This window comes from Streptococcus porcinus (genome assembly GCF_900475415.1).
GTDB classification, from domain to species: Bacteria; Bacillota; Bacilli; order Lactobacillales; family Streptococcaceae; genus Streptococcus; species Streptococcus porcinus.
Genome location: NZ_LS483388.1, coordinates 1,746,445 through 1,861,787, shown reverse-complemented (window position 1 = coordinate 1,861,787; position 115,343 = coordinate 1,746,445). Strand labels below are relative to the sequence as shown.

Annotated in this window: 114 protein-coding genes and 3 pseudogenes (2 of these 117 only partly in view); 81 read left to right on the top strand and 36 right to left on the bottom strand. The window is 36.3% G+C overall.

The window, feature by feature from the left end; genetic code table 11:
- The 11 genes and pseudogenes from DQM45_RS09290 to DQM45_RS09240 form a co-directional block, all read left to right on the top strand.
- Positions 1–157, top strand: partial view of a response regulator transcription factor gene (locus tag DQM45_RS09290; RefSeq protein WP_003085561.1) — the 3' portion only. It extends 581 nt beyond the left edge of the window; only the last 157 of its 738 coding nucleotides appear in the window; its start codon lies off the left edge, out of view; it ends in the stop codon at positions 155–157.
- A 686-nt stretch (positions 158–843) separates the two neighbouring features.
- Positions 844–1,203, top strand: coding sequence for a ribonuclease P protein component (gene rnpA / locus DQM45_RS09285; protein WP_003083570.1), 360 nt, complete (start codon positions 844–846; stop codon positions 1,201–1,203).
- Positions 1,187–1,999, top strand: coding sequence for a YidC/Oxa1 family membrane protein insertase (locus DQM45_RS09280; protein ID WP_003084326.1), 813 nt, complete (start codon positions 1,187–1,189; stop codon positions 1,997–1,999). The genes rnpA and DQM45_RS09280 overlap by 17 nt, the downstream gene beginning before the upstream one ends.
- A gap of 16 nt (positions 2,000–2,015) precedes the next feature.
- On the top strand, positions 2,016–2,993 hold the full coding sequence (gene jag, locus DQM45_RS09275; RefSeq protein ID WP_003085439.1) for an RNA-binding cell elongation regulator Jag/EloR: 978 nt from the start codon (positions 2,016–2,018) through the stop codon (positions 2,991–2,993).
- Between the two features lie 255 nt (positions 2,994–3,248).
- Positions 3,249–3,383: a 50S ribosomal protein L34 gene (rpmH, locus tag DQM45_RS09270; RefSeq protein WP_000831903.1), complete on the top strand. Its 135-nt coding sequence runs from the start codon at positions 3,249–3,251 to the stop codon at positions 3,381–3,383.
- Positions 3,384–3,584: 201 nt separating this feature from the next.
- Positions 3,585–4,288 (top strand): annotated as a pseudogene (locus DQM45_RS09265) (N-acetylmannosamine-6-phosphate 2-epimerase).
- Positions 4,289–4,306: 18 nt separating this feature from the next.
- Entirely contained in the window at positions 4,307–5,182 is an 876-nt protein-coding gene (locus DQM45_RS09260; protein WP_003084949.1) for a carbohydrate ABC transporter permease, read from the top strand.
- A 14-nt stretch (positions 5,183–5,196) separates the two neighbouring features.
- A complete protein-coding gene (locus tag DQM45_RS09255) occupies positions 5,197–6,030 on the top strand; it encodes a carbohydrate ABC transporter permease (protein WP_003085943.1) in 834 nt (277 codons plus the stop codon).
- Positions 6,031–6,084: 54 nt separating this feature from the next.
- A complete protein-coding gene (locus DQM45_RS09250) occupies positions 6,085–7,443 on the top strand; it encodes an ABC transporter substrate-binding protein (RefSeq protein ID WP_003083827.1) in 1,359 nt (452 codons plus the stop codon).
- Positions 7,444–7,628: 185 nt separating this feature from the next.
- The gene (locus DQM45_RS09245; RefSeq protein ID WP_003082654.1) at positions 7,629–8,561 is read left to right on the top strand and encodes a dihydrodipicolinate synthase family protein; all 933 of its coding nucleotides are present in this window, start codon (positions 7,629–7,631) and stop codon (positions 8,559–8,561) included.
- Positions 8,562–8,567: 6 nt separating this feature from the next.
- Positions 8,568–9,455 carry an ROK family protein gene (locus tag DQM45_RS09240; protein WP_003086114.1) on the top strand — a complete coding sequence of 296 codons (888 nt, stop codon included), beginning with the start codon at positions 8,568–8,570 and terminating at the stop codon, positions 9,453–9,455.
- A 42-nt stretch (positions 9,456–9,497) separates the two neighbouring features.
- On the opposite strand, the gene DQM45_RS09235 is transcribed toward DQM45_RS09240, so the two are convergent.
- Complete coding sequence (locus tag DQM45_RS09235; protein ID WP_003083184.1) at positions 9,498–10,310, bottom strand: MurR/RpiR family transcriptional regulator; 813 nt, start codon at positions 10,308–10,310, stop codon at positions 9,498–9,500.
- Positions 10,311–10,536: 226 nt separating this feature from the next.
- On the opposite strand from DQM45_RS09235, the gene DQM45_RS09230 reads away from it, so the two are divergent.
- The 3 genes from DQM45_RS09230 (at position 10,537) to rsmA (ending at position 12,901) form a co-directional block, all read left to right on the top strand.
- Entirely contained in the window at positions 10,537–11,313 is a 777-nt protein-coding gene (locus DQM45_RS09230) for a TatD family hydrolase (RefSeq protein WP_003084687.1), read from the top strand.
- Complete coding sequence (gene rnmV / locus DQM45_RS09225; protein ID WP_039984695.1) at positions 11,282–11,872, top strand: ribonuclease M5; 591 nt, start codon at positions 11,282–11,284, stop codon at positions 11,870–11,872. Before DQM45_RS09230 ends, rnmV begins: the two co-directional genes overlap by 32 nt.
- A gap of 156 nt (positions 11,873–12,028) precedes the next feature.
- On the top strand, positions 12,029–12,901 hold the full coding sequence (rsmA, locus tag DQM45_RS09220) for a 16S rRNA (adenine(1518)-N(6)/adenine(1519)-N(6))-dimethyltransferase RsmA (protein WP_003082595.1): 873 nt from the start codon (positions 12,029–12,031) through the stop codon (positions 12,899–12,901).
- A 106-nt stretch (positions 12,902–13,007) separates the two neighbouring features.
- On the opposite strand, the gene DQM45_RS09215 is transcribed toward rsmA, so the two are convergent.
- Together DQM45_RS09215 and DQM45_RS09210 are read right to left on the bottom strand one after the other, a co-directional pair.
- Positions 13,008–13,856 carry a DNA-binding domain-containing protein gene (locus DQM45_RS09215; protein WP_003085044.1) on the bottom strand — a complete coding sequence of 283 codons (849 nt, stop codon included), beginning with the start codon at positions 13,854–13,856 and terminating at the stop codon, positions 13,008–13,010.
- Positions 13,857–15,152 carry an ATP-binding protein gene (locus tag DQM45_RS09210; protein ID WP_003083384.1) on the bottom strand — a complete coding sequence of 432 codons (1,296 nt, stop codon included), beginning with the start codon at positions 15,150–15,152 and terminating at the stop codon, positions 13,857–13,859.
- 103 nt (positions 15,153–15,255) lie between these two features.
- Here DQM45_RS09210 and argF point away from each other — a divergent pair, with 103 nt between their 5' ends.
- The 4 genes and pseudogenes from argF to DQM45_RS09190 all read left to right on the top strand — a co-directional run bounded on the left by argF (position 15,256) and on the right by DQM45_RS09190 (position 20,297).
- The gene (gene argF / locus DQM45_RS09205) at positions 15,256–16,254 is read left to right on the top strand and encodes an ornithine carbamoyltransferase (RefSeq protein ID WP_003083283.1); all 999 of its coding nucleotides are present in this window, start codon (positions 15,256–15,258) and stop codon (positions 16,252–16,254) included.
- A 12-nt stretch (positions 16,255–16,266) separates the two neighbouring features.
- On the top strand, positions 16,267–17,199 hold the full coding sequence (gene arcC / locus DQM45_RS09200) for a carbamate kinase (RefSeq protein WP_003083462.1): 933 nt from the start codon (positions 16,267–16,269) through the stop codon (positions 17,197–17,199).
- Between the two features lie 102 nt (positions 17,200–17,301).
- Positions 17,302–18,861, top strand: a complete 1,560-nt coding sequence (locus tag DQM45_RS09195) for a YfcC family protein (protein ID WP_003082833.1) — start codon at positions 17,302–17,304, stop codon at positions 18,859–18,861.
- Positions 18,862–18,951: 90 nt separating this feature from the next.
- Positions 18,952–20,297: pseudogene (locus DQM45_RS09190) on the top strand (IS3 family transposase).
- A gap of 51 nt (positions 20,298–20,348) precedes the next feature.
- On the opposite strand, the gene DQM45_RS09185 reads toward DQM45_RS09190, so the two are convergent.
- The gene (locus DQM45_RS09185) at positions 20,349–21,065 is read right to left on the bottom strand and encodes a DUF4811 domain-containing protein (RefSeq protein WP_003084071.1); all 717 of its coding nucleotides are present in this window, start codon (positions 21,063–21,065) and stop codon (positions 20,349–20,351) included.
- 1 nt (position 21,066) lies between these two features.
- On the bottom strand, positions 21,067–22,566 hold the full coding sequence (locus DQM45_RS09180; protein ID WP_003084723.1) for an MDR family MFS transporter: 1,500 nt from the start codon (positions 22,564–22,566) through the stop codon (positions 21,067–21,069).
- A 243-nt stretch (positions 22,567–22,809) separates the two neighbouring features.
- Here DQM45_RS09180 and rsgA point away from each other — a divergent pair, with 243 nt between their 5' ends.
- The 21 genes from rsgA (at position 22,810) to DQM45_RS09070 (ending at position 46,342) form a co-directional block, all read left to right on the top strand.
- Complete coding sequence (gene rsgA, locus DQM45_RS09175) at positions 22,810–23,682, top strand: ribosome small subunit-dependent GTPase A (protein WP_003083558.1); 873 nt, start codon at positions 22,810–22,812, stop codon at positions 23,680–23,682.
- Between the two features lie 10 nt (positions 23,683–23,692).
- A complete protein-coding gene (gene rpe, locus DQM45_RS09170; protein ID WP_003085646.1) occupies positions 23,693–24,355 on the top strand; it encodes a ribulose-phosphate 3-epimerase in 663 nt (220 codons plus the stop codon).
- On the top strand, positions 24,348–24,980 hold the full coding sequence (locus DQM45_RS09165; RefSeq protein ID WP_003085348.1) for a thiamine diphosphokinase: 633 nt from the start codon (positions 24,348–24,350) through the stop codon (positions 24,978–24,980). Before rpe ends, DQM45_RS09165 begins: the two co-directional genes overlap by 8 nt.
- Positions 24,981–25,014: 34 nt before the next feature.
- Complete coding sequence (locus tag DQM45_RS09160; RefSeq protein ID WP_172601689.1) at positions 25,015–26,253, top strand: DNA recombination protein RmuC; 1,239 nt, start codon at positions 25,015–25,017, stop codon at positions 26,251–26,253.
- Positions 26,243–27,181: a 3'-5' exoribonuclease YhaM family protein gene (locus tag DQM45_RS09155; RefSeq protein WP_003085060.1), complete on the top strand. Its 939-nt coding sequence runs from the start codon at positions 26,243–26,245 to the stop codon at positions 27,179–27,181. Before DQM45_RS09160 ends, DQM45_RS09155 begins: the two co-directional genes overlap by 11 nt.
- A 135-nt stretch (positions 27,182–27,316) precedes the next feature.
- Positions 27,317–28,132 (top strand): pur operon repressor, encoded by an 816-nt coding sequence (purR, locus tag DQM45_RS09150; protein WP_039984689.1) that lies wholly within the window; start codon positions 27,317–27,319, stop codon positions 28,130–28,132.
- A 22-nt stretch (positions 28,133–28,154) separates the two neighbouring features.
- On the top strand, positions 28,155–30,758 hold the full coding sequence (locus DQM45_RS09145; protein WP_003084570.1) for an SEC10/PgrA surface exclusion domain-containing protein: 2,604 nt from the start codon (positions 28,155–28,157) through the stop codon (positions 30,756–30,758).
- Positions 30,759–30,942: 184 nt separating this feature from the next.
- A complete protein-coding gene (rpsL, locus tag DQM45_RS09135; protein WP_003085715.1) occupies positions 30,943–31,356 on the top strand; it encodes a 30S ribosomal protein S12 in 414 nt (137 codons plus the stop codon).
- Positions 31,357–31,376: 20 nt separating this feature from the next.
- Complete coding sequence (gene rpsG, locus DQM45_RS09130; RefSeq protein WP_003085033.1) at positions 31,377–31,847, top strand: 30S ribosomal protein S7; 471 nt, start codon at positions 31,377–31,379, stop codon at positions 31,845–31,847.
- A gap of 138 nt (positions 31,848–31,985) precedes the next feature.
- Positions 31,986–34,064, top strand: coding sequence for an elongation factor G (gene fusA, locus DQM45_RS09125; RefSeq protein WP_003085284.1), 2,079 nt, complete (start codon positions 31,986–31,988; stop codon positions 34,062–34,064).
- 298 nt (positions 34,065–34,362) lie between these two features.
- Positions 34,363–35,373: a type I glyceraldehyde-3-phosphate dehydrogenase gene (gene gap / locus DQM45_RS09120; protein WP_003083600.1), complete on the top strand. Its 1,011-nt coding sequence runs from the start codon at positions 34,363–34,365 to the stop codon at positions 35,371–35,373.
- Between the two features lie 267 nt (positions 35,374–35,640).
- Positions 35,641–36,498 (top strand): 5'-nucleotidase, lipoprotein e(P4) family, encoded by an 858-nt coding sequence (locus tag DQM45_RS09115; RefSeq protein WP_003084140.1) that lies wholly within the window; start codon positions 35,641–35,643, stop codon positions 36,496–36,498.
- A gap of 156 nt (positions 36,499–36,654) precedes the next feature.
- Positions 36,655–37,851: a phosphoglycerate kinase gene (locus tag DQM45_RS09110; protein ID WP_003085529.1), complete on the top strand. Its 1,197-nt coding sequence runs from the start codon at positions 36,655–36,657 to the stop codon at positions 37,849–37,851.
- Positions 37,852–38,076: 225 nt separating this feature from the next.
- Positions 38,077–38,598: an FUSC family protein gene (locus DQM45_RS09105; protein ID WP_003083928.1), complete on the top strand. Its 522-nt coding sequence runs from the start codon at positions 38,077–38,079 to the stop codon at positions 38,596–38,598.
- Positions 38,599–38,673: 75 nt separating this feature from the next.
- Complete coding sequence (locus tag DQM45_RS09100; protein WP_003084451.1) at positions 38,674–39,045, top strand: MerR family transcriptional regulator; 372 nt, start codon at positions 38,674–38,676, stop codon at positions 39,043–39,045.
- Between the two features lie 41 nt (positions 39,046–39,086).
- On the top strand, positions 39,087–40,433 hold the full coding sequence (glnA, locus tag DQM45_RS09095; protein WP_003082970.1) for a type I glutamate--ammonia ligase: 1,347 nt from the start codon (positions 39,087–39,089) through the stop codon (positions 40,431–40,433).
- A gap of 231 nt (positions 40,434–40,664) precedes the next feature.
- Positions 40,665–42,323, top strand: a complete 1,659-nt coding sequence (locus tag DQM45_RS09090) for a peptide ABC transporter substrate-binding protein (RefSeq protein WP_003083189.1) — start codon at positions 40,665–40,667, stop codon at positions 42,321–42,323.
- A 71-nt stretch (positions 42,324–42,394) separates the two neighbouring features.
- On the top strand, positions 42,395–43,309 hold the full coding sequence (locus DQM45_RS09085; RefSeq protein WP_003083822.1) for an ABC transporter permease: 915 nt from the start codon (positions 42,395–42,397) through the stop codon (positions 43,307–43,309).
- A gap of 9 nt (positions 43,310–43,318) precedes the next feature.
- The gene (locus tag DQM45_RS09080) at positions 43,319–44,350 is read left to right on the top strand and encodes an ABC transporter permease (protein ID WP_003085327.1); all 1,032 of its coding nucleotides are present in this window, start codon (positions 43,319–43,321) and stop codon (positions 44,348–44,350) included.
- 10 nt (positions 44,351–44,360) lie between these two features.
- Positions 44,361–45,407: an ABC transporter ATP-binding protein gene (locus DQM45_RS09075; RefSeq protein ID WP_003083752.1), complete on the top strand. Its 1,047-nt coding sequence runs from the start codon at positions 44,361–44,363 to the stop codon at positions 45,405–45,407.
- The gene (locus tag DQM45_RS09070; protein WP_003083860.1) at positions 45,407–46,342 is read left to right on the top strand and encodes an ABC transporter ATP-binding protein; all 936 of its coding nucleotides are present in this window, start codon (positions 45,407–45,409) and stop codon (positions 46,340–46,342) included. Before DQM45_RS09075 ends, DQM45_RS09070 begins: the two co-directional genes overlap by 1 nt.
- 51 nt (positions 46,343–46,393) lie before the next feature.
- Here the strand turns inward: DQM45_RS09070 and rnjA are convergent, their stop codons facing one another.
- Both rnjA and DQM45_RS09060 read right to left on the bottom strand, forming a co-directional pair.
- Positions 46,394–48,079, bottom strand: coding sequence for a ribonuclease J1 (gene rnjA, locus DQM45_RS09065; protein ID WP_003086075.1), 1,686 nt, complete (start codon positions 48,077–48,079; stop codon positions 46,394–46,396).
- Between the two features lies 1 nt (position 48,080).
- Positions 48,081–48,311 (bottom strand): DNA-dependent RNA polymerase subunit epsilon, encoded by a 231-nt coding sequence (locus DQM45_RS09060; RefSeq protein ID WP_003085221.1) that lies wholly within the window; start codon positions 48,309–48,311, stop codon positions 48,081–48,083.
- A gap of 278 nt (positions 48,312–48,589) precedes the next feature.
- On the opposite strand from DQM45_RS09060, the gene tsaB reads away from it, so the two are divergent.
- From tsaB to DQM45_RS09035, 5 genes are all read left to right on the top strand, one after another.
- Positions 48,590–49,282 carry a tRNA (adenosine(37)-N6)-threonylcarbamoyltransferase complex dimerization subunit type 1 TsaB gene (tsaB, locus tag DQM45_RS09055; protein ID WP_003083824.1) on the top strand — a complete coding sequence of 231 codons (693 nt, stop codon included), beginning with the start codon at positions 48,590–48,592 and terminating at the stop codon, positions 49,280–49,282.
- Complete coding sequence (gene rimI, locus DQM45_RS09050; RefSeq protein ID WP_003083288.1) at positions 49,282–49,710, top strand: ribosomal protein S18-alanine N-acetyltransferase; 429 nt, start codon at positions 49,282–49,284, stop codon at positions 49,708–49,710. The genes tsaB and rimI overlap by 1 nt, the downstream gene beginning before the upstream one ends.
- Positions 49,700–50,710, top strand: a complete 1,011-nt coding sequence (tsaD, locus tag DQM45_RS09045; protein ID WP_003085311.1) for a tRNA (adenosine(37)-N6)-threonylcarbamoyltransferase complex transferase subunit TsaD — start codon at positions 49,700–49,702, stop codon at positions 50,708–50,710. The genes rimI and tsaD overlap by 11 nt, the downstream gene beginning before the upstream one ends.
- Positions 50,711–50,796: 86 nt before the next feature.
- The gene (locus DQM45_RS09040) at positions 50,797–51,492 is read left to right on the top strand and encodes an AzlC family ABC transporter permease (RefSeq protein ID WP_003082656.1); all 696 of its coding nucleotides are present in this window, start codon (positions 50,797–50,799) and stop codon (positions 51,490–51,492) included.
- Positions 51,479–51,805 (top strand): AzlD domain-containing protein, encoded by a 327-nt coding sequence (locus DQM45_RS09035; protein WP_003084747.1) that lies wholly within the window; start codon positions 51,479–51,481, stop codon positions 51,803–51,805. Before DQM45_RS09040 ends, DQM45_RS09035 begins: the two co-directional genes overlap by 14 nt.
- 110 nt (positions 51,806–51,915) lie before the next feature.
- Here the strand turns inward: DQM45_RS09035 and rpsN are convergent, their stop codons facing one another.
- Both rpsN and DQM45_RS09025 read right to left on the bottom strand, forming a co-directional pair.
- Positions 51,916–52,185, bottom strand: a complete 270-nt coding sequence (gene rpsN / locus DQM45_RS09030) for a 30S ribosomal protein S14 (protein WP_003083690.1) — start codon at positions 52,183–52,185, stop codon at positions 51,916–51,918.
- A gap of 170 nt (positions 52,186–52,355) precedes the next feature.
- Complete coding sequence (locus tag DQM45_RS09025; protein ID WP_003085389.1) at positions 52,356–53,528, bottom strand: BaiN/RdsA family NAD(P)/FAD-dependent oxidoreductase; 1,173 nt, start codon at positions 53,526–53,528, stop codon at positions 52,356–52,358.
- A gap of 355 nt (positions 53,529–53,883) precedes the next feature.
- Between DQM45_RS09025 and DQM45_RS09020 the strand changes: the two genes are divergently transcribed.
- Together DQM45_RS09020 and DQM45_RS09015 are read left to right on the top strand one after the other, a co-directional pair.
- Entirely contained in the window at positions 53,884–54,411 is a 528-nt protein-coding gene (locus tag DQM45_RS09020; protein ID WP_003084245.1) for a DUF536 domain-containing protein, read from the top strand.
- A gap of 44 nt (positions 54,412–54,455) precedes the next feature.
- A complete protein-coding gene (locus tag DQM45_RS09015; protein WP_003085912.1) occupies positions 54,456–55,043 on the top strand; it encodes a 3'-5' exonuclease in 588 nt (195 codons plus the stop codon).
- Positions 55,044–55,241: 198 nt separating this feature from the next.
- Here the strand turns inward: DQM45_RS09015 and DQM45_RS09010 are convergent, their stop codons facing one another.
- The 8 genes and pseudogenes from DQM45_RS09010 to DQM45_RS08975 all read right to left on the bottom strand — a co-directional run bounded on the left by DQM45_RS09010 (position 55,242) and on the right by DQM45_RS08975 (position 60,394).
- Positions 55,242–55,541, bottom strand: a complete 300-nt coding sequence (locus DQM45_RS09010; RefSeq protein WP_003084372.1) for a YbaB/EbfC family nucleoid-associated protein — start codon at positions 55,539–55,541, stop codon at positions 55,242–55,244.
- Positions 55,542–55,618: 77 nt separating this feature from the next.
- A pseudogene (locus tag DQM45_RS09005) lies at positions 55,619–56,770 on the bottom strand (site-specific integrase).
- The gene (locus tag DQM45_RS09000; protein WP_003084834.1) at positions 56,767–57,018 is read right to left on the bottom strand and encodes a DUF3173 family protein; all 252 of its coding nucleotides are present in this window, start codon (positions 57,016–57,018) and stop codon (positions 56,767–56,769) included. Before DQM45_RS09000 ends, DQM45_RS09005 begins: the two are co-directional and overlap by 4 nt.
- Position 57,019: 1 nt before the next feature.
- Positions 57,020–57,589, bottom strand: a complete 570-nt coding sequence (locus tag DQM45_RS08995) for a replication protein (RefSeq protein WP_003083246.1) — start codon at positions 57,587–57,589, stop codon at positions 57,020–57,022.
- 163 nt (positions 57,590–57,752) lie between these two features.
- The gene (locus DQM45_RS08990; RefSeq protein ID WP_232036538.1) at positions 57,753–58,157 is read right to left on the bottom strand and encodes a hypothetical protein; all 405 of its coding nucleotides are present in this window, start codon (positions 58,155–58,157) and stop codon (positions 57,753–57,755) included.
- Between the two features lie 215 nt (positions 58,158–58,372).
- Positions 58,373–59,449, bottom strand: a complete 1,077-nt coding sequence (locus DQM45_RS08985; RefSeq protein WP_039984932.1) for an AAA family ATPase — start codon at positions 59,447–59,449, stop codon at positions 58,373–58,375.
- The gene (locus DQM45_RS08980) at positions 59,449–59,763 is read right to left on the bottom strand and encodes a hypothetical protein (RefSeq protein ID WP_003084973.1); all 315 of its coding nucleotides are present in this window, start codon (positions 59,761–59,763) and stop codon (positions 59,449–59,451) included. The genes DQM45_RS08985 and DQM45_RS08980 overlap by 1 nt, the downstream gene beginning before the upstream one ends.
- A gap of 145 nt (positions 59,764–59,908) precedes the next feature.
- Positions 59,909–60,394 (bottom strand): helix-turn-helix domain-containing protein, encoded by a 486-nt coding sequence (locus tag DQM45_RS08975; RefSeq protein ID WP_003083227.1) that lies wholly within the window; start codon positions 60,392–60,394, stop codon positions 59,909–59,911.
- A 273-nt stretch (positions 60,395–60,667) separates the two neighbouring features.
- On the opposite strand from DQM45_RS08975, the gene DQM45_RS08970 reads away from it, so the two are divergent.
- Both DQM45_RS08970 and DQM45_RS08965 read left to right on the top strand, forming a co-directional pair.
- Entirely contained in the window at positions 60,668–62,017 is a 1,350-nt protein-coding gene (locus DQM45_RS08970; protein WP_003085399.1) for a hypothetical protein, read from the top strand.
- Positions 62,018–62,337: 320 nt separating this feature from the next.
- Positions 62,338–62,958, top strand: coding sequence for a hypothetical protein (locus DQM45_RS08965; RefSeq protein ID WP_003083714.1), 621 nt, complete (start codon positions 62,338–62,340; stop codon positions 62,956–62,958).
- A 540-nt stretch (positions 62,959–63,498) separates the two neighbouring features.
- On the opposite strand, the gene DQM45_RS08955 is transcribed toward DQM45_RS08965, so the two are convergent.
- Entirely contained in the window at positions 63,499–64,392 is an 894-nt protein-coding gene (locus tag DQM45_RS08955) for a DUF2268 domain-containing protein (RefSeq protein WP_003083885.1), read from the bottom strand.
- A 91-nt stretch (positions 64,393–64,483) separates the two neighbouring features.
- Between DQM45_RS08955 and DQM45_RS08950 the strand changes: the two genes are divergently transcribed.
- The 8 genes from DQM45_RS08950 (at position 64,484) to DQM45_RS08910 (ending at position 72,918) form a co-directional block, all read left to right on the top strand.
- Positions 64,484–65,224, top strand: a complete 741-nt coding sequence (locus DQM45_RS08950; RefSeq protein ID WP_003085231.1) for a MerR family transcriptional regulator — start codon at positions 64,484–64,486, stop codon at positions 65,222–65,224.
- A gap of 159 nt (positions 65,225–65,383) precedes the next feature.
- On the top strand, positions 65,384–65,902 hold the full coding sequence (locus DQM45_RS08945) for a GNAT family N-acetyltransferase (protein WP_003085355.1): 519 nt from the start codon (positions 65,384–65,386) through the stop codon (positions 65,900–65,902).
- Position 65,903: 1 nt separating this feature from the next.
- Positions 65,904–66,695, top strand: a complete 792-nt coding sequence (locus tag DQM45_RS08940) for a PhzF family phenazine biosynthesis protein (RefSeq protein ID WP_003083619.1) — start codon at positions 65,904–65,906, stop codon at positions 66,693–66,695.
- Between the two features lie 178 nt (positions 66,696–66,873).
- Positions 66,874–68,592 (top strand): ATP-dependent nuclease, encoded by a 1,719-nt coding sequence (locus DQM45_RS08935; RefSeq protein WP_003083062.1) that lies wholly within the window; start codon positions 66,874–66,876, stop codon positions 68,590–68,592.
- A gap of 415 nt (positions 68,593–69,007) precedes the next feature.
- Complete coding sequence (locus tag DQM45_RS08930) at positions 69,008–69,358, top strand: hypothetical protein (RefSeq protein ID WP_003084726.1); 351 nt, start codon at positions 69,008–69,010, stop codon at positions 69,356–69,358.
- A gap of 871 nt (positions 69,359–70,229) precedes the next feature.
- Positions 70,230–70,661 (top strand): MepB family protein, encoded by a 432-nt coding sequence (locus DQM45_RS08920; protein ID WP_003083078.1) that lies wholly within the window; start codon positions 70,230–70,232, stop codon positions 70,659–70,661.
- A gap of 32 nt (positions 70,662–70,693) precedes the next feature.
- On the top strand, positions 70,694–71,224 hold the full coding sequence (locus tag DQM45_RS08915) for a GrpB family protein (protein WP_003084904.1): 531 nt from the start codon (positions 70,694–70,696) through the stop codon (positions 71,222–71,224).
- A 137-nt stretch (positions 71,225–71,361) separates the two neighbouring features.
- The gene (locus DQM45_RS08910; protein WP_003084281.1) at positions 71,362–72,918 is read left to right on the top strand and encodes an amidase family protein; all 1,557 of its coding nucleotides are present in this window, start codon (positions 71,362–71,364) and stop codon (positions 72,916–72,918) included.
- 635 nt (positions 72,919–73,553) lie between these two features.
- Here DQM45_RS08910 and citC read toward each other — a convergent pair.
- Both citC and DQM45_RS08900 read right to left on the bottom strand, forming a co-directional pair.
- Positions 73,554–74,600 (bottom strand): [citrate (pro-3S)-lyase] ligase, encoded by a 1,047-nt coding sequence (citC, locus tag DQM45_RS08905; protein ID WP_003085851.1) that lies wholly within the window; start codon positions 74,598–74,600, stop codon positions 73,554–73,556.
- A gap of 11 nt (positions 74,601–74,611) precedes the next feature.
- On the bottom strand, positions 74,612–75,472 hold the full coding sequence (locus DQM45_RS08900) for a LysR family transcriptional regulator (RefSeq protein WP_003083567.1): 861 nt from the start codon (positions 75,470–75,472) through the stop codon (positions 74,612–74,614).
- Positions 75,473–75,743: 271 nt separating this feature from the next.
- Between DQM45_RS08900 and citD (DQM45_RS08895) the strand changes: the two genes are divergently transcribed.
- The 4 genes from citD (DQM45_RS08895) to DQM45_RS08880 all read left to right on the top strand — a co-directional run bounded on the left by citD (DQM45_RS08895) (position 75,744) and on the right by DQM45_RS08880 (position 79,659).
- A complete protein-coding gene (gene citD / locus DQM45_RS08895; protein ID WP_003085662.1) occupies positions 75,744–76,037 on the top strand; it encodes a citrate lyase acyl carrier protein in 294 nt (97 codons plus the stop codon).
- Positions 76,037–76,951, top strand: coding sequence for an aldolase/citrate lyase family protein (locus DQM45_RS08890; protein WP_003082764.1), 915 nt, complete (start codon positions 76,037–76,039; stop codon positions 76,949–76,951). Before citD (DQM45_RS08895) ends, DQM45_RS08890 begins: the two co-directional genes overlap by 1 nt.
- A 14-nt stretch (positions 76,952–76,965) precedes the next feature.
- Positions 76,966–78,525 (top strand): citrate lyase subunit alpha, encoded by a 1,560-nt coding sequence (citF, locus tag DQM45_RS08885; protein ID WP_003084550.1) that lies wholly within the window; start codon positions 76,966–76,968, stop codon positions 78,523–78,525.
- Between the two features lie 93 nt (positions 78,526–78,618).
- Entirely contained in the window at positions 78,619–79,659 is a 1,041-nt protein-coding gene (locus DQM45_RS08880) for an AbrB family transcriptional regulator (protein ID WP_039984925.1), read from the top strand.
- Between the two features lie 34 nt (positions 79,660–79,693).
- Here the strand turns inward: DQM45_RS08880 and citG are convergent, their stop codons facing one another.
- From citG to DQM45_RS08865, 3 genes are all read right to left on the bottom strand, one after another.
- Complete coding sequence (gene citG / locus DQM45_RS08875) at positions 79,694–80,581, bottom strand: triphosphoribosyl-dephospho-CoA synthase CitG (protein WP_003084814.1); 888 nt, start codon at positions 80,579–80,581, stop codon at positions 79,694–79,696.
- Positions 80,574–81,266, bottom strand: a complete 693-nt coding sequence (locus DQM45_RS08870; RefSeq protein ID WP_003085551.1) for a GntR family transcriptional regulator — start codon at positions 81,264–81,266, stop codon at positions 80,574–80,576. Before DQM45_RS08870 ends, citG begins: the two co-directional genes overlap by 8 nt.
- 145 nt (positions 81,267–81,411) lie before the next feature.
- The gene (locus DQM45_RS08865; protein WP_003083418.1) at positions 81,412–82,815 is read right to left on the bottom strand and encodes a CitMHS family transporter; all 1,404 of its coding nucleotides are present in this window, start codon (positions 82,813–82,815) and stop codon (positions 81,412–81,414) included.
- Positions 82,816–83,166: 351 nt separating this feature from the next.
- On the opposite strand from DQM45_RS08865, the gene DQM45_RS08860 reads away from it, so the two are divergent.
- From DQM45_RS08860 to DQM45_RS08825, 9 genes are all read left to right on the top strand, one after another.
- A complete protein-coding gene (locus tag DQM45_RS08860) occupies positions 83,167–83,508 on the top strand; it encodes a hypothetical protein (RefSeq protein ID WP_003084699.1) in 342 nt (113 codons plus the stop codon).
- Between the two features lie 4 nt (positions 83,509–83,512).
- A complete protein-coding gene (locus DQM45_RS08855) occupies positions 83,513–83,911 on the top strand; it encodes an acetyl-CoA carboxylase biotin carboxyl carrier protein subunit (protein WP_003085967.1) in 399 nt (132 codons plus the stop codon).
- 32 nt (positions 83,912–83,943) lie between these two features.
- Positions 83,944–85,065: a sodium ion-translocating decarboxylase subunit beta gene (locus DQM45_RS08850; RefSeq protein ID WP_003084868.1), complete on the top strand. Its 1,122-nt coding sequence runs from the start codon at positions 83,944–83,946 to the stop codon at positions 85,063–85,065.
- A 34-nt stretch (positions 85,066–85,099) separates the two neighbouring features.
- Positions 85,100–85,225 (top strand): OadG-related small transporter subunit, encoded by a 126-nt coding sequence (locus DQM45_RS10305; protein ID WP_003083782.1) that lies wholly within the window; start codon positions 85,100–85,102, stop codon positions 85,223–85,225.
- A 66-nt stretch (positions 85,226–85,291) separates the two neighbouring features.
- A complete protein-coding gene (gene citD / locus DQM45_RS08845; protein ID WP_003084597.1) occupies positions 85,292–85,597 on the top strand; it encodes a citrate lyase acyl carrier protein in 306 nt (101 codons plus the stop codon).
- Positions 85,585–86,472, top strand: a complete 888-nt coding sequence (gene citE / locus DQM45_RS08840; RefSeq protein ID WP_003083398.1) for a citrate (pro-3S)-lyase subunit beta — start codon at positions 85,585–85,587, stop codon at positions 86,470–86,472. The genes citD (DQM45_RS08845) and citE overlap by 13 nt, the downstream gene beginning before the upstream one ends.
- Positions 86,472–88,004, top strand: coding sequence for a citrate lyase subunit alpha (gene citF / locus DQM45_RS08835; RefSeq protein ID WP_003082862.1), 1,533 nt, complete (start codon positions 86,472–86,474; stop codon positions 88,002–88,004). The genes citE and citF (DQM45_RS08835) overlap by 1 nt, the downstream gene beginning before the upstream one ends.
- The gene (gene citX, locus DQM45_RS08830) at positions 87,997–88,554 is read left to right on the top strand and encodes a citrate lyase holo-[acyl-carrier protein] synthase (RefSeq protein ID WP_039984923.1); all 558 of its coding nucleotides are present in this window, start codon (positions 87,997–87,999) and stop codon (positions 88,552–88,554) included. Before citF (DQM45_RS08835) ends, citX begins: the two co-directional genes overlap by 8 nt.
- A 1-nt stretch (position 88,555) precedes the next feature.
- Positions 88,556–89,947: an oxaloacetate decarboxylase subunit alpha gene (locus DQM45_RS08825; protein WP_003084118.1), complete on the top strand. Its 1,392-nt coding sequence runs from the start codon at positions 88,556–88,558 to the stop codon at positions 89,945–89,947.
- Between the two features lie 39 nt (positions 89,948–89,986).
- Here DQM45_RS08825 and DQM45_RS08820 read toward each other — a convergent pair whose 3' ends face one another.
- Together DQM45_RS08820 and DQM45_RS08815 are read right to left on the bottom strand one after the other, a co-directional pair.
- Positions 89,987–91,624, bottom strand: coding sequence for a phosphoenolpyruvate carboxykinase (ATP) (locus DQM45_RS08820; protein WP_003085797.1), 1,638 nt, complete (start codon positions 91,622–91,624; stop codon positions 89,987–89,989).
- A gap of 272 nt (positions 91,625–91,896) precedes the next feature.
- Positions 91,897–92,262, bottom strand: a complete 366-nt coding sequence (locus tag DQM45_RS08815) for a helix-turn-helix domain-containing protein (RefSeq protein ID WP_003085058.1) — start codon at positions 92,260–92,262, stop codon at positions 91,897–91,899.
- A 173-nt stretch (positions 92,263–92,435) separates the two neighbouring features.
- Between DQM45_RS08815 and DQM45_RS08810 the strand changes: the two genes are divergently transcribed.
- Positions 92,436–92,657, top strand: a complete 222-nt coding sequence (locus DQM45_RS08810; protein WP_003083187.1) for a helix-turn-helix domain-containing protein — start codon at positions 92,436–92,438, stop codon at positions 92,655–92,657.
- Positions 92,658–92,791: 134 nt separating this feature from the next.
- Here the strand turns inward: DQM45_RS08810 and DQM45_RS08805 are convergent, their stop codons facing one another.
- Complete coding sequence (locus DQM45_RS08805) at positions 92,792–93,139, bottom strand: hypothetical protein (protein WP_003083597.1); 348 nt, start codon at positions 93,137–93,139, stop codon at positions 92,792–92,794.
- Positions 93,140–93,175: 36 nt separating this feature from the next.
- Positions 93,176–95,455 (bottom strand): Xaa-Pro dipeptidyl-peptidase, encoded by a 2,280-nt coding sequence (locus DQM45_RS08800; protein ID WP_003085296.1) that lies wholly within the window; start codon positions 95,453–95,455, stop codon positions 93,176–93,178.
- Between the two features lie 124 nt (positions 95,456–95,579).
- Here DQM45_RS08800 and gla point away from each other — a divergent pair, with 124 nt between their 5' ends.
- Positions 95,580–96,428 (top strand): aquaglyceroporin Gla, encoded by an 849-nt coding sequence (gene gla, locus DQM45_RS08795; RefSeq protein ID WP_003085794.1) that lies wholly within the window; start codon positions 95,580–95,582, stop codon positions 96,426–96,428.
- A 63-nt stretch (positions 96,429–96,491) separates the two neighbouring features.
- Here gla and DQM45_RS08790 read toward each other — a convergent pair whose 3' ends face one another.
- Positions 96,492–97,382, bottom strand: a complete 891-nt coding sequence (locus tag DQM45_RS08790) for a sulfite exporter TauE/SafE family protein (protein WP_003084194.1) — start codon at positions 97,380–97,382, stop codon at positions 96,492–96,494.
- Positions 97,383–97,496: 114 nt separating this feature from the next.
- On the opposite strand from DQM45_RS08790, the gene DQM45_RS08785 reads away from it, so the two are divergent.
- Together DQM45_RS08785 and DQM45_RS08780 are read left to right on the top strand one after the other, a co-directional pair.
- Positions 97,497–98,249: a CppA N-terminal domain-containing protein gene (locus tag DQM45_RS08785; protein WP_003083399.1), complete on the top strand. Its 753-nt coding sequence runs from the start codon at positions 97,497–97,499 to the stop codon at positions 98,247–98,249.
- Positions 98,246–99,196 carry a serine hydrolase domain-containing protein gene (locus DQM45_RS08780; protein ID WP_003084493.1) on the top strand — a complete coding sequence of 317 codons (951 nt, stop codon included), beginning with the start codon at positions 98,246–98,248 and terminating at the stop codon, positions 99,194–99,196. Before DQM45_RS08785 ends, DQM45_RS08780 begins: the two co-directional genes overlap by 4 nt.
- A gap of 76 nt (positions 99,197–99,272) precedes the next feature.
- Here DQM45_RS08780 and DQM45_RS08775 read toward each other — a convergent pair whose 3' ends face one another.
- Together DQM45_RS08775 and pflB are read right to left on the bottom strand one after the other, a co-directional pair.
- Positions 99,273–99,710 carry a GNAT family N-acetyltransferase gene (locus DQM45_RS08775; RefSeq protein ID WP_003083087.1) on the bottom strand — a complete coding sequence of 146 codons (438 nt, stop codon included), beginning with the start codon at positions 99,708–99,710 and terminating at the stop codon, positions 99,273–99,275.
- A gap of 60 nt (positions 99,711–99,770) precedes the next feature.
- Positions 99,771–102,098, bottom strand: coding sequence for a formate C-acetyltransferase (gene pflB, locus DQM45_RS08770; protein ID WP_003085068.1), 2,328 nt, complete (start codon positions 102,096–102,098; stop codon positions 99,771–99,773).
- Between the two features lie 208 nt (positions 102,099–102,306).
- Here pflB and dinB point away from each other — a divergent pair, with 208 nt between their 5' ends.
- Positions 102,307–103,401 carry a DNA polymerase IV gene (gene dinB / locus DQM45_RS08765; protein WP_003082876.1) on the top strand — a complete coding sequence of 365 codons (1,095 nt, stop codon included), beginning with the start codon at positions 102,307–102,309 and terminating at the stop codon, positions 103,399–103,401.
- Positions 103,402–103,429: 28 nt separating this feature from the next.
- Here dinB and DQM45_RS08760 read toward each other — a convergent pair whose 3' ends face one another.
- The 4 genes from DQM45_RS08760 to rnhC all read right to left on the bottom strand — a co-directional run bounded on the left by DQM45_RS08760 (position 103,430) and on the right by rnhC (position 107,979).
- Positions 103,430–103,903 (bottom strand): hypothetical protein, encoded by a 474-nt coding sequence (locus DQM45_RS08760; protein WP_003084067.1) that lies wholly within the window; start codon positions 103,901–103,903, stop codon positions 103,430–103,432.
- Between the two features lie 80 nt (positions 103,904–103,983).
- The gene (gene recD2 / locus DQM45_RS08755; RefSeq protein WP_003085450.1) at positions 103,984–106,401 is read right to left on the bottom strand and encodes an SF1B family DNA helicase RecD2; all 2,418 of its coding nucleotides are present in this window, start codon (positions 106,399–106,401) and stop codon (positions 103,984–103,986) included.
- A 51-nt stretch (positions 106,402–106,452) separates the two neighbouring features.
- Positions 106,453–107,046 (bottom strand): signal peptidase I, encoded by a 594-nt coding sequence (lepB, locus tag DQM45_RS08750; RefSeq protein WP_003085300.1) that lies wholly within the window; start codon positions 107,044–107,046, stop codon positions 106,453–106,455.
- A gap of 15 nt (positions 107,047–107,061) precedes the next feature.
- Positions 107,062–107,979, bottom strand: coding sequence for a ribonuclease HIII (gene rnhC, locus DQM45_RS08745; protein WP_039984920.1), 918 nt, complete (start codon positions 107,977–107,979; stop codon positions 107,062–107,064).
- Positions 107,980–108,097: 118 nt separating this feature from the next.
- On the opposite strand from rnhC, the gene DQM45_RS08740 reads away from it, so the two are divergent.
- The 4 genes from DQM45_RS08740 to trxA all read left to right on the top strand — a co-directional run bounded on the left by DQM45_RS08740 (position 108,098) and on the right by trxA (position 111,789).
- Entirely contained in the window at positions 108,098–108,406 is a 309-nt protein-coding gene (locus DQM45_RS08740) for a hypothetical protein (RefSeq protein WP_003084886.1), read from the top strand.
- A gap of 2 nt (positions 108,407–108,408) precedes the next feature.
- Positions 108,409–108,954, top strand: a complete 546-nt coding sequence (locus tag DQM45_RS08735; protein ID WP_003083316.1) for a CvpA family protein — start codon at positions 108,409–108,411, stop codon at positions 108,952–108,954.
- A 69-nt stretch (positions 108,955–109,023) separates the two neighbouring features.
- Positions 109,024–111,357 carry an endonuclease MutS2 gene (locus tag DQM45_RS08730; protein ID WP_003083225.1) on the top strand — a complete coding sequence of 778 codons (2,334 nt, stop codon included), beginning with the start codon at positions 109,024–109,026 and terminating at the stop codon, positions 111,355–111,357.
- 117 nt (positions 111,358–111,474) lie between these two features.
- A complete protein-coding gene (trxA, locus tag DQM45_RS08725) occupies positions 111,475–111,789 on the top strand; it encodes a thioredoxin (protein ID WP_003084413.1) in 315 nt (104 codons plus the stop codon).
- An 86-nt stretch (positions 111,790–111,875) separates the two neighbouring features.
- On the opposite strand, the gene mutY is transcribed toward trxA, so the two are convergent.
- Positions 111,876–113,018 carry an A/G-specific adenine glycosylase gene (gene mutY / locus DQM45_RS08720; protein WP_003082796.1) on the bottom strand — a complete coding sequence of 381 codons (1,143 nt, stop codon included), beginning with the start codon at positions 113,016–113,018 and terminating at the stop codon, positions 111,876–111,878.
- A gap of 374 nt (positions 113,019–113,392) precedes the next feature.
- On the opposite strand from mutY, the gene rpsF reads away from it, so the two are divergent.
- From rpsF to rpsR, 3 genes are all read left to right on the top strand, one after another.
- Positions 113,393–113,683, top strand: coding sequence for a 30S ribosomal protein S6 (gene rpsF / locus DQM45_RS08715; protein WP_003084800.1), 291 nt, complete (start codon positions 113,393–113,395; stop codon positions 113,681–113,683).
- Positions 113,684–113,706: 23 nt separating this feature from the next.
- Positions 113,707–114,198 (top strand): single-stranded DNA-binding protein, encoded by a 492-nt coding sequence (locus DQM45_RS08710; protein ID WP_003083754.1) that lies wholly within the window; start codon positions 113,707–113,709, stop codon positions 114,196–114,198.
- Between the two features lie 143 nt (positions 114,199–114,341).
- Positions 114,342–114,581, top strand: coding sequence for a 30S ribosomal protein S18 (gene rpsR / locus DQM45_RS08705; protein WP_002983142.1), 240 nt, complete (start codon positions 114,342–114,344; stop codon positions 114,579–114,581).
- A gap of 247 nt (positions 114,582–114,828) precedes the next feature.
- Here rpsR and DQM45_RS08700 read toward each other — a convergent pair whose 3' ends face one another.
- Positions 114,829–115,343 carry the 3' portion of a DUF1129 domain-containing protein gene (locus DQM45_RS08700; RefSeq protein ID WP_003083341.1) on the bottom strand. It continues 154 nt past the right edge of the window, so 515 of the gene's 669 nt are visible here — the last part of the coding sequence; its start codon lies off the right edge, out of view; it ends in the stop codon at positions 114,829–114,831.

The following is a 115,343-nucleotide window of genomic DNA, read 5'->3' as shown; positions in this document are numbered from 1 at the left end:
ACTGTTTCTTTGTCACCGTTCCTTTTTAATAAATTTGGAAAATGTAGTGCGAATAGACAAGCCTCGTCAATTGGTATACTTTGAAAATGGAGATTCTTGCCTAGTTTCGCGCTTGAAAATGAAGAATTTAATTGAAAAATGGGAATTGCTTACCTAAAAACGTTAAAAAGTTAACATTTCAGGATGAATTTTTGACATTTTAGGAAAAATAACTCAAAAAACTGTATTTTTATTTATAATAGCTTTATAGATAAAGACTGAAGTCGTCTCAAATCATGAAGTTATTCCCCAATTCAATCAAAATATTGTTTTCTCTCTCTCTCCATAAAAACAAATAGTATTTTTGATTTAGCTTTACTGATGGTTACGACTAGAATTTGTCTTTGTTTGGATATGAAACTGATTTTATCAGTGAAGCCTAGAGTATTCTAGGCTTTTTCTTTTCTTGTCATTCTTATTTCAGTACAATCAGACGATAAAACACTCTTCATAGCTTACAATTATGGTAATCATTTTTAAATAACGACTTTCATATTCAGTGAAAAATTAGATAGTTTTGTGACTAACTAATCACCTATGTTAGGAAACTAAAGATGCGAAACAGCTTTTGGTCTTCATATATTTTAGGATAAATATGCAATATTTCCATAGTAAACCTAACTCAAAGGCTTACCTTCTTTTTAAATAAATTTTAATCAAGGCTATGGAACTAGATTCTAATATTTAACTATGAGACATAGAGGAAAGGTAGCTAGTACTCTTTTAACCCTGAAATGAATAGAGTTGAGGCTTTTTTGTTTTTTATGGTATAATGATACTAATTTAGATAATTGGAGTTAAATTTTGAAAAAATCCTATCGTGTCAAGCGTGAGAAAGATTTTCAAGCCATCTTTGGTGGAGGGAAAAGCACAGCAAATCGAAAATTCGTTATCCATTTTTTAGAAAAAAAACAAGACCATTTTAGGGTGGGGATTTCGGTTAGCAAACGCCTAGGCAATGCTGTAACCCGAAATGCAATCAAGCGAAAAATTCGACATATCCTTATGGAATTTAAGGATCATCTTAAAGAAGATGATTTTGTTGTGATTGCAAGAAGAGGTGTTGAAGAATTGGATTATCAAGCTTTAAGACAAAATTTAAAACATGTCTTAAAACTAGCAAAATTACTCGAGGAAGGTTTTGAAAGTGAAAAAGAAAATTAAAATAGCAGGGTTGCTTCCTCTGGCAATCTTACTCGTTGCATGTGGGAGAAATGATATTTCTGCTCACTCCACAAGTGGCTGGGATCAGTTGGTTTATTTTTTTGCAAAATCCGTACAATGGCTGTCCTTTAACAGGTCCATTGGTGTAGGAATTATTCTCTTTACTATCCTGATTCGCCTTTTGCTTATGCCTTTATTTAATATTCAAATTAAATCAAGTCAAAAAATGCAAGATTTACAGCCTGAACTCAAAAAAATCCAAGCGAAATATCCAGGGAAAGATAGCGAAAGTCGAATGGCATTGGCAGATGAGACTCAGGCTCTCTATAAGAATAATGGCGTTAACCCGTATGCAAGTTTGTTTCCGCTTGTCATACAGATGCCTATCATGATTGCCCTCTTCCAAGCATTAACAAGAGTTCCTTTTCTTAAAACAGGCACTTTTTTATGGGCAGAGCTCGCGCAACACGATCATCTCTATATCTTACCGATCCTAGCAGCACTTTTCACCTTTTTATCAAGCTGGCTAACCAATCTTGCGGCTAAAGAAAAAAATATGGTTATGACAGTAATGACCTATATGATGCCCGTGATGATTTTTTTTATGGGATTTAAGTTGGCTAGTGGAGTTGTTCTTTATTGGGTAATTTCAAATGCTTTTCAAGTTTTTCAGTTACTCTTGTTGAATAATCCATTTAAAATCATCGCTGAAAGAGACCGTCAAGCAGCAGAAGCGAAAGAACGTCGTCTTAGAGAGAGACGAGCTCGTAAAAAAGCATTAAAACAAAGAAAATAATAGGGAGTATTTTTTTATGGCCTTATATACAGGTAAAACAGTTGAAGAAGCAATTGAGGCAGGCTTAAAAGACTTGCAAATTCCACGCCTAAAGGCACATATCCGAGTCATCTCTAAGGAGAAAAAGGGATTTTTAGGGATTGGCAAAAAGCTTGCGCAGGTTGATGTTGAAGGAATTAGCGATAAAACCGTTTATAAAGCTGATAAAAAGGCTGTTCGTGGGGTGCCCGATGAAATTAACCGTCAAAATGCACCAGTTGTTAATCCAGACCAATTGACTAGAGAAGAGACAAGTAGCCCAACTGGAGATGACAAAACAGTTCCTTTAGAAGCCTCAGTGGCTGACAGTGATTTGGCAAATCAAGCTCAAAGTGTTAGGATAGATCAACAAATGGAAGACTCTAAAGACGCTTTTGTCGCTAAAGAGACTTCATTGGTGGAAGAAAACGAAGATGCAGTTGAAATAAATCATAACCAAGCAGATGCTTCTTTTGAAGCTTTTGTGACGAGCGACTTTTCAGAAAATGCTGCTAGTAAGGATATCGAAAAAGCCACAGAGGAAGTTGCTGACTATGTGACAAAGATTATCTATGAAATGGATATTGAGGCAACTATTGAAAAGAGCTACACGAGACGTCAAATTAATCTAAAAATTGACACGCAGGAAGCTGGCCGCGTGATTGGCTATCATGGGAAAGTTTTAAAATCGTTACAACTTTTAGCACAAAACTTTTTACATGACCGCTATTCAAGGAACTTTTCAGTCGCTTTGAACGTTCATGACTATGTTGAGCATCGGACTGAAACCTTGATTGACTTTACTCAGAAAGTAGCTAGTCGTGTACTTGAAAGTCGAGAAAATTACACAATGGATCCGATGAGCAATAGCGAGCGCAAAATTGTTCATAAAACAATTGCTAACATTGAGGGTGTGGAAAGTTTTTCTGAAGGAAATGATCCTAACCGTTATGTGGTGGTTAGTATTGAAAATTAAATCAGTGAAAAAATTCTAAGTATCTGAGAAACTTAGAGTTTTTTTAAACCATCATAGGAGAGGTAGCTAGAGCCTTCCTGGAAGTTAGTAGAAAAGGCAATAAAAGCTATATCACAACCTTGTCATCAAAAACAAAAATAAGAAATAGACCTTGACAAGGGACAGGATATATAATAGAATATTAAGGTATGTTTAGTAACTGATATCACAATAGCCGGCTAAACGAATACGAAAATCTATGAGGAGGTATTCACTGTGAAACGTACTTATCAACCAAGTAAAATCCGTCGTCAACGTAAACACGGATTCCGTCACCGTATGTCAACAAAAAACGGACGTCGCGTGCTAGCTAGCCGTCGTCGTAAAGGGCGTAAAGTATTATCTGCATAATTGCGAATACAATATAAAATCAAACCAAGAGTGCTCGAGACTCTTGGTTTTTTTGCATCTTGAAAATACTTTCAAAAGAAGGCGGAAATGTTAAATTTGCGAAAGTATTTTCTAAATGGCTCCAAACTATTGAAAACGCTTTTATTGTTGTTATAATAGGGATTGTGAACGTTCTCTAAAAAATCAAAAAAAGGAGAAAAGATGCCAGGTTATATGACAAAAACAGAGTTTTTAAGACAAATTAAAGATGGCATTATCATCTCTTGTCAGGCTTTGCCGGGAGAACCTCTTTATAGTGAAGAGGGAGGCGTGATGCCTCTGATGGCGAAAGCTGCCCAAGAAGCAGGTGCTGTTGGGATAAGAGCTAATTCTGTTAGGGATATTAAAGAAATCCAAGAGGTCACTGACTTGCCAATTATTGGTATTATAAAAAAGATTATCCTCCTCAAGAACCCTTTATAACGGCCACTATGAGTGAGGTAGATCAACTGGCTACACTTGGGATTGCTGTCATTGCCTTTGATTGTACTCGTCGTGAACGCTTTGATCAAAAAAGTATTGAGCAGTTTATCAAAGAAGTTAGAGCGAAATATCCTCATCAGTTATTAATGGCTGATATCAGTACCTACGAAGAGGGGATTCTAGCTTATGAGGCGGGGGTTGATTTTGTAGGAACAACTTTATCTGGCTATACCTCTTATAGTCGACAAGAAGATGGGCCGGATTTAGAGTTGATGGCTGATCTCTGTAAAGAAGGAATTCCTGTTATAGCTGAAGGGAAGATACACACGCCAGCTGATTTGAAAAAAGTTCACGAGTTGGGTGTGGCTGGCATTGTTATTGGGGGTGCCATTACTAGGCCAAAAGAAATTGCTCAGCGGTTTATAAAGGTCTTGAAATCGTAATGTAGAAAGGGATTGCTCGTGCAGAAACATCTAATAAAAACAAAGCAAGATTACCTTGGTTATTTATTTATTGGTCCGCAGATGCTTTTAATGTTGATATTCATCCTTTATCCTGTTATTAAAGGATTTAAGATGAGTTTATATTCCGTCTATGGGGTGGATTCCTATTTTGTTGGGTTTGAGAACTTTAGCCACCTTTTACAAGATCCGGTCTTTGTTAAATCGATTTTAAATACTATTTTCTTTGTTGTAGCTATTGTCATATTGACAATCCTATTTGCTTTATTTGTTGCAACGACTGTTTATGACAAAAATAGTAAATACGTCTCTTTCATTCGCGGTGCCTATTATTTACCTGTTATGGTTTCGATGGTAGTTATGAGTATTGTTTGGAATTTCTTGTTAAACCCTTCAAATGGTTTGATTAGTTTTTACTTTGAACATTTTGGAGTAGGGCATCTTAACCTTTTGGGGAATACAAAAACTGTAATGCCAATTATAGTTTTTGTAACCTTTGTGGGAAATGTTGGACAAGCAATTATCCTCTACTTGGCCACCATGATTGGAATTTCTCAAGACTATTTTGAAGCGGCTCAATTAGATGGTGCTACGAGGTGGCAACGGATTCGTCATATTATTATTCCTTTGGTTAGACCAACGACAGCATACTTAGTCGTTATTAACATTATTGCAGTTCTGAAAATTTTTGTTGTTATCCAATTGTTAACAGGTGGAGGTCCAAATAATGCTTCAGTTACAATGATGTATTATCTTTATCAGAATGCTTTTGTTTACAATAATACAGGAGTAGCTGCAGCAATTGGTGTATTAATGTTCTTGATTGCTTTATTACTAAGTGTTCCTCAATTGCGATCATTTATTAAAACAAACTAGTGGGAGGTGTTTGTGTGAAAAAATTAAAGCGCATGGAGGGATTTGATTTAATTACTAACATTATTGTCTTTACATTGGCTATTTTGTTTTTACTGCCTTTGTTCTGGTTACTAACTAATACTTTTAAAACCTCCTCGGGTATCTATCAGATGCCACCTGATATTTTGCCTAAACAGTGGTACTTAGGAAATTTAGCTGAACTTTTTGAAGGCCAGCCAACGTTAAGGTGGATTTTCAATAGTTTTGTTGTTTCTTTTATGACAGCTCTATTAAGTGTCTATATTTCAGCTCTTGCAGCCTATGGTTTTTCTAAACTTCACTTTAAAGGGAAGACAGTTTTCTTTATTATTATTATTGCTTCAATCATGATTCCAAAGGAAACGTTCGTTGTCCCTCTCTTTGATATTATTGAGAAACTACACTGGGTAGATACCTATCAGTCCATGGTTGTTCCGAATTTAGCAACAGGCTTTGGAACATTTATGCTCTATTCCTATTTTAAGGTAATTCCAGAATCTATTCGTGAGTCAGCAAAACTAGATGGTGCTAGTGAATGGACTATTTTTACCAAGTTGATGTTACCTATTGTTAAGCCGGGGATTGGTGCTCTCTTCATATTGAACTTTGTCACTGCGTGGAATGACTACTTATGGCAACTATTAATGGCTAGAAGTAAAGAGATGAAAACTTTAACTATCGGCGTTGCAAGTCTCCAACAAGACATTAACCCTAATATTGGCTTAAAGGTAGCTGGGGCAGCAATTGCTGCGCTTCCAATGATTGTAATTTTCTTTTTGTTTCAACGATTTTTTATAAAGGGAGCTACTGATGGTGCCCTAAAAGAATAAAATTTTTACTGACTTTGCTGCTAAGATATCTATCTATTTTGAAAGGAAAAAAGTATGAAAAAGAGTATTTTACGCTTAGTAACCGTTGCACTAGTCCCTCTACTTGGTTTGACAGCTTGTTCTACAAAAGAAGCTGATAAAAAGAAAAAAGACCAAAATGAAATAGAAGTTTGGTTAACCCCGCAATGGAAAGGAACTTATAAAGGGGATGAAAAAGGAGCGGATTATGATAGTTTCTTTAAAACAGCCGCTAAAATGTATGAAAAAGAGCATCCCGGTAAAAAAATTTCTATTCAAGTTATCCCTGGTGAAGAACGTGATAGTAAATTAAGTGTGGCGACACAGACGAAAACTTTGCCTGATATATTTTTCGAATCAACTTTCGCTATCTCTGACTTAGCTCATCAAGGATTATTAGCACCACTTGATTCTACTATTGATCATAAAAATAAAGCTGATATTTCTAAATCGGTCTGGGATAATGTAACAATTAACCATAAAACCTACTTCTATCCATTTGCTCAAAATCCAGGAATGCTAGCTTACAACGCTGAAATGTTTGAAAAAGCGGGTCTTCAAAAATATCTTGCCGATAAAAATAAGATTGCTAACTGGTCTCTTGATGATTTCCAAACGATTTTGAAAAAATTGAAAGAAAGTGATACCCATGCCACACCGTTAGGCTTCTATGCTAAAAATAATCAAGGTGACACTTGGACCATGATGTATTTAAGAATGTATGGAAGTAGCTTCTTTGATAAGTCAGGGAAACTCAACGTGAATGATAAAAAGGGTGTCGAAGCTTTAGATTATATCAAGGAACTAAATGATAAAAAAATGATTACCTCTGGTGCGGAGTCATTAACAAGTAATGATGTCAATGCTATGTTCCAAAATAAGAAGATAGCAATTAGTTTTACCAACGCTGTATTGTATAAAGGGATGCTTGACAGTATGTCAGCAGGAACAGTCAATAAGTTTGATGCACGCTTAGCCAATATTCCAAGTGTAGATGGTCCTAAGTCATTCACATACGTTTTAGGATCAGCAGTCTTTAATACAAATGGTGATAAACGACAAAAATTAGCAAAAGATTTTGTTAAATATTATTCTGAAAATAAAGAGTTAGTCAAAGCAAGTATGAACTTTATGCCTGTACGCAAATCACTGGTTGAGCAAGAAAAAGCAAACCATCCAATGCTAGAAACTTATATTAATAATGATCAGTATGTTATTAACTTCTCTAATAATACGTCAGGATATGTAGAAGTTAGAAATGCCTTGTTCCCAGAAATTCAGGCTGTATTAACTGGTGAAAAAACCTCAAAAGAAGCGCTTGATACGTTTGTAGAGAAAGGCAATAAGGCTATTTCTCAAGGAATAAAACGCTCAAAAATTCTAAACGATAAATAAAAAAGTAATAAAATAAGGTTTTTGGCTACTGTACTGATTGATGGCTCCATGATGATCTCAGAAAGTTTAAGATTAAGCTAAAATTTTCGTGGAAAAAGGAATTAAAATTGATAGCTTTGGCAGAAGTTTTCGGCTAGTTTTGGAGTGTTAGTTAGGTGTGAGAAAATACAGAAAAGGAGTTGGAGATGCCGTCAGAAAAATTAGTAAAATATCAAGGAGTGATTCCGGCGTTTTATGCTTGCTATGATAAGGAAGACCAAATTGATCCTAAGGCTGTTCAAGCACTAACAACTTATTTTGTTAACAAAGGTGTTAAGGGCTTATATGTTAATGGTTCTTCAGGAGAATGTATTTATCAAAGTGTAGAGGACCGAAAATGTGTTCTCGAGAATGTCATGTCAGTGGCAAAAGGCAAATTAACGATAATTAACCATGTAGCCTGCAATAACACTAAGGATAGCATTGAATTAGCAGAACATGCTGAGGGTTTGGGAGTTGATGCTATTGCAGCTATTCCGCCAATCTATTTCAAATTGCCTGATTATGCTGTTGCTGACTATTGGAACCGAATTTCAAAAGCAGCTCCAGCTACTGATTTTATCATCTATAATATTCCACAACTTGCTGGGACTGCTCTAAGTCCAAGTCTTTATCAAAAAATGTTAGAAAATAAGCAAGTTATTGGGGTCAAAAACTCATCAATGCCAGTTCAAGATATTCAGATATTTTCTGCTCTTGGAGGTGATAATCACATTGTATTTAACGGCCCTGACGAACAGTTTTTAGGAGGGCGATTAATGGGAGCTGCTGCTGGTATTGGAGGCACATATGGAGCTATGCCAGAATTGTTCTTGGAACTGAATCATCTGATAGCAGAAAAAGAATTAGAAAAAGCATATGAGTTACAAGGACAGATCAATGACATCATAGTGGTGCTTGTATCGGGTCGCGGGCACATGTATGCTATCATAAAAGAAGTTTTGCGTATTAATGAAGGGCTTGATATAGGCTCTGTTCGGTCACCCCTGATGGGTCTAGAGGAAAGTGATTATAAAATATGTCAAGAAGCTGCTGCCCTTATTAGATTAGCTAAAGAACGATTTTGTGAAAGTCGGTGAGTAAAAATGACATTTTATTTAGCCATTGATATAGGTGGAACAGCAATAAAATACGGTTTAGTAACTGATCAAGGACAGCTTTTGAGAAAAGAAGAAATTCCAACGCAAGCTTCAAAAGGAGGTCCAACAATCTTAGCTAAGGTCTTATCCCTAGTAGAAGACTATCACAATCAAGTCCCCCTAACAGGTGTAGCAATTTCTACCGCGGGAATGGTGAATCCTGAAAAAGGAGAAATTTTTTATTCAGGTCCACAAATTCCTAATTATGTAGGGATATCATTTAAAAAGTCAATTGAAGAGCAATTCAATATCCCATGTGAAGTAGAAAATGATGTCAATTGTGCGGGGCTGGCAGAAGCCATTTCTGGTAGTGCAAAAAATGCAAAAGTTGCTGTCTGTTTAACAATCGGGACAGGTATTGGAGGATGCTTTTTGCTGAATTCACAAGTCTTTCATGGGAGCAGTTTTTCAGCTTGCGAGGTTGGTTATATGCGTCTTGATAATAGTCAGTTTCAAGATTTAGCATCAACGACGGCACTAATAAATGATGTTGCAAAAAGACATGGTGACCAGCCTGATGATTGGAATGGACGAAGAATTTTTGAAGAGGCAAAAGCTGGGAATCGGCATTGTATAGCAGCTATTGATCAATTGGTAGACTATTTGTGTCAAGGGATAGCTAATATATGCTATGTTGTGAATCCAGAATGTGTTGTTTTAGGTGGTGGTATAATGGGACAAAAAGCTTACTTATCCCCTAAAATCAGTCAAGCTCTAGAAAAGTATTTAGTTTCTAGTATCTTCCAAAAAACGAAAATTGCTTTTGCCAGTCATGAAAATAATGCAGGAATGATGGGGGCTTATTACCATTTTAAACAAAAGCAGAGGGTTTAATCTCATTTGTAAAAAAGTTCTAAATAGGAATTTAGAACTTTTTTACTTTATAATGGTGTTTTTGAAAATTTCCTCTTTCTGAGCTTTATTAATAGCTGATACATAAGCGTATATGATATCCATCATAATGAGGAGAGGAAATTGGGGCGAAATACGATTACCGTAATTCAGTTTATGATTAGAAGCAACGGGAATAATATCAATCGTTTTTGGGAATGTTTGATTGTTGTTGGTAGTGAGTAGAATAGTTTTGGCTCCCTTTTGACTCGCTTTGTCTAGGGCCCTAACAACAGATTGTGTTTTACCCGACAAAGAAAAGCCAAAGACAAGGCAGTTTTGATTGACAACACTATTAGCCCAAGTAAAACCATCTGTATCAGAGTAAGCATCACAAATTAAGCCAAGTCGCATAAAACGCAGTTTCATTTCTTGAGCGACAAGAGCAGAGCTTCCTTTTCCGTAGAAGTAGATGCGCTCCGACTTGTCAAAACAAGTAGCTAGATCTTGGAGTTTAGCTTCATCCACTAAGTCGTAAGTTTTATTAATCAAGGCATCGTAATCAAATAGAACTCTCTTGGTTAATTCCAAGTGAAAAGGCTGAAAATTGACTTTGGATTCTTGTAAGCTTTTGCTGTATTCAAAGGAAAAAGCCCGATAACCAGCAAAGCCACACTTTTTAGCAAAACGGGTCAAAGCTGACTGGGAGATATGCAATTGCTTTATAATATTAGCTGCCTTTAGATTTTGGTCATCTAACTCTGTTTCAATAAAAAAGTAAGCAATCTTTTTTTCTAGGTCTGTCATTTGGTCTAAAGCATCTTCAATTTGGGTGATTAAGCGGTGGTCTCTGCGCATCCTATATCCTCCTGTAAACCTTACCAAATCAGTATACCATAAAGAACGTGTGACTGATACCGCAAGACGATGGCACCCACCTTATCATTTACTAACGCATTCTTGTAGTCTATTAGAGAGAGTCAATAAGTCAACTGGAAACTATTGTAGGTAAAGTCAGTCATGTGAAACCTTTAGACTTATGTTATAATAGTCAAACAATGTTGTGTGAAAGGAATGGCAAAGAATGCTTGAGATTTTTGATACTCATACTCATTTGAACAGTGATAACTTTTCAGGTAGGGAAGATGAAGAATTAGCTTTGGCTAAAGAACAGGGAGTAACTTACCATAATGTGGTTGGTTTTGATCAAGAAACCATTGAAGGTGCTTTAACATTGGCTCAGAAATATCCAGAAGTTTATGCAACCATTGGCTGGCATCCGACTGAAGCTGGTTCCTACACTCAGGATATAGAAGAGATGATTATTTCGCATTTAAGAGATCCTAAAGTCATAGCCTTAGGTGAGATTGGTTTAGATTATCACTGGATGGAAGATCCTAAAGAGATTCAAATCAAGGTTTTTAAACGACAAGTTCAGTTGTCAAAAGATTATGATTTACCTTTTGTGGTGCATACAAGAGATGCTTTAGAAGACACTTACCACGTTCTCAAGGAAGTAGGTGTCGGTTCTCGCGGAGGTATCATGCATTCTTATTCTGGGTCATTAGAAATGGCAAATAAATTCATAGAGCTTGGCATGATGATTTCCTTCTCAGGAGTGGTAACCTTCAAAAAAGCACTAGAAATTCAAGAAGCAGCACAGCAATTACCTTTAGACAAAATCTTGGTGGAGACTGATGCGCCTTACTTGGCACCTGTTCCGAAGCGTGGTCGGGAAAATCACACAGCTTATACTCGGTTTGTGGTCAATAAAATAGCAGAATTGCGAGAACTTTCAGTGGAGGAAGTGGCCACTGCTACGACAGAAAATGCGAAAAGGATTTTTAGAATTGACAGATAAAATTAAAATTCAAGAGGTCATTGTGGTTGAAGGCAAGGATGATACAGCCAATTTGAAGCGCTTTTATGATGTCGATACCTATGAGACGCAAGGCTCTGCTATTAATGAGGAAGACTTGGAGAGGATTGAACGTTTAAATAACTTGCGTGGTGTGATTGTTTTTACAGACCCAGATTATAATGGGGAACGCATCCGTAAGATTATTATGCAAGCTGTGCCAACGGTTCGACATGCTTTCTTAAAACGTAACGAAGCTATACCAGCATCTAAATCTAAAGGGCGGTCATTAGGAATTGAACATGCTTCTTTTGAGGCTCTGCAAAAAGCACTAAGGAAAGTAACTCAGGCCTATGATGATGACAATCAGTTTGATGTTACAAGTGGGGACTTGGTACGTTTAGGCCTCACATTGGGTAAAGAAAGTCGGCAAAAACGAGAATATTTGGGGGACCAACTCCGAATAGGCTACTGCAATGGCAAACAACTTTTGAAAAGATTAGAGCTTTTTGGCATCAGCTTAGCAGACCTCGAAGAAGCTATGGCTTACTATAAAAGCTAACCATCAACAATTACAAGAAAGTCCGATGGTTTTTCTTAGTCAGTTTTCCTAATTATACAAAGACACTACTTTTGTTAATGTACTTGTCTTGCTATTATAGAATGTGATAAGGAATATGTTACAATAGAGAAAAGAAGAAGTGGGAAAAAAGAATACATGAGAATTGCAGATTACAGTGTTACGAGAGCTATCCTTGAGCGTCATGGTTTTACTTTTAAGAAATCTTTCGGACAAAACTTTTTGACGGATACCAATATCTTACAAAAGATTGTTGATACGGCAAGAATTGATAAAAATGTCAATGTTATTGAAATTGGACCAGGTATTGGTGCTCTGACAGAATTTTTAGCAGAGAATGCAGCTGAAGTTATGGCTTTCGAAATTGATGATCGTCTCGTCCCGATCTTAGCAGACACCCTCAGAGATTTTGACAATGTCCAAGTTATCAACCAGGATATCTTAAAAGCTGATTTGCAAACACAGATTCAAGGTTTTGAAAATCCAGAATTACCTATAAAGGTGGTGGCTAATTTACCATATTACATTACAACACCAATCTTAATGCATTTGATTGAAAGTAAAATTCCTTTCCAAGAGTTTGTGGTTATGATGCAAAGAGAAGTCGCTGATCGTATCTCAGCCGAGCCTAATACTAAAGCCTATGGAAGTTTGTCAATTGCAGTTCAATATTATATGGTGGCTAAAGTAGCTTTCATTGTGCCGAGAACAGTATTTGTACCGGCTCCAAATGTTGATTCTGCCATCTTGAAAATGGAACGTCGTGTAGAACCTTTAATTAAAGTTCAAGATGAAGATTTCTTCTTCCGAGTAGCTAAAGTTGGTTTTGTCCATCGCCGTAAGACCTTATGGAATAACTTGACCAGTCATTTTGGTAAGTCTGAAGAGACTAAAAAGAAGTTAGAGAATGCCTTAGAATTAGCAGGTATTAAAGCCAATATTCGTGGTGAAGCTCTAACTATCGCAGAATTTGGAAAATTAGCTGATGCTTTGAAGTCAGTTGGTATTTAGAACTAAAGTCCCTATTCATTTGAATAGGGACTTTAGTTTAAGAATCTCAAAATAAATAAGAGTGATAGCTGGACTTGCTTCCTAGCTTATTTTTTTGCACAATCATCTACATGAAAAGTGCATTATGACTTTGAACGATTAATTCATCAAAAAATTTTCGCAAAACAATTTTTCCACCTTGAAAGCTCTCTTCTTGGATAACTTGAATTTCAAGATGGATATTTTGATAGCCAAATAATGCATTAGCGTATTGAAGAGTAATTTCATTTTCAAAATCATCTAAGCAAAGATGGGCAATATTAATCATAGCTTTTTTGACAGCTCGTCGTACTCTTTGTAGCATAATTTTTTGACAATGAGCGTCTATTGATAAATAATGCTCAAAATTAACCTTTTCAAAGGGGATATTATGATCTAACATCAGCTTACAAATTGTCATTATATCGGTATAACCAGCTTCAGCGGTAATGCCTAGATAGGATAATATGGATCGGATTTTCTCTAATTGCTTTTCTTGTATGCTATCTTGAGTCTGTTGTGCTAGGGTAGGACCTAAAAGTTCTTGAATTAGCTTTAATTTAGCTTCCATTTGAATACTTTCTTTGACCTTATTGACAACCGATCGTACTTCAACAATGTTAATGGGTTTATTGATGAAAAATTCAATTCCTGCTTGATAAGCATCTTGTCGAAGACCTTCATCTTTAACCTGAGAAATCATAATAAATTTGAGTTTTGGGCGACTGTGGTGGATTTTTTCAACCAGTGTCACACCATCTAACTTTGGCATTAATAAGTCAACTAAGACAATATCAATATCGGAAACTAATAAATCATGATAGGCTTCAGTTGAATCATTTGTTGTCTTACAAACGATGTGGTTAAAATCGTCCTCAATGATTTCCTGAAGCACCATTGTCACAGAGGGATCGTCATCTATAATATAGAATTTCATTCATTCACTCACTCCATTTACTAATTGCTTCATGCTTAAATTAATAGTAAAAATAGCACCTTTAGGTTGGTTATCAGAACAGGTTATGTTTCCTTTAAATTGTTCTTCAACAATAACTTTAACATTTGATAAACCTATTCCACGGTAAATATCCCCATTTGCATCAAATTTTGTTGAAAAACCAGATTGAAAAATAAACTTTTTCATCTTATCAGAAATACCAGGGCCGTTATCACTGATGGTAATGCTAAGGTTTTGGTCGTTTTCTTGTGTTGAAACAATAATAGTACCATTTTTTTGCTCCCCAATAGCTTCCACAGCATTCAGCACAATATTGGAGACGATTGTAAGGAGAAAATAATAGTTGGTAATGGTCGTCTTGCTTTGAATATGCTCGGTAATAATGATATCTTGCTGATGTGCTTGAATTAGGCTACGGATATATGACAGAGCAATTCTAAAAATATCTTTTACGGTCATGCTTGATTCGTTTTCTACACTAAAGTAAGTACCAAGTCCTTTTATAACATTTTGGTAATCCTTTTTAATTTCGTGCACATCTCTTGCGATGTCTAAAGATAAATGTTGGTATTCTTGCGGTAAATGATGTTTAGCTAACTCTTTGTCGAGAAGATAAGCATTTTTCATGATGTTTTCAATCTCAAGAATATTTTTCTGCATAAAGTAAACTTCACTTTTAACAGCAGAAGTAGACCAAATAAAATAATAGTAACGTTGTTCGTGGTAATCCTTAAGAAGTAAGAGGGTTAGATAACTATAAGTGTAAGCCAGTGCGCAGCTAACTAAAGCTCTTACTAAGGCGGTTAGAAAAAGTATCTGAAAAATGCTGACAGTATAGTTTTTAAAATTGAGCAATAAACTAATTTCTAAGATATTCGAAAGGTAGTCACAGATAATGATGGCTAGAAAAAACGTTCCTTTATTTCGATAGGAACGGTTCCAATATAGAAAATAAAAACAGAATCCGTAACACAAGTAAAATACGACATCGGTAAAAACAAATTCTAAGATTTTCAGAGATGCTGATTTTCCTACTAAGGCTAGAATAAGCCCTCTAAAGATTGGAGAAACTGCTGCAATTCCTAAACAAATATGGAAAGGGTTCACATCATCATTAAAATATAAAAAAACTGGCAAGATGAACAGAGACAAAGTTAAGATAAAACCATCAGTAATTGTAGAAATATGTATCTGTGCAGCTAATGCGATAGTGATAGCGGCAATAACAATCCGTTGTCGTCTTTCGAGATGATTTTCGGTTAAAATATCAAGCATATCAATTCCTAAAAATTTCTATTTGAAGATTTTTGAATATTGTTGAAGATTTGTGAAAGCGCTAACTATAATCTAAGTATAAATAAAAAGGAGGTAATAAGCAATGAAAAATCTACGAAATCGTAATTTTCTAACCTTATTGGATTTCACAACACAGGAAGTTGAATTTCTCTTAAATCTCTCTGAAGATTTGAAGCGTGCTAAGTATGCGGGTATTGAACAACAAAAATTAGTTGGAAAAAATATTGCCCTTATTTTTGAGAAAGATTCAACCCGTACTCGTTGTGCATTTGAGGTTGCTGCTTACGATCAAGGAGCTCGGGTTACTTACTTAGGGCCAACAGGAAGTCAAATGGGTAAAAAAGAAACCGCAAAAGATACTGCTCGTGTTCTTGGTGGTATGTATGATGGTATTGAATATCGTGGTTTTTCTCAAAAAACTGTTGAAACTCTTGCAGAATTTGCAGGTGTTCCAGTATGGAATGGTTTAACAGATGCTGACCACCCAACGCAAGTATTAGCTGATTTTTTGACTGCAAAAGAGTGTCTTCAAAAACCTTACAAAGAGATTCGTTTTACTTATGTTGGAGATGGTAGGAATAATGTCGCTAATGCTTTAATGATTGGTGCCTCAATTGTCGGTATGACCTATCATTTAGTTTGTCCCAAAGATTTAAATCCCGATCCAGAGCTTTTGAAGAAGTGTCAAGAGATAGCTAAGAGTACAGGTGCTGTCATTGAAATTACAGATGATATTGAAAAAGGAGTCCTTAACTCAGATGTTCTTTATACAGATGTTTGGGTGTCAATGGGTGAACCAGATGAAGTTTGGAAAGAGAGGATTGCACTCTTAGAACCTTACCGAGTAACTCAGGAAATGATTGAAATGACAAAGAATCCTAATGTAATTTTTGAGCATTGCTTGCCTTCCTTCCATAACATAGACACAAAAGTAGGTAAAGAAATCTATGATAAATATGGTCTAAAAGAAATGGAAGTTTCTGATGAAGTTTTTGAAGGACCTCATTCTGTAGTCTTCCAAGAAGCTGAAAATCGTATGCATACCATTAAAGCAGTTATGGTAGCTACCTTGGGTGACTAGGAGGTCTGTATTATGACAAAGATAGTCGTTGCATTAGGCGGGAATGCTTTAGGAAATTCACCGGAGGAACAACTTGAACTGGTCAAGGGGACAGCTAAATCGCTTGTTTCACTTATTAAAGCAGGCCATGAAGTTGTTATCAGTCATGGGAACGGGCCACAAGTCGGAGCAATTAATTTAGGGATGAATTATGCGGCAGAGAACGGACAAGGAGCAGCATTTCCCTTCCCTGAGTGTGGTGCTATGAGTCAAGGTTATATTGGTTACCACCTTCAACAAAGTTTATTAAATGAAATAGGTAAAGAAGGCATTACTAAAGAAGTTGCGACCCTTGTGACGCAAATAGAAGTTGATCCTAAAGATAGCGCCTTTCAAAATCTCACAAAGCCAATAGGAAGTTTTTATGATAAAGAAACATCTGAAAAAATAGCTACGGAAAAAGGCTATACTTTTGTTGAAGATGCCGGGCGGGGTTATCGACGAGTAGTAGCTTCTCCTCAACCAATAGAGATTTTGGAATTAGCTAGTATAAAGGCTCTCATTGAAGCAGGAACTTTAGTCATTGCAGGTGGTGGTGGTGGTGTCCCAGTAATTAAGGATTCAAGTGGCACTTACCAAGGTGTTGCGGCAGTTATTGATAAAGACCAATCTAGTGCTTTACTAGCAGGCAAACTTGAGGCAGATCAATTAATTATTCTAACGGCTGTTGAGCATGTTTACATTCACTACGGAAAAGAAAATCAAGAAAAACTGACCCAGGTAAAGACTGGGGATCTGATTGACTACGTTAAGCATGGAGAATTTGCCAAGGGTAGTATGTTACCTAAAATAATGGCTTGTTTGAGTTTTCTTGATCATAATCCAAACGGAAAAGCAATCATAACCTCTTTAGATAGCCTAGAAAAAGCTTTAAATGGTGTTACTGGCACACACATTACTAAATAAAAGCTTTAGAGGCATGAAAAGATCAGTGATTATCTGTTTTTCATGCCTTTTTCTATGCTATTAGCCTTCAGTACAAATAACCAACTTAAAGGGAGAAATGATATGATAATAGGTAAAACTAAAAATGAAGGGATAGTGGCAAAAAAAGCTTTTCGTATGCCAGGAGCCTTCACGATACTATTTATTTTGACGATAATTGCGGTAATAGCCACTTATATTATACCGTCAGGCTCTTATGCAAAATTACTCTATAATTCTGAAACGTCTAAATTAATGATCACAGAACCTTCAGGAAAGGTCAAAAATGTCGCAGCAACACAGAAAGAGTTGGATAAAATTGGTGTCAACATAAAAATTAAAGAGTTTACATCAGGAGCCATCAGCAAACCCATTTCTGTACCAAACACTTATAAAAGATTAAAACAAAATCCTGCTCGACCAAGTGACATTACAACAAGTATGGTCAAGGGGACTATTGAAGCTGTAGATATAATGGTTTTTATAATGGTTCTTGGAGGTATGATAGGGGTGGTTCGTCGAAGTGGGGCCTTTGAGTCAGGATTAATTGCTTTGACGAGAAAAACAAAAGGTCGAGAGTTTACACTTATTTTCTTAGTGTCATTATTAATGGTGTTAGGTGGTACGCTATGCGGTATTGAAGAAGAAGCTGTTGCATTCTATCCTATTCTAGTCCCTGTTTTTCTGGCTATGGGTTACGATTCCATTATTTGTGTTGGAGCAATTTTCTTGGCTAGCTCAGTGGGAACTTCTTTCTCTACAATTAATCCGTTTTCATCAGTAATTGCTTCAAATGCGGCTGGTATTAGCTTTACAGAAGGTTTAGAATGGCGGATATTTGGTTGTATTGCAGGTGCCATCTTTGTTGTTGCCTACCTTTATTGGTATGCTAAAAAAATCAAAGCTGATCCAAGTTTTTCTTATTCCTATGAAGATCGAGAAGAGTTTAATAAAAAATGGGGATTAGTGGCAGGACTTTCGGAAGCGAAATTTACTATTAGGCAAAAGATTATACTTGTGTTATTTACGATTTCTTTTCCTTTAATGGTTTGGGGCGTTATGTCTCAAGGTTGGTGGTTTCCAACAATGGCATCCTCTTTTTTGGCTATTACGATAGTTATTATGTTTCTTGCGGCAACAGGTCCAAACGGAATCGGTGAAAAGGAAGTCGTTGACGAATTTGTCAATGGAGCAGCTAGTTTAATTGGAGTATCCTTGATTATTGGTTTAGCCAGAGGTATTAATATTATATTAAATCAAGGTTTTATATCTGACACTATGCTATTTGGTGCTTCAAAAGTCGCTTCGCATGTAAGTGGTCCAGTCTTTATTATCGTGATGATGATTATTTACTTCTTTTTGGGCTTTGTTGTTCCGTCTTCATCAGGCCTTGCGGTCTTGTCTATGCCTATTCTGGCACCTTTGGCTGATACAGTGGGAATACCAAGATATCTTGTTGTTATGGCTTATCAGTTTGGACAGTATGCTATGCTATTTTTAGCGCCCACCGGTTTGGTTATGGCAACTCTTCAAATGTTAGATATGAAGTATTCACATTGGCTGAAATTTGTATGGCCGGTTGTTGCTTTTTTACTTATTTTCGGTGGTGGTATGTTAGTTTTTCTAGTGCTTTTGGCAGGTTAGTGACAGCTTATCTCCAAATAATAAAAACCATGTCAATGTACTGCACCCCAAAAGTTAGACAAAAAAGTCTAACGATTGGGGTGTTTTTGTATGAAATTAAATTATGAAGATAAATTAGAAATTTATCGTTTAAAGAAATCAGGTGTTTCCTGGACTCAATTAGAGATTCAATTTGGAGTAAACCGCTGCAACTTAAAATATAGCATTCGACTGATGGATCGTTATGGAGTCGAGATAGTTAAGAAGCAAAAGTACCAAGCTTATTCATCTGAAATGAAGCAAGAAATGATTAATAAAGTCTTGAAAGATGGGTAATCCTTAATGTCAGTTTCTCTAGATTACGCCTTCCCAAATCCAGGAACTCTTGCCAATTGGATAGCGCAATACAAGAAAAATGGTTATACTATTGTTGAGATAACAAAAGGGAGACCAGCAAAAATGGGACGTAAACCAAAGAAAACTTGGGAAGAAATGACTGAATTAGAGCGCCTTCAGGAAGAGAACGAATATCTCAGAACGGAGAACGCCTTCCTAAAAAAGTTAAAAGAATTAGAAGAATGGGACGAAGCTATCGAGAAAGAACGACAGAAATCATTAAAGAAATGGTTGATGGAGGATTTAGACTAGATTTACTTCTAAAAACAGCTCAATTAGCTCGTTCAACCTATTACTATCATCTTAAGCAACTAGAACAAGATGATTTAGACAAGTCCATTAAAGACCAAATTCAAGAGGTTTATCAGGAACATAAAGGTAACTATGGCTATCGTCGAATCACTTTGGAACTGCGCAGCAGAGGATTTAGTATCAACCACAAAAGAGTTCAGCGCTTGATGAAGGAATTAGGTTTGGCAGCGAGAATACGTCGAAAAAGACGCTATTCATCTTATAAGGGTGAGGTTGGAAAGAAAGCGGATAATCTTATTCAACGCCATTTTGAAGCCTCTAAACCTTTTGAGAAGTGTTATACCGATGTGACTGAATTTGCTTTACCTGAGGGAAAACTCTATTTGTCAACTGTACTTGATGGTTATAATAGCGAGATTATAAACTATACCATTTCACGTTCTCCTGACTTAAACCAAATTAAAACGATGCTAGAAAAGACATTTCCGGATAAACATTATGATGGGACTATATTACATAGTGATCAAGGCTGGCAGTATCAACACAACTATTATCATCACTTCCTATCCTCTAAAGGTATCCGTCCATCTATGTCACGTAAAGGAAACAGCCCTGACAATGGGATGATGGAATCCTTCTTTGGCATATTAAAGTCAGAAATGTTCTATGGTTATGAGAGCTACTATAAATCTCTGGAAGATTTAGAAAAAGCTATTAAAAAATATATTGATTATTACAACAATAAACGTATCAAAGTAAAACTAAAAGGACTTAGTCCTGTACAATACAGAACTAAATCCTTTACTTAAAATATAATGTCTAACTTTTGGGGGTCAGTACACAATCTGACATGGTTTTTATTATTCAATCATTCCTAATGCTTTCTTTAATTGCTCTACTTGCAGTTTGCTCAGTGCCTTGGGGTTTTCTTTGGCTAAAATTTGCATTTTGAAGGCCATCTGAGGGCTAGCTTTTAATGCTTTTTCTTGCTCAGCTTTTAATTGAGGGGCAAGGCTAGCTAATTGTTGCGCTTGCTTTGGTGTGACCACTAGCCAATAATCCTTTGGAATGACTACTTCAGCTTTTTGTGAAATCAGTTCATTATTTTCTCCTCCAAAACCAAACATCAGTTTATCAAGGTGAGTTTTCCAAACATACCGTTTGGTAGTGGTTATCAAATAGGCCTTATCACTATCAGTTAGCTTGTAGTTAGCTGATGTTTTAATGGCTTGATTGATTTTCTTTGTGTTAGGGACAAAATGGGCTTTGGGTTTTTGTTCTTCTTTTTGATCTCTATAGATGAGTACGTGGTGGTCTGATTTCGTACCAATCTTTTTAGCGATGAGTAGACCAAAGTTAGCTTTAACATCACCGGCAGAATAAATTTCCTGTTTGATAATTTTTGTGTCAATGCTCATTCCTCGGTGGTTAACGAAGTGGTCTGTGAGATAAAGAGTGCTAGCTAGGAGACTAAGCAAAGATAGAGATCCAAAAAGATATCTTACCAATTGTTTAGGAATATACATCCAGGTCACAAAGGATAGCACAGTTGCTAAGGCAATGATTAATAGAATCATCTTAAAGCTCCTTTTCTACTTCAATAACTTTTCCTTGACGGAGAAAGAGTGCAACGACAAAACCAATGATTGCAAAGGATAAACCAATAGCAAAGGAGGTATGGAAGCCTTTTAGACTAGCGTCTAACAATTTAGAAGCATATTCTAGAGGGTTTTGCTCTTGTAATATTTTAGAAGGTTTATTATTGTTAATAACGTTTTGAGTAACACTTGATAACAAGGCAACGACAATAGCCGATGCAATTTGACGAGCTGTATTGTTAGAAGCTGTTCCATGAGCAGCCTCATGCGGTGGTAGTGCACTCATAGCTGAAGCTGTTAAAGGCATCATAATCATGGCAATACCAAACATACGAACGGCATATAATAGGGTAATATAGTGGTCAGGTGTTGTTCCAGTAAGGAAAATAAAAGGGATAGTTCCGATACCAAGAATAGTAAAGCCAATTAAGGCAAGTCGACGAGCACCAACTTTATCATAGGCACTACCAGCGAGGGGGCTGATAATTCCCATGATTAGAGCTCCAGGTAGCAGGACAAGTCCAGAATCAAGGGCAGATAGACCATGTACGTTTTGTAAATACAGAGGTAGCATCATTTCTACTCCCATCATAGCCATCATAGATAAGGCGATGGCAAGTGTGGTCACGGAGAACTGTTTAACCTTGAAGACACGAATATCTAGGAAGGGTTGTTCCAAAGTTAATTGTCGTCGGATAAAAATTACAATGATAATAACCCCTACAAGAATTGGCATGATAACATTAGTCAGGTTTCCCCAGCCATCACTAGCCACGTTGGTGAATCCCCAAAGAAAAAGACCGAATCCTATAATAGACAAAACAAAGGAAGGAACATCTAAAGTCATTTTTTTGTTTGGGATAACATCTTTGATAAAAATGGGAGATAGCAAAAATGAAATGGTTAAGATAATTAATGGTAAAACAAAAATAGCACGCCAAGCCAAATTATGACCGAATAAGATGATATCGTGCTTTAATAACCAACCCGCAAAGGTAGGTCCAATTGCAGGAGCAAGTCCAACCACTAAGCCACTAAGTCCCATTGCAGCCCCTCTTTGTTCAGCTGGGTAAATATTGACCATAACTACCTGCATTAAAGGCATAGTAATCCCAACGGCAACAGCCTGGATAATTCTACCTACTAGGAAAAGGGTCCAGTTGGATGTGGGTGCTAAGGTTGTGATTAGTAGTCCAACAACCAATATAGCGTAGGCTGACACATAGAGCCACTTAGTTGAAAAACGAGTTGCAAGGTAAGCTGAAACAGGAATCATAATCCCATTTGCTAGTAAGAACCACGTGGTTGCTTGTTGAGCAGTTGCTAAGTTAATATGGAAACTGTCCATCAATGTGGGTATTGCAGTACCAAGACTCGTTTGATTTAAAATACCGGCAAAGGTAGCGACTAATAGTAAAATAACCATAGTCGTCCGATTAAAAGGCTTGCCGTGTATATCAACGTTATAATCAGTTGACATTCTTCTCTCCTTTAAATGAATTATGAGTATGCTGATTTTATGATATATTAAAATTTCAGAAATCAACATAGTTACCCTGAGAACTATACCACAAACCTAAATGAGCTGCAATTAATTTGCATCGTTTTTTTAGAGACATTCAGGAAAAAATTTAAAAAAATTATCATAATGGAAAACGTAAATCTGCTGAATTAAAGACTTATTTTTGCTATAATGAAGTTATTATGATTACGAGGAGTTCATTTGCAAGGAAGAATTATTAAATCTTTGGCCGGTTTTTATTATGTCGAGTCTGAAGGAAGAGTTTACCAAACACGTGCGCGTGGAAATTTTAGAAAAAAAGGACAGGTTCCCTATGTGGGCGATTTTGTTGACTTTACAGCAGAGGATAACTCAGAAGGTTATATTCTAGCCATACATGAACGCAAAAATGAGCTAGTCAGACCTCCTATTGTTAATATTGACCAAGCTGTTGTTATTATGTCGGCCAAGGAACCCGACTTTAATAGTAACCTCTTGGACCGTTTTTTAGTTCTATTGGAAAATAAACGTATTAGGCCGATTGTTTATATTTCTAAACTTGACCTACTCAAAGATCTGACGGCTATTGAAGATGTTAGTCGTCACTATGAGCAGATAGGTTATAATTTTGCTATGTCTCTTGATCAGCTTTTACCACATCTAAGAGGAAAAGTAACAGTCTTTATGGGACAGACTGGTGTTGGCAAATCAACACTTCTTAACAAAATTTCCCCAGAACTAGGCCTTGAGACGGCAGCAATCTCTGATAGTTTAGGGCGCGGACGCCACACGACACGTGCTGTTAGTTTTTATAATGTTAACGGTGGGAAAATAGCTGATACGCCAGGTTTTTCCAACTTAGATTACGCTATTGATAATGGAGAAGACCTTAGTGAGGCCTTTCCTGAAATCAGACATTTTAGCCATAACTGTAAATTTAGATCCTGTAGCCATCGTCACGAACCGCAATGTGCTGTCATCGCTGCAGTAGAGGCAGGCCGAATCTGGCAAAGACGCTATGATAATTATTTACAATTTCTCAGTGAAATCGAAAACCGACGCGAAACCTTTAAGAAAGTAATTAAAAGAAAGTAGGGTATTGAACATGACAAGTCACAAAATTGCACCTTCTATTTTAGCGGCTGACTATGCTAATTTTGCCACAGAGTTAAAACGTATTGAGGAAACAGATGCAGAGTATGTTCATATTGATATTATGGACGGTCAATTTGTTCCTAATATTAGCTTTGGTGCAGACGTAGTCGCTAGTATGCGTAAGCATAGTAAACTGGTTTTTGATTGCCATTTGATGGTGATTAATCCTGAGCGTTATGTGGAAGCTTACGCGCAAGCAGGTGCCGATATTATGACTATCCATGTTGAGAGTACTCATCATATTCATGGTGCCCTACAGAAAATTAGAGCGGCTGGGATGAAAGCTGGACTTGTTATCAATCCTGGGACGCCAGTCAGTGTCATTGAGCCTCTCTTATCCTTGGTTGATCAAGTTCTGATTATGACAGTAAATCCTGGCTTTGGAGGTCAAGCTTTTATCCCAGAGTGTTTAGATAAGGTAAAAAAAGTTGTTGAGATGCGTCAAAGGGCTGGTTTAGACTTTGATATTGAAGTTGATGGTGGCGTCGATGACAAAACGATTGCAGCATGTGCCAAAGCAGGTGCCAATGTTTTTGTGGCAGGGTCTTATCTCTTTAAAGCTGATGATTTAGTCTCTCAAGTCCAAACATTAAGGTTGGCTTTGGATGCTTAAAATAGCCTTAGTTGCTGGCGGGGATCTTGAGTCGCTTCCTAAGCAATACGATTTCTATTGTGGTATTGATCGTGGTAGTCTTTTTGTTATTGAAGAAGATTTACCTTTGACTTATGCAGTAGGTGATTTTGATTCGGTTTCTGAGTCGGAATTATCGAATATAAAAAGGAAGGCTAAACACTTCGTGCAGTCGCCTGCTGAAAAAAATGATACAGATACGGAGTTAGCTTTAAAGACAGTTTTCGAAGATTATCCAGAAGCGGAGGTAACGATTTTTGGGGCCTTTGGAGGAAGATTGGATCATTTATTGTCCAATCTTTACTTGCCTAGTAATCCAGAGTTAAAGCCTTTTCTATCGCAGATTACTCTTCTTGATTATCAAAATCATGTGCAATTTCGTCCAAGTGGTAGTCACATCATCCATCAAGTAGAGGGTATGACTTATGTTTCTTTTATGGCCGTAGGTCAAAATCCCTTGTCAATAAAAGGTGCTAAATACGACTTAACTAGTTCAAATTATTTTGAGAAAAAAGTCTATTCTAGCAATGAGTTTATTGGACAACCAATAGAAGTTAGTGTTGATTCTGATTACATTATTATTATTCAAAGTAGAGACAGGAGTTAATTTGGAAGTTCTTATTGTAATTCTACTTATCCTTATGGGGATTATTATTGTCGTTCTTTATCAGAAGGTTCAGTCCTTAGAAGCTCAATTTCAAAAGACTTTGGAAAGCAATGCTGACAATCTGTCAGATCAATTATCTTATCAATTAGAAAGTTATAGTAAAAATCAGATTATTGAAGTCAGTTCCTTGTTGAACCGCAATCAAACAGACCTTTATCAACAACTTAATGATTTAAAGACAGTTTTATATCATAATTTATCAGAGAGTCGTGATCGTAGTGATCAGAGGCTAGAATTGATTGATAAGAATCTTTCACGATCCGTCAAGCAAATGCAGGACTCCAACGAGAAACGCCTGGAAGAGATGCGTCAGACTGTGGAAGAAAAGTTAGAAGAAACTTTAAATAAACGTCTACAAGTTTCTTTTGAAACAGTGTCTAAACAATTGGAAAATGTCAATCTTGGTTTAGGTGAGATGCGCACAGTTGCTAAAGATGTCGGTACCTTAAATAAAGTGCTATCTAACACTAAAACACGCGGTATTTTAGGGGAACTTCAATTAGGACAGATTATTGAAGACATTCTAACAGTTCAACAGTATGAAAAAGAGTTCTCCCCCATCAGAGGCTCTAGTGAACGCGTTGAGTATGCCATCAAACTTCCTGGTCAAAACGAAGGAGAGTATGTTTATCTTCCGATTGATTCCAAGTTTCCCTTGGAAGACTATTATCGTTTAGAAGATGCCTATGAATCTGGAGACAAAGAACAGATTGAACAGACTCGTAAAGCCTTGCTTGCTGCTATTAAACGTTTTGCTAAAGATGTTAATAAGAAATACATTAAGCCACCTGAAACAACCAACTTTGGAATTCTCTTCTTACCGACTGAAGGTCTCTACTCAGAAGTGGTTCGCAGCGCAGCCTTTTTTGATGCACTTCGAAGGGAAGATAATATCGTTGTGGCAGGTCCATCTACCTTATCGGCTCTGCTTAATTCTCTATCGGTAGGTTTTAAAACCCTAAATATTCAAAAAAATGCGGATGATATTAGCAAAATTTTAGGCAATGTTAAAAGTGAGTTTGAAAAGTTTGGAACTATTTTAGTCAAGGCGCAAAAACAAATTTCGACAGCAAACTCAACGTTAGACAACTTAATTTCAACACGCAGTAAGGCCATTGTTAGAGCTTTGACAAAAGTCGAAACTTATCAAGATAAGGATACTGAAGCTTTGCTTAATATACCTGATATAGAAGAGGATACCTATGAAAATTAACCAAATGAAGAAAGACCAACTGTTTGAGGGCTTTTATCTGATTAAATCAGCAGAAGTAAGAAAAACAAGAGCGGGTAAGGATTTTATTTCCTTTACTTTTCAAGATGATTCTGGTGAAATTTCAGGCAATCTTTGGGATGCACAACCCTACAATGTAGAGGAATTTGTGGCTGGAAAGATTGTTCATATGAAAGGACGACGAGAAGTTTATAATGGGACACCTCAGGTTAACCAAATTACCCTCCGTAATACAAGAGAAGGAGAGCCAAATGATCCACGTGAATTTAGAGAGAAGGCTCCAGTGAGTGTTGATGATGTTCGCGATTACTTAGAGCAAATGCTTTTTAAAATTGAAAATGCAACTTGGCAAAGAATTGTTAGGGCGCTTTATCGAAAATTTGACAAGGAATTTTATACTTATCCAGCTGCCAAAACCAATCATCATGCTTTTGAGTCGGGCCTAGCTTATCATACTGCAACTATGGTTCGTTTAGCAGACAGTATTGGGGATATTTATCCCGAATTAAATAAGAGTCTACTTTTTTCTGGAATAATGCTTCATGACTTAGCAAAAGTATTAGAGTTGACAGGTCCAGATCATACAGAATATACTGTTCGAGGAAACCTAATTGGCCATATTTCTTTAATCAATGAAGAAATCACAAAAGTCATAAATGAACTGCAAATTGATGATACGAAAGAAGAAGTTACTGTCCTTAGACATTTGATTTTGAGTCATCATGGTCAACTGGAGTATGGTAGTCCGGTTCGGCCGAGGATTATGGAAGCTGAAATGTTGCACATGATTGACAATATTGATGCCAATATGATGATGATGTTAACAGCTCTGAATCGTGTCGGAGAAGGCGAGATGACAAATCGGATTTTTGCGATGGACAACCGCTCATTTTACAAACCGAAGTACTAAATGTTACATTTTGGTTAAATTATCATCAAAAGTACGAGAATAGCTTAAAAAGGCGATTTGTCGCAGTTGCGAACGTTCGTCTTTTTTTTGCCTTTATGATATAATTTTTCTAAAGTACATTATTATGGGGTCAGAATGAAATTAAGACGTAGCGAAAGAATGGTTGTTATCTCAAATTACCTGATTAACAATCCCTATAAATTAACTAGTTTAAATACATTTGCAACAAAATATGAAGCAGCAAAGTCTTCTATCTCAGAGGATATTGCTATTATCAAAAAAGCATTTGAAGAGTCAAATATCGGTGAAGTTGAAACCTTGACGGGAGCTAGTGGAGGTGTTATTTTTACGCCAAGCATCTCAGAAGAAGAAGCTAGGGCTATTGTCCAAGATTTGTGTCAACGCCTTTCGGAAAATAACCGTATTTTACCAGGTGGTTACATTTATCTATCTGACCTTTTAAGTACACCAAAAATTTTACAAAATATTGGGCGAATTATTGCTAATGCCTTCAAAGGACAAAAAATAGATGCTGTTATGACAGTTGCTACAAAAGGGGTTCCTTTGGCTAATGCAGTTGCCAATATTCTAAATGTCCCCTTTGTTATAGTTAGACGCGATTTAAAAATAACCGAAGGATCAACAGTATCTGTTAACTATGCTAGTGCCTCTAGCGACCGTATTGAAAAAATGTTTTTATCAAAACGTAGTTTACGACCAAATAGTAGGGTACTTATTGTAGATGACTTTCTTAAAGGTGGAGGAACTATCACAGGGATGATTAGCTTACTATCTGAGTTTGATAGTCATTTAGTGGGAGTAGCGGTCTTTGCAGAGAATGCTAAAGAAGAGCGTGAAGACATGATTTACAAGTCGCTTCTGAAAGTTTCAGAGATTGATGTAAAGAATAATAAAGTCGTTGTTGAAGTGGGGAATATTTTTAATGATTGACGAAGAGAGAAAAGGAAATAAAATGGAATTTGAAACAAATAAGAGCAAACAACTCAAAAACACCATTGCTTTAACATCGACTTTGGCCTTGCTAGGGGCTGGTGTCGGAGTGCAACAACAGGTAAAGGCAGAGGAATATACTGATCAGACTACTCCTAATACTGGTGCTAGTGATCCTAGTTCACCTAAGGCGACAGCAGAAGAGACGAAAAAAAGTCTTGATGCTAAAGAAGCTAAGCTTGAAAAGCAAAGTTCAGAGTTGGATTCTGTTAATACGGATATCAAAACTACCAACGAACAGATTGCAGCTTTAGAAGCTGATCGTCAAGCTAAAGAGGAAGAGCTTGCAAAGGCAAAGCAAACTCTTGAAACAGTGTCGAGTGCTTCTGAAACAGAATTTAAGGCACTGGTAGATAAGCATAAAGAAGAAATTGCGAAGACTGAAAGTCAAATTCAGGTTGCTCAGGCTACTGAAACGCAAATTGCAAAGCAAGTTAATGCTCAAACTTCCGAAGTAACTGCTGCCACTAATGAAGCAAAAAGATTAGTAGAGAGAGCTGCGGTAGCGAAAAAACAAGTAACTGATTTAAATAATTTGGTTAATAAACCTAAAACTATTGCGACACAGGCAGAAAATGCAACTAAAGCAGTTCAGACTGCCACTGCTGATTTAGCTAAAGCGCAGAATAATCTAACAAATGTTACTAGCACTACAAAAACACAACTTTCAAATGAACTCACTTCCAATCAAAAGAGCCTTGAGAGTAAAAAAGCAGAATTGGCGAAGGTTCAATCTACCGCTGGGAATACAACAGTTAATATTCTAGGTGCAAACAAGATGGTTGCTCCAACGGGCTTCCCTATTACTGAGATTAAGAAGTTAGTGTCAAGTGGTTATATTGGTAGTCAGTCGTATGTTAATGCCTACAACTCTATGAAATCGACCTTAGTTGCAAAAGCAAGTCCTGGTGCTTCAATGAACCACTATGTTGATATTGCTAAGGATTTGAATCGCTTTGTTAATCCAGATAAGTTAACGCCAGAAGTTCAAAATGAGCTAGCACTCTTTGCCGCTGCGATGATTAATTCTGTTCGTCAACAACTTGGTTTACCTCCAGTTGTTGTTTCTGAAGGAGCGCAAGCATTTGTTCGAACTTTAACAACCTCTTATAAAGCAACACACGGAACAAGGGTGCCATCTTTCAATTATGGGCAACCGGGTGTGGCAGGTCACTATGGCGTTGGGCCGCACGATAAAACCTTGATTGAACGAGCAGCAACAAGTGTTGGACTCATTCCAAACGATGATAATATGTATGAAGATATTGGTTTCTTTAATGATGTTCATACAGTTAATGGAATCAAACGTAGTATCTACAACACCATAAAATACATGCTTTTTACTGACCACCTCGATGGAAATACTTTTGGTCATACAGTTAACCTTCTTAGAGTAGATAAATCTAATCCACGTGCTGCAGTACATCTCGGAGTTTCTACAGAGACGGTAGCTGGTCTAGGAACTCACTTTGTCGTTTTCCCAGCGACAAATATCCGCAATGCTAGTCTGTTTAACCAAAAACTGGTTTCTGGCTCTAGCGTAGTAGCGATTGATGTGGCAAAGGTTTCGTCCTTGAAAACAAGCATTGCAAACATTACGAACAAGATTAATTCACTTAAAGGACGCTTAGCGCAAGTTTCATCTGAAGCTCCAGTCAAAGCGGCGCAAAATCAAGTTAATCTTAAAAAATCCCAGTTGACTGCGGCCAAAGCCTTATCAGCATCGTTATCAGCACAGTTAGCAAAACTCAATCAGTCTAAAGATGAATTGAGTAAGCAACTTAAAGTAGCACAAGGAAACCAAGTTGATATTAAAGCTAAACTGGACAAGGCTCTAGGACAACTCTCAAACAAAAAAGTTGACCTTCATAGACTTGAAGCAAAGCAAAAAGCGCTTAAGGCTCAAGTTACTTCTCTAGTTGCTAAAAAAGTTGAACTTAAAAAAGTGTTAGACTTAAACTTAGATCCAAACCGTAAGGAGCTGGCTAAGCAAAGGTTTAACGCTGCACAGAATGGTTTGAAACAGACTACAGCGTCATTAGCTGAGAAGAATAAACAGTTAGTCGAGTTGACTTCCTTAAAAGATAAACTTGAAACAGAGATTCATACCACAAGTCGTCATGTCTTTGCTTTAAAAGAACACCTTAAGAAACAGCTTGCAGATGAAGCGATGATAATGGCAAAAGAGTTTAAGTCTGATTCAAACAGTGTTCTTGCTCCGGCTGCTCTCCTTGCGGATGTTGCATCTAAAGTTGAAGAGACAGCTTCAAACTTTGTTGCTAAAACAGGTCAAGCGATTGTTTCGAATGCAACTACTGTTGCAAAAGAAGCTATTGCGATTGTTCCAGGTGTTGTTGGCAATCAAAGTGTTGTTGGAAAAGTCGCTGAGAGTGTGACTAAAAATAATAAATCTAGCCAAAAAGAATACGTGGCTGGTTCGACAACAGCAGGTAATATTGCAACATCAAGTGATGAAAGCACAAAACGTGCTATCCGTGCGGGAGTAGTTATGTTGGCGGCTGCTGGTTTAACCGGATATAAGCTTCGTAAAGGTAGTAAAAAATAAGAAAATCTAACAAATCAGTTTGACAAAAAGTACCGTCCATGTTACTATAGTAGACGGTACTTTTTACTTTTGGTCTCTCAAAAGTGTACAGAGACGTGCTGACAATTGTTGCAAAAGTACACCCGGATTTAGGCTGTCACCAAGTGCTAAATCAACCAAAAATAAAAAACACAGGAGAATGTAGATGCCTACAATTAACCAGTTGGTACGTAAACCACGTAAATCTAAAATTGAAAAATCAGATTCACCAGCTTTAAACATTGGTTACAACAGTCATAAAAAAGTTCACACTAAAATGTCTGCCCCACAAAAACGTGGAGTTGCAACACGTGTTGGAACTATGACACCTAAAAAACCTAACTCAGCCCTTCGTAAATTCGCTCGTGTACGTTTGAGCAACCTTATCGAAGTGACAGCATACATCCCAGGTATTGGACACAACTTGCAAGAACACAGTGTTGTTCTTATTCGTGGTGGACGTGTAAAAGACCTTCCAGGGGTACGTTACCATATCGTTCGTGGTGCACTTGATACTGCAGGTGTTGCTGATCGTAAACAAGGCCGTTCTAAATACGGTGCTAAACGTCCAAAAGGATAATAGAAGGGGGATAAGAATCAATGAGTCGTAAAAATCAAGCGCCTAAGCGTGAAGTATTACCAGATCCATTATATCATTCAAAAATTGTAACACGTCTTATCAACCGTGTTATGCTTGATGGTAAACGTGGTACAGCTGCTACTATCGTATACGATGCTTTTGCAACAATTAAAGAAGCAACAGGAAATGATGCTTTAGAAGTTTTTGAAACAGCAATGGAAAATATCATGCCTGTACTTGAAGTACGTGCACGTCGTGTTGGTGGATCAAACTACCAAGTTCCAGTTGAAGTTCGTCCAGAACGTCGTACAACTTTAGGTCTTCGTTGGTTAGTTAACGCATCACGTGCTCGTGGTGAACACACTATGAAAGAGCGTCTTGCAAAAGAAATCATGGATGCCGCTAACAATACAGGTGCGTCAGTTAAAAAACGTGAAGATACTCACAAAATGGCTGAAGCTAACCGTGCCTTTGCACACTTCCGTTGGTAAGATAGTTCAATTTTTAAAAATTGAGTTAATACAACAACAAAGTTTAATAATCTTGTTAACGGGTAGGTCCTGCCTATCCGTTTTTTATAAATCATGATATAATGAACTTATCAAAAAAAATATAGGAGAAAAAACCTAATGGCTCGCGAATTTTCACTAGCAAAAACTCGTAATATTGGTATCATGGCTCACGTTGATGCCGGTAAAACAACTACAACAGAGCGTATTCTTTACTATACTGGTAAAATCCATAAAATTGGTGAAACTCACGAAGGTGCGTCACAAATGGACTGGATGGAGCAGGAACAAGAACGTGGTATTACAATCACATCAGCTGCGACAACTGCACAATGGGACGGTCACCGTGTTAATATCATTGACACACCAGGACACGTAGACTTCACAATTGAAGTTCAACGTTCACTTCGTGTACTTGATGGAGCAGTTACCGTTCTTGATGCACAATCAGGTGTTGAACCTCAGACAGAAACAGTTTGGCGTCAAGCAACTGAGTATAAAGTTCCACGTATCGTTTTTGCTAATAAAATGGATAAAATCGGTGCTGACTTCCTTTACTCAGTAAGCACACTTCATGATCGTCTTCAAGCAAATGCTCATCCAATTCAATTACCAATTGGTTCTGAAGATGACTTCTCTGGTATCATCGACTTAATCAAAATGAAAGCCGAAATCTATACTAACGATTTAGGTACAGATATCCGTGAGGAAGAAATTCCTGCAGAATATGTAGATCAAGCAAATGAATACCGTGAAAAATTAATTGAAGCAGTTGCAGAAACTGATGAAGAATTAATGATGAAGTATCTTGAAGGTGAAGAAATCACTAATGAAGAACTTGTTGAAGGTATCCGTAAGGCTACTATCAATGTTGAATTTTTCCCAGTTCTTTGTGGTTCAGCTTTCAAAAATAAAGGTGTTCAATTAATGCTTGATGCTGTTATTGACTACCTTCCAAGCCCGCTTGATATCCCTGCAATCAAAGGTGTTAATCCAGACACAGACGAAGAAGAAACACGTCCAGCATCTGATGAAGAGCCGTTTGCAGCTCTTGCCTTCAAGATTATGACTGACCCATTTGTAGGTCGTTTAACCTTCTTCCGTGTTTACTCTGGTATCCTTGAAAGTGGTTCATACGTAATGAACACTTCAAAAAATAAACGTGAACGTATCGGTCGTATCCTTCAAATGCATGCAAACACTCGTAAAGAAATTGAAAAAGTGTATGCTGGAGATATCGCTGCTGCAGTTGGTTTGAAAAACACTACAACTGGTGATTCATTAACTGATGAAAAAGCTAAAGTTATCCTTGAGTCAATTGATGTTCCAGAACCAGTTATCCAATTAATGGTAGAGCCTAAATCAAAAGCTGACCAAGATAAAATGGGTGTTGCTCTTCAAAAACTTGCTGAAGAAGATCCTACTTTCCGTGTTGAAACAAACGTTGAAACTGGTGAAACAGTTATCGCTGGTATGGGTGAGCTTCACTTAGACGTTCTTGTTGACCGTATGAAACGTGAATTTAAGGTGGAAGCAAATGTAGGTGCACCTCAAGTATCTTACCGTGAAACATTCCGTGCTTCAACTCAAGCTCGTGGATTCTTCAAACGCCAATCTGGTGGTAAGGGTCAATTCGGTGATGTTTGGATCGAATTTACACCAAATGAAGAAGGTAAAGGATTTGAGTTTGAAAATGCTATCGTTGGTGGTGTTGTTCCACGTGAATTTATCCCAGCTGTAGAAAAAGGACTTATTGAATCAATGGCAAATGGTGTCCTTGCTGGATACCCATTGGTTGACGTAAAAGCTAAACTTTACGATGGTTCATACCATGATGTCGATTCATCAGAAACTGCCTTCAAGATTGCAGCATCACTTGCACTTAAAGAAGCAGCCAAGTCAGCTCAACCAGCAATTCTAGAACCTATGATGCTTGTTACCATTACAGCTCCTGAAGATAACTTAGGAGACGTTATGGGTCACGTTACAGCTCGTCGCGGTCGTGTTGATGGTATGGAAGCTCGTGGTAATGTTCAAGTTGTCCGTGCATATGTTCCACTTGCTGAAATGTTTGGATATGCAACAATCCTTCGTTCTGCTACCCAAGGACGTGGTACATTCATGATGGTATTTGACCATTATGAAGATGTTCCAAAATCTGTACAAGAAGAAATTATCAAAAAAAATCACGGTGAATAATCACTGATAAAGAAGCTGAGGGAGACACCTTGGCTTCTTTTTTTAGTTTGTGAATATAGGTTAGGGACAAATGCTATATAACAGTGAAAACACTTTCAAGAAACCCAGTGTTATCAGGATTTAAGTGGATGTTTTAGTTTGTGAAAATAGTTATATTGTTTGCAATTTTACTGAAATAGTTATATAATAGTTCTGTTGAGAGGTTGACGCAAATCACTGCTAGTTAATCTTTTCACAATAGGAAGGGATAGTTCCCTTAATAATAATTCTTTTGATTTTCATAAGGAGGAAATCACTAATGGTAGTTAAAGTTGGTATTAACGGTTTCGGTCGTATCGGACGTCTTGCATTCCGTCGTATTCAAAACGTTGAAGGTGTTGAAGTAACTCGTATTAACGATCTTACAGACCCTAACATGCTTGCACATTTATTGAAATATGATACAACTCAAGGTCGTTTCGATGGAACAGTTGAAGTTAAAGATGGTGGATTTGAAGTAAACGGAAACTTCATTAAAGTTTCTGCAGAAAAAGATCCAGAAAACATTGACTGGGCAACTGATGGTGTTGAAATCGTTCTTGAAGCAACTGGTTTCTTTGCTAAAAAAGCAGCTGCTGAAAAACATTTACATGCTAATGGCGCTAAAAAAGTTGTTATCACAGCTCCTGGTGGAGACGATGTTAAAACTGTTGTATTTAACACAAACCATGATATCCTTGATGGATCTGAAACAGTTATCTCTGGTGCTTCATGTACTACAAACTGCTTAGCACCAATGGCTAAAGCTTTACAAGATAACTTTGGTGTAAAACAAGGTTTAATGACAACTATCCATGCTTACACTGGTGACCAAATGGTTCTTGACGGACCACACCGTGGTGGTGACCTTCGTCGTGCTCGTGCTGCTGCAGCTAACATTGTACCAAACTCAACTGGTGCTGCTAAGGCAATCGGTCTTGTTATTCCTGAATTAAATGGTAAACTTGACGGTGCTGCACAACGTGTTCCTGTTCCAACTGGTTCTGTTACTGAGTTGGTAGCTGTTCTTGAAAAAGAAACTTCAGTAGAAGAAATTAATGCAGCTATGAAAGCAGCAGCTAACGATTCTTATGGTTATACCGAAGATCCAATTGTGTCTTCAGATATCGTTGGTATGGCTTACGGTTCATTGTTTGATGCTACTCAAACTAAAGTACAATCTGTTGATGGACACCAATTAGTTAAAGTTGTTTCATGGTATGATAACGAAATGTCATATACTGCTCAACTTGTACGTACTCTTGAGTACTTTGCAAAAATTGCTAAATAATTCTGATAAGTTATTTAAAGGAAGAAATATTTCTTCCTTTTTTTTATAGAAATTTTTTCCGAACAATTAGTAAGAATATTTTGACTCAACCTTGTATAAAAGGCAATTGAGCTACTATTAGTTGAAAATACCGAAAAATGTATTTCATGTAAGCGTTTTTTTAGGGGAGATTTCAAAAAATAGAGGCCTAATATAGCCAAACAGGGGTGCTTGACAGTGCATAAGGCTAGCGTTAGAATTTTCTTATCAAACAATAAGGAGAAAATGATGAAAATTCAAAAACAGTTTCTTAATCTTATGCTGCCTCTAACACTTTTTCTTTTGGTTGGATGTGCCAATAATGGCCACTTAAACCAGAATTCTAAAAAGAATATCTCCCCTCAAGATAAGGTAAGTTTGACTTATGATAAGGCACGTTCCAAAGAAAACACGATGTCAGTTTTGTGGTATCAAAATTCTGAAGAGGCAAAAGCGTTGTATCTTCAAGGTTATCAATTGGCAACGGACAGATTAAAAAGTCAATTAGAACAAAAAAGTGACAAGCCTTATTCCATTGTTTTAGATATTGATGAAACTGTTTTGGATAACAGTCCTTATCAAGCTCAAAATATAAAAGAGGGGACTACTTTTAATCCTAAATCTTGGGATAACTGGGTTCAGAAAAAACAAGCTAAGCCTGTCGCTGGTGCAAAAGAGTTTCTACAATTTGCGGACCAAAACGGTGTTCAAATATACTACATTTCAGATCGCACAGTAAAACAAATAGACGCTACTGTGGAAAATCTCAAAAAAGAAGATATCCCAGTTCAAGATCGAAGTCATTTCTTATTCATGGAAGAAGGCATGAAATCAAAGGAAAGTAGACGTCAAAAAGTAAAGGAAAATACAAATCTCATCCTGTTATTTGGGGATAACTTAGTAGATTTTGCAGATTTTTCTAAGAAATCACATCCTGATAGACAGAAGCTATTAAATGAACTCCATGAGGAATTTGGAAGAAAATTCATTATCTTTCCAAATCCAATGTATGGATCATGGGAAAGTGCACTTTATGAAGGGAAGTACCCTGCCGCTAAAGAACAGATGAGATTACGAGATGCAGCCCTAAAAGGCTTTAACGACTGATAGATTTAGAAAATAGTAGACTTTCTAAAACTATTGCAGACTTCTTTCGAAGTGAAAATTTTGTGAAAAAAATAATTAATTGCTTTCATAATTTAGAATTCTCACAAAAATTATGCTATAATAAGGGGTATAAAAAATATTAAGGAGTCTATTCACATGGCTAAAATGACTGTTAAAGACCTTGACTTAAAAGGGAAAAAAGTTCTTGTTCGCGTTGACTTTAATGTACCTTTAAAAGATGGTGTTATCACAAACGATAACCGTATTGCTGCTGCATTGCCAACGATTAAATATATCATTGAAAATGGTGGACGTGCTATCCTCTTTTCACACTTAGGTCGTGTAAAAGAAGAAGCGGATAAAGAAGGTAAATCGCTTGCACCAGTTGCTAAAAATTTAGCAGAAAAACTTGGACAAGATGTTGTTTTCCCTGGTGTTACACGTGGAGCAGAACTAGAAGCTGCAATTGACGCCTTAGAAGATGGACAAGTATTACTCGTTGAGAATACTCGTTTTGAAGATGTTGATGGTAAAAAAGAATCTAAAAATAATCCAGAGCTAGGTAAGTATTGGGCTTCACTTGGAGATGGAATCTTTGTAAATGATGCCTTTGGTACAGCACACCGAGCACATGCTTCAAATGTTGGTATTTCTGCAAATGTTGAAAAAGCTGTTGCAGGTTTCCTTTTAGAAAATGAAATTGCCTATATTAAAGAAGCTGTTGAAAAGCCTGAGCGTCCATTTGTAGCTATTTTGGGTGGATCAAAGGTTTCAGATAAGATTGGCGTAATTGAAAACCTTCTTGAAAAAGCTGATAAAGTCCTTATCGGTGGGGGAATGACTTATACATTCTACAAAGCTCAAGGAATTGAAATTGGAAACTCTCTTGTTGAAGAAGATAAACTGGAAGTTGCAAAAGAGTTGCTTGAAAAATCAAATGGCAAACTGATTTTACCAGTTGATTCTAAGGAAGCTAATGCCTTTGCTGACTATACTGAGGTCCGTGATACAGAAGGTGAAGCAGTTTCAGAAGGTTTCTTAGGATTGGATATTGGACCTAAGTCAATTGCGGCATTTGATAAAGCGCTAGAAGGTGCTAAAACAGTTGTTTGGAATGGACCAATGGGTGTGTTTGAAAATCCTGATTTCCAAGCAGGTACAATTGGAGTAATGGACTCTATTGTAAAACAACCGGGAGTTAAATCAATCATCGGTGGTGGTGATTCTGCAGCGGCAGCGATCAATCTTGGCCGTGCCGACAAATTCTCATGGATTTCGACTGGTGGTGGCGCTTCGATGGAATTATTAGAAGGTAAGGAACTACCAGGGCTAGCAGCTCTAACTGATAAATAAGAAGGTTTAAAACCATAAAGGGTGCTTTTGAAGCACCTTTTTTTATGCTTGTTATATCAAGAGATAGTTTTTATCTTAGCCTGCCGTCTATCAAAAAAAGGTAAGATAGATTAAGGGGCATCTTCATACTAAGCTTGGCGTCCTTTTAAGATATGTCGACCAGACAATGACAAAACTCTAATGAATATGGTACACTTAACTATATTTGGAAGGGATATTTTGAAAATGAATTATTATTTTGATCCTAAAAAGTTTAAACTGGGAATGAGAACTTTTAAAACTGGTTTTTCGGTTTTTTTAGTCTTACTTTTATTTCATCTTTTTGGGTTTGAAGGTCTGCAAATTGGAGCGTTAACAGCAGTTTTTAGTTTACGAGAGAGTATTGATAAAACAGTTTCTTTTGGAACTTCTAGAATAATTGGTAACAGTATTGGAGGCTTTTGTGCTATCCTTTACTACCTTATGCAAATGCTTTTTCATCATCAATTTTGGGTAACGTTGGTTTTTGTTCCTATATTGACCATGTTAACCATTATGTTTAACGTAGCTTTTAATAACAAGGCAGGTATTATTGGTGGTGTAGCAGCACTGTTGGTCATTACCTTGTCTATTCCATCGGGCGATACTTTTATTTATGTTTTGGCTCGAGTTTTTGAAACATTTTGTGGTGTCTTTATTGCCATATTAGTCAATACCGATGTAGAATGGGTACGCCGAAAGATAAGAAAAATAAAAAAACAGGACTGATGTTAGAAAATATAACATCGGTCCTTGACATTTAATATGCATGCGTTATAATAGGGGGTGTGAAAGGAGGAATTCATGAAAGAGAAAGAATTAAGACGATCAATGGCAGTATTCCCTATCGGTACTGTTATGAAATTGACAGATTTATCTGCTAGACAGATTCGCTACTATGAGGATCAAGAGCTAATCAAGCCAGAGCGTACCGAAGGCAATCGCCGGATGTTTTCGTTGAATGATATGGATCGATTATTGGAAATTAAGGATTTTATCGATGATGGCCTTAATATTGCTGCTATTAAACGTGAATACATTCGAAGAGAAAATAAATTTCATCAAGCTGAAAAGGTCTTGACTGATGCGGATGTTAGACGGATCCTTCATGATGAACTCTTAAGCCAAGGTGGTTTCAAGTCACCAGCGCAACCAATGGGAAACTTTCGTATTTAATGACGAACTAGATTTTGGAAATAGTAAGGAGAAATATTTCTATGGTAATCACAGCAGCTGACATTCGTCAAGAAGTAAAAGAGAAGAATGTTACCTTCCTTCGTTTAATGTTTACAGATATAATGGGAATTATGAAGAATGTTGAAATTCCTGCTACAGACGAACAGTTGGAAAAGGTTCTATCAAATAAAGTGATGTTTGATGGTTCTTCTATTGAAGGCTTTGTTCGTATTAATGAATCAGATATGTACTTGTATCCTGACTTGGATACTTGGCTTGTCTTCCCTTGGGGGGATGAAAATGGTGCAGTTGGTGGTCTAATTTGTGATATCTATACAGCAGAAGGTCAACCATTTGCAGGTGATCCTCGAGGGAACTTAAAACGTGCTTTAAAACATATGGAGGAAGTAGGCTATAAGTCCTTCAATTTAGGCCCAGAACCTGAATTTTTCCTCTTTAAAATGGATGAACAAGATAAACCTACCCTTGAAGTTAACGATAATGGTGGATACTTTGATTTAGCTCCGACGGATCTTGCTGATAATACACGTCGTGAAATTGTTAATGTACTTACAAAAATGGGATTTGAAGTGGAGGCAAGTCATCATGAAGTTGCTGTGGGTCAGCACGAAATTGATTTTAAATATGATGATGTTTTAAAAGCTTGTGATAATATTCAGATTTTTAAGCTTGTTGTCAAAACAATTGCTCGTGAACATGGTTTATATGCTACTTTCATGGCTAAACCTAAATTTGGTATTAATGGTTCTGGTATGCATTGCAACATGTCCTTATTTGACAAAGACGGCAATAATGCTTTTTATGATGAAAATGATCGTCGTGGCATGCAACTATCTGAAGATGCCTACTATTTCCTAGGTGGCTTAATGAAACATGCATACAGCTATACCGCTATCACAAATCCTACAGTTAACTCTTACAAACGTTTGGTACCAGGCTATGAAGCTCCTGTCTATGTTGCTTGGGCTGGCCGCAATCGCTCACCGCTAATCCGAGTTCCTGCTTCTCGTGGCAAGGGAACACGCTTAGAATTACGTTCAGTTGATCCAACAGCTAATCCTTACTTAGCTCTGGCTGTGCTTTTGGAATCTGGATTAGATGGTATCGAAAACAAAATTGAAGCACCGACTCCGGTTGAAGCTAATATCTATACAATGTCCATTGAGGAGCGTCAAGCTGCTGGTATTATTGATCTTCCTTCAACCCTTCATAATGCTATCAAGGCCCTTCAAACAGATGAAGTTATTATAAATGCGCTAGGTGAACATATTTATACTAATTTCATCGAAGCAAAACGAATTGAATGGGCATCCTATGCAACATTTGTCTCACAATGGGAAATTGATAACTATCTTCATAGTTATTAAACTATAAGAAATCACTGGCAGTAGCTAGTGATTTCTTTAATTATATTCATTTTTCTGTTTTTTTATAAATAAAAAAATCAGAAAATATTGATTTGTCAATGTTTGATAATCAGCAATTCTATAAAAATTTAATATCAAAATTTTCAGACAAATCTATTCCCTTTTTTCTGAATTGTGATATAATTTAATCTATCAACTTACACACAATATGTTTAACTAGGAGGTTTTTACATGAACGAGCAACAAAAAGTAAAATGGAAACGTGTTGGTTTAGGAGCAATTACACTTGCCTCTGCCACGCTATTAATAGCTTGTGGAAATAAATCTACCACGAAAGCCGATAATAAAGATGAAATCAACTGGTATACTCCGACTGAAATTATTTCTTTAGATATTTCTAAAAACACAGATTCTTATTCTTCATTGGCAATTGGAAACTCTGAAAGTAATTTACTCCGAGTTGATGAAAAAGGGAAGCTTCAACCGGATTTAGCTAAGAAAGTTGAAGTTTCGGACGATGGCTTGACCTATACAGCAACTTTGCGTGATGGTTTAAAGTGGTCTGATGGTAGCGAGCTAACAGCAAAAGACTTTGTTTATTCATGGAAACGTATTGTTGATCCAGCTACTGCCTCAGAATATGCTTATTTAACTTTTGATGCACATTTGAAAAATGCAGAAGAAATCAATTCTGGTAAAAACACAGATTTAGACTCATTAGGAGTTAAAGCTGAAGGCAATAAAGTTATTTTTACGTTGTCTAAGCCATCACCACAGTTCAAGAGTTTATTATCATTTGCTAGCTTTATGCCACAAAAAGAAGAATTTGTGAAAAAAGTTGGTAAAGATTATGGAACTTCTTCAGATAAACAAATTTACTCTGGTCCCTATACTGTTGAAAAATGGAATGGAACTAGTGGAACTTTCAAACTTGTAAAAAACAAGAATTACTGGAATGCAAAAGCTGTTAAGACAAAAGTAGTAAATGTCCAAACTGTTAAAAAACCTGATACAGCTGTTCAAATGTACAAACAAGGGAAGCTTGACTTGGCAAATATTTCAGGAACTTCAGCTATCTACAATGCTAATAAGAAAAACAAAGATATTGTTGATGTTCCAGAAGCTACAACGGCTTATATGGTTTACAATCAAACTGGAAAAGTTCCCGCATTATCAAATACAAAAATTCGTCAAGCTCTGAACTTGGCTACAGATCGTAAAGGAATTGTAGCGGCAGCTGTTGACACTGGCTCAAAACCTGCGACAGCACTTGCTCCAACCGGTCTTGCTAAACTTAAAGATGGTTCAGATTTAACAAAATATGTAGCACCAGGCTATAAGTATGATGAAAAAGAAGCAGCTAAGCTCTTTAAAGAAGGTTTGAAAGAACTTGGTAAAGATTCCGTAAAAATAACTATTACGGCTGATGCAGATAATCCGGTTGCTAAATCAACTGTTGATTATATTAAAGAAACATGGGAAAAAGCACTTCCAGGACTTACTGTTGAAGAAAAATTTGTAACCTTTAAACAACGTTTGGAAGATACAAAGAATCAAAACTTTGATGTTGCGATTGCTCTTTGGGGAGGTGATTATCCTGAAGGTTCAACTTTCTATGGTCTTTTCACATCAGATGCTGCTTACAACTATGGTAAATTTGCAAGTCAGGAATATGATGCTGCTTATAAAAAAGCCATTACAGCTGATGCTTTAGATGTTGACGCTGCTGCCCAAGATTATAAAGATGCTGAGAAAGTTCTTTATGACAATGCATACTATAATCCTGTATATTTCAGAACAACTCAAGCTTTACAAAATCCAAGCATTAAAGGTCTAGTGCGTAATTCAACTGGTTTAAACGTTGACTTTACCTACGCTTATAAAAAATAAGAGACCTAATCGTAACGAAATAGTGCAAGAATTGGTTTTATGCCAGTTCTTGCTTTTGTTAGAGGGAAATCATGACTAGATATTTATTAAAACGCGTTGCTATTTTATTAGTAACTTTATGGGTAGTTGTAACCCTATCTTTCTTCCTGATGCAGATTATGCCAGGTACTCCATACAACAATCCGAAATTAACAGATGAAATGATTGCAATGATGAACAAGCAATATGGATTGGATAAGCCATTATGGCAACAATACTTGAAGTATTTGTTTGATGTTCTCCATGGTGATTTTGGAACAAGTTACCAGTCAGTGAACCAGTCAGTAACTAAACTAATTTCACAACGACTAGGTGTTTCTGTACACTTAGGAATTCAAGCACTTGTAGTTGGTATTTCGGGTGGCCTATTAGTTGGTGCTATTTCAGCACGTAATAAGAACAATAAAATTGATGGCTTTCTAAGTATTATCTCAACGTTGGGCATCTCAGTACCGTCATTCATTATTGGTCTATTACTTTTGGATTATTTTGGATTTAAATGGAGTCTTCTACCATTATCTGGATGGGGAACTTTTGCACAAACGATCCTACCAACCTTTGGTTTGGCTATACCGGTTTTTGCTCAAGTGACTCGTTTTTTCCGTAGTGAGATGATTGAAACCTTAAATACAGATTATATCCAATTAGCTCGCGCTAAAGGATTAACCAATAGCCAAGTGACCAATAAACACGCTTATCGTAATTCGATGATTCCAGTGTTAACACTTGTTGGACCAATGGCTGCGAATATTTTAACTGGATCAGCCTTGATTGAACAAATTTTCTCAATTCCTGGTATTGGTCAGCAGTTTGTTTCATCTATTCCAACTAAAGATTACCCAGTTATTATGGGAACAACTATTGTTTATGCCTTGATGCTTATGGTGGCTATATTAATTACTGATATTATTATCAGTGTTGCCGACCCCCGTGTACGTCTAGGATAGGAGAGTAAGATGCTAGAAGAAAAAAAATCATTTAAACTTGTTGGTGTCGGTTCAGTCGATCAACAAGAAAAAATTGAAAAGCCAGCCTTATCTTTCCTAGAAGATGCTTGGCGACGCTTGAAAAAGAATAAATTGGCTGTTATTTCGATGGTCTTTTTGGTCAGCTTATTAGTGTTTGCTGTTGGATCAAGTTTTATTGTATCTAAAAATGATGCTAATAGTTTTGATAGTAAAGAGGTTAATACTTATCGTAATTTGCCACCGAAGCTTAGCTCAAGTTTACCTTTTTGGAATGGTAGCATTACTTATGCTGGTAATACAGAGCCTAATGATGCCTATGCAGATCAAGGGGTACCAGAAAACAAAAAGTTTCTCTTGGGAACAGATAGTTTAGGACGCAGTATCGGAAAACGGATTACTGTGGGTATTCGTATCTCACTGTTGATTGCCATTGTTGCAACTTTAATTGACTTAATTATTGGTGTTACCTATGGTTTAATATCAGGCTTTACTGGTGGTAAAGTTGATACCCTCATGCAACGGATTATTGAAGTTATTTCATCAATTCCTAACTTAGTTATTGTAACAATGCTTGGCTTGCTCCTTGGAAATGGTGTCTTATCAATTATTATTTCAATTGCCATTGTTGGGTGGACATCAATGGCGCGTCAAGTCCGAAATTTAACCTTGTCCTACCGTGAACGAGATTTCGTTTTGGCATCACGTGCCTTGGGCGAAAGCAATTTTAAAATAGCGTTCAAGCATGTTCTTCCAAATATTTCGGGGATTATTATTGTCCAAATTATGATGACTGTTCCAAGTGCTATTATGTATGAATCGGTATTATCGGCCATTAATCTTGGTGTTAAGCCACCAACTGCTTCGTTAGGTTCTTTGATTACTGATGCTCAAGAAAACTTGCAATATTTCCCGTATCAGGTATTATTACCGGCACTTGCTCTTGTATTTATTTCGTTAGCCTTTATTTTATTAGGTGATGGCTTGCGTGATGCATTTGATCCAAAATCAAGTAATGACTAGGAGGAAAAACATGTCAAATGAAACAATCTTAAATGTTAAAAACCTCCACGTTGATTTCAAAACTTATGCTGGAGATGTTAAAGCTATCCGAGATATCAATTTCGAATTGTATAAGGGTGAGACCTTGGCAATCGTCGGTGAATCTGGATCAGGAAAGTCAGTGACTACCCGGACCTTAATGGGGTTGAATGCAAAAAATGCAAGTATTTCAGGTGATATTGACTTTAAAGGAAAAAAACTCAATAACTTAAAAGAGGAAGAATGGGTTAAAGTTCGTGGAAAAGAAATTGCCATGATTTTCCAAGATCCAATGACTAGTTTGGATCCTACCATGAAAATTGGTAAGCAAATTGCTGAAGCGATTCTAATCCATGAGTCAGTATCTAAGAAAGAAGCCTTAGATCGTGCTTTGAAATTGATGCATCAAGTAGGTATTCCTAATGCTGAAGAGCACATCAATGACTATCCTCACCAGTGGTCGGGTGGTATGCGACAACGGGCCGTTATTGCTATCGCCTTAGCAGCTAATCCGGAGATATTGATTGCTGATGAACCAACAACTGCCCTTGATGTTACTATTCAAAATCAAATTTTGAAATTAATGAAAGGCTTGCAGTCGCAAATTTCATCATCTATTATCTTTATTACTCATGACTTAGGAGTTGTTGCAGGTATGGCGGATCGTGTTGCGGTTATGTATGCTGGAAAAATTGTTGAATATGGTACAGTTGATGAAGTCTTCTACAATCCACAGCATCCCTATACTTGGGGCCTCTTAAAATCAATGCCGACAACAGATACAGAAGCTGGTACTTTAGAATCAATTCCAGGTACACCACCGGACTTACTAAATCCACCAAAAGGTGATGCTTTTGCAGCTCGTAACGAATTTGCTTTAGACATTGACCATGAAGAAGAACCTCCAATGTTTAAAGTTAGTGACACGCATTTTGCTGCTACTTGGCTGTTAGATGAGCGTGCACCAAAAGTTATTCCTCCAGTTCAAATACAAAAACGTTGGAAGAAATGGGCTGAAAAGAACGGAGGTCAAGCTTAATGACAGATAAACGCAAAAAATTAGTTGAGCTTAAGAATGTTTCACTGATCTTCAATAAAGGTAAAAAGAATGAAGTTAAAGCTATTGATAAGGTTAGCTTTGACATCTATGAAGGTGAAGTATTTGGGCTTGTCGGAGAATCTGGATCAGGAAAAACGACAGTTGGCCGTGCTATTTTGAAGCTTTATGATATCAATGAAGGTGATATTATATTTAATGGTAAAACAGTTTCCAATCTTAAAGGAAAAGAGTTGCATGAGTTCCGTAAAGATGCTCAGATGATTTTCCAAGATCCACAAGCAAGCCTTAATAGTCGGATGAAAATTAGAGACATTGTTGCAGAAGGGTTAGATATTCATAAACTTTCACCAAACAAAGCAGAGCGTGAGAAACGGGTTCAAGAATTACTAGAACGTGTTGGTTTGAACCGAGACCACGCAACGCGTTATCCTCATGAATTTTCTGGTGGCCAACGTCAACGAATTGGTATTGCTCGAGCGCTGGCTGTCAAACCGAAATTTATTATTGCCGATGAGCCTATCTCTGCTCTTGATGTATCTATTCAAGCACAGGTTGTTAACTTAATGCAAAGGTTACAAGAAGAAAGAGGATTGACTTATCTCTTTATTGCACATGATTTGTCGATGGTTAAATATATTTCTGATCGTATTGGTGTTATGCATTGGGGTAAAATGTTAGAGATTGGTACGTCTGATGATGTTTATAATAACCCTATCCATCCCTACACTAGGAGTCTCCTCTCTGCTATCCCAGAACCAGATCCAGATATTGAGCGCCAACGTGTTGCTGAAATCTACGATCCAAGTATCGAAATGGATGGACAAGAACGCCAAATGCATGAAATTACGCCAGGTCATTTTGTTTTATCGACCGAAGCAGAAGCAGAAGCTTATAGATCTCAACAAAATAAATAAGATAACTAAACTAGTCAAAAAAAACCAATCTAAGGATTGGTTTTTTTTTGACTAGTCTTCCTTATCAGGAGTTAATATCATTGGGATGATAATAGGTTCTCTTTCGGTTTTTTCAAACAAGAAAGGACGAAGGGCATTTACGATGGCACCATTAACAGATTGAATGCTAGCTTCTTTATTTTTAAGTGCAATACGTATAGCGTTAAATAAAACACGTTGGCTTTCTCGGATTAAATCACCAGATTCACGCATGTAGATAAAGCCACGACTGAGAATGTCTGGACCAGCTAGAATCATCTGTGTTTCAAAATCAACAGTTGCTACTGCTAATACGACTCCATCTTCTGAAAGATCACGACGATCGCGTAGGACAGCTGTACCAATATCACCGATACCATTTCCATCGACATAGATGTCTTGGGCATTGAAATGGCCTGCACGACGAGCGGAGTCGCTTGTTAAGGCTAAAACGTCACCATTTTCTAGAATGAAGATATTTTCTTCTGGAATACCTGTATCTTCGGCTAAGCCTGCATGAACTTTTTGCATCCGATATTCACCATGAACGGGCATGAAAAATTTGGGTTTCATAAGACGCAACATGAGTTTTTGCTCTTGTTGACCACCGTGCCCTGATGTGTGAATATTATTGACTTTGCCGTGAATGACTTCTACACCAGCTTCTTGAATAGTATTAATCAGTTTATTGACGCTGGTTGTATTTCCTGGAATTGGGCTTGATGAGAAGATAACAGTATCACCGGGTTGTAAAGTAACTTGACGGTGAGTACCATTAGCAATCCTTGCGAGCGCAGCCATAGATTCCCCTTGGCTACCTGTACACATAATTAAGATTTCATTAGCATGGTAGTCTTTAATTTCGTTAGGTTCAATAAAGGTACCCTTTGGAACTTTGATGTAGCCTAGTTCAATTCCGTTGACAATAGCTTTTTCCATGGAACGGCCAAAGACAACAATTTTTCGTCCTGTCTTAACAGCAGCTTCAGCAGCTTGTTGCAATCGGAAAATATTCGAAGCGAAGGAGGCAAAGATAATACGTCCGTGGATTCCTTCAATAATTTTTAAAATAGATTGCCCAACCACTTTTTCAGAGTTGGTGAAAGTCGGAACCTCGGCATTTGTAGAATCTGATAAAAGACAGAGAACCCCTTCTTCACCAAGTGCAGCCATGCGATGAATATCTGCTGGTTCACCAACAGGAGTGAAATCAAATTTAAAATCGCCGGTACAAACAATCTTTCCTTGAGGGGTATGAATAACAATGCCTAAAGGTTCTGGAATGGAGTGAGTCGTTCTAAAGAAAGTGACGCTCATATTTTTGAAGGTCAATTCTGTATTATGGTTAATTTCGTACATTTTAGAATCACGAAGTAAACCATGTTCCTCCAGTTTGCCACGGATTAAAGCGAGAGCAAGTGGTCCAGCGTAAATAGGGACATTAGCTTGTTTTAGTAAGAAAGGAATCCCGCCAATATGATCTTCGTGTCCATGGGTAATGACTAAAGCTTTGACACGATCAATATTATCGACAATGTAAGAGTAGTCAGGAATAACATAGTCGATACCTAAAAGATCATCTTCTGGGAATTTAATCCCTGCATCAACAATGATGATTTCATCTTGGTACTCGATACCATAAGTGTTCTTGCCGATTTCCCCTAGACCGCCAATGGCGAAGACGCTAACTTCATTAGGTTTTAAATCGATAGCTGACATATTATAACTCCGTTATTTCAAAAACGCCTGTTTCTTTTTCATACTCGAGGTGTTTATCTGAGAGGAGCTCAATAAATTCAACGTTGTAATTTGTTTTTTCTTCAACAAGTTTACGTGCTTTAATACGGCCCTCAAGTTCGTCTTTCGCTTCAATATCAATATATAAAGATTTCGTATTTTCACGACGTGGGTTACGGTCTTTTGTTTCTTGGTAGAAAACTTTGTAAATCATTTTATTTTTCCTTTCTGGTAAATCAAGGATTTAAACTATAATAAAACAAGTCAAATGGCACGATGGCCGTGTGACCTTTTTCTATAAGTAATAGTGTAGTAGTTTTAAACTTGATTATTTGCAATTACTAAAATTATACCATAATTAGAGCTTTTAGTAAAAGCATAGATTGCAAGAATCGGGGCTTTTACAAGAGTTAGATCTAGACGGACTTTTGTCCAGAAAGGTGATTTTATGATATAATTGGACAATAGTAATTCACAGAAAAGAAGGGTAAAATGAAAATACTTGCATTTGATACCTCTAATAAGAGTCTTTCGCTCGCTATTTTAGAGGATCGGACCTTACTAGCAGACTTAACGATCAATATCAAAAAGAACCATAGCATCAATCTCATGCCAGCCATTGATTTTTTGATGGCTTCTTTGGATTTATGCCCTAAGGACATAGGGAGAATCGCAGTCGCACAAGGACCTGGTTCCTACACTGGCTTACGCGTCGCCGTGGCAACAGCTAAAATGTTAGCCTACAGTTTAAAAATTGATTTAGTTGGCATTTCAAGCCTATATGCTTTGGCTGCTACAATCACCGATCCAGAAACTTTAGTAGTGCCACTGATTGATGCTAGACGGCAAAACGTCTATGCAGGATTTTATCAAAACAAGGAGAGTGTTCGAGCTGATCAACACATAGCTTTATCTGATCTCGTAGAAGAGTTAAAGGGGCAAACAAAAATCATATTTACGGGAGAAGTAGCTGGTTTTAGTAATGTTATCAAAGAGCAACTACCAAAAGCTGAAATTTATCCCACCCTGCCTTCTGCCTTTGAGTTAGGACTTAGGGCTCAAAATATGCCTCCAGTTGATGTGGACGCTTTTGTACCTGAATATTTGAAAAAAGTAGAAGCTGAAGAAATTTGGCTTAAAAGCCATCAACCAGAGTCAGAGACCAATTATATCAAGCGTGTTTAATGATGAAAACTGTTGAAGAAAAAGTAGAAGCTGTTTATCACATCCTAAGTCGTGTTTACCAAGAGTCACCTTGGACAACGGATCAGATTAAAAGAGATCTAGAATCACCAAATGTTGATTACTATTTTGTCTATAATGGACAAGAAATAATAGCTTTTTTATCTTTGCAGCAATTGGTAGGTGAGTTGGAAATTACAAACATTGCTGTTTTGCCTGATTACCAAGGTAAAGGTATCGGAGCGCAGCTCTTACAGAGGGTTGCCTCTTCTAACCATCCTATCTTTTTGGAAGTAAGGGAGTCAAACCTTGCAGCGCAAGCTCTTTACAAAAAAGCTAATTTTAGTATCGTTGGAAAACGTAAAGATTACTATAAAAACCCTGTTGAAGGGGCACTATTAATGAAACGAGAAGGAAAAGATGACAGATAGGTATATTTTGGCGGTCGAAAGTTCTTGTGACGAAACCAGTGTCGCCATCCTTAAAAATGATAATGAGCTCTTAAGTAATATCATTGCTAGTCAGGTAGAGAGCCACAAACGCTTTGGTGGAGTAGTACCAGAAGTTGCTAGTCGCCATCATGTAGAAGTGATTACAACGTGCTTTGAAGACGCTTTGAAAGAAGCTGGTATTAGTGCAGAAGATTTAGATGCTGTCGCTGTAACTTATGGGCCAGGGCTTGTTGGTGCTTTATTGGTGGGAATCGCTGCCGCAAAAGCCTTTGCTTGGGCTTATAGCATCCCCTTAATACCAGTCAACCATATGGCTGGCCACCTTATGGCTGCACGTCAAGAAAAAGAACTAGCATATCCACTGATGGCTCTCCTAGTCTCAGGTGGGCATACCGAGCTGGTCTATGTTTCAGAGCCAGGCCAGTACCATATTGTTGGAGAAACGCGGGACGATGCAGTCGGCGAAGCTTATGATAAGGTTGGTCGTGTCATGGGGTTAACCTATCCAGCAGGTCGTGAAATTGATCAGCTAGCCCATAAAGGTGAAGATACCTTTAATTTTCCACGGGCAATGATTAAAGAAGACCATTTAGAATTCTCTTTTTCTGGCTTAAAGTCAGCCTTCATTAATTTACATCACAATGCTGAACAAAAAGGCGAAAAACTGGTTCTTGAGGATTTATGCGCTTCATTTCAGGCAGCCGTACTAGATATTTTAATGGCTAAGACTAAAAAAGCATTAGCCCAATATCCAGTTAAAATGCTTGTTGTTGCTGGTGGCGTGGCAGCCAATCAAGGTCTTCGAGAGCGCCTAGCTCAAGAAATCACAGAAATACCCGTTATCATTCCTCCTTTACGTCTTTGTGGTGATAATGCTGGTATGATTGCTTTAGCAGCTGCCATTGAATATGATTTAGAACACTTTGCTAAACTGGATTTAAATGCTAAACCTAGCTTGGCTTTTACTTATAATGATTAAGGGAACAACTTTAAAACTGTTCCCTTATGACTTAAATTATGATATAATGTTTGAATATTCTGATAACTAGGTGGAGGGGAGTAAGTATGAAAGGTTTCAAAGAAGGTGTCAGAGATGCCTTACCAACAGCATTTGGCTACATATCTATAGGGTTAGCTTTTGGAATTATTGCCTCTGCTTCTGGAATTTCTAATCTTGAAGTCGCCTTAATGAGTGCTCTCATCTATGGTGGTTCAGCGCAATTTGCCATGTGTGCGCTCCTTGTAGGTGGTGCAAGTCTGTCGGCGATAGTTCTTACTATTTTTTTAGTCAATTTACGAAATATGCTAATGAGTCTCCATGCAACGACAATTTTTAATAAAAGCAGTTTTTGGGATAACATTGCAATTGCTTCATTGATAACTGATGAGAGCTATGGCGTTCTTTTGGGAGAGACGGTTCATAACAAAAGTATTAGTCCAAAATGGATGCATGGAAATAATGTTTTGAGCTATGTAACATGGGTATCTGCCACTGTTTTTGGAGCAATTCTAGGAAATACTATTGGTGACCCTCAAAGGTTTGGCCTTGATTTTGCATTGGTAGCTATGTTTATCGGACTTCTTTCGAGTCAGCTAGAAGCTATGCTTTTGACTGATGGCGTTAAAAAAATAGGGCTAATTTTCTTGACGGTATTCATTACTTATTTACTATCTTCGCTAATTTTTTCAGAAAATCTATCTGTTTTAGTGTCAACTCTATTAGCTTGTGGAATAGGAGTCTATCTTGATGAAACAAAATGATACTATTTTAATGGCTATTTTACTTGGTTTTTTGGTTTCGTGGATTCCGCGAGTAGCTCCTTTTGTTTTTGTAAAATATAAGAAGTTACCACCACTTGTATTACGGTTCTTAAATTATTTACCGCTAAGTATACTAGCTTCCCTAACATTATCTAGTCTCTTTCATGAAAAAGTTGGACACTTGCCAACTGTTGATTGGTGGGCTTTGTTGGCAAGTTTGCCAACAATTTATATGGCGTATCGCTCAAAAAATTTATTATATGTCGTTTTAACAGGAGTAATCAGTATGGCTTTGCTTCGATTTTTACAATAAAAAAAACTCAGTATCTTGGCATACTGAGTTTAAAGTGATAAATATTGGCTACTATGATTACTAATATTGACACCTACCTGCAAAATAAGTGTTTGTAAAGTGTGAAAAGCTTACCAGCTAGCTTTAGTGATGCCAGGAAGTTGACCTTTATGAGCTAGATTACGGAAATTAATCCGGCTAACACCAAACTTACGCATGTAAGCATGTGGACGGCCATCAATCAAATCCCGGTTTTTCAAGCGGTTAGGGTTTGAATCACGCGGCAATTTGCGCAGTGCTTCATAATCCCCAGCTGCTTTAAGCTCACGGCGAAGGTCAGCGTACTGTTCGATCAGTTGGAGCTGCTTTTGGTATTTAGCAATTTTTGATTTTTTTGCCATTGCTTTCTCCTTCATTATATTAATAATCTTCGGGCTTATCAGACCCTTTTTGTTAACTGGTAATAAACCAGTTAACAAAATATAAAGTTATTATACACCATTATCATAATATAGGCAACTAGTTAAGTAAATAAAATAAAAAAGAGCCAAACAAATTGGCTCTTGATTATCTAATAGTGAGGACTTCCAGCCACCCATCCAGAACAGAGGGCAGATGTAATATTAAAACCACCTGTGTGAGCGTTGATATCTAAAACTTCTCCCGCAAAGTGGAGCCCAGGGACTTTCTTACTCTCCAGAGTTTTTGGGTTAATTTCCTTGAGGTCAATTCCGCCTTTTGTGACAAAAGATTTGGCTAGTGACATCTTGCCAGTGATAGGTATGGGCAATCGCTTGAGCTTAGTCACCAATTCTTCTTTTTGACTGGGAGTCAGTTGTTTGACTTTTTCTGGAAAGGCTGTGCTAAGAAAATTAGCTACTCTTTCTGGAACCAGGGCTCTAAGTGCATTCTTGACAGATTTCTCTCGATTTTCTTCTAGAAAGCTGCTGAGAAGATCCTCAGACATCTGAGGTAAGAAGTCTAGCTCTGCTATTTCTCCGCCCTTAACAAAAGAAGAAAGCCGAAGTGCGGCAGGTCCTGATAAGCCGAAGTGAGTGAAAAGTAAGTCATGAGTAATGACATGTTTTTCGTAAGATAGGGTAACGTCATCCAGGGATATACCTTGTAGTTCCTTGTGAGGGAAGTCAGTTAAAAGAGGGCTTTCAGCTGCCTCTAACTCTGTAACCTTAATGTTGAAATGTCGTGCAATATCATGACCGAAGCCTGTTGAACCAGTAGAAGGATAGGATTTACCGCCAGTTGTTACAATTAATTTACTACAGGTAAAAACTTGGTCTTTTGATTTTAAGAGAAATTGATCGTCCTCTTTTTTGACCGAAACAATCTCCGTACCAGTTAAAATTTGCCCGCCGAGTTCTTTAATTTTTTTGTCTAATGCCTCAATAATAGTTTTAGACTTATCAGTAGTGGGAAACATGCGGCCGTGATCCTCTTCTTTGAGTTTAACGCCATTATCCTGAAAAAAGCGAATAATATCATGGTTATCAAACTGAGAAAAGACACTGTAAAGAAAACGTCCATTACCCGGAATTCCAGCTAATAGTTCCTCTAAAGTGCTGTTATTGGTCACGTTGCAACGGCCTCCACCAGTACCGGCTAGTTTTTTACCAAGGCGTCGATTTTTCTCGATGAGTAAAGTTTTGTAACCATAGTAGCTACTGGAAATGGCTGCCATCATCCCTGCAGGACCACCACCGATAATAATTGTATCAAATAGTTCCATAAACTTATCTTACCATATTACTTGCTCTTTTTATAGCAGATGAATCAAATCCTTTTGCAGGAGAGCGGTATGCCATGGACAAGTTATTGTTACCGGGATATAATAGAGATGGTAAGAAATGCAGGTTACTTTTTGTAACTTACCAATTAATAGAAATGGAGGCTTTTTCCTTGAAACCGTCTGAAAACTGAGAGGAAGGTGATCCAGTGTCTATGTCTTGAGCCGTACATTAGAACGGCTTATTTTGTTATCAAAGGATTATCCTAGCTTCTTAACTTTACTGAAATTGACAGAATTCTAGTATTATGTTACTATTCTTATTAAGAATACTCAGTAACCGTTAAAAGAGGAAAATATGGCAATAGAAAAGACAGTTAGTGAACTAGCTGAAATTTTGGGAGTCAGTCGTCAGGCCGTAAATAATCGCGTTAAAGCACTTCCCGAAGAAGACCTTGATAAAAATGACAAAGGTGTCACTGTGGTTAAACGTAGTGGCCTTATTAAGTTGGAAGAAATCTATAAAAAAACGATTTTTGATGATGAACCAATTAGTGAGGAAACCAAACAACGTGAACTCTTAGAAATCTTAGTTGACGAAAAAAATACTGAGATTACACGTCTTTATAACCAGTTAAAAGCAAAAGATGAGCAATTAGCTGCTAAAGATGAGCAGATGCGGGTCAAAGATGTGCAGATTGCTGAAAAAGATAAACAATTAGACCAACAACAGCAATTGACCGCGAAAGCTATGGCTGATAAAGAAAACTTGAAATTAGAGCTAGAAGAAGCTAAGGCTCAAATGGATGAAGCAAAAAGTCAAGTTGAAGAAGTTAAAGAAACCCCTGCTAAAAAAGGCTTTTTAGGTCGGTTATTTGGAAAATAAGAAAAATAAAAAGGCCCTCAAGGGCCTTTTTCACTAGGAGAATGATGAAAAAATTAACAAATTATATTGCTTTTGATTTAGAATTTAACACTGTCAAAGACGTCAGCCATCTAATTCAATTGTCGGCTGTTAAAATGGCAAACCATGAAGAAATTGACAGCTTTGACAGTTTTGTTTACACTGATGTTCCTTTACAAAGTTTCATTAATGGGTTGACAGGTATCACTGCTGATAAAATTGCTAAGGCTCCCAAGATAAACCAGGTGTTAGAAGAGTTCAAAGCCTTTGTTGGAGACTGCGCCTTGATTGGTTACAATTCGGAAAAATCTGATCTACCAATTTTAGCTGATAACGGCTTGGACTTATCTGAGCAATACACAGTTGACCTCTACGATGAAGCTTTTGAGCGTCGTAGTAGCGATTTAAATGGGATTACTAACCTCAAATTGACCACGGTTGCCAGCTTTTTAGGTATTAAAGGTAAAGGTCATAATAGCTTGGAAGATGCACGTATGACAGCACGTGTTTACGAAGCTTTCTTAGAATTGGATGACAACAAAAATTATCTGAGTCAACAAGAAGAGATAACCAGCAACAACCCTTTTGCTGGACTCAGTGGCTTGTTTGATTAAAAACTAGGGGCACTTCTTGTACATGACCTTAGGTCATGTGATAAGGTAGAGCTGTAATAAGCAAAGTTTTTCATTTAAAAATTATTAATTGGCTAAACATAGACAACCTATAGGAAAATGTTAGCTTTCATATTATTTAGAGACTTAATAAACTAGACAAAAAGCAATCGAAATATTGATTGCTTTTTGTCTAGTTTATTAAAAAGGTATTTTGCCAGCAAAGGCACCAAGTGATTTCTTAGTTGCCACATCAATTTGTGCCAGAGCGTCATTGATAGCTTGAGTAGTCATATCTGATAAAGTTTCAAGATCCTCAGGGTCGACAACAGCTTCCTTAAAGTCAATCGAAACTAGCTTCTTATCACCTGTAAAAGTAGCCGTTACAAGCTCCTGAGCAGACTTTCCAACAAACTCCATAGCTGCCAAGTCAGCTTGCTTTTGTTCCATTTGCTTTTGAAGCTTTTGCGCTTGCTTCATCATATTTTGCATGTTCATCATAATTTTCTATAGATTCCTTTCGTATCAAGGGTTTAGACCCTGTTATTAATTATTAATTGTCTTACACTGCCTTATTGTTAAAAATTATCAAAAGCAGATGCAATTTCTTTCTGTTGAGTTGGAAATAAATGTGAGTACACATTTATTGTAGTGTTAATTGACGAATGACCAAGTCTCTTCATTAAAGTGAAGAATATATAGTCCTTACCTTCACCTTTTCAAAGACCTTGAGAAACGAGGAACGCAGCATGAGAATGTCTAAAATCATGATTACGAATTAATTCCAAATTAGGTGGTAACCTTTTTTTCAGAATCGTTCTAAAGTTAGAAACATTTGGAGTCGTTAATACTTCAGGTGTGTTTTGAAAAATTTGTAAACTCTCTAAATCATTAGTAAAATCCTTTAGTATTATTTCCTGTTTATATTTCCATACTTTCAATTCTGTAACGAAAGCATCATGAACATAAATTCTTCTATTTGACTGAGTTGTTTTAACAGAACCAATATGAAGTTTATTATTTCTATAATATGCCGAATATTGAATATCAATATACTTTTCTTCAAGTTTTACATTACTCCATGTTAAGGCTAAAGCTTCACCCATTCGGAAACCAGTATACATCAGAAGTCTATATAATAATTGGAATGAATATTCATCTTCTTTAAAGACACTATCAAATTGTTTGAATTGTTCAGGAGTATAATAGTTCATTTCCTTATGTTTTTCAGGTAATCTGCGTATTCCAGAACAGGGATTATCTTGCCTTAATTGGTTATTTACAGCAACTTCAAATAATTTATGTACAAAGATCATTTGTTGATTAACATGAGAATTTGATAAATTACCACCTTTAATGCTAGGTTGTGATTTTAACCAATCTCTATAATCTTTTATATCATAAGTAGTCACTTTACTCATATCAGCTTTCGAAAAATAAGTAGACAAATATTGTCTAAAATATGACTCCTGCGTATCAATAGTTCCTCGCTTATTACCTCGGAGTTTATCCTCAATCCTTACTAAACTATAAAGATATTCAACTGAGATTCTATCTTTGTAAGATACTTGGTGGAGTTTATTTAAACGATAGTCTGCTTCATATTGTTCAGCTTCTCTTCTTGACTTGAAATCTGTCTTCCTGTGACGTCTCTGTTCACCTGTAATAGGGTTATAACCGTCACTAATATCCACCTTCCATTTTTTATTTTTTTGTCTAGTTACTGTCATTTTTGTTCCTCTTTGCTAGAGACAGTATCTTTCTGTACGATATTTATTATATCATTTTCATCTAATAACTCAATTCCGAGAAGTTCTTCAACAGTCTTTAATGGAACTTTTCCAATTCGTTTATTAGAGTACCAACTAAAACCTTGGGAAACTAGATTAATTTTAGCATTTCGAATGAGCTTTTTAGTTTGACTCTCAGAGAGACCAGTTAAGAGCATTAAATCATTTTTATTTATAAGTTTTATCATTTTAAGATTCCTTTCTTTCATTTCTTCTAGAATCAAGAAATTTTGCAAAAAAGTAAGTTTTATCAATAATAAGAGCGAGTAACAATTTATCTTCCTTTCTTGCATAATGAACTAATTTGTTAAATTCGGTAAAATTATTTTCTTCAATAATATCAATAACTTGTGATAAAAACTCATCGCTATTATTTGAAGTAATAAATTTATCTAATTCAAATCCACAACCCGATTCAATGTTATTGATATCATAAAGAGTTTTATTTGGATTCTCAGCATGAGTAAAATAGTCATACATTCCTTTAGGGGATATAATTACTACAATATGAGAAGGAGAGTTAAGTTTTTCAGTCAGCATTTCTGATACTTGAGAATAGCTTTTTAACGATTCGAAGTATAAAGCACCGTGTTTGTGTGATTTTTTGAACTCTCCAGTTTCTTTATTGATATCCTTATCATGCCAAGGGCTTAATATATATGGAATATGTAAATCCTCTAAGACCTCTAAATAATTTTCTGGAGCACTTTCTTTATAGATAAGGAATGCCCATTTATTAGAGCGTTTATCTTTAGTCAATATTACAACCTATATCTTTCTATATCTTTGATTAATCAATGTACCATATCTATGATTATTGATTACTGATGTAATGGGGGTCGTAGTAGCCCCATTACAAATTATTAGTTATGAAAAGGCTGTACTATTGGCGTTCACTTCGTGAGCCTAGCCAGCCTTTCCCTTACCTTCTTGTTCCAATATACCAGATACTATTACCTTCCCTGTCTGGTGCAGAGAAATAGTAGTTAGGATTTTGATTTGAAACTTCCTCTTTAATATGTTCTTCCATGTCTTTCAATAACTTTTGAGATTGTTGAGTCTTAGGGTATTGGATATATATAATAACTGATTTATTACGGACATCCACAAGACACTTCTCTATTGCCTGATTAAATTGTTCTAATATTGGATTTACCTTAGTTACAGTTGTTTGATCATCAATAGATATGACAGACTCTGACTTTTCTTCCTGTTTTAGAAATTGTCTTAGGTATCTCGTTTGATGTAGGGACTTGAAATAATTCCAGAAATTATCTTGCCTAATACGTATTATAAACTCAGTTAAAAGTAATGTGATAGGAATCATAAGTATTCCATACGTAAGGAATTTTAAGTAGTGTAAAAAAATACTTAGATATTGTAAGAAAATATTGATAAGTCTATCTAATGGTTCTATACTAATGGAGCCTATACTTATTTTTAATAATAAGACTCCAATATATAAAAACATACTAGTAAAACCAAGGAAGAAGGAAGTTTCTATGACAGAATATGTTTTTTGAAAGAAAGTTTTTTTCATATTTAGATTATTCCTTTCCTTGTGTAATAAGTAGGACAAAGTAATGGAAGTACTTGATAAGGATGTTCATTATCAATAATTTGAATCAAACCAGTCCCCTTACCTATTGGGATAACAATTCCTTCTGGGTCTAAGTTCGGGAATAGAAATTGTGTGGTCTTCTTATTGATATTTCCGATTTGAATCAATACATTTAACTGCTCACGAACTGATACAGGAATCGTATTGTGGTCAAAACGCTGGCTAACTAATAGTAGATGGACTTTAGTTGCCCGACCAAGAAGAGCAATTTGTGATAGGAGAGAAAAGAAAGAATCTTTTATTGTTCTGTTGACACCCTCGCTCAAAGCTAATACTTCATCAATGACAATAGTTAAATGGTCAAACTGATGGTCAGGATTATCATAAAGAATTTCTTGGCGTTGCTGAATGAGATTTAGGCAAGTGCTGAGATTCTCATTGATTTCTGAAACAAAATCCGATTTTGAGCGATTTTTTTGAGGGTGTATAACAGGAATATTATTTTCACGTGCCCAGCGAGATGGGGTATCGAACTTAGGATCGACGATAATGAGTTCAGAAAAGTTTTTTAATAGGCTCAGAAGATAAGTAAGAGCATAAGACTTTCCAGAGCCACTATTGCCTACAATAGCTAAGGAAGTCACCTTGTTTAAATTTAAAGTGAGATTTTTCATGATAGGAAGGGCATATTTTTCTTGCATTTTTGAGAAATCATCTAAATCTGAAATTATAAGTCGCTCAGAGACACCCTTTCTCCAAGGAAAGAAAAGACCACGTTGAACATGAATGTCATCTGTGTCAAGAGCCATAAAATATGCTGAATTTTGTTTGAGAACTGTATAACGAGGATAGAGAGCAGCATTAGCGATTAGAAATATCTTTTGATAGAGTTCATCGTCTATAATATAGCCTGCTGGTAATCGAGGAATAAACAAAAATCCATCAGACATAATCTTAGTATCAAAGCTATTTGTATAGCTGGTTTCTCCTTGTATAAGAGCACCAAGTCCCATATTAAGACTTTGGAGCAAATACTGTGCTAATTCTTTGTTAGTCATCATTTAACCTCCTTGATGCCACTAGCACGGAAATAGACATTATAGCCGACTTCACACGCTTCTAAATCTTCAAATTCGACAACTGTCATATAGGCTGGAAGAGTAACTTCAGATTCAAATTTCACTTGGAAAGGTGGTAGACCTTTTTGTGAGAACCAAGCTTTGTGAGCAATAATTTCTCCTGTAGGTTGTCCATCGTCAAATTTCATCTGAGCTTCAAGTTCAGTACTCAAACAATGTGTTGCTTGTTTGATATCAATATATTCTTTCGCTGTGTTGTGGGAGTAACCACCTTTACGATTACGTGTTTTCATAGTCTTCACCTTTTATCTTTAATTTTTGTAACGTTAGAACAACATGCTCCTTTTTAGTCATGAGCTAGACTGTCTTAGCTAAGTACAACTCTATGATAGATGATTTAGTCTTGCTTCGATTTCAAGAATCTTGAAAGTATCGGACTTAAATTTGTGCAACGAGTGCAACAAATTCAATTAACCATATAGCTAAGCTATCAGCGATTTGGTAAGAAGTTTCTTCTTCAGGAAAATCGGGGAAGAATTCGTAAAGGGCAGTTGCCAATATTGAAAGATTTTGTTGAATATCTAGCTCTTTTATTTGAAAGAGTTCCTTTGTAGAGTTGAAACCACAAGTAAGCATTAGCTCGGTAAGTTGAATAATGAGTAACTCACAGAAACCATGACTAGGAAAGAAGACACATTTAACATTTGATAAACCCAACGTTTCTTGCAGGGCTTCCGCAATATCTAAGGTGAGGTTGCGTTTACCTTTTAGAATTTGACTAATAGCAGGGGCTGAAATCAATCGGATTTCATCATTAAAGTAGTAAGACACTTCGTTTTGAGGAATTTCTTGCTTAATCAATTCTTGTTTGATAGATTGACCGAGTAATTCACAATAGAGGGTTCTAAGTTCAGATTTTAGCATAAGTTGTCCTTTCCAGTCCTCAGACGAAAAGAAACAAAATTACCGAGTGGATGCAAAAAAGCACAACAAAGAAACGGTTAAACGGTAATATGCATAACTAAATCCTTATCGATTAGTAATCATATTGTTTCAATCCGTCCTTTGGTGCACCTATGGACTATATGTTTATCCCTAGTTAGAGTTAATGACATTATAAAATTAAAAAAGTGGTATAATTTAGGTAATTATTTTAAAAATAGAGTAAAATAACACCACATTTATAAAAGGAATATTATGATATTTGAAAGAACGAAGCAGTATTTTATTGATTGTGCTTCGATTAGACTAGATTCAAAAATTAAAAATTTAAATGATGAACGAAAAGTAAGAGCTTCTAGGGAGTATTACTGGTATACTGGACAAGAGAAAAAAATTAATAAGAAATATAAAAAGCTTACGAATAAAGAAATTTCTTCAAATAATGCTCCATTAATTAGCCTCATAAGAAGAGGGAAAATAACCTCAAAGAACCCATATCTTTATACGCCTAACTCAATAGAAGATGTATTAAATAATTGTAAAATGGATGAATATGGAACCAAGATGGGCTTGAATTCTAATGAAGAAAAAAAATATATACAACGTAATATAATGTTTGAAACATATGATGAGATTTGTTTTGGAGATCGCTCTGAACATTGGAAATTACAATCTTTTTTATCATCTGTTATTATTTTAGATATTCTTTTTGAATCTTATGATGAAAATTTATGGAGAATAGTTTTAGGCTATATGCCACTTAATATTGAATTTGAAAAGTTAAGATTAAATGTTGTTGATATTCATAAAGTATATAACATACTTTTTGAGGAGCATTTTGAAATGTTTATGACAGGTATTTTTCGAGCTACAGAAAAAGCTCTTAATGTTAGTGGTTCATTTTGGAAATATTATGAGGAATGTGTAAAAACTGGATCAAAAAACATCAATAAAATAGCGCTTATTGATGTTTATCTAAATGAATTTTATAATGAGATTTTAAAGAAAAAAATAGATGGGTTTATTAATAATAGTAGTTATTATGGATACAAGGAAAAATATATTCAGGAAAATAGCACTTATCAAAGCCTAGAGTCAATTATTTCAATTCAACAGGAGATGCATTTGTACCAAGGTGATTTGAAATCAGAGGAAATTAAAGAAAAATATAGTGATGAAATATGGGATTATAAACTATTAAATACTCTAAATAAAGATAATATGGGTAAAGTACTAGGTAAGTATACTGATCAATATTTAGATTATGAAGATATAGATGCGATATATGCAACATACATATTAGATCTATTGGAAAAATTACTTTATTCATTAATTAGTTTTCAAAGTTTTAGAGAGGAAGATTCTCATTGGCAAGGTAATTACTTAGGTTACGTAAAAAAATATCAATATGGTAATGAAATTTTACATTATTTAAAAACAGGTGATAGGGAAACTTTGAGACCTATGATTTATCAAAACTTACAATGGAAAATTAGTGGAAATTCAAGAATAAATTATTTTATAAAAAAACATCCTGAAAGTGACTTAGCAATTAAAGAAAAAGAAATAAATGAATTAATAAGTCAGGAGAAATTTGGGAAATAATAGGTGTAATAAATCAAATGTGGTTTATTTAGTTACATGGGAATACTATTGTAGATAGATGTATAATATTAATTAGTGAGTAAATTTGGGGAGATGAAGATTGTAGTGCAAACAGGTAGTCTAAGTGATGAGAGATATTTGGCTTTCATCAAGATCAAGAATTGCAAATGCTATGGTCTCAAAAGATATAGAGAAACTGTTTAAATCTTAAAAATTATTTTTATGTCTAACTGCGTTCTAGTATTAATTTCATACCATTTTTTATTTCACTTTAAATTTTATTTTGAGTATAAGTTAAAATATTTTGGACAGGTTACAATATGAAAAATTATGATTTAAAAGATTTTGTAAAAATGAATTTTGCAGATGAATTACCAGATGAAAACTCGAAAACAATGATTCATCTTAACACTATGTTAATGGAGCTTGAGTCAACTTTTGTAACACTAGAAATAATAAAAATTGTAAAAGATGAGTGGCATGATAGAGCAATGAAAGCGACTATTAGTTATGATATTTTAAGAAATGTAATTTATGAATCGCTGTATTATAGAGTAGTATTCGGAATAACTAAAATTTTTGATATTAGGGAAAAAAATGGTATTTTTAAAATACTTTCTAAGCAGAGACATAATTCTAAGGATAAGTCTCTTTTATCAATTTTGAAAACTATACAAGATGCTGTTGATAAAGAGCAAAAAAATATCGATGAGATAAAATTAATTCGAGATAAACTTTTAGCACATTTAGATAAAGAGATGGTTTTTTCAGCAGAAAGATTAAATATCGGTATTGTATATTATTACCTTGAGTCAATTGATATAAAGTCAATATATATTGGTTGTGTTGAGTTATATAATTTTTTATTTGAAGCTAATTGGAAAGAAGTTGAAATTCCTGAAAGAGAAATAATATTAAAAAAATTTTTTCTTGAAGATTAGTACACTATGATTTGGAATTTTTGCTTAAAGTGTCGATGAAACACTTATTAGAATAATTTCTTTTTCAGACATATCAGATGATGAAGGAAGAAAGAATTTGTTTCTTGATTGGGCTCAGCAACTTTCAACTTGGACTACTTCACATTTCAAATGCTATGAAAGAGCAATGATAAATGATTTGCAAATCATATATCAGAAATCGTCCTCTAATTGATTCATAGAATAAGAATCTAAATGAAATATTTATTAATAATATTGATGATCCAGAAATTTGTTTTAGTTTATTAAAATCAAAATCTCAAGCAGACTATTATTGGAACAAATTTGAGGAAGTGCTACAGGAAAGTTATCAGAAATTTTCTATTTATAAGTTGTATCAAGAACTCTAATAGTTAAAAATATTTATAAAGTTTTTTTGTTCTAAGGTAGGATATTGAAAATTGGCTTTAAGAAAAGTATTTTCAATATAAAAAAATCACACTTGTCCGATAAGTGTGATTTTCTGTTATGAATAGATACGGCCTTGGTCTATTTGATAGTCTAAGACCAAAAATCATCTACTTCAGTTAGGATTTCATCCGCAGTTTTTAATGTTGCTTCTTCAATAGATAATCCAGTTTTTTGTAAATAATATTTAATGAGATAATAGCCACAGGTATAGCCAGAAGCATAAGGAAGACCAACACTTTTTCCACCCTGCATTTTTGTAATTTCATCACCATATAAATATGGCATGGCTTCTTGCATATTATCAATAAAGAGGTTTTCTTTTATTATTGGCTTAATAACTTGATTTAATGTATCTAAATCGTTCTTTGTAACCCAAGGTCCGATATTTTCTTTTTCATACATTTTTTCTGCAAAGTTTTCGGCAAGACCTTCAGACACAATCATTTCTTTAAGTGGACCTTTTCCCCATTCAATAAATTGATATCTAATATTATGATTACATTCATGAGCAACTGCTGATGCTATTCTATTAATTGTATAATCATTTGGAACAAGAGAAAGAAAAATATAGCCAGGAATTCCGCCATCACCGCTATAGTTTTCATTAATCGATAACATAGGACTACTAGGGTTACCTAATAAAGCAGTTAGATAATAATCTTTTACAGGTAATTTTACGCCTCGAGACGTGAATGTTTCAATAGAATGATGAAAGGCATCGGATATATTTTTCCAGAATTTATTATCAAACCGATTAATGGATGAAATATCTTCCTCTTTAAGATCCTTTGGCATCTTATGCATAAAACTCATTAAAGTCATAACATTAAAAGAGATATTTTCGTCAAAAGAGATGTTTTGTATTTTAAATTTATTTATAAATGGAACTAGTAACTTTTGTTTAAAAACCTCATCTCTTTTTTCAATTGGAGTTTCTAAAATTTCTTTATATATTTTATCAGACTCGATTAAATGTAGTTGCATAATATTTTCTCCTTTTATTAATAAAAAAATTATACACCTTGACGTAACGTCAAGGTCAACAGTTTATGATAAAATCAACTAAGGAGAAAATATGTATTTAATAAAAGAAGCAGCACAAATTTCAGGAGTTACCATTAGAACACTACATCATTATGATCAGATTGGTCTATTAAAGGTCAATAAATCTGATAATGGGTATCGATATTACACAAATGAAGATATTGAAAACATAAAAATAATTAGATATTATAGATTTCTTGGATTTTCTCTTGATAAAATAAGAAAAATAATGAATGGAAAAGATTTTGATAGTATCTTAGTATTACAATCTCAATTAAAAATGCTAGCCGATGAGCAAAATAAGATTTCGGTTCTTATGGAGAATGTACAAAGAACAATTGACGCCAAAAAATCCAAACTTGAGAATCGAACTTTAAATAAATTTGATGGTTTCACGTTATTAGATAATATTGAATATCAAAGTAAAGCGTTAGAAAAGTTTGGTAAGGAAGCCATTATCGAAGCTTCAAAGAGACAAAAAGGGATAGAATTAGAAGTTAACGAATACTTTAACGATATTTTTATAAAGTTTGCACAAAAAATGAATACAGAGCTACAACCAAAAGAGAAAGAAGTTCAAAATATTTGTATAGAACTTTATGATACATTAAATAAATATGCTTTTGATTGCTCCTTAGAGGTTTTTGGCATAATTGGTAAGACCTATTATAATAATCTAGAATTTAGAAAAAATATTGATAAATTTGGTGAAGGATTAGCTGAGTATATTTCGAAGTCAATTGCTATGTTTGTTGAAAATGATAATAAGTAATTTTTTTTTAAAAGAAAAATAAAAGAGAAAGAATAATATGAAATTTAAAGATTATACTTGGGATAAAGAGTTTGAAATAAAAAGGTATTCTTAAGATAATCACTATGATAGTAATAGTGTTAAAAAGGAATTTGTATAATCAAATTAATAGGACGAATTATGAAGAGTATAGTTTTAGAAACTAGGCGATTTATTTTATTAGAATGGGATGGCAGAGATTTATCTGAGTTAAAGTCGTTTTTGCAAGACGAAGAAGTGATGTGGGCTTATGACAAGAGTTTTACTGATCAAGATTGTCAGAACTGGCTAGATTGGAATATGAATTCCTACCGTGCCGATGGGTTTGGTCTGTGGAAGATTATTAACAAAGAAACTTCAGAGGTCGTAGGTGAATGTGGCATTACTATGCAAACTGTTGAAGGAGAAAATTACCCTGAAATAGGTTACCATCTTAAAAAAGAGCATTGGAATAAAGGAATTGCAACCGAAGTTGCTAGGGCAGTACGAGATTATGCTTTCAAAGAGCTAAACCTTGAGGAACTCATTATCATCAGTCGGGATATTAATTTACCGTCTATGAATATTGCCATAAAGTCAGGATTTACTATTAAAAAGAGATTTTTGAAGAATGATAGTATTCCTCATTTTATGTTTTACTTGAAAAAGATAGGAATGTGATATGTTACCTTATTATGTTGTGAATGCTTTTACCAATAAGGCGTTTGGTGGCAATCCTGCGGGGGTTGTGGTTTTAGATGAACCGATTAAAGAGGAATTAATGCAGAAAATAGCTAAAGAAAATAAACTATCTGAGACTGCATTTATTTTAAAAGAAAAAGATCTATATAAGATTAGATGGTTCACACCAGAAAAAGAAGTGGATTTGTGTGGGCATGCGACTCTAGCAAGTACCTACGTTATTTCACGTTATCTTGAAGATAATTTGAGTCAAATCACTTTCTCTTCAAAGTCTGGACTTCTAGAAGTAACTATTAACGGTGAAAAAATAACATTAATTTTTCCAATAGTTGACGTTAAGCAAGTTCCAATAACAATGATGGTGAGTGAAACTATTGAGTCTGAAATACTGGAAGCTTATCGAACAGCTGATGAAGAGCATCTTGTTTTATGCTTAGAAAATCAAGGATGTATAGAGCAACTCAAAATTGATTTGGAAAAGATTGGTCAATTAGCACCACATGGGGTGACACTGACAGCTCAAAGCTTTGATAATGACATTGATTATGTTCTACGATATTTTGCACCAAATTATGGTATCAATGAAGATCCCGTTACTGGCTCAGCACAGACACGTTTAGCACCAATTTGGACAAGAAAGCTTGGAAAGGAACAATTCGTATCTAAGCAATTATCTGAAAGACAAGGTACGATGACCGTGGAGTTGGAAGAAAATCTTGTTAAAATATCAGGACAAGCTAATTTATATCTGAAAGGTAGTATTGATATTTAGTACTTGAAAGCTAACAATTTTAGTGAAGTAGGAGTATACTAATGAGAAAACGAGAAATGACTCTCATCTGTTGTACTATAATATAAGAAAAGTTTTATAACTGTTTATATTATTTTGCTTATTAACTATTAAGTTATTTGAAAGCTAATTAATAAACAATTTATGAAGGATATTAAAAATGAATAATATGAATATTGATTTTCCCTCTGTAACCATTAGAGAAATTACTTTTAATGATGGTAAAACGATTGTATTTAATAATGATGATATTGTTTTACTTGTTGGCGGTAATAATGCGGGAAAGAGCCGTACCCTAAAGGATTTGAGAGACGATTTAAATGGAATATCAAATACAAAAGTATTAGTAAAGAAACTAGAGTATGAAACTTTTGGTTTTTCTGAAAACAAACTTAGAGATTATTTTGAAAATAATTTTGAAAAAAATACTTACGGGCAATACTGTGTATGGATAGATGATAACAGTTCTTATTCTTTTGATTCTAATTCTTTTAGTGATATTTATGATAAAAAAATTTTTTATAAAGCATTATTCTCATTCTTATCAACTGAGAATCGTTTAGTATTAACAAGGCCTATAGAATTGAATTATGCATATAATATGCAGAGTCTAAATATTTTGAAAAAACTTGAAAGAGATTTTGATTCGATTAATAAATTAAACCAAGCTTTAGATTCAGGCTTTCAAAAATCAATTGAAATATTTGAGGAATATGTAGATAGGAATATAATAAAGAAATATAAAATTAGTGATAGTTATACGATTACTAAAATTCTTAAATTAGATAGCCGAGAAAAAATAAATCAGCTAAAACAATTAGAAGATTTACAAGATCAAGGGGATGGAATTCGAAATACAGTTGCAATATTATCCTCGCTAATTGTTAATGAAAATTCATTAATATTAATTGATGAGCCGGAAGCATTTTTACATCCCCCTCAAGCTAGAACCTTAGGTAAAAATGTAGTTAAGTTATCTAGAGATAAACAATTATTTATCTCAACTCACAATATTGATTTCATTAGAGGTGCTCTTGAAGAAGATGCTTCAAGAATCAAAATAATAAAAATAGATAGACTTGGTAGTCAAAATGTATTTAATTTAATTGATAATTCCAGTATCAGTAAAATTTCTAGTGATAAGAATTTGAAGTATACAAATATTCTAAATGGATTATTTTATAATCAGGTTATTTTGTGTGAGAACGAAAGTGATTGCAAGTTTTACTCTGCAATATTAGAATATGTAGATTTAACGACTTATCAAAATACATTATTTTGTGCAGTTGGAGGAAAAGAACAATTTAAGAAAATTGTACCTTTACTTAAAGATTTGAGTATAAAGTATAAAATAATAGCTGATATTGATTTAATAAATAATATTGATAGTTTAAAACAATTGTTAAATTCATCTAACCCTAATTGTTATAGTAAGATAGCACCTAATCATAAAAAATTTATAGAAAAATTCCAAAAAGAAACCAATAGTCAAGTAAAGACCCAAGAAGAAATAAGAAATGAGATTAATCAAATATATAATACTGATAAATTTATGTCACCACAATCAGTTGAGCAAATAAAATCAATTTTAAGAGAGATAAACAGTTTAAAACTCTTAAAAACTGGTGGGAAAAGTATTATTCCTCAAGGTGAGTGTACAAATCTATTCAATCATATAAATGAATTTCTAAAAGAAAATAATATATTTATTTTGGATTGTGGTGAGATAGAACGGTTTGTACCAGATGTACCTGGGCATGGAAATAATTGGGTTGAAAATACTTTTATAAAATATGCTGAAATTGAAGCAGAAGTTTATCATGAAGCTCGGAATTTTATGAAAATGATATTAAATCATAATAGTAAAATAGTTAATTGATATTTTATAAAGTGTAGATCAAAGGAACTAATTATGAGTGATATTTTATTAGCTGGAAGTAGCACTTTTTCAGTATTAAATATCATAATACTCTTTTATAAAATAACATTAGTTTGATGGTAAAAAGGAATGGTAAAGAAATTTTAAATTTAAAGAGAATAAATGTACTAGAGAGTCAATTATCAACATAATTAATTTTTTTAAGAGTATACTAGTAATATTAGCAACATATACAGGGGTAGTTTACGCACACGAAGCAATTATTGACAGCCAAAACCAACATAAATTAGATTTTTTAATAATTAATATTCAGAAAGCTGAGGAGATAAAAAGATCAGAGGAATTTGAAAGTATTTCAAATTATTATAAGAAATTTAACTCTAATCAAAATGGCGAGATTGCAAAAGAAAATTATATGGATGTCTTTCGAAGAAATGATATCCTTAATTATATTGAGGTTTATATAGATAAAAATAATTCGCAGTCAAAAGAATTATTAAAGTCATATAATAAAACTGAGGATCAATATTTTGCGATAATAGCAAAAAAACATTTTCAAAAAAAGATGTCTTATTTAAAAAATACTAATAAAGAAACTGATAATACTGAAAGTGCTAACAAACAAATAAAAATATTTAAAAAGAAAATAAAGCAAGCAGACAAAATAATAAATCAATATTCTGGATTGGATTATATATTTTACGATTATGTAAAAGAAGAAACAGAATATATAGAACAAACAGATTGGATATGGTGGCTACCATGATTTCAAACTTGCCATATTATGTTGATAATAAATTTACAAAAAAATATAAAAATAGCTTCCATCGGAATGATGAAAGCTATTTAAGTACATTTTGATACTGTCATTGTCTATTTTTTGTCTGATTGTAATAAATTTAAATGATTATAGTTTAATTTAGTGAACTAAGAAAGGCTTTAAATCAACTTTTCTGATGATAAAAAGACATAAAAAATCGTGGAGCAAGTCTTGCATGTTCATCATAATTTATTGTTCTCCTTAGTAAAAGTGATTACTGTAATATTATAGCATAGGAAATGAGGAGTGTCATAGGCTTCGGGTGAAAATTGGATAGAAGTGATAGGGTTTTTGATAAGAATGGATTTAAGGATAAAAATAGATATTGGAGAAACTAGTAATGGGGTTATCTATTACAACACTAAAACTGAGAGATGTTGGCCGCTGATAAAAGTAAGTTACTCACTACCGAAGAATCTAGGAAATTAAATAAATCCATTCCATGTCTTATTGCTTTATGTATGCTGTTTGGAAGTCTAGGTATCATAAGCTTTCTTTTTTGGGATGGTGATTTTGTTGGAACGAGCACTATACAAGTCTGTTGATTATGCAGCGAAAGCTAGCAAAAAAGAATTTAAAATTGTTGCGGATGGAAACTTTATGTGGAATAATTTTAGTGACAAAACGTGACAATTGAGAAAGTTTCCTGGTTTATAGTTTTCTTAGTTGGTATTTGCGGGTGTTTTTCAATAGAGTATAAAGAGTGAAACAGTAACTACCTGGAAAAATGAGGACTAGTTATGAAAGGAGCCATTTAGATCTATTTGTAATGCTTATGGAAGTGTCGAATTTTTAAAAAATAGTTGGGAACCACGAATTGAAATTAATTAAACTACTAAAAGATATTTATCCAGATCTTGATATGGTACAAGATAAGTGGAATAATGATTATGAGGGTATTATCTTATTTAATAAAGAATATCAAACAATTAAAAGATGTCGTTTAGCTAAGAAAACACCAAAAAAAGATGGTTATTTCACTACATTTTGGCAGAAAAATAGTAACGGAAAAAATATCCCTTTTTCCGAGAATGACTTAGGTGAAGAGTTAATAATTGTTGTCATAGATCATAATCAGCGAGGTGTGTTTATTATTCCAAATAATGATGCCATAAAACGGAATATAATATTTTCAGAACAAAGTAAGGGTAAAATGGCTATGCGTTTTTATCCACCTTGGTGTACCAATTTGAATAAATCAGCTCAGTCAACCCAAAATTGGCAATTAAAATATTTTAAATTCTTGTAAGCTAGCAATTTTAGTAAAGAAGGAGTGTATTAATGATACAGCGAGAAATGAAACTCGAACTATATAATAATAAATGGCCAGAGCAGTATCAAGAAATTAAAGAAGAACTTACTAAACTATTAAGTGGCCTAGAATTAGAATGTCATCATTTTGGGTCAACTTCAATCAAAGGTATGGCTTCTAAACCGATAATTGATGTACTCATATTTGTTAACACTATTAGTATGGTAGATACTTATAATGATTCCATGCTGCAAGCTGGATATGTTGCTAAAGGTGAGAATGGGATTTCTGGAAGAAAATATTTTGTAAAGTATGCTAAAGACAAAATAAATCACTTAGTACACCTACATTTTTATGAAAAGGGAGATCCGAAAGGTTTACAAGAGTTACGATTTAGAGATTACTTAACAGAAAATAAGACAGCATTCAATCGTTATTTAGAGGTGAAAGTCGAAGCGAGTAAGAAATATAAAGATAAGCCAGAAGCCTATCAAAATCATAAATCTACGGTTATTGATGATATTAATAAAGAGATTCAACAGGTAAAAGCTTTCAAATAAACTTAAAAAATCAATGAACTGTTCGACTTAAAAAAGAAAAATGGATAGACAAACTTTTTGGATTTTTGTATTATGTAAGTGACACAAAAATCACATGATTTAGAAATTATTTTTATACTTTTCAATAAGGAGGTTCTATGAAGGATAGGTTATTTGCTTTTAAATCAGTAGGTTTAGTAGGGGTATCTCTGACTTTTTGTTTGTTTTTGCTTATGATTTTGGTGCCTAGTGTTAGGAGTGGTGAAATAGCTAAAGCTCAGTATATGCAGTATAATCAAGATAAAGTAATAAAAACGATTGATGAACAATTGGTTGGAATTAATTTAGAAGCTGTTCGCAAAAAAGAAAAACTGATTATAGAAAAAGACATAGAGAGCATTCAAAAAGCTATTTATGACAATAAATTAACATATACTGAATTGACAGCTTTCTATCTTGATCGGATTAGACATTTAGATAAGACTGATAAGGGACTAAATGCCATTGCAGCTATAAATCCTTACGCGATTAAAGAAGCTAAGAAGTACGATGAAACGAAAGATTTTAAACACAATAATAGTCTCTTTGGGATGCCAATCACGGTAAAAGATAATATACTAACTAAAAATATTACAACTACTGTAGGTATGGAAGGTCTAAAAAACTTTATCCCCCAAAAAGATGCTGATGTTATCAAGCGTCTTAAACGCAGTAATGTTATTATACTTGGTAAGGCTAACCTTTCTGAGCTTGCAAACTATGTATCTCCCAACATGCCTAATGGCTATTCAAGTTCTATAGGACAAACTATCAATCCATACAAACCTCTAGAATTATCTCCACTTGGCTCAAGTGCTGGAAGTGCAGTTAGTGTGACATCTAATATGGGTGTGGCATCAATAGCAACTGAGACAACGGGATCCATTATCTCCCCATCATATATTAATTCTGTTGTTGGTATGAAACCACCACATCATTTAGTATCAGGAGAAGGAATATTTCCGCTTAGTCCATCATTGGATACTGTTGGTGTTATTGCAAAATCTGTAATCGATGCTAAGTTAGTGTACAATTCGATCATAAATAACTCAAGTCATAAAATAAAACAGCTAGATCGAACAGCATTAAAAGGAGCGAGAATAGGTTTTATAAAATCAGATCAGTCAAATGCTAAAAAACTTAAAATAGTACTTCAAAAACTTGGGGCAAGGGTGGAAGTTGTAAACTTTGATTATGAAGGAATGGATAATATTAAATTAATTAATTCAGAATTCCCACAAGCTGTTAGTGAGTTTAGTAAGAAAAATAGTCTCCCATTTAAATCGTTAGAAGAGTTAGTGACTTATAATAAAAAAGACTTAGGTAAAAGAGCTAAGTTTGGACAAGAACATCTAGAAACAGCTATAAAAACAAAAAATAATCCTAAATTTGTTAAACAACAAGTTAAACTTGCGCAAAAAAAACTAATAACGTTACAAAAGAAATATAAACTTGATGCCCTAGTATCCTTTAATGATGAGGGAGTTTTTTTACCTGCAGTTGCAGGATATTCAGAAGTGACAATTCCAATGGGAATAGACAAAGAAAGTATCCCTTATGGTGCTACTTTTACAAGTTTTAAAAATGATGATGCGAAGATAATAGATTTTGCGTATGCACTCGAACAAGAAACTAAATTAAGAAAAGCTCCCACTTTAGCTGGTATAGGAAAATAATGGCTAAAAAATAGGACAAAATCGTCGTAGACATAGCTGAAAAACAGATGCCTTCGTATTACTTTATTTTTCTAGATGACTTCTCATACGACTAACGCAAAAACTTCATAAGGGATTTCAGGGTTATGAGCATAGACAAAGAATGTTAACGACCTTATCCTCTTTTATTGGTAAAAAGTATATAATCGTCCAATCCTAATGATAAGTAAAAATAGTAATTTACTATAGAAATTGAAAATAGCCTACTATAACTGTAGTAGGCTATTTTTGTGTGTATCTAAAGTGCTATTCTTTTAGGAAGAGCTGTCAATAGCTTTGTAGAATAGAATGACAAGGATAACTCTATAACTATTTATTAGCGGCAAAACTTAATGGGGTCTGCTTCTAATGATAGGGTGCTAGTCAATTTTTTATCTGCACATGTTTGAAGGAAGTTATTTGGTATGCTTTTTATACAAATAGTCTATAGATATCGTTTATAGTTACTTATATAGGATATTACGACTAACTTGGTGTCAAATATTAATCAGCTATCATGAGACAGATATGTGAAAAGCATACCTTTTAAAAAAAAACAAAAGATAAAGTGGAATATCTTTTGTTAAATATGAGAAAAACCGTCAGTTATAAGTATTTTAGTAGTGAATCACATTATTTTTTTTCTGAATATTGTTAATAATATCTTTGGCTTTAGGGCTAGTCAGGTAATCAAATGTGGTTTTAGGCACAAAATTTCTAACGAATTCTATGTCACCATTCTTGATAAGTTGACGAACAGTTGAGGCACTGATAGTTTGGCCATTTATTTCCTTGCGAGGAGTCATGATGTAAGTTATATCGTTTTTGGGAAGCTGTTTTTGCATGGTCTCATTGTAAAGATTGGTAACAAAACTGGTTGGTTCTTCACCAACATACCTCCTTGTGATACCCAATTCTTGAGCAATTGCTACAAAAATATTTATATCCAGTTTTGCCTGACTGATAATGACATTTTCTTGATCTTTTTGAAAATAACTTGGGAAAGTGGCCTGACTGATGATGTAAGGTCCAGTTTCATGATAGAAAAGATTATCTAAATGTGCGGTTCCAGCCATAATTAATTCTTTGCGAACGGCAAATGGGATGAGGCTACTATCCTCACTGACCATGAACAGATGAACGTGCTTATTCTCTGCGCAAGCTTTTTCCGCCAAGTACAGATGACCTAAAGTAAAGGGGTTAGCATTCATAACAATGGCTGCGCTTTCTTTGCTAGGACCACTTTCTTTTTTTAGTTTTTTGAGGTAATCGGCAAAGCCAGATTTGCGATTTTCCATAAAAGTGACCATATTAGGAATCTCGGTAATAGTATAAAAACCTAGGTCTTTGAAGAATTTACTAGTATCTGGTTTGGTGTAGACAAAGAGATGAGTATTACCTCGTTCAAATTGAATATTAATTAAGTGGGTGACTAGAGTATTAAGTAAGGCAGATCCGCTATAACGTTTACAGATGGCAAAGCAGCGAAGACTATTAGCAAAGAGGCTTCCGGTAGCAATCAATGTACCATCTTCTTCGAAGATACCACAGGTATAGTCTAAATTTTGGTCTCGTTTAATACCAGCATCTTCTAACAATTGAGTGACTTTATTTTGATTAAGCTTGTCTGAGGGGAAAATTTCTGAAACTGTAAAGATCGACATAGATATCCTTTCTAGTTTGAGATAACTTGGGCTGTTTTGATAAAAGCCTTGATTTGAGGGAGCTGATAGGCATCTTTGTTAAACAGTAGATAGGTAGAACGCATGAAAGGCTCTCCATTTTTGAAGGATAGCTTGTGAATATCTCCCTTAAAGTGGTGTAAACCAATATCTGGCACGATTGCCCAACCTAAGCCACGGGATACCATTTCAACACAAGTATTGACATTGTCAACGATGATACCGTTATGTTTGCTGGGTTGCAATTGATTTTCCTGCATCCATTGTGATACTTCCCGTTCAAAAGTGACATCAGAATGTCGTCCGATGTAGGGGAGCTGTTCTAGGGTAATGCCTTGATTGTTTGAGCTTCTAATTAAGTTGACACGTTCACGTTTAAGAAGAATTTTATTTTCTTTCCATTGAAATTCACCGCGGACAATAGCGACATCAATCTTACCCAAGAGTAAATCTTGATAGACTTTGCGACTATAATTGGTTTTAATTTGGATGTTGACATGTGGAAATTGTTGCCGATAGCGGGCTAATATTTCAGGAAAGGCATATTGTGCATAGTTAATGGAGACGCCGGCGCGTAAAGTTCCAGAGATATGATTTTTTTGTAATTCAATCTCTTCACGCATTTTTTGTAAGTTTGTGATTATCTCATATGCATGTTTTAAAACTGTCTCACCTTGTGCTGTGAAGCGAATGCCCTGACGAGAGCGAACCATGATTCGTGTGTTTAATTCGCGTTCAATGGCATTGATCCGTTTTGATAGAGCAGACTGTGTGACATATAGGCGATCGGCAGCATGGGTAATGTTGTGGGTCTCATCGAGAGTTACTAATAACTCTAAGTCTCTTTCGTCCATTTTAACTCCTCTTTTCATTGTCTATTATACACGCGTCAGCTTTTTTTAAACATCTAAAAAGGGGAAAAACAATGAAAAAACAGTTTCTTTCAGCAGGATCGTAGACCATAGAAAGAAAAAAAGAAGAATGAAAGCCTAGTTATTATGACTTTGTTAACTCCCCAGAAAATAGCAACTATTCCTAATTGGCATGGAAGATGATGACAAGTTGACCTTTTACTTCTTATTATGGCTAGTTATAATGGAAGTAACAAAGTTCAAGGAGTATGATATGGAAATCAAAAAAGTAGCTATTGCTGGAACATTAGAATCCTCGGATGTTCAGGTTATTGTGGAACCACACGATACTTTGCAGGTCAGCATCGAAAGTAGCGTCATGAATCAATATGGTTTAGCCATTCAAAAAACAGTTTATGAAGTGCTTGAACGTTTAGGTGTCACTTCTGGTAAGCTAATAATGGTTGACAAAGGTGCTTTAGATTGTACTATCAAAGCTCGCATTCAAACTGCTATTTATAGAAGCAATGATTTATCTAAAGGTAATATTCCATGGGGGGAACTCTAATGCCAATAACAAGATCAAAACCACTAAAAAATCGCTTGCGTCGCACGATGATGTTTTTAAATGCACAAAATCCTGCACTTCTGAAAGATGCCTATATTTTTGGCTCAGATAGTCTCATTTTAGATTTAGAAGATGCTGTTGCAGAGAATCAAAAAGATGCTGCCCGATTCTCCCTCTATCATGCTCTGACGACTATTGATTATGGGAATACAGAAGTGTTAGTTCGAATCAATGGACTTGATACACCGCATTGGCAAGAAGATGTCCGTGTAGCTGTAGCTGGTGGGGCTGACGGCATAAGGATAGCAAAATGCGAGTCAGCTAAAGATGTGAAAACTGTCGAGGCTGCTGTATTAGCAGCTGAGAGAGAGTTTGGTAAAGAAGAAGGGCGTACACTATTAATGGCTGCTCTTGAAAGTCCATTAGGCATTCTTAATGCCCTCGAAATTTGTATGGCTTCAGATAGAATGTTTGGAGTAGCCATTGCTGGCGGAGATTTCCGTAAATCAATGCGTGTCGGAATTGAAAAGGGTGGTATAGAGATAAATACAGCTCGTGGGCTCATGTTACTAGCAGCACGCGCAGCAGGCATTCAATGTTACGATACCAATTACCCACGAATTGAGGATATGGAAGGTTATCGCGAAGAAGTTGAATTAGATCGTAAAATGGGATTTGATGGGAAATCTATTATTAATCCTCGCCAAATCCGTTTGGTGCACCAGTTATTTGCGCCAACTAAAGAAGAAATTACTTATGCTGAGAAGCTTCTGCGTTCCATGAATGAGCAGCTTACAAATGGAGTCGGTGTTTACACCGTTGATGGTAAAATGGTTGATAAACCATTCTTTGAAGAGGCACAAAGAATTATTGATTTGGCCAAAGCGAGTGGTGTTTACCACGGTGATATGTAAGAAGGGATAGAACTATGAAGAACGCAGTGAATCGGGATATTCCTGAAATATTGTTAGGAGAGGACAAAGACATTTATCAAGGCAAGTATTATATGGATGGCAGAATCTATAAAAAAGATGCCCCTCACTCTTGCCCAGTCGTTAAACCCATAGATAGTAAAGTTGTTGGATCAATTAAAGAAGTCTGTCAAAAGATTGGTGTTCGAGATGGAATGACAATCTCTTTTCACCACGCACTCCGAAATGGAGATTATGTCATGAGTACGGTAACGAAGGTATTGGTTGAGGAGCTTGGCGTTAGAGATTTAACGATTGCTGCAACCTCACTTGGTGATGCACAGGACCTAATTGCCGATTATATTGAAGCAGGCTATGTGACGGGGGTTCAAACATCAGGTATCCGTGGTAGGATTGGCGAAGTAATTTCTGCTGGAAAATTAAAAACACCCGCTATTATTCGAAGCCATGGAGGACGGCCACGTGCAATATCTACTGGAGACGTCCATATTGATATTGCTTTTATGGCAGCAGCTTCTTGCGATAAACAAGGTAACGCAAAGGGAACTGGTGGAAAAAATAATTTTGGTTCTATGGGTTATGCGATTGATGATTCTTATTATGCTGATTATACTGTTATTGTGACAGATACGCTTAATGATTACCCTAACATTCCTTGTACAGTTGATGCTACAAATGTTGATTATGTTGTACTTGTTGATGCTATTGGAAATAATAAAAAAATTGCGACCAAGGAAGCGCGTATGACTCAAGACCCTAGGGAACTGATGATGGCAGAAAATGTTGCTAATATTATTGCAGCAACTCCTTACTTTAAAGAGGGTTTCTCTTTCCAGACTGGTGCAGGTGGTCCCTCATTAGCTGTAAACCGCTTTTTAGAAAGCCATATGCGTCAAAAAAATGTTAAGATGGGCTTTGCTGTAGGTGGAATTAGTAATGCAATCTGTGACCTTCAAGATAAAGGTTTAGTTGGACATATTTTTGATGTTCAGAATTTTGATCTGCCAGCTGGGGAACATCTAGAAAAAAATTCAAAACACCATGAAATAAGTGTTAGTCAATATGCAAATCCTTTTAATAAGGGAGCGTTTGTTAACATGTTGGACTTTGTGGTTCTTTCAGCTTTAGAAATTGATACTGACTTCAATGTTAATGTCATTACAGGTTCTGACGGTATTTTAAGAGGAGCCCCTGGAGGGCATCCAGATACCGCAGCTGGAAGTAAGTGTTGTATTGTTGTTACCCCACTAACTAGGGGGAGAATGGCTACAGTTTGTGAAAAAGTTGTTACTGTAACAACACCAGGTGATTGTATTGATGTGTTAGTGACAGACTATGGCATCGCCGTTAACCCCTTGAGAGAAGATATCAAAAAGTGGCTTGATGAGGCAGGAATTGCTCACGTAGAGATTGACGCATTGAAAGAAAAAGCCTATAGTTTAGTCGGTCGACCAAGTAATCTCGAATGGGAAGATGAAATCGTTGCAATCGTCGAAGCACGCGATGGCACTTTACTTGATGTGGTAAAAAAGATTAAACCACTGATTTTAGATTAGTAAGAGATAAGAAGAAAGGCGACAGTTAGTATAACTCAGCACTAAAATGAAAATGAGATTGGAGTTTAAGTGATTCGTTTTGGAGTGACTTTGATGGTAGGATTAGTTGGAGGCCTACTTGCTAAAAAGCTAAGAATGCCTGGGCATTTTATGATTGGGAGTATGATAGCAGTGGCTATAGTGTCGATAATGACAGGGGAAATGGCTGTTTATCATCATATGAAGGTTTTAGCTCAAATCATTAGTGGAGCTTATATTGGACAGCAAATATCAAAAAGGGATCTCTTAAATTTACCTCAGTTAAGCAAAGCCATAGCTGGTCTGATGACCCTCTTTACTTTAAATATGTTTATCTTAGGCACAATTTTTATAACCTTTTTTCAGATGGATATGGTCACAGCTTACCTCTCGTGCTTACCTGGTGGAATTGTCGATGTTTCTCTAATGGCTATTGATATGGGAGCAAAACCCGATATCGTCGCCACCATGCAGTCAGTTCGTTTAGTTGGTATGTTGCTTATCTTACCCCTCTGGATCTCTTTTATCGTCAACCGCTTGGCGCCAGAGTTAAGACAAAAAAGGGCTGTCGCTTTAGAGCCAGCAAAAAAAGTCACAGACTCTCTGACCAGCAAGAATCAACTTGCAAATGATTTGCTGATTCTCTTAGTGTCAACCATTGCGGGCTTAGTTGGTAATGCTATAGGTATTCCGGTTGGAGCACTAATCTTTTCACTTCTAGCTTCTTCGGTTTTAAAAATCAAAAGAGCAACTATACAAATGACCCCAAATATCCGCTATTTTGCACAAATCATGGCCGGAGCTTTGATTGGGTCTAGTTTCACTCATAATAGTTTGCTAGCTATGCGTCACCTATTGATTCCAATTTTGTTAATGTTGACTAGTTATTTACTGATTAATGCTTTTTTTGGCTATCTTATGTTTAAAAGAAAAGTACTGGATCTTCAATCGGCTCTTTTTGCGTCATCACCAGCGGGAGCGACAGATATTTCTCTCTTAGCGGGTGAATTGGGAGGAGATATGGCTAAAATTGCTGGAATTCAGATTAGTCGGACCATGTATACAGTTATTGTTATGCCACTACTGATTAAAATAGTTTTTTATTTATTCAGCTAAATAACAGGATGCTTATAGGCATCCTGTTTTTGGCTTATAAAAGTTTTTCTAAGAAAGCAAAATAGAAGCTAAGGGCTAAAAGGTCGGCCGCCCCACCAGGGCTAAGGTTGCGTTCTACCATGCTTTGATTATATCTTTCTAAGTTAGATACCAAATGTTCAAAATGAGTTGCCTTTTTTAGAAGTATTTGGCTATCTGCTTGAACTTGGTACAGGTCTTCAATACTACCTCTGTGAATAAGATTGGCATCTTCAACAAAAGTCATGAGAAAGACTAATAATCGTAACTGCCGTTCTCGACTTGTCATTTCTCCCTTTGCAAGTTGTCGAAGGTAAGGCAGAGATTTTTTCCAGACACTAGGGTAGCCTTGACTGGCTTCGCCTCTTGGACCCTTAATTCCATAATGAAGATAGAGTTTTTCACCATAGGTTAATTCTGTTTTGCTCTGCAAATCTCCTAAATCTATTTCAATCAAATGACTGGTCATTGGGATAATAGCTTGACAAATAGCTTGGCTATCTGCTGCAGAAAAAGTAGCTTTTTCCAAGAGTTCTGGATGCTTGGCGAGATGGGCACCGGTAGAGCCTAGGAGTAAAGCAAAGGAAAAGTTGACACCCTTATGGGTATTGATACCATTAGTTGCTTGAAACATGGCTTTTTCTGCTAAAATTCCCTCTTGTCTAAGCAAGTTGAAGAGTTCTTGAGGTTTTTTTTGGTGGTGTTTATAGCCCAATTCAACGTAGCGTTGAAAATGGGGAGCAAGAGCTAGAGTAGAATCTAAGAAAGTGGTCAAGGTCATATCAGTATGAGAACCGTTATTTGCACTGTCAACTAATCCTGGCTTGGGTGTTAAGGTCACTTCATAGAGTAGTGCCTTAGTTGCTAATTGGCTAAAAATAGCTATTTTTTGCTGGCTAGTCATTAGTCTGTTCCATTTCTTGAATAATAAATTCTAAAGAATGGTTTAGATGTTCATGGGTAATCAAGGTAACCTGCTGATAGTCTTTATTCTTCATTCCTCGATAAATCATCCAGTGCTCATCTAATGCATTTCGACGACGTGCGTCAGAAGAAATGGAGATACGGCGAAAATAGAGTAAGTAAGTTTGTAATCTTGAAACAATTTCTTTTAAGCGTAGCATCTGACTCTTCTCATAGATAAGGTTATTAAAATCATTGAAATTTTGGAGTACTTTATCAATTTCATGATCTAATAAATAACCTTCACAGGTCTCTAAGAGCTGTTTCATTTCATCAAAATCTTCCTTAGTCATTTTATTCATAGCTGTAGTTGATGCTAAGGTATCTAATGATTTACGGATTTCGAAAATTTCATGAGCATCTTGTAGGCTGACGCCTTTGACGATAATCCCTCTGTTTGGAATATGTTCAACGAGCTTTTCTTCTTGAAGAACACTAAGAGCATAACGGATGGGTGTCCTGCTAATATTTAGTTCAGTAGAAAATTCTTTTTCATTAATGCGGGTTCCTGCAGGTATTTCTCTTAAAACAATGGTTTTTTTGAAGGCCTCATATAAAGCAATCTTAAGAGGAATATTTTTGGATAATTCTAAGTTTTTTTTGACTACATTGGTAACTGAATTCATAAGATCTCCTTCTTACTTTTCTTTTCATTATAACCAATTTATTTGAATAAATATAGACTCATTGGGATAAGCTAATTTGGAGCTAGTAATTAAAAACAGGTTATCCTTCAAGGAGAATAACCTGTTTATTGGAGGTAGCAACTCATTATTGAGGGATATAGATTGGCATATGCCCCATTAGAATAATGGTTAGGATAAAGATGATGAAAATCCCAAGTGCATATTTACCAGCCGTTCTTTGCCATTCTCCCATATCCAAGCCAGTCAGGCGAAGAAGAAGGTAAATGAAAGCAACAAGAGGGCTTAGTAAGTGGAAGGCTTGTCCCATGAGTGATGCTAGAGCCATTGACATGTTGTCAAACCCGTAACGAGCGCCAGCTTGAGCTAGGACTGGCATGATGCCATAGTAGAAACCATCATTTGATAAGAAGAAAGTACCTGGAGCAGATAAGAGGGCAATAATTAATCCCCAGAAACCAGCCAGTTGTTTAGGAATAATGGTTGTAAAGCTTTGCGCTAAAGCATTTGCCATACCTGATCCTTGGAAGAGTCCCATAAAAATCCCAGCAGCGAAAACGAGAATAACAACTTGCACGGCATCGCCAGCGTTATCACCAATACGTTTAGATTGGTCTTTTAGGTTAGGATAGTTCACCATGAGAGCTACAATTGTTCCAACTGCAAAGAGTAAAAGAGAAGGGACTTGAATGGCTGGAATAAATGATCCAGCGACTAACCATGTAATAAGAACGATAGTCATAATCCCATTGAAAAGGAATAAATCTGGACGACGGGTTGCTTCTTTTTCAGGATCAGAAATTTCTGTTAATTTTTTCATTTCTTGATCTGATAGATTTGTAATCCCTAAACGTTTACGTTCTTTCCGTCCCATGCTTGGAGCTACAATGAAGATAACGTAAAGTAGTGAAATAATCATTCCAGGTGCTAGGAAGGCTAAAATTTCAGAGCCGACATTAAGGACAGACATTGCACGCGCTGTTGGTCCTCCCCAAGGCAGTAGGTTCATGATAGTGTTTTGAAGAATAATCAATACACCTAGGTTCATGACTTTCATATTTAATTTTTGGTAGATTGGTAAGAAGGCTGAAACAACAATTAACGTTGTTGTTGTACCATCTCCATTCATTGAAACGGCCGCTGATACAATAGCTGTGGCCATTAAAACCTTCATTGGATCGCCTTTGGCAAAACGAATCATCTTTTCAGTTATTGGATCAAATAAGCCAGTGTCCAGCATGATTGAAAAGTAAAGGATTGCAAAGAGTAGCATAATCCCTGTTTTTGCTGTTTGGTTGATTCCATATAGAACCATTGGTCCAACTGCTGATAAATTGTTGGCAATTTTTGCATCACCAAGTGATTTTACAAATGCTGGATCTGCAGTAATATCAGTGACACCAGTGAAGAAAGCAATAATGGTAAAAATAAGGGGAACCATTACTAATGCTGATAGAGGTGACATTTTCTTGGACATAACCACGTACATGAAAATGGCAATCATGGCATAAGCCAAAATAGTGAGTAACATAAGCCTCTCCTTTATATAATTTATTTAGTTTACAAAATAGGGGTTACTTAATAATTATAATTTTCTAGACATTTCGATTAAAAAGTCTGTCATTGAGATAAGTGACAACCATAGTTTATATGAAAGCGGTTGAAAATGAAAGCGGTTTTTTAAGAAAAAACAATAAAAAAACAAAAACTTGAGAAAAAGTTCACATTTTCTTTATTTTCATTTCAATGATAATATCTGAAAATGAAAAAACACAAAAAAGCCAATCATAAATGCGTTTTCATTATATAATAGCATTAGCGTATAAAGTCTATAGACCACTGGTCTGTCATCATATCATAAGGAGATGAAAGGAGGAAATTAATGGGAATATTTCAGCGCCTGTTCGGTCGAAAAGGAATCACTTCAGGTAATAGTCATCAATCATCTACAATAGAAAGTCAAGAAAAAGATGACTGGGAATTACTACCTGGGTACATCCCTGCAGAATCTGATGATTCAACCCTAGTGAGCTTAATTGCAACTGCAATTGCTGCTGGAGATCAACCAAAAAGCCAGTTCAAGGTCAAGAAAATTTGGCAAAGGAACCCCGAGCTTTTAACGGTTTCTTTAATTGCAACCAGTATTGCTAGTATAGACAAACCGGATAAACAGTTTGTGGTTAAATCCGTTTATCGTAAAAAAAATGAAATTTTGGGAGAATAATAAGATGTTACGTAAATTTAAAATTACAATTGATGGGAAAGAATACATGGTAGAAATGGAAGAAATTGGAGGGGCAGTTACGCCAGCTCCAGTAGCTCCGGCCCCAAGCCCGGTAGCTCCAGTTGAGAATGCTACCCCAGTAGTGGAAGAAAGCGCTGCTCCAATAGCCAGTCCGGTAGCTCCTGCAAGTGCTGACGCGATGGCATCCCCTATGCCTGGTACTATTTTGAAAATTCTTGTCAATGTTGGAGACATTGTTTCTGAGAATCAGCCATTGATGATTCTGGAAGCCATGAAAATGGAAAATGAAATTGTTGCTAGTCAAGCAGGAACTGTCTCAGCTATTCATGTTTCTCCAGGACAAAGTGTTAATGCAGGTGATGGTTTGATCACTATCAATTAAGTTTGGAAAGAATTTAGAAAAGGAAGTGTCACGTGGAAATATTAATTCAAGGTTTAACCTCTATTACCATCCCACAAATTACGATGATGATCATCGGTGGGCTATTAATGTATTTAGGGATTAAAAAAGAATATGAACCAACTCTATTGGTTCCAATGGGACTGGGAACAATTTTAGTCAATTTTCCTGGTACAGGTGTCTTAACTCAAGTTGTTAATGGCGTACACCAAGAGGGTGTTTTTGATACTCTGTTTAATATTGGGATCGGGACAGAATTGTTCCCACTTCTAATCTTTATCGGAATTGGAGCTATGATTGATTTTGGTCCACTTCTTCAAAATCCATTTATGTTACTATTTGGAGCGGCAGCACAGTTCGGGATTTTCTTTGTTGTGGTTGTTGCAGTCATGGCAGGTTTTGATATTAAAGAAGCGGCATCAATTGGGATTATAGGTGCAGCAGATGGCCCTACTTCAATCTTTGTTGCCAATCAATTAGCACCTAAGCTATTAGGACCAATTACGGTTGCAGCTTATTCATATATGGCTTTGGTGCCGATCATTCAACCTTTTGCAATCAAATTAGTAACAACTAAAAAAGAACGTCAAATCCGTATGACCTATAAGGCAGAAAGTGTTTCGAAGCTAACAAAAATTTTATTCCCAATTGTTATTACTTTTGTAGCGGGTTTCATAGCTCCGATTTCATTACCCTTAGTTGGATTCCTGATGTTTGGTAATTTATTAAGGGAGTGTGGTGTTTTAGACCGTCTTTCAATGACCGCACAAAATGAGCTGGTAAACATTGTATCAATTCTTTTAGGATTAACAATCTCTGTTAAGATGCAGGCTGATCTTTTCTTGAATTTCCAAACATTAATGATTATTCTCTTTGGCTTAGTTGCCTTTATTATGGATTCCATCGGTGGTGTTGTGTTTGCAAAAATTTTAAATCTATTCCGCAAAAATAAAATTAATCCGATGATAGGTGCGGCTGGTATCTCAGCCTTTCCGATGTCAAGCCGTGTCATTCAAAAAATGGCAACTGATGAGGACCCACAGAATTTCATCCTAATGTATGCTGTCGGGGCTAACGTTTCTGGTCAAATTGCCTCTGTTATTGCGGGTGGTTTACTACTATCATTCTTTAGCTAAGAATAGATTGATAATTAGAAGAGGATAGATAATTATGAATATGGAACATTTAGTCATGGCATTTGAGCTTATGGCGCTAGGAATGGCAGGAGTATTTATCGTTTTAGGAATACTTTACGCCGTGGCAGAACTTCTGATTAAGTTATTGCCAGAAAAATAAATAAAGTTAAGACTTGCCTAACATCTACCAATCAGATGTCAGACATCAAGATAGAGAGGTATATTTATGGAAATTTCACAAACTGCAGTTGCAGGAAGTTTGGAATCAAGCGATATCATGATTACGGTTAGTCCAGCTACAAATGGCATTACGATTGATTTGGAAAGTAGTGTTGAGAAACAATTTGGCCGTCGCATTCGTCAGGTCATTGAAGAATCCTTAAAACATTTAGGTGTTGACAAAGCCTCTGTTCACGCTGTTGACAAAGGCGCCCTTGATTGCACGATTCAGGCTCGGACTCTTGTGGCTGTGCACCGTGCAGCAGGTATTGATCAATACAACTGGAAGGAGATTGACACATGGAACGTTTAAGAAGAACTATGATGTTTGTTCCAGGTGCAAACGCAGCTATGCTTAGAGATGCTCCGCTTTATGGAGCAGATTCAATTATGTTTGATCTGGAAGACTCGGTTTCATTAAAAGAAAAAGACACATCTAGAGCTTTGGTTCATTTTGCTTTAAAAACATTTGATTACAGTTCTGTGGAGACTGTTGTTCGTGTGAATGGTCTGGATACAGTTGGAGCTTTGGATATTGAAGCAGTTGTTGTAGCAGGTGTTAATGTGGTTCGCTTGCCTAAAACTGAAACTGCCCAAGATATTATCGATGTAGAAGCTGTTATTGAACGTGTTGAACGTGAAAATGGGATTGAAATTGGACGTACAAAAATGATGGCAGCTATTGAATCGGCAGAAGGAGTTCTTAATGCACGGGAGATTGCGAAAGCATCAAATCGACTGATTGGGATTGCCTTGGGAGCAGAAGATTACGTGACCAATATGAAAACACGACGTCACCCTGATGGTCAAGAGCTTTTCTTTGCTCGGAGTATGATATTGCACGCAGCACGCGCAGCTGGTATTGCAGCTATTGACACAGTGTATTCGGATGTGAATAATACTGAAGGCTTCCAAAATGAAGTTCGCATGATTAAACAACTTGGATTTGATGGAAAATCAGTTATCAATCCGCGTCAAATTCCTTTAGTGAATGAGATATATGCACCTACAGAAAAAGAAATTCAAGATGCCAAAGAAGTTATCTGGGCAATCCGCGAGGCAGAAAGTAAAGGTTCGGGTGTTATTTCTCTGAAAGGCAAAATGGTTGATAAACCAATTGTTGAACGTGCAGAACGTGTTATTATGCTTGCCAAAGCTGCTCGATTACTTACTGAGGAGGATATCTAATGGTTATCAATAAAGTTAAACGCGACATTCCTCAAGAATATGCTGACTTATATGGGGTATTTGAAGGTGAGTTAGCGCATATCCAAAATTACCAAGAAGCAAGTCGGACTATTCGACCAGTTAAACCAGAAGATAATAAAATGCTGGCAAGCATCCGTGAAGCTATTGAAAAAACTGGACTAAAAGATGGCATGACGATCTCTTTTCATCATCATTTCCGTGAAGGTGATTATGTCATGAACATGGTTTTAGAGGAAATTGCTAATCTAGGAATCAAAAATATATCAATTGCTCCAAGCTCAATTGCCAATATTCACGAGCCCTTGATTGAGCATATCAAAAATGGGGTAGTCACCAATATCACATCTTCTGGATTACGTGATAAAGTAGGTGCAGCTATTTCTTCAGGAATTATGGAAAATCCTGTCGTCATTCGTTCACATGGAGGTCGTGCGCGTGCTATTGCCTCAGGGGATATCCATATTGATGTTGCGTTCTTGGGGGCTCCAAGTTCAGATGCTTATGGAAATGCCAATGGGACCAAAGGTAAAGCAACCTGTGGGTCTTTGGGTTATGCTATGATTGACGCTAAGTATGCAGATCAGGTTGTTATTATTACAGATAGTTTAATGCCGTATCCAAACACGCCAATTTCAATACCTCAAACTGATGTAGACTATGTCGTTGTCGTTGATGCTATTGGTGACCCAGCAGGTATCGCCAAAGGAGCAACGCGCTTCACGAAAAATCCTAAAGAGTTGCTCATTGCTGAGTATGCTTCAAAAGTTATCACCAATTCCCCTTATTATAAAGAAGGTTTTTCTTTCCAAACGGGAACAGGCGGAGCTTCATTAGCAGTTACTCGCTATATGAGAGAACAGATGCTTAAAGATGGTGTCACAGCCAGCTTTGCTTTAGGCGGCATTACGAATGCCATGGTTGAACTTCTACAAGAAGGCTTAGTTGAAAAAATTATCGATGTTCAGGACTTTGACCATCCATCAGCTATTTCTTTAGATAAAAATAGTCAACATTATGAAATTGATGCTAATATGTATGCCTCACCATTGAGCAAAGGTTCAGTTATTAACCAGCTAGATACTTGTATCTTATCAGCTTTAGAAGTTGACACTGATTTTAATGTTAATGTTATGACTGGTTCAGATGGAGTTATTCGCGGCGCTTCGGGTGGTCATTGTGATACCGCATTTGCTGCGAAAATGAGCTTAGTGATTTCACCACTGGTGCGTGGTCGCATTCCAACCTTTGTAGACCAAGTTAACACGGTCATCACTCCCGGAACAAGTGTTGATGTCATTGTTACTGAGATTGGCATAGCTATTAATCCCAATAGACCTGATTTAATAGAACATTTTAAAGATTTAAAAGTACCACAATTGACAATTCAAGAGTTGAAAGACAAAGCTTATGCCATCGTTGGTCAACCTGATGCTATCCAATATGGAGATAAAGTAGTTGCCTTAATTGAATATCGTGATGGAAGTTTGATTGATGTTGTCCATAATGTCTAATGATGATTTATTTGCTGGTGAAAAAATAAGTTTGGAAGAGATGATGGAAGCTAGAGAGCAACGAAGTTTCCAACATTTCTCTTTATTAAAAGAAAATACCGACACTAATCTCCTATCGGTAACAATGAATATTCCAGGACCAATAAAAACATCACCGCAACTATTAGCATTATTTGAAGAGATGATAGCCGTCGTTCAGGCAAAATTAGCTGACCAAGACATTTCCTATGACATGTATCTCCCTTTAAAAACAGGAGCTGAGTACTATCTTTTAACTAATTTATCAGCAACTTCTCTGAAAGAAAGAATGATTGCTCTTGAAACGGAAAACCCTTTAGGGAGGCTATTTGATCTTGATGTGCTTACCTTAGCAGATGGACATTTGCAGTCTATTAGCCGCCAAGATCTTGGTCTACCAACTAGAAGATGCTATGTCTGCTCGGAGGATGCTAAAGTATGTGGACGTTCTCGTAAACACAGCATAGAAGACATGCAGAAAGCTATTCAGCAAATCATCGCTTCAACAATTAGTCACACTAAGGAGGAATAAAATGACAAAAGTCCGTATTACGGAAACAGTTCTTAGAGATGGACAACAAAGTCAAATTGCAACACGTATGACAACAGAACAAATGCTACCGATCTTAGAAAACTTAGACAATGCTGGCTATCATGCCTTGGAGGTCTGGGGAGGTGCAACTTTTGACTCATGTCTTCGATTTTTAGATGAAGATCCTTGGGAGCGTCTACGTACCATCCGTAAGGCAGTCAAGAAAACGAAATTACAAATGCTATTACGTGGTCAAAATTTGTTAGGTTATCGCAATTACGCCGATGATGTTGTCAGATCCTTTGTCCAAAAATCGATTGAAAATGGGATTGACATTATTCGGATTTTCGATGCTTTAAACGATCCTAGGAATTTGCAAACAGCTGTAGCGTCTACCAAGGAATTTGGAGGACATGCGCAGGTTGCAATTTCTTATACTACAAGTCCTGTTCACACTGTCGACTACTTTGTTAAATTGGCAGAAGAGTATGCGCAAATGGGTGCAGACTCGATATGTATCAAAGATATGGCTGGAGTCCTTACCCCGCAAACAGGTTACGATTTGGTCAAAGGTATTAAGGCAGTAGTGGATTTACCACTTGAAATCCACACTCATGCAACCAGTGGTATTTCAGAAATGACTTATCTCAAGGTTGCAGAAGCTGGTGCTGATATTATTGATACAGCGGTATCTTCATTTGCTGGTGGGACAAGCCAACCCGCAACCGAATCAGTGGTTATGGGCCTTGAAGATCTAGGTTTTGAAACAGGTATTAACTTAAAAGAGGTTGAAAAAGTAGCTGCGCATCTTAACACAGTGCGTGATCATTTCCGTGCGGAGGGGCTGCTGAATCCAAAAGTAAAAGATATAGAACCTAAAACCCTGATTTATCAAGTACCAGGTGGGATGCTATCTAACCTATTAAGCCAGTTAACAGAACAAGGCTTAGCTGATAAATATGAGGACGTTTTAGCAGAAGTACCTCGGGTCCGAGCAGACTTGGGTTATCCACCATTGGTAACGCCATTATCACAAATGGTGGGAACTCAGGCTTTGATGAATGTCATTTCAGGGGAACGATTTAAAGTTGTTCCAAATGAGATTAAAGATTACGTTCGTGGCCTTTATGGAAGGCCGCCAGCACCTCTAGCAGCAGGCATTAAGGAAAAAATTATTGGTGATGAAGAAGTTATCACTATCCGGCCTGCAGACCTCATTGAGCCTCAACTTCCAAGCTTACGCGAGGACATTGCACAGTATGCTAAAAGTGAGGAAGACGTTCTCAGTTATGCTTCATTCCCTAAACAAGCTCAAGATTTCTTAGGTCGAAGAGAAGATCCTTTCTATGATGTTCCGATTCAAGAAGTGTCTGTTAGTATTGATTTAAGCTAAAAAAACATTAAGTGATCTTAGATCACTTAATGTTTTTTGTTAGCTTAAATGTGCTATTATCTTTTCTAACTTAAGGACACTTTGCTCTATGTGGGTATTTTCTTTATTTTCATCAAACAAGTCTTTCAAGAAATTAAGACGAAAAGCCATTCTTTCTTTTAGCAAAGCACGATAATTAGCATTATTTTCATCAATCGTAAACTTATCCAGTTGTAAGTAAGAAAAATCAGGAACTTTTTCAAAGCTTTTAAAGTTTGCAGTTTGATCAACAATAGCCTCAATGCAGGATAAAGTCGTTTGCTTATCAATAGTTTGGTTTAAGAAGTCACCGGTATTGATAATGTAACAATCAACACCTGAAGTAAAGAGTTGATAAAATTTTTCAAAATCTTCTTGTAAGGAATAGATACGAAAAGGGTTAGCATAAGGTTCAATAACTAAAGTTCCCAAATCACCCGTTGCATTTTCAGCATTGGAGCGCTTAGTCATCAGTGTGCAACCTAAAGCAGTAGCCATAATAGGATTAGAAACTCTCACTAAAGGTGGTAGAGAATCGTCTTTCATTATCCAAAAGATAGCTGAAATGGGGTCATGAATACAATCTACTCGGTCCGGTGTTGCAAAGCGGGATTTAACAGTCCGACCATTTCCATTGCGGATATCTTCAGTGACTAGCGCTTTATTGCCATCAGAATCCAACGTAACGCCACAATTTTGAACAGTTAAGAAGTAGTTTTGTTCAGTGTGCCCTGCTGGATAGTCACTTGTTTTATCAAAGTAAGCTGGCTCTAAGGCGACAGAAGAACCGTCTTTCGTTGAAATAATAAAGGCATCATCATGAAGCACTTGAATGGGGTATTTACCATTGTGTTTAGCGTGTGTCAAGGTTGATTTTCCAGAGCCAGATAGACCAAAGAAGGAAGCAACATAAGTTTCTCTGCCATTTTTGAATTCTTTTAGGCCACCGTGGCAAGCTACATAATCATGTCGCGCAGCAATTGCCCATGCTAGAGTCAGTGTTGCTTTTTTAATTTCACCAAAATAATTCAAACCTAAGATAGCTGCCACATTGTGGTCTTTATCAAAGTAGGCTAAACCTTGGGGATAGTCAGGGTGAGACCAATCAGGGTTGAAATAAATGTAAATATCATTTTCTTCTAAAGCTTGAGATTTTTTAAGGAGTTCTTGATAATGGTCATTTAAAATTTGAAAATTTAGTAACCAAGAATACAGATTGTTACTTTCATTTTCGGGCATCATAATATGTGCTTTAACCATAAATTGTTGATCCAAACCTACCACAGCTTGCCCTGAAATAAAAGGTTTAAAACCACTTTGATAAAGAACTTCTCTTAAAATGGCTGCAATTTGGCAATCTTCTTTGGGATTTTCTCCAGAAAGTCGTCTAGCTTTTGCGGTTCTACCAACGATAGCCCCACTGTTAGCTAACAGTACTTTAGCGTCCGTTGGTAAGCCTAAATCATGGGGATGCGAAACAGTTTGGTCTAAAACGATTGTATTTGGCGCATTGAAAGCTAAATTGTAGGCTTCCTCTAAACTCTTAATCATCTTTACATTATTACCATAAAAAGCTGTTTCAATTAATGCTTTGGTTTCTGAGAAATGAGAATTATCTTTTCGAATGCTCTCTTTTGGGAAACAATTGATGGTGGCCATAGACTTTCTCCTTTGCTTTTGTTACCCCCATTCTATCAAATGAAAAGGCTTACAACAAGTCAAGTGAAGATTTGGAACAGTTTTGGAACACTTTTAGTTTTTTATGCTAGGGAATGAAAAACTAGTGAGAACAAAGATGTGAAACTCATTAGGGCTAAAACTAACATCTCATTATTGTGGTATTTAAACACATAGATTAGTATAAAAAAAGACAAACCAGTATTCAGAGTTTGTCTTTGAATGAAGATTAGTTACATAACTAGGACTGGTAACTAGTCTTCAGTGGTTTTTTTATTCTGTTCTTCTAGTAAATGTTTTCCCAAGTGAATCCATTCTTCCATAAGTTTAGGGTCTAAATGTTCTGAGATGTATGAAATATCATTGTTATTGACCTGACTATAATGATAGTTCCCTTCATTGACCAAGTCAATGTAGACTAGAGTGTTGATATCAACCTGAAAAAGATCAGCGACCTTGAGAAGTATATCTTGCTTTGGGGTATATTTGCCATTTTCCCATTCACTAATAGTCGAAGCACTTTTGCGTCCAATTTTATGGGCAAGCTCTAGTTGCTCCATCTTTTTTTCTAATCTGAGATATTTTAAATTGCTTGGGAAATAAGACTTTTGTGTTGGCATAAAGCAGACTCCTTTGTCAGATTATATCTACTATCTTACCATAAATGGCAGTTTTTCAAAATATTTTTTAAAAACTTGCCTAAAAGTACAGGAAAAACTTGACTTCATAAAAACCGAAGTTTATAATGTTGTTATCATAAAGGTTTAATTAAAAATATTTTTGGAGGTGCTAAGTGTCTAAATTAACTTTGAGAGAAATTAGACGTTCTCGTAACTTTACACAAGAAGAGCTTGCTAGCCAGACAGGGATTTCTATTCGGACAATTGCTAGATATGAAAAAGATGTATCTATGTTAAGGCGAGCAAAATACGAAAAATTATGCTTAATAGCAGAGATACTATCGGTTTCGGTTGATGATATTTTTTTGGGTGACGATTCGGTTTTTATGAAATGAAATTGCTTTTCTATATAAAATAAAAAAGACAAACCTCGGCTATGAAGTTTGTCTTTTTATATCTGTTATTGGCAATTGTTGCTTATAATAGATAGTACTACTATCTGACTAACTTTTCAATTGAAAACCAGCACTTATAAGGCTTTATTTGCCACTAAGAGGGTGATTAAACTTTCTTTCCAAGCTAAAATAGCATCTAAATGTAATGCGAAATCAAAATCTTTGAGGTTAATTTGGACATTATACTGACCATTCTTATAACGTACCATTAAAGGTATGTTATCTAAGCTTTCTCCAAAATACCAGTAAAAATCATCCTCTTGGGAAAATTTGCTTAAATCTTTTTTAATAACGATTTGCAACTGTTCTAGCCAGTCAGTTTGATGGTTGAAAATTGAGCCATAATTATGTTCTTGAAAGGTATCGGCCTGGTACCAAAAGTGATGGCTATTTCCATAGTTTTCTTGTGCAAATGATTTCATTTTTTCTCCTTAAGGGGCATCAGTTTGCCTTATTAACTAGGCTTCAACAGGAAATTCCACAGAGGATTGTTCACAGTCAACCACTATTTGATAATCACTGTCATCTCTAACGGTATGTTCGAAATCAGTGGTGTATAGAAGCAAATGGAGCTTATCTCCTGCTTTAAAGCGATATATACTTGGCTGTAAATGGAAATCCAAAGTCATCCATTGGTCTGGTAAAACATCTTCAACTGTAAGCAAGTCATGACGATTTTGTAAATTGATTACCCCTTTTGTGACTACGCGATAGTCACTAGCAGTAAATGGTAGTTCTTTTAGATCCTCACGTGCAAAATTTTGCCCATTGTCAATAGAAGCTAGCTCAACCACACTCGGTGTATCACCGAAGCGTTTCTTAGTTCCCTTATCTAATAGCTGAGCAGAAAGAAGGCCTTTATTAATAGAAGATTTGACACGCAGATGTAAGCATGTTCTTCCGTTAAGGTGAACGTCTCGATCAAGTACGATCTCTAGCGTAAGGGCATTTGCCTTGCCAGAGAATAACTCTTTTTTAAAGATTTTAAAGTCTTTACAATAGCTGGTAAAAACATCATCAGAATAACGGTTACTAATGGTTTGTTGGCCATGTCCGATTGTAAAAGTATGGGTATTTGATGCCCCGAATTGTTCAAGTGTTTGCCATGATTGAATCTGCTGGTTGTCTTGCCAGATGAGACTTGGTAAGTGATAATGGTTAGCTTGAGCCAAGAGTTTTTTGCTTAAAAGAGCATTCATCGATTCTCTGAAATCAATAGATTGCCAATTATGCATATAAACATGTTGACCATGATGTAAAAAGGCGTGTTTTGCAACCGATTCAGGCAGGGCGTTGAAGATGTGGTAAAGATGGCTTGGTTTAACATTCCAGTCTTGTAAACCATGGGTAAAGACTACTTCACATGTCACGTTTTTAGCATGGGGAAGGTAGTTTCGATCATGCCAAAATTGATTATAATCGCCACTTGCACGGTCTAGCGCTTCAGTTTGCTGTTTTAATTGTGCACGATACTTCTCTTTTTGTCTTAGGTAATCTCCCGCTAGAAGTGAGCGAGAATAGGTCAACTCGGTTAAAACATCTAGATCTTCGCCTGGATAACCGCCAGGGCTACAGATGAGGCCATTTTCACGGTAGTAGTCATACCACGAAGAAATAGCGGCTTCTGCGATGATAACTTCTAGACCATCAACAGCTGTTGTGGCTAAGCCTGTTGACATGGTTCCTAAGTAAGATTTACCTGTGGTTGCGACCTTACCATTTGCCCAGTTGGCTTCCACAAGAGCTTCGCGTTTGTGGCTAGTATAGGCTATTGCTCGGCCATTTAGCCAATCAATAACAGCTTTAAAACTTTCGATTTGTAGATAATCCCCTGAGGTCATGAAGCCGTCTGAACCTGCTGTCCCCACTCCTGATACATAGATATTAGCAAAACCACGAGCTAGGAAGTAGTCGTTTAGGCTATAGGAATCAATGAAAGAGAAGTGCTCAGTAGCTTGACTTTTAGGAAGAGTTGGATATTCCTCTTTTTTTGTTTGAATGTTTCGAGTCTCTACCTCGATTCTATGAGCTTTTTTGAGCATAAGCTCAGTTTCCATTCGATGTAATTTGTTATCATTAGCCACTTCATTGACACCTTGATGGTAAGGGCTAGGTGTCATCATACTTGGAATTTTATGTTGTGTTCTTGGTCTCAAAATATTAACTTTAATCAAGTCCTTATAACCATCACAGTCTGTGTCAACAGGAGCTTCCACATAGACGATTTCTTTTATCAGATTGTTAGTATCAAAGGTAGCCAATGATTTACCATTAAAGAAATGATAGTCGTTATCTTGAGGGATAATGCCTTTACTTACTAAATCATCAAATAAAGTCATTCCCAATTTGTTACGACAAGCGAGCAAATGGTGAAGACTCAGTAAGAATTCTGTTTCATTATAGGCCACTGGGAAGCTAATTTCTTTTGCAAAGCGGTCACTATCTTGAAAATCAAAAAAAGGAACAAATCCGAGCAATTGCAAGGCTACAAGTTGAAAGATTGCTTCTGACAAAGGTTGATCAGATTGAAAGAAACTTGCCAAATCAGTATCTTGGTCGGAAATCATATTGGCTAATTGATAATCTTTATCAGTTATGAGGAAAAAGTAGTGTTCTAAAAAAACTTTCAATAGGGATTTCGGGTCTTGCTGATCCTTGAAGACAAAACCCAAAGTTTCAAGATCTTTTTTGGCTTCTAAGTATTGTGGTTTAATATAGGAAAATTGATTATATCTCATTTTTGTAACTATTCTTTCTAATAAGTAAACGTTTTAATTTTTTTCTACAGCTTTACATTGTCTATTATACTTGATAAAATGGTACTTGTCTAAACTATTAAACACTTGGAGGAAGTATAAACAAATGGATGTTACATGGACTGTGAAGTACGTCACAGAATTTCTTGCAACGGCTTTACTTTTGATTTTAGGTAATGGAGCAGTTGCAAATGTTGACTTAAAAGGAACTAAAGGCAATAATTCAGGTTGGGTTATCATTGCCCTAGGATATGGTTTTGGGGTTATGATGCCAGCTTTAATGTTTGGTAACGTTTCAGGAAACCACATCAATCCCGCCTTTACTTTAGGACTTGCAGTATCAGGGCTATTCCCTTGGGCGCATGTTCTTCCTTATATCGTTGCACAAATGTTGGGTGCTATGTTTGGTCAACTTGTCGTTGTCGGAGTCTATGGTCCTTACTTCCGTAAAACAGAAAATCCAAACCCAATCTTGGGCTCTTTCTCAACTATTTCAGCCCTCGATGATGGAACAAAAGCTAGCCAAAAAGCTGCTATTATTAATGGCTTTGCTAATGAGTTTGCTGGATCATTTGTGCTTTTCTTTGGAGCTTTAGCATTAACCAAGAACTTTTTTGGCTCAGAATTAGTTGGTAAACTGGTTGCGGCAGGTTATGATAAAACAGTTGCTGAAACACAAGTTGCTCCTTACACTTCAGGTAGCTTAGCGGTAGCCCATTTAGGGATTGGTTTCCTTGTAATGACGCTTGTGGCTTCCCTAGGCGGACCCACTGGTCCAGGTTTAAACCCTGCTCGTGACCTTGGACCTCGTATCGTTCACCATTTCTTGCCTAAATCAGTACTTGGACAAGCTAAAGGTGATTCAAAATGGTGGTATGCGTGGGTACCTGTACTTAGCCCAATTATAGCCGCTGTTCTAGCAGTTGCAATCTTTAAACTACTTTATATCAAATAATAAAAAAACCTCCCTATTTGACAGTCTTACTTCAGATAAGGAGGTTTTTTATTGTGATGTGTACTATCTGGATTCGGTTTTTTTAGACATTGAAGATCGGATGAGCATGATTCCGGTAGCTATAACAATAAGAACAACAACTTTCTTGAGTGCATCTAGATGTAAATTCGTTAGGAAAAAGACAGCTAGAAAAACGCCAATAATACCACCACTGACAATACCTGCAAAGCCTTCCCAAGAAACACGATTATCTTTTATAAATTGATGGCTAGAGGCGGACATAATCATCGCGGCATCCAACATCATCACCGGCATGGCTACGGCGGGGCTTAAACCCATTAAGCTGAAGAAGATGAGTTCAGGGGCATAATTGCCTAACCCCATAGTCATCAAAATACCAATAATGAAATTAAAGCAGATACCTAAAACAAGCCAGATACCATGCAAGCCATGCATAGAATGGACAATGTTGTCACCGGGATTAGAAATCATTCGGAAAACCATAATACCAGCCGCTATTACCAATAGTACTCCTAAAATAAATTGAACTGTGGGAGTATGCCAGTTTTTTGTAATACGGCTTCCCCAAAAAGCTCCTAAAAAGGCTGCTGCAGCCATTGAAACAAGGGTGATAACTTCTACCTTAACTACAAAGATAAAGCAGAGTGACTGAAATAAAACAGGGATAACGTGTGCTGCAGTCATAGTTCCAGGTAGTTTACTATCATCCTTAACCAATTTTGTTGCTTTAAAAAAAGTTGTAGTTGTGGCAAAAGAGCCAATTCCTAATGTGTCTAAAGCATCTGTGACGAGCCCAATCCAAAATCCAGTTAAAAAACGTTTGAAGGGATTAATCTTGTTCTGACGAAAGTGACGTATTAAAGTTATTAAAATAAAAAGCATTGCTAGAATGAGCAACACTTGGATTAAGTGTAAGATTAAATGTTCATGCATAGATAATAGTCTACCTAAAAAAAGGGTTTAGGTCAATGTTATTGCAGGTTAGCACATAATTTCTTGTCAAAAAAATCTTTTTCGTCTATAATAACAGAGGATTAGGAGGAAGACATGTCTATATTAGAAAATTCAGTCTTTTTAACACCTGTTTTGCGGGTTAATAATCGTCAATTAAATATCGATTTTTACCAGCAAAACCTAGGTTTGAAATTAGTTTCAGAGGAAAATGCTATTGCTATTTTTACTTCCTTTGGATCAGGTAATGAACGTTTTGTCATTGAAGAGTCACCTTCTGTTAGAACACGTGCTGTTGAGGGCCCTAAAAAAGTTAACACTATTGTCATAAAAACCAGTGATGCCAAAGCTATTGAGCAACTTTTGGCACATGGTGCAGCTGCGGATAGACTTTTCATTGGTCGTAATGGATATGCCTTTGAAGTTTTATCGCCAGAAGGTGACCGATTCTTATTACATGCTGAGGATGATATCAGACAATTAGAGGTCACTGACTTACCAGAATTGGTAGCAGAGGAAGGTTTTCTAGGGTTAACTGATTTTACCTTTGAAACAGTTATTCTTAATGTCCTAGAAGAGCAAGTGTCGCGTTCTTTTTACCAAGATATTTTTGAAGGGGATTTCCCAATAACGATGGATTTTGTTGAAAAAGAAGGTCCAGACCTAGCTATTGAGCCACATATAACGTGGGATTTAGAGATTTTAGAAGTGAAAGTACCAAATGACTACGACTTAGCGACCTTAAAGCTTTCTTTAGAAGAAAAGAATGTGAGTGTCTATTTGGATCCTAAGGAAAAGATATTAGTGGTTTCCGACCCAAGCCTTATTGAGATCTGGTTTACTAAATGATGTCAAAAGTTACCGATTTTATTCAAAAGCAGATTTCTAAAGGGCTATACCCAGGAGCGAGTTTAGCTCTTTTTCAGCACGGGAAATGGCAAGAGTATTATTTGGGAACTATTGATGGCACAGAACCTGTTAGAGCCAATTTAGCTTACGATTTAGCGAGTGTTTCCAAGGTAGTGGGTGTTGGGACTTTATCTATTTTTTTGGTTAATAGCGGAGCTTTAGAGCTGGATAGACCATTGCAGTTTTACTACCCCGATTTTAGCAGTAATGAGGTTACTGTGCGGCAGCTTTTAACTCATACTAGCGGTTTAGACCCCTATATCCCAAACAGGAATCACCTTGATGTAGCACAGCTTAGAGAGGCACTTAACCACTTAAAAGTGACGAGTGATAAAACATTTCGCTACACTGACGTCAATTTTCTCTTACTAGGCTTTATGTTGGAGAAATTACTAGATAAGCCTTTAGATCAACTTTTTTTTAATTACATTTTTAAGCCCTTTGGTATGTCTGAAACGAGCTTTGGTCCAAGAGTTGGTGCAGTACCGACTGTAAAAGGGATAAATGACGGTATTGTCCATGATCCTAAGGCTAAGGTGTTGGGAAAACATGCTGGGTCAGCTGGACTTTTTTCTACCCTTAAAGATATGGAGATCTTTCTTGAACATTACATGCAAGATGACTTTTCAGCTAGGCTTTTCCAAAATTATAGTAATCAGAAAAAAGAACGATCTTTAGCTTGGCGCTTGGATAAAGGTTATCTAGATCATACAGGTTATACTGGAACTTTTATCATGTATAACCAAAATCAAGAAGCAGCTATTTTTCTCACTAACCGTACCTATGACAGAGATGAGAGAGCAAAATGGATTAAAGAGCGTGATGCCTTAATGGCTGTTATAAGGCAAGCGTTTGAAGAGAATCGTTGGACGAAGATTCTTAATTAATAGGAAAGTATAAAACTCCTCAATAAGATGAGGAGTTTTTTGAATATTTGATAGACAGGTCATGTCTAGAGTTTTTTTAAATAGTTTTTTCCATAGTAATGTGTTTAATACCCGCCTCTTCAAAAATAGCACCGATTGGTGAAAATCCAAGCTTTTCATAAAAAGGTTGGGCCGATAACTGTGCATGCAAAACAATTTTTTCAAAACCTTGAATATGAGCATAGTCTATCACATAAGTCATCAAGGTTTGTCCAATCTGTTCTCCACGAAAGTCACACAAAACGGCCATGCGTTGTAAGGTAACGGTGCTATCCTTTTTACTTGGCAGGATACGACAAGTTGCACATGGTCTGCCATCATCGTGATATACTGTAAAGTGAAGACAATGCGCTTCATCTTTATCAATCTCAAGTGATGCGGGTACCTTTTGTTCATCAACGAATACTGTCTGACGGATTTTAACAGCATCAATGTACGTTTTTGATAAGGTATTTCGGGTTTGTTTGATAATCATAAAACTATTTTAACTAAAAAAGAAGCAATGTCAATAGACATTGTTTCTTTTTAGAAAAAATTATTTTCCTGAGATAGCTTCAGCAGCATCATCCATTGAGAGAACTTCATGGAAGACACGTTGTGTCAATTCTTGTTTTTGTTCAGGTGTGAGGTATTTAGTATTGACACAATATCCTGAGATACGAACGATAACATCTTCACCTGCCATAATCTTATCGTAAACATCATTAAGATCCATGACATTCAAATTGACATGTTGGCCACCGTTTTCGAAATACCCATCAAGAACAGTAACTAAGTTATCAACTTGTTCATCGAATGTTTTACCTAAGGCACGTGGTGACACTTGAGTAGTCAATGAGATACCATCGTTAGCATGAGAGAATTCTAATTTAGCAAGTGAGTTAAGGTTTTGCAACCAACCACCTTTTGCTTTGTTAGATGGGTTAGCACCTGGTGAGAAGAACTCAACTTTACTTGTATTCACAGTACCATCTTCGTTCAAGAAAACACCACGGTGGACTGGGGAGTTACCAGTTTGTTTTGAATAAGCAACGTTTGAAGTGATTGTAAGAAGAGAAACAGAAGCTTCAGCATTCTTATAAAGTTTGTGGCTAGCTAGACGAGTATGGTAAGCTTCCATCAACCATTTAGCAATATCATCTACACGGTCATCGTCTTCACCATAACGAGGGAAATCACCGATAACTTCGTAGTCGTAGATGTAACCATTTTCGTCGCGTATTGTTTTAACAGTTGCATATTTAATTGCTGATAGTGTATCAACGGTATTAGCGAACCCACAGATACCAAATCCCATATTAGCGCGTTGGTGACTAGGTAAGAAAGCCATTTGAACTGCCTCATAGTTGTATTTATCAGTCATGTAGTGAATGATATTAAGGGCATCTACATAGGTGTCTGTCAACCAGTCAAGAGATTTTTCAAAGTTAGCCATAACTTCATCATAGTTTAGGATTTCTGATGTGATTGGTTCAACAACGTTAAATACTTTGTAGTCTCTATGAACATCATCGTAACCACCGTTAAGACCAGTAAGGAGGGCTTTAAGCACGTTTACGCGAGCACCAAAGTACTGGATATTGTGACGTTTGTCTTCATTTTCAGGGTCAAGTGGTGATACACAACATGAAATACATGACATTTCGCCGTAACCTTCTTTTGCCATTGTTGTTACACCTTCATATTGGATAGAAGAATGTTTGTGGCTCATTTTCATACAGTAGCGACGGAATGATTCTGGCAACTTGTCAGTCCAAAGAACAGTCAAGTTTGGCTCTGGAGAGTTACCGATATTGTCAAGAGTGTTCAAGAAACGGTAGTCCATCTTAGTAACACGGTGACGACCATCGTTACCCATACCGGCCATTGAAGTTGTAATGAATGTTGGGTCACCTGAGTAAAGAGCGTCATAAGCTTTAGTACGAGCAAATTTTACTGTACGTAGTTTAAGAACAAAGTCATCAACAAATTCTTGAATTTCTGATTCGGTAAATGTTCCACGAGCAAGGTCACGTTCTGCGAAGATATCAAGGACAATTGGCACACGTCCAAGGGAAGTTGCAGCACCATTGATAACACGGCAGACAGCCATGAACGCAATATTTACCCATTGAATAGCTTCTTTAACATTTTCTGCGGGGCGGCGAACGTCAACACCATAAAGGTCCCCAAGTTTAGCGACTTCACCAAGTGCTTGGTATTGTAGGTTAATTTCTTCACGTAGACGGATTGATTCTTCATCAATTTCAGTAATAGCGTTCCAGTCATTTACTTTTTCTTGCATTAAGTAATCTGCACCATATAGAGCAAGACGAGCATAAACACCGATAATACGTCCACGAGAGTATGCGTCTGGCAAACCAGTTACGGTATGAGCATGGCGCGCACGACGGATATTTGAAGTGTAGGCGCGGAAGATACCATCATTTACGGTAGTAACGTATTTAGTAAAGATTTCATGAACTGCTGGGTCTGGTTCATAGCCGTTCTCTTTAAGAGTGGTTTCCGCCATACGGATACCACCTTTTGGCATGAAGTTCAGTTTGAACAATTCATCATTTTGGATACCATAAATCAATTCGTTCTCTTTATCGATAAAACCAGCTGGGATTTCGGCGATTGAAGAAGGACGTGTGTCAAACGGGAAGCGAGTTGCTTCGTATTCTGCTTTTGTATCTTCAATAATTTTCTTGATTTTTAATGAACGTTCAGTAACGCCAGCAAGGAATGATTCATCGCCATCATAAGGCGTGTAGTTTGCTTGAACAAATCTCGAAACACTTGCTTTTTCTTTCCAATCTGTCCCCTTAAAGCCTTCCCAAGCTTTTTCAAAAACATCTGTGTTTGTTTTTACAGTTGCCATAAGTTTCTCCTTTAATATTCTAGTAACAAAAGGTTCTGTTACACCTACATAATCAGTTTAACACAAAGGAAACGTTTTCCCAAGCATATTTCTTGACAAATTATTTTTTCTTTTATAATACAGTTTGAGAAAACAGTAACAATCTGTATCACTGCTATTTCTTTGTCTTTCTAAAAATTTAAAGTTATAATGATTGCAGGAGGATTTTATGCTTATATTTCCGCTCCTTAACGACACATCTCGTAAAATTATCCATATTGATATGGATGCTTTTTTTGCTGCAGTGGAAATACGTGACAATCCAGACCTAAAAGGGAAACCCGTAGTTATTGCTAAAGATCCTCGGGAAACTGGGGGAAGAGGTGTAGTGTCGACCTGTAATTATGAGGCTAGAACCTTTGGGGTTCATTCAGCAATGAGCTCGAAAGAAGCTTATGAGCGTTGCCCTCAAGCTATATTTATCTCGGGAAATTATGATAAATATAGAGAGGTAGGCCTAAAAATTCGGCAGATTTTTAAGCGCTACACTGATTTAGTAGAACCTATGTCGATTGACGAGGCCTATCTTGATGTTACTGAAAATAAATTAGGATTGACTTCGGCTGTCAAAATAGCCAAGCTAATCCAGTATGATATTTGGAAGGAATTACATCTGACTTGTTCAGCAGGTATATCTTATAATAAGTTCCTAGCAAAATTAGCTAGTGACTTTGAGAAACCTCATGGTTTAACTCTTATTCTACCAGATCAAGCGCAGCCATTTCTTGAAAAGCTTCCAATCGAAAAATTCCACGGAGTGGGAATAAAGTCTGTAGAAAAGCTGCATGAGATGGGTGTCTATAATGGAAAAGATTTATTGGGGTTATCAGAAATGACTTTGATTGACCACTTTGGTCGCTTTGGATTTGATCTTTATCGGAAGGCGCGTGGGATTAGTTATTCACCTGTGAAGGCTAATCGTATTCGAAAATCAATTGGCAGTGAGCGGACCTATAGTAAGCTATTGTATGCGGAGGCAGATGTAAAAGCGGAAATTACCAAACATGCTCAGCGTGTTGTTACTACCTTGAGTAATAGTAATAAACGGGGGAAAATTGTTATTCTCAAGGTTCGCTATGCAGATTTCACAACTTTGACGAAGCGTGTTAGTTTAGATCGGGCCACCCGCGATTTAGAAGTAATAAGCCAAACAGCAAATGAAATTTATGACAGCATAGAAGAGTCGGAATTAGGAATCCGACTACTGGGAGTCACTATAACCCAGTTAGAGGAAAAGAATGACGAGATATTACTAGAATTATAAAAAAGCTTAGGATTATTCCCTAAGCTTTTTAGATATCTTCGATTGTTTCAGAATGCTCTTTCTCATTTAAAGTTTTTGCTTTCTTAAATGCAAAGTAATAAAGAGTAAGGAAGAGTAACTGAATGATAATACCAATAATATTTGGGGCAGTTAATAAGGTAGAAATAATATTAACCGCGCATAAACCAAATCCTAGGTAGTAAGGTAAATAATTAACTTCTAATAATTTTTTTATTTTTGATTGATTAATGACTGTGTAGATAATGATAGCAGTCATTAGTGCAATTGCAATAATAGAAATAAATAGTGAGAAGGGTGTAACAGCTTGTTCTAGTGTAGCTGCTTGATCAGCACCCATTTGTGAAATCAACTGGTCATTATTTAGAATAAGCAATAGTGAGATGAGTCCAAAGACAGAGAATACTACCAGAATAGCATTTAGGACAATGATCAGAATATTGAGCGTTTTAAGTGACTGCCGCACTTTTTCGTATGAAATCATAGAAACCTCCAACCCCTTTGTATTTTATTAGTAATACAAGTTCATTATAACATAAGTTTATAAGGTCTCATAGAATTGAATCACATTTTTTTGAAAAAAGAGAGGATATCTTCTTGGCTAAGGCCAATCATTGGATCGATTGAAAGAAAGTTATTAACCGTTAAGCGACAGTCTTCTTGGGGCTTAGCTGGCTCATCCACTGACTCTGGGGCTTTTATTATGGAGCTTTTAGCTTGGGAAATTGCCGAGCTCTCTGGTTGGTTTTGTTGGGTATGTAAGAGTTGGCTATCCTTATTGCTGTAGCTAAAGCGTTGCACTAAATAGGTTTTGCGCCGGTCACCCACGTGTTTGATAGCATAATCAAAGGCTGAGTATTCACCGAGCATAATTAATTTGCTTTTGGAGCGCGTAACAGCTGTATAAATTAAATTACGTTGGAGCAACCGCCCAGATTGTCGTGTTAGAGGTAGGATAACAACTTGAAATTCACTCCCCTGAGATTTATGGATACTCATGGCGTAAGCTAACGTAATTTTTAGCCACTCATTGCGAGGATAGGTCACTTGGCTCCCATCAAAAGTCATAACAATTTCATCTTGTTTTGATTCGGTATATTTAGCTGGAATCAAATCTGTAATGGAACCAATATCTCCATTAAAGACGTTTAGTTGCGCATCGTTTACCAAATGTAAAACCTTGTCTCCAAGTCGAAAATGCGTCTCATTAAAGAGAAATTCTGTTTGATTTTGAAGAGGGTTTAAGAGTTCTTGCATCAATTGATTCAAGCTATTAATTCCGGCCTGACCTTTATACATAGGTGCCAAAATTTGAATTTCTTCAGGGTCAATACCACTCTTAATGGCAGAGGAGACAATTTTAGTAATCATAGTTGGAATATGCTGTGCATAAGCGTCAAAATAAGAACGATCTGCCTTTTTTTCTTTGAAATCAGTAGGTAAATGACCTTGACGGATTTGGTTAGCTAGCTCAACAATGGTTGAATCTTCAGACTGTCTGAAGATTTTTCGTAAGGCGATTTGAGGGAGGTTGTCCACTTTTAAAAGGTCCGCCAAGACTTGACCAGGTCCGACAGAAGGTAATTGATCACTATCTCCTACAATGATTACTTGCGTGTTGGAACTAATGGCGCCAAAGAGCTGATTAGCTAACCAAGTATCCACCATGGAAAATTCATCAATGATAATAAGATCACAATCTAAGAAATCTTCAATGGCTTGATAATCATTATCGCCGTTTAAACCAAGATGACGGTGTATTGTCCCACTAGGTAGTCCCGTTAATTCGTTCATGCGTCGTGCTGCTCGACCGGTTGGGGCTGCTAAAACAATGGGGATATCTTTTTTATCAAGGTCAATCTTATGTAACCTAGCGTAAGCATCTAGGATGCCTCTGATAACCGTTGTTTTTCCAGTCCCTGGTCCACCAGTTAGGATAAACACTTTATTTGTTAATGCTTTAGAGATCGCTTCTTTTTGAACGTGGTCATAACGGATACCTTGCTGGTCTTCAATACTTTGGATGGCATCGAAGATTTGACTTTGTTCTAATTCCTTTATCAGAGGAGTCGCAAGAATACGGCTGAGATGTTTTTGGATGCCATCTTCAGCAAGGAAGAGACTGCTATCAAAGATCTTGGTACCACTATTGTAGACTTTTTGATCAGTAATTAATTGACTCAATTCTTGAGCAACTTGAGCAGGGTCACATTCTACTTGTCGAGCCTCTTCTAAGAGAGTAATGGCATAATCAAGCAGGTCTCTAGCTTCAATGAAGGTATCCCCTCGGTTTATTGATTCTTGCAGTAAGCAGTGTAAAAGAGCAGCACGAAAACGTTCTGGAGCGTCACTAGCTATTCCGATTTCTGCAGCAAGTTCTTCGGCCATTTTAAAGCCAATTCCCTGAATATCCTCAACTAGACGATAGGGATTTTCTTTAACAATTTCTAGGCTCTGATCTTTATAAGTATCAAAAATCTGGAAGGCATAGTAATTGGAAATGCCGAGTGCCACTAAGTTAGCAATGATCTGTTCGGTTCCGTAGTTGAGTTTTAATTTGCTAATAAAGGCCTGCCTATTGGCTTTTGAGAAACCAGATATTGTCTCTAATTGACTAGGATCCTCTAAGATTTTATCAATAGTGTTTTCACCGTAAAGCTGAACAATTTTTTCAGCGGTCTTTTTTCCGATACCTTTAAAGTGGTCGCTGGCAAAATACTTGATAAGGCCTGATGAACTTGGTTTATTTTTTTGATAACGTGTCAATTTGACTTGTTGGCCATACTTAGGATGTTGGGTTAATTCACCCCAAAAGGTATAGTCTTCTCCTTCAGCCACATCTGCCATAGTTCCTGTTACAATAATTTCAAAATCATCAAAATCACTATCAGTATCCTCAAGTTCTACTAGTAAGATTTTAAAAAAATTACTAGCATTTTCAAAGATAATCCGATCAATACTTCCAGAGAAAAAGTATTCCATAAAAGAGCCTTTCTAATTGAGATAATAGAAAACCTGCCAGTGGCAGGGGTTCTATTGAAATATGTGAAACTTATTGATTGGCCAGTATCGCAATTTTACTTTTCCAATTAAATCAGTTTTTTTGAAGGTTCCTACTTCACGACTATCGCGTGAAACAATCCGGTCGTCTCCGAGTAAGAAATACTCTCCTTTAGGAACAGTAATTGAGAACTCTGTCCTCCCAGAACTATCAACAGTGAAAGCATTAGCACTTTTTGCTAGCTCTTGAAAGAGAGTGTTATAAGAGTAAGTTTTTTCAAGTTTATCTTCTTGGAAGGCTGCTAAGTACTCTTTAAGATAAGGTTCTTGTGTTTCTTTGCCGTTAATAGATAACATATCATTTTTGAAAGAAATAGTGTCGCCAGGCAGACCAATGACTCGCTTAACAATTTCTTTGGTTTGACCGTCTTCTTCTTCTTTTGCAACGACCACATCAAAACGATTAATTTTTGTATGACGTAATACGATTAACCGTTCATTGTGGGCCAAGGTAGGATCCATCGAATGGCCGTCAACTCTGACAGGTTGCCAATAGGTAAGGCGTGAAATTCCGAAAATAAGGATAAAGAGGATAAAGAGTCCCCATTCTTTGATAAAGTTTTTCATGTTTTTCCTCGATAATTATGATTTTTTACTTAAAGCCATTGCTTTACTAGTATTTGCAAAATGTAACTTGGCACTATAGTTAAGAGCTGACATGCCATAGGCTTTGATAAGCTGGCTAGCAACCAAATCGGATGCTTTTCCCGCCCCACTAGGTAATTGATAGCCTAGCTCTTTACTAAGATGATCTAAATTTTCTAAAAAAAGGTTACGGGCGATGATGGAACTAACTGCAACTGCTAAAAATTGTCCTTCAGCTTTTTCAATTAAAGATAAAGGATTAGGAAACTGATTTTTTTCCTTCTTGAGGTGCTTTTGATAATTCTGCTTACTAGTAAAAGCATCAATTACGATTTTACTAGGTTTAACACCTGATTGCAATAATAGGAAAATGGCTTGATTGTGTAAGGCGACTTTGACTGAGACCGCGTTGTAAGCTTTGTCGGGACCGACCATCTGATTATATTTTTGGGGAGATAATAGCAGGGCTTTGTGTCTTATTTTTTCTTCTAACAAAGGAGCAATCTGTCTAATTTTATGATCGTTAAGAGTTTTAGAGTCGTTTACACCAAGCTCTTTAAGATAAGGATGATCAGTAGGCTCAACGTAGCTCGCTACAACGGCGAGCCCTCCAAAATAAGAACCATTACCAACTTCATCACTTCCAATTAAGGGAATATTTTGGTCACGAGTTTGATCAACAGAATGTTGAGAAGCTGTTTTTTTATCAGACTGGAGGTCAAGTTCATTTGCTACAGTTTCAACCTGACTTCCTTGAAGAACAAGTTTACCAGATGAATATAACAGACAGGTAACAGATTTGTATTTTGCTGCTAAAATGACATATGGGCTTGAGTTGCTGATTTGATAAGGTTTAAGTAAATCAGTTATTTTTTTTATTTGAGAAGGGGTGGGTTTGATAACAATAGTTTCCATAAGAGTTATTTTATCATAAAAAAGGAAGCAAGGTGAAATCATTTAGTCCAGCCCCTTTAAAAGTTGTTATTTTACGAAAGCCTTAAATTACGGTATAATGCTTATGAGGGGTGTACCTATGAAAAGTAATAATCGTTTTAAATTTACCTTTGGTGAAAAACAGTTGACCTTAACGACTGATAAAGATAATCTCTTTATGGAAGAAGTTGAACACGTTGCAAAAGAAAAATACAATGCTATTAAGACTAGATTACCAGAAGCGGATGATGAAACTGTGGCTATTCTAATGGCTATTAATTCTTTGTCGACACAACTAAGTCGTGAAATTGAAGTTGAAAAGTTAGAAAAAGAAATCAGTGAGTTACGTCAGAAGACACTTGTTGGTATTCAAGAAAAAACCAATCAAGCTGCACTGGATGAGGAATAAAGATGGTTTCACTACTTATCCTTTTAATCTTGTTATGGCTTTTTTATATTGGCTTTAGCAGAGGCATTATTTTACAATCTTTTTATTTTTTAGGAGCTGTTTTTTCGCTTTTTGTAGCTAAAAATCATTACCAATCTCTAGCCCGACAGCTTACCTTGTGGATTCCCTATTCAAATCCCACAGAAGGAACTAAGATGGCCTTTTTTAAAGATGTGAATATTTTTGACCTAAGTAAAGTATATTATGCCGGTATTGCTTTTGTCTTTATTTTTATCGTTTCCTACACGCTTGTTCGTTTTATTGGTATTTTCGTTCACTTTTTGCCTACGGACTACCTTAAGGATCAAAGATGGCAAATTGTTAGTGGCTTTATGGCTATTTGCGTAGGGATTATGGTTTTTTCAATGCTATTTAGCGTCCTTGCAACAATCCCATTGTTAAGCGTTCAAGAACAATTGTCTCGACATTTTCTGATTAAACAACTGATTACACAATGCCCACCTATGACCTCTATCATTCACTATTTGTGGATTGATCAAGTCATTTAAGACCAGAACATGATTGTCTGGTCTTTTTCCATAGCATTATTTCCCAATATTTGAGGTATAATAGGAGTTATGAATAGAAAAATTTTAGAACAATTAGAGTTTGCTAAAGTTAAAGAACAGTTCCAAACCTATCTGCAAACCGATCAAGCCAAATTTGAATTACAACAATTAGAACCAACCAATCAAATTAGTAAGTTACAAGATTATATTACAGAAGTTAGGGAAATGTCAGCGATTTTTGTTGAAAATCATCATTTCACGATTGGGACGTTGAAAGACTTGACCGAGCCCATCCGCCGTTTAGAATTAGAAGCTGACCTTAATATCCAAGAGCTACTAGATATTAAGCGACTCTTGATGATTTCAGCCGAGATTAGCCGTTTTTACCAAGAGTTAGAAAATGTTGATTTAGTCGTGCTAAAGAAGCTTTTTGAGAAAGTCGAAACATTTCCTCATTTGCAAGGTTCTTTACAAGCCATTAATGATGGCGGATTTATCGAAAGCTTTGCTAGTCCAGAATTAGCGACTATTCGAAGAAAAATGACTGACAGTGAAAGTCGAGTGCGTCAACTCTTACAAGACATCTTAAAAAAATATGGTGATTTTCTCTCTGAAAGCTTAATTGCTAGTCGAAATGGTCGCAGTGTTTTACCGGTGAAAAATACCTATCGGCATAAAGTAGCTGGTGTCGTTCATGATATCTCAGCATCAGGTAATACGGTTTATATTGAGCCTCGTGCTCTAGTTCAGCTTAACGAAGAAATCACCCAGCTACATGCGGATGAGCGTCATGAAATCACTCGCATCTTAAGATCTCTGTCAGACATGTTGAGATCACATAGTCGGGCATTAACTAATAATGCTTGGTTAATTGGCCATCTTGACTTTGTAAAAGCCAAGTATCTTTATTTAATAGATCATAAGGCCAGCTTACCCAAAATCTCTTCGGACAAATCTATTCAGCTTTTAAATGTTCGTCACCCTTTACTTAAAAATCCAGTGCCTAATGATTTGCATTTCTCGCGACAGCTTTCTGTTATTGTCATAACTGGGCCAAACACGGGGGGAAAGACAATCATGCTAAAAACCTTAGGTTTAGCCCAAATCATGGGGCAATCGGGGCTCCCCATTTTAGCTGATCAAGGATCAAGTATTGCTGTGTTTACTGATATTTTTGCAGATATTGGTGATGAGCAGTCTATCGAGCAGAGCCTATCAACTTTCTCAAGTCATATGACTAATATTGTGGCTATCTTAGATAAAGCAGATCAAGATAGTCTAGTTCTCTTTGATGAACTTGGAGCGGGAACAGACCCTCAAGAAGGGGCAAGTTTAGCGATGGCTATTTTAGAGCAGTTGCGCTTAACTGAAATTAAGACAATGGCTACTACTCACTATCCAGAATTGAAGGCTTATGGTATTGAAACAGCGTTTGTTGAGAATGCCAGTATGGAATTTGACAGTCGCAGTTTGAAACCCACTTACCATTTTATGCAAGGTGTCCCAGGCCGTTCGAATGCTTTTGAGATTGCCCGTCGCCTAGGTTTAGCGGATCATATTGTTAATCAGGCAGAGCAGATGACGGACTCAGATAGTGATGTCAATCGTATTATTGAAGAATTAGAGAAACAGACGCTTGAAAGTCGGCATCGCCTTGATCATATCAAAGAAGTTGAGCAAGATAACCTAAAATTCAATCGCGCGGTCAAAAAGCTTTATCATGAATTTGCCCAAGCTAAGAACAAGGAAATCGAGAAAGCCAGCTTAGAAGCGCAAGAAATTGTCACCTTAGCTTTGGCTGAAAGTGAAGAGATATTAGCAAAATTACATGAAGCGTCGGTATTAAAACCACATCAAATCATAGAAGCTAAGAGTCAGTTGAAAAAATTGATTCCCCAAACGGAATTAACCCAAAATAAAGTCTTGAAGAAAGCTAAGAAACTACGACAACCACAGGTTGGTGACGATATATTAGTAACTGCTTATGGCCAACGAGGAACACTTCTTAAACAGGTAAAAGGGAATAAATGGGAAGCACAAGTAGGTTTGATAAAGATGACTTTAACCGAAGATGAATTTCAATTGGTGAAGGTTGCTGAGGAGAGTCAAAAAACCAAAAAACAAACTCTAAATGTAGTAAAACGAAGCACAAATAACGGACCACGTGCACGACTGGACTTACGAGGTAAACGCTATGAAGAAGCTATGCAAGAATTAGATGCTTTTATTGACCAGGCCCTTGTTAATAATATGAGCCAAGTAGATATTATTCACGGAATTGGTACTGGTGTTATTCGTGAGGCGGTAACCAAATATTTGCGTCGTAACAAACATGTCAAAAGCTTTGGCTATGCCCCTCAAAATGCAGGTGGATCAGGCTGTACCATTGCTAACTTAGGTTAACGACGACAAGTTACAACTGTTTTACCCATGCTTTCTGAGTCATCGTAGCAGATGCTTGCTTTATGCTTAGAATTGCCCTAAAATAAACATATGATTTAGAAGAAACGGAGACATATTATGACACAAATCGTTACCGATGCAACATTTGAATCAGAAACAAAAGAAGGTTTGGTTCTTATTGATTTCTGGGCAACTTGGTGTGGTCCATGCTTGATGCAGGCGCCAATTATTGAACAATTATCTGAGGAATTGGATGAAGAGGATATCAAAATCTTTAAAATGGATGTTGATGAAAATCCAAATACTGCAAGTGAATTTGGCATAATGTCTATTCCGACACTCTTGTTCAAAAAAGACGGACAAGTTGTGAAACAAGTAGCAGGTGTTCATACAAAAGATCAAATTAAAGCTATTATTGCTGAGCTTTCATAAAAAAACTTCCCTAATGGGAAGTTTTTTTAGTTCTGTTATAAATACAAAAAATGAGAAGAGGTAAGACTTAAGTATTCAGGTAAGACTTAAGTATTCAGGTAAGTCTCGAGTATTTTCTTTTGTGGTGTAGCCATCGGGTAGCTAGCCATTTCATCTAAGGTGACCCAAGCAACTGTGCGTTCGTGAATAGGGGAAGTTTTTATAACTTTCCCTTCAGTTAAAGAGATAGTCCATTTTTGATGGCTAAAGGTGTGTTTGACTAAAGGAAAGCTTTGCGTAGACCAAGTAATAGCTAATCCGTAACTCTCTTCGAAAGTAGCTGTTTTTGAACAGCGTTCTAAAATAGTCTGTTGTTCTGAAAAAAGGTCAAGCTGTTGGCCAATAAAATTGGTCTCCAAAATTGGAAATGACCAAAAGCCTCCTAAAAGTCGTCCTTGATTATTTTTTTCAATTAAAAACCGTCCATCTTCATCTTGGATAATAAATGCTTGGATCTCAATAGGACGTGGTTTTTTCTTAGGTTTTTTAATTGGATATTTGTTATAGGTTCCATGGAGATAAGCTGCGCAAAAAAAGCGGATAGGGGACTCATCTGGTCTAGGGTTTTTAGCGGATTCGATATCTGTGCCCAGATCCATAAGAGCTTGGTTGAAGTCTCCAGGACGTTCAGGATCAATTAATTTTTCCATCAAAGATTGAAAAATCTTGCGGTTCTTAGGGTCTCCAATATCGTAATCTACTTCAAAAAGGCGGGCCATGACTCGCATCACATTACCATCAACAGCTGGTTGTGGTAAGTTAAAGGCAATACTAGCAATAGCTCCGGCAGTGTAAGGGCCGATTCCTTTTAATTGGGTTATTTCTTGATAAGTTGAGGGGAAATTACCTTTAAAGGAAGTCATGATTTGTTGCGCAGCCTTCTGCATATTTCGTACGCGGGAGTAATAGCCTAATCCTTCCCAAGCCTTGAGAAGGCGCTCTTCGTTAGCCACTGCCAATTCAGCAACAGTTGGGAACTGGTCTAGAAAACGGTGATAGTAAGGGATAACTGTCTGAACTTGAGTCTGCTGTAACATAATTTCTGAAACCCAGATGTGATAAGGGTTTTTGGTTCGGCGCCAAGGCAAATCCCTTTTTTCTTGGTCATACCAGTTCAATAAAGTGCGACGAAAATCAGCGATTTTATCTTCTGGCCATATATCAATACCATAATCTTTTAAATCAATCATGTTGTTATTGTAACATAGGCTATTAAAAAAATAAGGAAAAGATGTTTCTCATCCTTTTCTTCTTTTTTATTTTGAGTGTTATAAAATAGATTGTTATTTCATTTACATGATACAAAAGTGGAGACAACTTAGCCTGTGGGGTAAATTAGATTAAGGGTGCGATTCAATGTAAAGTTCATGGATCATTGAAAAGGATGAAAAACGTAACTCCTTATGACATTCTTGTAGAAGAGAGACTGCCAGTAAGAGATAATAAAAAAACAAATTTTCCTTGATTTTAGGTTAAGTCTCCTGTATAATAGTAGTCTGTGAGCATCCCTCACTTACCTGCATCATGAGATGTAGGTCATTAGACCAAAAGGAGGAAAATATCAATGGCTAAATACGAAATTCTTTATATCATTCGTCCAAACATTGAAGAAGAAGCGAAAAACGCTTTGGTATCACGCTTTGACTCTATCTTAACTGACAACGGTGCTACAATCGTTGAATCAAAAGATTGGGAAAAACGTCGTCTTGCATACGAAATCAATGATTTCCGTGAAGGACTTTACCATATCGTTAACGTTGAATCTGAAGAAGCAACAGCTCTTAATGAGTTTGATCGTCTTTCAAAAATCAACGGTGACATTCTTCGTCACATGATCGTTAAACTTGACGCTTAAGACAAGCAGTAAGAAGGTAGTTTATGATTAATAATGTAGTACTAGTTGGTCGCATGACCAAAGATGCAGAGCTCCGTTATACCCCAAACCAAGTAGCAGTAGCTACTTTTACCCTTGCTGTCAATCGCACTTTCAAGAGCCAAAATGGGGAGCGTGAAGCAGATTTCATTAACTGTGTTATCTGGCGCCAACCTGCTGAAAATTTAGCGAATTGGGCAAAAAAAGGTGCTTTAATCGGAATTACTGGTCGTATTCAGACTCGTAATTATGAAAATCAACAAGGGCAACGTGTTTACGTAACGGAAGTGGTTGCGGATAATTTCCAAATGTTGGAAAGCCGTGCTACACGTGAAGGTGGCTCATCTAATTCTTATAATAGTGGTGGTTTTAATAACGCATCAACTAATAGTAATTATTCTGCTCCTTCTCAACAAACACCTAACTTTGGTCGAGATGAAAGTCCATTTGGTAATTCAAACCCAATGGAAATTTCAGATGACGATCTGCCATTCTAAAAAAATGGGTTTGTACGAATAAGAAATTATTCGAGTTCGGGTTCGTTACTGATAGTAGAAAGTAACTAAATGAAAGCTTTTTTCTATAGATACTTCGAAATCATAATTGCCCTAAACATCAGAATTTATAAAGGAGAAAAAACATGGCTCAACAACGTCGTGGCGGATTCAAACGCCGTAAAAAAGTTGACTTCATCGCAGCTAACAAAATTGAATATGTTGATTACAAAGATACTGAACTTCTTAGCCGTTTCGTGTCAGAACGTGGGAAAATTCTTCCTCGTCGTGTAACAGGAACTTCAGCTAAAAACCAACGTAAAGTAACCACAGCAATCAAACGTGCTCGTGTTATGGCACTTATGCCTTACGTAAACGAAGATTAAAAAAAAGACCCTTTGGGTCTTTTTTTGTACTTAAATATTGAAGAGCGAGTTAAGTCAGAGAGGTTTTTGATGTGCCTAATAAATAGGAATAAAGTTGTAGTAAGGTTGAGACCTTTTTGTCACTGATACTAGGTGAAGAGGAAATTATCAAAACTTGTCACCTTTTTAAATTTATGGTAAAAGAAAAGGCAAACAGGTTTTAGAACCTATTTGTCTTTAGTAGAACAAGCAAACTAGTTTTTCCAATTTAGCGCGCTGACATAGCGTTTTGGACATTATATTTTCTTTTGAGGTAATAGCGAAGGGCAATTGCAAGTGCTCCTAACACAAGTAAAACAAGAGGTGGTAACTGAGGGTTAAGTGTTTGTGGTAGGTAGGCAGTTGCAGTATAAAGACTTACCCAGATTAACATTGCTAATCCAAGAGCTCCAATGATTTTAATCCATCCTGGTCGTTGGCTTTTTGGTTTATTCATATGACGGTAGACAAAATAATAAGTGGCATACATAGAAGCTCCCCCACCAAAACCTAGGGCTAGTAAGGAAAGTAATCCTGTTCCATTAGCCTTAGTGGCTGGATTAAAGAATGTCATCATCCCATTTAAAAGGGCGACAATTCCAATAAAGATTAATGAAGTATCTAACCACATTAACCAAGGATTGGTATTTTTTGCAGCTTCTTCAACTTTTTTGCCAGTTTTTGTTCCTGTTTTTTCAGTAAAGGAAGCCGCCCAAGCAGTTGGAGCACCTAAAAAGGTGCGAG

Coding starts and splice junctions, on each gene's coding strand:
- jag (WP_003085439.1), top strand. CDS start 2,016: ATGGCCTTATATACAGGTAAAACAGTTGAAGAAGCAATTGAGGCAGGC.
- DQM45_RS09250 (WP_003083827.1), top strand. CDS start 6,085: ATGAAAAAGAGTATTTTACGCTTAGTAACCGTTGCACTAGTCCCTCTA.
- DQM45_RS09245 (WP_003082654.1), top strand. CDS start 7,629: ATGCCGTCAGAAAAATTAGTAAAATATCAAGGAGTGATTCCGGCGTTT.
- DQM45_RS09240 (WP_003086114.1), top strand. CDS start 8,568: ATGACATTTTATTTAGCCATTGATATAGGTGGAACAGCAATAAAATAC.
- DQM45_RS09235 (WP_003083184.1), bottom strand. CDS start 10,310: ATGCGCAGAGACCACCGCTTAATCACCCAAATTGAAGATGCTTTAGAC.
- DQM45_RS09230 (WP_003084687.1), top strand. CDS start 10,537: ATGCTTGAGATTTTTGATACTCATACTCATTTGAACAGTGATAACTTT.
- rnmV (WP_039984695.1), top strand. CDS start 11,282: ATGCGAAAAGGATTTTTAGAATTGACAGATAAAATTAAAATTCAAGAG.
- rsmA (WP_003082595.1), top strand. CDS start 12,029: ATGAGAATTGCAGATTACAGTGTTACGAGAGCTATCCTTGAGCGTCAT.
- DQM45_RS09215 (WP_003085044.1), bottom strand. CDS start 13,856: ATGAAATTCTATATTATAGATGACGATCCCTCTGTGACAATGGTGCTT.
- DQM45_RS09210 (WP_003083384.1), bottom strand. CDS start 15,152: ATGCTTGATATTTTAACCGAAAATCATCTCGAAAGACGACAACGGATT.
- argF (WP_003083283.1), top strand. CDS start 15,256: ATGAAAAATCTACGAAATCGTAATTTTCTAACCTTATTGGATTTCACA.
- arcC (WP_003083462.1), top strand. CDS start 16,267: ATGACAAAGATAGTCGTTGCATTAGGCGGGAATGCTTTAGGAAATTCA.
- DQM45_RS09195 (WP_003082833.1), top strand. CDS start 17,302: ATGATAATAGGTAAAACTAAAAATGAAGGGATAGTGGCAAAAAAAGCT.
- DQM45_RS09185 (WP_003084071.1), bottom strand. CDS start 21,065: ATGATTCTATTAATCATTGCCTTAGCAACTGTGCTATCCTTTGTGACC.
- DQM45_RS09180 (WP_003084723.1), bottom strand. CDS start 22,566: ATGTCAACTGATTATAACGTTGATATACACGGCAAGCCTTTTAATCGG.
- rpe (WP_003085646.1), top strand. CDS start 23,693: ATGACAAGTCACAAAATTGCACCTTCTATTTTAGCGGCTGACTATGCT.
- DQM45_RS09165 (WP_003085348.1), top strand. CDS start 24,348: ATGCTTAAAATAGCCTTAGTTGCTGGCGGGGATCTTGAGTCGCTTCCT.
- DQM45_RS09160 (WP_172601689.1), top strand. CDS start 25,015: ATGGGGATTATTATTGTCGTTCTTTATCAGAAGGTTCAGTCCTTAGAA.
- DQM45_RS09155 (WP_003085060.1), top strand. CDS start 26,243: ATGAAAATTAACCAAATGAAGAAAGACCAACTGTTTGAGGGCTTTTAT.
- purR (WP_039984689.1), top strand. CDS start 27,317: ATGAAATTAAGACGTAGCGAAAGAATGGTTGTTATCTCAAATTACCTG.
- DQM45_RS09145 (WP_003084570.1), top strand. CDS start 28,155: ATGGAATTTGAAACAAATAAGAGCAAACAACTCAAAAACACCATTGCT.
- rpsL (WP_003085715.1), top strand. CDS start 30,943: ATGCCTACAATTAACCAGTTGGTACGTAAACCACGTAAATCTAAAATT.
- rpsG (WP_003085033.1), top strand. CDS start 31,377: ATGAGTCGTAAAAATCAAGCGCCTAAGCGTGAAGTATTACCAGATCCA.
- fusA (WP_003085284.1), top strand. CDS start 31,986: ATGGCTCGCGAATTTTCACTAGCAAAAACTCGTAATATTGGTATCATG.
- gap (WP_003083600.1), top strand. CDS start 34,363: ATGGTAGTTAAAGTTGGTATTAACGGTTTCGGTCGTATCGGACGTCTT.
- DQM45_RS09115 (WP_003084140.1), top strand. CDS start 35,641: ATGAAAATTCAAAAACAGTTTCTTAATCTTATGCTGCCTCTAACACTT.
- DQM45_RS09110 (WP_003085529.1), top strand. CDS start 36,655: ATGGCTAAAATGACTGTTAAAGACCTTGACTTAAAAGGGAAAAAAGTT.
- DQM45_RS09105 (WP_003083928.1), top strand. CDS start 38,077: ATGAATTATTATTTTGATCCTAAAAAGTTTAAACTGGGAATGAGAACT.
- DQM45_RS09100 (WP_003084451.1), top strand. CDS start 38,674: ATGAAAGAGAAAGAATTAAGACGATCAATGGCAGTATTCCCTATCGGT.
- glnA (WP_003082970.1), top strand. CDS start 39,087: ATGGTAATCACAGCAGCTGACATTCGTCAAGAAGTAAAAGAGAAGAAT.
- DQM45_RS09090 (WP_003083189.1), top strand. CDS start 40,665: ATGAACGAGCAACAAAAAGTAAAATGGAAACGTGTTGGTTTAGGAGCA.
- DQM45_RS09085 (WP_003083822.1), top strand. CDS start 42,395: ATGACTAGATATTTATTAAAACGCGTTGCTATTTTATTAGTAACTTTA.
- DQM45_RS09080 (WP_003085327.1), top strand. CDS start 43,319: ATGCTAGAAGAAAAAAAATCATTTAAACTTGTTGGTGTCGGTTCAGTC.
- DQM45_RS09075 (WP_003083752.1), top strand. CDS start 44,361: ATGTCAAATGAAACAATCTTAAATGTTAAAAACCTCCACGTTGATTTC.
- DQM45_RS09070 (WP_003083860.1), top strand. CDS start 45,407: ATGACAGATAAACGCAAAAAATTAGTTGAGCTTAAGAATGTTTCACTG.
- rnjA (WP_003086075.1), bottom strand. CDS start 48,079: ATGTCAGCTATCGATTTAAAACCTAATGAAGTTAGCGTCTTCGCCATT.
- DQM45_RS09060 (WP_003085221.1), bottom strand. CDS start 48,311: ATGATTTACAAAGTTTTCTACCAAGAAACAAAAGACCGTAACCCACGT.
- tsaB (WP_003083824.1), top strand. CDS start 48,590: ATGAAAATACTTGCATTTGATACCTCTAATAAGAGTCTTTCGCTCGCT.
- rimI (WP_003083288.1), top strand. CDS start 49,282: ATGATGAAAACTGTTGAAGAAAAAGTAGAAGCTGTTTATCACATCCTA.
- tsaD (WP_003085311.1), top strand. CDS start 49,700: ATGACAGATAGGTATATTTTGGCGGTCGAAAGTTCTTGTGACGAAACC.
- DQM45_RS09040 (WP_003082656.1), top strand. CDS start 50,797: ATGAAAGGTTTCAAAGAAGGTGTCAGAGATGCCTTACCAACAGCATTT.
- DQM45_RS09035 (WP_003084747.1), top strand. CDS start 51,479: ATGAAACAAAATGATACTATTTTAATGGCTATTTTACTTGGTTTTTTG.
- rpsN (WP_003083690.1), bottom strand. CDS start 52,185: ATGGCAAAAAAATCAAAAATTGCTAAATACCAAAAGCAGCTCCAACTG.
- DQM45_RS09025 (WP_003085389.1), bottom strand. CDS start 53,528: ATGGAACTATTTGATACAATTATTATCGGTGGTGGTCCTGCAGGGATG.
- DQM45_RS09020 (WP_003084245.1), top strand. CDS start 53,884: ATGGCAATAGAAAAGACAGTTAGTGAACTAGCTGAAATTTTGGGAGTC.
- DQM45_RS09015 (WP_003085912.1), top strand. CDS start 54,456: ATGAAAAAATTAACAAATTATATTGCTTTTGATTTAGAATTTAACACT.
- DQM45_RS09010 (WP_003084372.1), bottom strand. CDS start 55,541: ATGATGAACATGCAAAATATGATGAAGCAAGCGCAAAAGCTTCAAAAG.
- DQM45_RS09000 (WP_003084834.1), bottom strand. CDS start 57,018: ATGATAAAACTTATAAATAAAAATGATTTAATGCTCTTAACTGGTCTC.
- DQM45_RS08990 (WP_232036538.1), bottom strand. CDS start 58,157: ATGATTCCTATCACATTACTTTTAACTGAGTTTATAATACGTATTAGG.
- DQM45_RS08985 (WP_039984932.1), bottom strand. CDS start 59,449: ATGACTAACAAAGAATTAGCACAGTATTTGCTCCAAAGTCTTAATATG.
- DQM45_RS08980 (WP_003084973.1), bottom strand. CDS start 59,763: ATGAAAACACGTAATCGTAAAGGTGGTTACTCCCACAACACAGCGAAA.
- DQM45_RS08975 (WP_003083227.1), bottom strand. CDS start 60,394: ATGCTAAAATCTGAACTTAGAACCCTCTATTGTGAATTACTCGGTCAA.
- DQM45_RS08970 (WP_003085399.1), top strand. CDS start 60,668: ATGATATTTGAAAGAACGAAGCAGTATTTTATTGATTGTGCTTCGATT.
- DQM45_RS08965 (WP_003083714.1), top strand. CDS start 62,338: ATGAAAAATTATGATTTAAAAGATTTTGTAAAAATGAATTTTGCAGAT.
- DQM45_RS08955 (WP_003083885.1), bottom strand. CDS start 64,392: ATGCAACTACATTTAATCGAGTCTGATAAAATATATAAAGAAATTTTA.
- DQM45_RS08950 (WP_003085231.1), top strand. CDS start 64,484: ATGTATTTAATAAAAGAAGCAGCACAAATTTCAGGAGTTACCATTAGA.
- DQM45_RS08945 (WP_003085355.1), top strand. CDS start 65,384: ATGAAGAGTATAGTTTTAGAAACTAGGCGATTTATTTTATTAGAATGG.
- DQM45_RS08940 (WP_003083619.1), top strand. CDS start 65,904: ATGTTACCTTATTATGTTGTGAATGCTTTTACCAATAAGGCGTTTGGT.
- DQM45_RS08935 (WP_003083062.1), top strand. CDS start 66,874: ATGAATAATATGAATATTGATTTTCCCTCTGTAACCATTAGAGAAATT.
- DQM45_RS08930 (WP_003084726.1), top strand. CDS start 69,008: ATGGATGTCTTTCGAAGAAATGATATCCTTAATTATATTGAGGTTTAT.
- DQM45_RS08915 (WP_003084904.1), top strand. CDS start 70,694: ATGATACAGCGAGAAATGAAACTCGAACTATATAATAATAAATGGCCA.
- DQM45_RS08910 (WP_003084281.1), top strand. CDS start 71,362: ATGAAGGATAGGTTATTTGCTTTTAAATCAGTAGGTTTAGTAGGGGTA.
- citC (WP_003085851.1), bottom strand. CDS start 74,600: ATGTCGATCTTTACAGTTTCAGAAATTTTCCCCTCAGACAAGCTTAAT.
- DQM45_RS08900 (WP_003083567.1), bottom strand. CDS start 75,472: ATGGACGAAAGAGACTTAGAGTTATTAGTAACTCTCGATGAGACCCAC.
- citD (WP_003085662.1), top strand. CDS start 75,744: ATGGAAATCAAAAAAGTAGCTATTGCTGGAACATTAGAATCCTCGGAT.
- DQM45_RS08890 (WP_003082764.1), top strand. CDS start 76,037: ATGCCAATAACAAGATCAAAACCACTAAAAAATCGCTTGCGTCGCACG.
- citF (WP_003084550.1), top strand. CDS start 76,966: ATGAAGAACGCAGTGAATCGGGATATTCCTGAAATATTGTTAGGAGAG.
- DQM45_RS08880 (WP_039984925.1), top strand. CDS start 78,619: ATGGTAGGATTAGTTGGAGGCCTACTTGCTAAAAAGCTAAGAATGCCT.
- citG (WP_003084814.1), bottom strand. CDS start 80,581: ATGACTAGCCAGCAAAAAATAGCTATTTTTAGCCAATTAGCAACTAAG.
- DQM45_RS08870 (WP_003085551.1), bottom strand. CDS start 81,266: ATGAATTCAGTTACCAATGTAGTCAAAAAAAACTTAGAATTATCCAAA.
- DQM45_RS08865 (WP_003083418.1), bottom strand. CDS start 82,815: ATGTTACTCACTATTTTGGCTTATGCCATGATTGCCATTTTCATGTAC.
- DQM45_RS08860 (WP_003084699.1), top strand. CDS start 83,167: ATGGGAATATTTCAGCGCCTGTTCGGTCGAAAAGGAATCACTTCAGGT.
- DQM45_RS08855 (WP_003085967.1), top strand. CDS start 83,513: ATGTTACGTAAATTTAAAATTACAATTGATGGGAAAGAATACATGGTA.
- DQM45_RS10305 (WP_003083782.1), top strand. CDS start 85,100: ATGAATATGGAACATTTAGTCATGGCATTTGAGCTTATGGCGCTAGGA.
- citD (WP_003084597.1), top strand. CDS start 85,292: ATGGAAATTTCACAAACTGCAGTTGCAGGAAGTTTGGAATCAAGCGAT.
- citE (WP_003083398.1), top strand. CDS start 85,585: ATGGAACGTTTAAGAAGAACTATGATGTTTGTTCCAGGTGCAAACGCA.
- citF (WP_003082862.1), top strand. CDS start 86,472: ATGGTTATCAATAAAGTTAAACGCGACATTCCTCAAGAATATGCTGAC.
- citX (WP_039984923.1), top strand. CDS start 87,997: ATGTCTAATGATGATTTATTTGCTGGTGAAAAAATAAGTTTGGAAGAG.
- DQM45_RS08825 (WP_003084118.1), top strand. CDS start 88,556: ATGACAAAAGTCCGTATTACGGAAACAGTTCTTAGAGATGGACAACAA.
- DQM45_RS08820 (WP_003085797.1), bottom strand. CDS start 91,624: ATGGCCACCATCAATTGTTTCCCAAAAGAGAGCATTCGAAAAGATAAT.
- DQM45_RS08815 (WP_003085058.1), bottom strand. CDS start 92,262: ATGCCAACACAAAAGTCTTATTTCCCAAGCAATTTAAAATATCTCAGA.
- DQM45_RS08805 (WP_003083597.1), bottom strand. CDS start 93,139: ATGAAATCATTTGCACAAGAAAACTATGGAAATAGCCATCACTTTTGG.
- DQM45_RS08800 (WP_003085296.1), bottom strand. CDS start 95,455: ATGAGATATAATCAATTTTCCTATATTAAACCACAATACTTAGAAGCC.
- gla (WP_003085794.1), top strand. CDS start 95,580: ATGGATGTTACATGGACTGTGAAGTACGTCACAGAATTTCTTGCAACG.
- DQM45_RS08790 (WP_003084194.1), bottom strand. CDS start 97,382: ATGCATGAACATTTAATCTTACACTTAATCCAAGTGTTGCTCATTCTA.
- DQM45_RS08785 (WP_003083399.1), top strand. CDS start 97,497: ATGTCTATATTAGAAAATTCAGTCTTTTTAACACCTGTTTTGCGGGTT.
- DQM45_RS08780 (WP_003084493.1), top strand. CDS start 98,246: ATGATGTCAAAAGTTACCGATTTTATTCAAAAGCAGATTTCTAAAGGG.
- DQM45_RS08775 (WP_003083087.1), bottom strand. CDS start 99,710: ATGATTATCAAACAAACCCGAAATACCTTATCAAAAACGTACATTGAT.
- pflB (WP_003085068.1), bottom strand. CDS start 102,098: ATGGCAACTGTAAAAACAAACACAGATGTTTTTGAAAAAGCTTGGGAA.
- dinB (WP_003082876.1), top strand. CDS start 102,307: ATGCTTATATTTCCGCTCCTTAACGACACATCTCGTAAAATTATCCAT.
- DQM45_RS08760 (WP_003084067.1), bottom strand. CDS start 103,903: ATGATTTCATACGAAAAAGTGCGGCAGTCACTTAAAACGCTCAATATT.
- recD2 (WP_003085450.1), bottom strand. CDS start 106,401: ATGGAATACTTTTTCTCTGGAAGTATTGATCGGATTATCTTTGAAAAT.
- lepB (WP_003085300.1), bottom strand. CDS start 107,046: ATGAAAAACTTTATCAAAGAATGGGGACTCTTTATCCTCTTTATCCTT.
- rnhC (WP_039984920.1), bottom strand. CDS start 107,979: ATGGAAACTATTGTTATCAAACCCACCCCTTCTCAAATAAAAAAAATA.
- DQM45_RS08740 (WP_003084886.1), top strand. CDS start 108,098: ATGAAAAGTAATAATCGTTTTAAATTTACCTTTGGTGAAAAACAGTTG.
- DQM45_RS08735 (WP_003083316.1), top strand. CDS start 108,409: ATGGTTTCACTACTTATCCTTTTAATCTTGTTATGGCTTTTTTATATT.
- DQM45_RS08730 (WP_003083225.1), top strand. CDS start 109,024: ATGAATAGAAAAATTTTAGAACAATTAGAGTTTGCTAAAGTTAAAGAA.
- trxA (WP_003084413.1), top strand. CDS start 111,475: ATGACACAAATCGTTACCGATGCAACATTTGAATCAGAAACAAAAGAA.
- mutY (WP_003082796.1), bottom strand. CDS start 113,018: ATGATTGATTTAAAAGATTATGGTATTGATATATGGCCAGAAGATAAA.
- rpsF (WP_003084800.1), top strand. CDS start 113,393: ATGGCTAAATACGAAATTCTTTATATCATTCGTCCAAACATTGAAGAA.
- DQM45_RS08710 (WP_003083754.1), top strand. CDS start 113,707: ATGATTAATAATGTAGTACTAGTTGGTCGCATGACCAAAGATGCAGAG.
- rpsR (WP_002983142.1), top strand. CDS start 114,342: ATGGCTCAACAACGTCGTGGCGGATTCAAACGCCGTAAAAAAGTTGAC.